Annotated in this window: 102 protein-coding genes (2 of these 102 only partly in view); 61 read left to right on the top strand and 41 right to left on the bottom strand. The window is 71.5% G+C overall.

The genetic code is table 11. The features are described from left to right. Positions 1–104, top strand: partial view of a cellulase family glycosylhydrolase gene (locus ACZ69M_RS31805; RefSeq protein WP_470055233.1) — the 3' portion only. It extends 1408 nt beyond the left edge of the window; the window shows 104 of its 1512 coding nt (coding positions 1409–1512); the start codon falls outside the window, past its left edge; the stop codon is at positions 102–104. Positions 105–159: 55 nt separating this feature from the next. Here ACZ69M_RS31805 and serC read toward each other — a convergent pair whose 3' ends face one another. The 7 genes from serC to ACZ69M_RS31770 all read right to left on the bottom strand — a co-directional run bounded on the left by serC (position 160) and on the right by ACZ69M_RS31770 (position 7262). Next, positions 160–1278 (bottom strand): phosphoserine transaminase, encoded by a 1119-nt coding sequence (gene serC / locus ACZ69M_RS31800; protein WP_470055231.1) that lies wholly within the window; start codon positions 1276–1278, stop codon positions 160–162. A 368-nt stretch (positions 1279–1646) separates the two neighbouring features. Then, positions 1647–2867 (bottom strand): cytochrome P450 family protein, encoded by a 1221-nt coding sequence (locus ACZ69M_RS31795; RefSeq protein WP_470055229.1) that lies wholly within the window; start codon positions 2865–2867, stop codon positions 1647–1649. Beyond that, positions 2864–4087: a cytochrome P450 gene (locus tag ACZ69M_RS31790; protein ID WP_470055227.1), complete on the bottom strand. Its 1224-nt coding sequence runs from the start codon at positions 4085–4087 to the stop codon at positions 2864–2866. Before ACZ69M_RS31790 ends, ACZ69M_RS31795 begins: the two co-directional genes overlap by 4 nt. Continuing rightward, positions 4084–4728, bottom strand: a complete 645-nt coding sequence (locus tag ACZ69M_RS31785) for a GTP-binding protein (protein WP_470055226.1) — start codon at positions 4726–4728, stop codon at positions 4084–4086. Before ACZ69M_RS31785 ends, ACZ69M_RS31790 begins: the two co-directional genes overlap by 4 nt. Continuing rightward, positions 4709–5056 carry a DUF742 domain-containing protein gene (locus ACZ69M_RS31780; protein ID WP_067371922.1) on the bottom strand — a complete coding sequence of 116 codons (348 nt, stop codon included), beginning with the start codon at positions 5054–5056 and terminating at the stop codon, positions 4709–4711. Before ACZ69M_RS31780 ends, ACZ69M_RS31785 begins: the two co-directional genes overlap by 20 nt. After that, positions 5053–5460, bottom strand: coding sequence for a roadblock/LC7 domain-containing protein (locus tag ACZ69M_RS31775; protein WP_054235659.1), 408 nt, complete (start codon positions 5458–5460; stop codon positions 5053–5055). The genes ACZ69M_RS31780 and ACZ69M_RS31775 overlap by 4 nt, the downstream gene beginning before the upstream one ends. Continuing rightward, a complete protein-coding gene (locus ACZ69M_RS31770; protein WP_470055223.1) occupies positions 5457–7262 on the bottom strand; it encodes an ATP-binding protein in 1806 nt (601 codons plus the stop codon). Before ACZ69M_RS31770 ends, ACZ69M_RS31775 begins: the two co-directional genes overlap by 4 nt. A gap of 341 nt (positions 7263–7603) precedes the next feature. Here ACZ69M_RS31770 and ACZ69M_RS31765 point away from each other — a divergent pair, with 341 nt between their 5' ends. The 13 genes from ACZ69M_RS31765 (at position 7604) to ACZ69M_RS31705 (ending at position 25424) form a co-directional block, all read left to right on the top strand. Then, entirely contained in the window at positions 7604–10630 is a 3027-nt protein-coding gene (locus ACZ69M_RS31765) for an FAD-binding and (Fe-S)-binding domain-containing protein (RefSeq protein WP_470055221.1), read from the top strand. A gap of 242 nt (positions 10631–10872) precedes the next feature. Next, entirely contained in the window at positions 10873–11004 is a 132-nt protein-coding gene (locus ACZ69M_RS31760) for a hypothetical protein (RefSeq protein ID WP_256258009.1), read from the top strand. Between the two features lie 89 nt (positions 11005–11093). Then, a complete protein-coding gene (locus ACZ69M_RS31755) occupies positions 11094–13310 on the top strand; it encodes an ABC transporter ATP-binding protein (protein ID WP_470055219.1) in 2217 nt (738 codons plus the stop codon). A gap of 89 nt (positions 13311–13399) precedes the next feature. After that, positions 13400–14359 carry an EamA family transporter gene (locus ACZ69M_RS31750; protein WP_470055217.1) on the top strand — a complete coding sequence of 320 codons (960 nt, stop codon included), beginning with the start codon at positions 13400–13402 and terminating at the stop codon, positions 14357–14359. Positions 14360–14495: 136 nt separating this feature from the next. Continuing rightward, positions 14496–14969 carry a DUF6924 domain-containing protein gene (locus ACZ69M_RS31745; protein ID WP_470055215.1) on the top strand — a complete coding sequence of 158 codons (474 nt, stop codon included), beginning with the start codon at positions 14496–14498 and terminating at the stop codon, positions 14967–14969. Between the two features lie 192 nt (positions 14970–15161). Then, a complete protein-coding gene (locus tag ACZ69M_RS31740; protein ID WP_470055213.1) occupies positions 15162–15956 on the top strand; it encodes a TIGR03084 family metal-binding protein in 795 nt (264 codons plus the stop codon). Then, the gene (locus tag ACZ69M_RS31735) at positions 15953–17650 is read left to right on the top strand and encodes an acyclic terpene utilization AtuA family protein (RefSeq protein WP_470055211.1); all 1698 of its coding nucleotides are present in this window, start codon (positions 15953–15955) and stop codon (positions 17648–17650) included. Before ACZ69M_RS31740 ends, ACZ69M_RS31735 begins: the two co-directional genes overlap by 4 nt. Continuing rightward, complete coding sequence (locus tag ACZ69M_RS31730) at positions 17647–19245, top strand: acyl-CoA carboxylase subunit beta (RefSeq protein WP_470055210.1); 1599 nt, start codon at positions 17647–17649, stop codon at positions 19243–19245. The genes ACZ69M_RS31735 and ACZ69M_RS31730 overlap by 4 nt, the downstream gene beginning before the upstream one ends. A 7-nt stretch (positions 19246–19252) precedes the next feature. Further along, on the top strand, positions 19253–21118 hold the full coding sequence (locus ACZ69M_RS31725) for an acetyl/propionyl/methylcrotonyl-CoA carboxylase subunit alpha (protein WP_470055208.1): 1866 nt from the start codon (positions 19253–19255) through the stop codon (positions 21116–21118). 90 nt (positions 21119–21208) lie between these two features. Further along, positions 21209–22342: an acyl-CoA dehydrogenase family protein gene (locus tag ACZ69M_RS31720; RefSeq protein WP_470055206.1), complete on the top strand. Its 1134-nt coding sequence runs from the start codon at positions 21209–21211 to the stop codon at positions 22340–22342. Positions 22343–22375: 33 nt separating this feature from the next. Continuing rightward, positions 22376–23974 (top strand): 4-coumarate--CoA ligase family protein, encoded by a 1599-nt coding sequence (locus ACZ69M_RS31715; protein ID WP_470055204.1) that lies wholly within the window; start codon positions 22376–22378, stop codon positions 23972–23974. Then, complete coding sequence (locus ACZ69M_RS31710) at positions 23971–24723, top strand: enoyl-CoA hydratase family protein (RefSeq protein ID WP_470055202.1); 753 nt, start codon at positions 23971–23973, stop codon at positions 24721–24723. The genes ACZ69M_RS31715 and ACZ69M_RS31710 overlap by 4 nt, the downstream gene beginning before the upstream one ends. 98 nt (positions 24724–24821) lie before the next feature. After that, a complete protein-coding gene (locus ACZ69M_RS31705; RefSeq protein ID WP_054235666.1) occupies positions 24822–25424 on the top strand; it encodes a TetR/AcrR family transcriptional regulator in 603 nt (200 codons plus the stop codon). Positions 25425–25458: 34 nt separating this feature from the next. Here the strand turns inward: ACZ69M_RS31705 and pdxH are convergent, their stop codons facing one another. Then, positions 25459–26097 carry a pyridoxamine 5'-phosphate oxidase gene (gene pdxH / locus ACZ69M_RS31700; RefSeq protein WP_470055560.1) on the bottom strand — a complete coding sequence of 213 codons (639 nt, stop codon included), beginning with the start codon at positions 26095–26097 and terminating at the stop codon, positions 25459–25461. A 435-nt stretch (positions 26098–26532) separates the two neighbouring features. Between pdxH and ACZ69M_RS31695 the strand changes: the two genes are divergently transcribed. Then, positions 26533–27633, top strand: coding sequence for a citrate synthase 2 (locus ACZ69M_RS31695; protein WP_067371957.1), 1101 nt, complete (start codon positions 26533–26535; stop codon positions 27631–27633). Positions 27634–27684: 51 nt separating this feature from the next. On the opposite strand, the gene ACZ69M_RS31690 is transcribed toward ACZ69M_RS31695, so the two are convergent. Continuing rightward, positions 27685–28749 carry an isopenicillin N synthase family dioxygenase gene (locus ACZ69M_RS31690; protein WP_470055200.1) on the bottom strand — a complete coding sequence of 355 codons (1065 nt, stop codon included), beginning with the start codon at positions 28747–28749 and terminating at the stop codon, positions 27685–27687. A gap of 752 nt (positions 28750–29501) precedes the next feature. Between ACZ69M_RS31690 and ACZ69M_RS31685 the strand changes: the two genes are divergently transcribed. Continuing rightward, positions 29502–30887 (top strand): PAS domain-containing protein, encoded by a 1386-nt coding sequence (locus tag ACZ69M_RS31685; RefSeq protein ID WP_470055198.1) that lies wholly within the window; start codon positions 29502–29504, stop codon positions 30885–30887. A 581-nt stretch (positions 30888–31468) separates the two neighbouring features. On the opposite strand, the gene ACZ69M_RS31680 is transcribed toward ACZ69M_RS31685, so the two are convergent. After that, entirely contained in the window at positions 31469–32224 is a 756-nt protein-coding gene (locus ACZ69M_RS31680; RefSeq protein ID WP_470055196.1) for an SIS domain-containing protein, read from the bottom strand. A gap of 288 nt (positions 32225–32512) precedes the next feature. On the opposite strand from ACZ69M_RS31680, the gene ACZ69M_RS31675 reads away from it, so the two are divergent. Both ACZ69M_RS31675 and ACZ69M_RS31670 read left to right on the top strand, forming a co-directional pair. Beyond that, a complete protein-coding gene (locus ACZ69M_RS31675; RefSeq protein WP_054235646.1) occupies positions 32513–33205 on the top strand; it encodes a metal-dependent transcriptional regulator in 693 nt (230 codons plus the stop codon). A 972-nt stretch (positions 33206–34177) separates the two neighbouring features. Further along, complete coding sequence (locus tag ACZ69M_RS31670) at positions 34178–35053, top strand: alpha/beta fold hydrolase (RefSeq protein WP_470055194.1); 876 nt, start codon at positions 34178–34180, stop codon at positions 35051–35053. Positions 35054–35086: 33 nt separating this feature from the next. Here ACZ69M_RS31670 and ACZ69M_RS31665 read toward each other — a convergent pair whose 3' ends face one another. The 3 genes from ACZ69M_RS31665 to ACZ69M_RS31655 form a co-directional block, all read right to left on the bottom strand. Further along, positions 35087–36709 carry a transporter gene (locus ACZ69M_RS31665; protein WP_470055192.1) on the bottom strand — a complete coding sequence of 541 codons (1623 nt, stop codon included), beginning with the start codon at positions 36707–36709 and terminating at the stop codon, positions 35087–35089. Then, entirely contained in the window at positions 36706–37485 is a 780-nt protein-coding gene (locus tag ACZ69M_RS31660; RefSeq protein ID WP_470055190.1) for an ABC transporter ATP-binding protein, read from the bottom strand. Before ACZ69M_RS31660 ends, ACZ69M_RS31665 begins: the two co-directional genes overlap by 4 nt. Before the next feature lie 100 nt (positions 37486–37585). Further along, a complete protein-coding gene (locus ACZ69M_RS31655; RefSeq protein WP_388119003.1) occupies positions 37586–38248 on the bottom strand; it encodes a bifunctional DNA primase/polymerase in 663 nt (220 codons plus the stop codon). Between the two features lie 296 nt (positions 38249–38544). On the opposite strand from ACZ69M_RS31655, the gene ACZ69M_RS31650 reads away from it, so the two are divergent. Together ACZ69M_RS31650 and ACZ69M_RS31645 are read left to right on the top strand one after the other, a co-directional pair. Next, a complete protein-coding gene (locus ACZ69M_RS31650; RefSeq protein ID WP_470055188.1) occupies positions 38545–39930 on the top strand; it encodes a transcriptional regulator in 1386 nt (461 codons plus the stop codon). 225 nt (positions 39931–40155) lie between these two features. Next, positions 40156–41925, top strand: coding sequence for a hypothetical protein (locus tag ACZ69M_RS31645; RefSeq protein ID WP_470055187.1), 1770 nt, complete (start codon positions 40156–40158; stop codon positions 41923–41925). Between the two features lie 45 nt (positions 41926–41970). Here ACZ69M_RS31645 and ACZ69M_RS31640 read toward each other — a convergent pair whose 3' ends face one another. Then, complete coding sequence (locus ACZ69M_RS31640) at positions 41971–43299, bottom strand: ABC transporter substrate-binding protein (RefSeq protein ID WP_470055186.1); 1329 nt, start codon at positions 43297–43299, stop codon at positions 41971–41973. Positions 43300–43470: 171 nt separating this feature from the next. Here ACZ69M_RS31640 and ACZ69M_RS31635 point away from each other — a divergent pair, with 171 nt between their 5' ends. Together ACZ69M_RS31635 and purU are read left to right on the top strand one after the other, a co-directional pair. Beyond that, entirely contained in the window at positions 43471–43917 is a 447-nt protein-coding gene (locus ACZ69M_RS31635; RefSeq protein WP_054235639.1) for an SCO4402 family protein, read from the top strand. A gap of 86 nt (positions 43918–44003) precedes the next feature. After that, positions 44004–44885 (top strand): formyltetrahydrofolate deformylase, encoded by an 882-nt coding sequence (gene purU, locus ACZ69M_RS31630; protein ID WP_095857981.1) that lies wholly within the window; start codon positions 44004–44006, stop codon positions 44883–44885. A 72-nt stretch (positions 44886–44957) separates the two neighbouring features. Here the strand turns inward: purU and ACZ69M_RS31625 are convergent, their stop codons facing one another. Then, positions 44958–46364 (bottom strand): maleylpyruvate isomerase N-terminal domain-containing protein, encoded by a 1407-nt coding sequence (locus ACZ69M_RS31625; RefSeq protein ID WP_470055185.1) that lies wholly within the window; start codon positions 46362–46364, stop codon positions 44958–44960. Next, positions 46361–46942: a sigma-70 family RNA polymerase sigma factor gene (locus tag ACZ69M_RS31620; RefSeq protein ID WP_470055183.1), complete on the bottom strand. Its 582-nt coding sequence runs from the start codon at positions 46940–46942 to the stop codon at positions 46361–46363. Before ACZ69M_RS31620 ends, ACZ69M_RS31625 begins: the two co-directional genes overlap by 4 nt. A gap of 395 nt (positions 46943–47337) precedes the next feature. Between ACZ69M_RS31620 and ACZ69M_RS31615 the strand changes: the two genes are divergently transcribed. After that, on the top strand, positions 47338–47721 hold the full coding sequence (locus ACZ69M_RS31615) for an STAS domain-containing protein (protein ID WP_180292960.1): 384 nt from the start codon (positions 47338–47340) through the stop codon (positions 47719–47721). A 155-nt stretch (positions 47722–47876) separates the two neighbouring features. Next, entirely contained in the window at positions 47877–48389 is a 513-nt protein-coding gene (locus tag ACZ69M_RS31610; protein WP_470055181.1) for an EF-hand domain-containing protein, read from the top strand. 75 nt (positions 48390–48464) lie between these two features. Here ACZ69M_RS31610 and ACZ69M_RS31605 read toward each other — a convergent pair whose 3' ends face one another. Beyond that, positions 48465–49970 carry a class I adenylate-forming enzyme family protein gene (locus tag ACZ69M_RS31605; protein WP_470055179.1) on the bottom strand — a complete coding sequence of 502 codons (1506 nt, stop codon included), beginning with the start codon at positions 49968–49970 and terminating at the stop codon, positions 48465–48467. Positions 49971–50130: 160 nt separating this feature from the next. Between ACZ69M_RS31605 and ACZ69M_RS31600 the strand changes: the two genes are divergently transcribed. From ACZ69M_RS31600 to ACZ69M_RS31585, 4 genes are all read left to right on the top strand, one after another. Further along, the gene (locus ACZ69M_RS31600; RefSeq protein ID WP_067372012.1) at positions 50131–51324 is read left to right on the top strand and encodes an amidohydrolase family protein; all 1194 of its coding nucleotides are present in this window, start codon (positions 50131–50133) and stop codon (positions 51322–51324) included. Between the two features lie 7 nt (positions 51325–51331). Then, positions 51332–52486, top strand: coding sequence for an acyl-CoA dehydrogenase (locus tag ACZ69M_RS31595; protein WP_470055177.1), 1155 nt, complete (start codon positions 51332–51334; stop codon positions 52484–52486). Between the two features lie 10 nt (positions 52487–52496). Beyond that, on the top strand, positions 52497–53426 hold the full coding sequence (locus tag ACZ69M_RS31590) for an acyl-CoA dehydrogenase family protein (protein WP_470055175.1): 930 nt from the start codon (positions 52497–52499) through the stop codon (positions 53424–53426). Between the two features lie 476 nt (positions 53427–53902). Next, a complete protein-coding gene (locus ACZ69M_RS31585) occupies positions 53903–54385 on the top strand; it encodes an ATP-binding protein (RefSeq protein WP_470055173.1) in 483 nt (160 codons plus the stop codon). Between the two features lie 423 nt (positions 54386–54808). On the opposite strand, the gene ACZ69M_RS31580 is transcribed toward ACZ69M_RS31585, so the two are convergent. Then, entirely contained in the window at positions 54809–55735 is a 927-nt protein-coding gene (locus ACZ69M_RS31580) for a cyclase family protein (protein WP_470055171.1), read from the bottom strand. Positions 55736–55834: 99 nt separating this feature from the next. On the opposite strand from ACZ69M_RS31580, the gene ACZ69M_RS31575 reads away from it, so the two are divergent. From ACZ69M_RS31575 to ACZ69M_RS31565, 3 genes are read left to right on the top strand one after another with little or no spacing between them, the layout of a single operon-like run. After that, a complete protein-coding gene (locus ACZ69M_RS31575) occupies positions 55835–56749 on the top strand; it encodes an SDR family oxidoreductase (protein WP_470055169.1) in 915 nt (304 codons plus the stop codon). Positions 56750–56789: 40 nt separating this feature from the next. Beyond that, on the top strand, positions 56790–57935 hold the full coding sequence (locus ACZ69M_RS31570; RefSeq protein WP_470055167.1) for an acyl-CoA dehydrogenase family protein: 1146 nt from the start codon (positions 56790–56792) through the stop codon (positions 57933–57935). Between the two features lie 10 nt (positions 57936–57945). Then, on the top strand, positions 57946–58995 hold the full coding sequence (locus tag ACZ69M_RS31565; protein ID WP_470055165.1) for a Zn-dependent alcohol dehydrogenase: 1050 nt from the start codon (positions 57946–57948) through the stop codon (positions 58993–58995). A gap of 60 nt (positions 58996–59055) precedes the next feature. Here ACZ69M_RS31565 and ACZ69M_RS31560 read toward each other — a convergent pair whose 3' ends face one another. Then, entirely contained in the window at positions 59056–60156 is a 1101-nt protein-coding gene (locus ACZ69M_RS31560) for a GlxA family transcriptional regulator (protein WP_470055163.1), read from the bottom strand. A gap of 71 nt (positions 60157–60227) precedes the next feature. Here ACZ69M_RS31560 and ACZ69M_RS31555 point away from each other — a divergent pair, with 71 nt between their 5' ends. Further along, positions 60228–61643: an MFS transporter gene (locus ACZ69M_RS31555; protein WP_470055161.1), complete on the top strand. Its 1416-nt coding sequence runs from the start codon at positions 60228–60230 to the stop codon at positions 61641–61643. A gap of 39 nt (positions 61644–61682) precedes the next feature. On the opposite strand, the gene ACZ69M_RS31550 is transcribed toward ACZ69M_RS31555, so the two are convergent. The 4 genes from ACZ69M_RS31550 to tnpA form a co-directional block, all read right to left on the bottom strand. Next, positions 61683–62300, bottom strand: coding sequence for a flavin reductase family protein (locus tag ACZ69M_RS31550; RefSeq protein WP_470055159.1), 618 nt, complete (start codon positions 62298–62300; stop codon positions 61683–61685). Positions 62301–62373: 73 nt separating this feature from the next. Further along, positions 62374–63252, bottom strand: coding sequence for an enoyl-CoA hydratase/isomerase family protein (locus tag ACZ69M_RS31545; RefSeq protein WP_470055157.1), 879 nt, complete (start codon positions 63250–63252; stop codon positions 62374–62376). Positions 63253–63325: 73 nt separating this feature from the next. Next, positions 63326–65551, bottom strand: coding sequence for an acetate--CoA ligase family protein (locus ACZ69M_RS31540; RefSeq protein WP_470055155.1), 2226 nt, complete (start codon positions 65549–65551; stop codon positions 63326–63328). A 201-nt stretch (positions 65552–65752) separates the two neighbouring features. Then, entirely contained in the window at positions 65753–66049 is a 297-nt protein-coding gene (gene tnpA / locus ACZ69M_RS31535) for an IS200/IS605 family transposase (protein ID WP_470055559.1), read from the bottom strand. 34 nt (positions 66050–66083) lie between these two features. On the opposite strand from tnpA, the gene ACZ69M_RS31530 reads away from it, so the two are divergent. Both ACZ69M_RS31530 and ACZ69M_RS31525 read left to right on the top strand, forming a co-directional pair. After that, complete coding sequence (locus ACZ69M_RS31530) at positions 66084–67307, top strand: RNA-guided endonuclease InsQ/TnpB family protein (protein ID WP_470055153.1); 1224 nt, start codon at positions 66084–66086, stop codon at positions 67305–67307. An 81-nt stretch (positions 67308–67388) separates the two neighbouring features. After that, positions 67389–67544, top strand: coding sequence for a hypothetical protein (locus tag ACZ69M_RS31525; protein ID WP_470055151.1), 156 nt, complete (start codon positions 67389–67391; stop codon positions 67542–67544). 7 nt (positions 67545–67551) lie between these two features. On the opposite strand, the gene ACZ69M_RS31520 is transcribed toward ACZ69M_RS31525, so the two are convergent. Next, on the bottom strand, positions 67552–68856 hold the full coding sequence (locus ACZ69M_RS31520) for a flavin-containing monooxygenase (protein WP_470055149.1): 1305 nt from the start codon (positions 68854–68856) through the stop codon (positions 67552–67554). Positions 68857–69086: 230 nt separating this feature from the next. On the opposite strand from ACZ69M_RS31520, the gene ACZ69M_RS31515 reads away from it, so the two are divergent. From ACZ69M_RS31515 to ACZ69M_RS31505, 3 genes are read left to right on the top strand one after another with little or no spacing between them, the layout of a single operon-like run. After that, entirely contained in the window at positions 69087–69539 is a 453-nt protein-coding gene (locus tag ACZ69M_RS31515; protein WP_060898543.1) for a hypothetical protein, read from the top strand. A 58-nt stretch (positions 69540–69597) separates the two neighbouring features. After that, positions 69598–70059, top strand: a complete 462-nt coding sequence (locus ACZ69M_RS31510) for a Zn-ribbon domain-containing OB-fold protein (protein WP_470055557.1) — start codon at positions 69598–69600, stop codon at positions 70057–70059. A gap of 54 nt (positions 70060–70113) precedes the next feature. Continuing rightward, positions 70114–70758, top strand: a complete 645-nt coding sequence (locus ACZ69M_RS31505; protein ID WP_470055147.1) for a GNAT family N-acetyltransferase — start codon at positions 70114–70116, stop codon at positions 70756–70758. Between the two features lie 26 nt (positions 70759–70784). Here ACZ69M_RS31505 and ACZ69M_RS31500 read toward each other — a convergent pair whose 3' ends face one another. Then, positions 70785–72308 (bottom strand): metallophosphoesterase family protein, encoded by a 1524-nt coding sequence (locus ACZ69M_RS31500; protein ID WP_470055145.1) that lies wholly within the window; start codon positions 72306–72308, stop codon positions 70785–70787. Positions 72309–72490: 182 nt separating this feature from the next. Between ACZ69M_RS31500 and ACZ69M_RS31495 the strand changes: the two genes are divergently transcribed. Continuing rightward, positions 72491–73414, top strand: a complete 924-nt coding sequence (locus ACZ69M_RS31495; protein WP_470055143.1) for a GNAT family N-acetyltransferase — start codon at positions 72491–72493, stop codon at positions 73412–73414. 182 nt (positions 73415–73596) lie between these two features. Here ACZ69M_RS31495 and ACZ69M_RS31490 read toward each other — a convergent pair whose 3' ends face one another. Beyond that, a complete protein-coding gene (locus tag ACZ69M_RS31490; RefSeq protein WP_470055141.1) occupies positions 73597–74268 on the bottom strand; it encodes a pyridoxine/pyridoxamine 5'-phosphate oxidase in 672 nt (223 codons plus the stop codon). A 49-nt stretch (positions 74269–74317) separates the two neighbouring features. Between ACZ69M_RS31490 and ACZ69M_RS31485 the strand changes: the two genes are divergently transcribed. Then, complete coding sequence (locus tag ACZ69M_RS31485) at positions 74318–74527, top strand: hypothetical protein (protein WP_470055574.1); 210 nt, start codon at positions 74318–74320, stop codon at positions 74525–74527. Continuing rightward, the gene (locus ACZ69M_RS31480) at positions 74484–74672 is read left to right on the top strand and encodes a DUF397 domain-containing protein (protein ID WP_470055139.1); all 189 of its coding nucleotides are present in this window, start codon (positions 74484–74486) and stop codon (positions 74670–74672) included. The genes ACZ69M_RS31485 and ACZ69M_RS31480 overlap by 44 nt, the downstream gene beginning before the upstream one ends. Positions 74673–74682: 10 nt before the next feature. Here the strand turns inward: ACZ69M_RS31480 and ACZ69M_RS31475 are convergent, their stop codons facing one another. Beyond that, on the bottom strand, positions 74683–75852 hold the full coding sequence (locus ACZ69M_RS31475) for an acetyl-CoA acetyltransferase (protein ID WP_470055137.1): 1170 nt from the start codon (positions 75850–75852) through the stop codon (positions 74683–74685). A gap of 114 nt (positions 75853–75966) precedes the next feature. On the opposite strand from ACZ69M_RS31475, the gene ACZ69M_RS31470 reads away from it, so the two are divergent. After that, positions 75967–77157 (top strand): acyl-CoA dehydrogenase family protein, encoded by a 1191-nt coding sequence (locus ACZ69M_RS31470; RefSeq protein WP_470055135.1) that lies wholly within the window; start codon positions 75967–75969, stop codon positions 77155–77157. Further along, a complete protein-coding gene (locus ACZ69M_RS31465; protein WP_470055133.1) occupies positions 77157–77651 on the top strand; it encodes a nitroreductase family deazaflavin-dependent oxidoreductase in 495 nt (164 codons plus the stop codon). Before ACZ69M_RS31470 ends, ACZ69M_RS31465 begins: the two co-directional genes overlap by 1 nt. A gap of 85 nt (positions 77652–77736) precedes the next feature. On the opposite strand, the gene ACZ69M_RS31460 is transcribed toward ACZ69M_RS31465, so the two are convergent. Further along, the gene (locus ACZ69M_RS31460) at positions 77737–78384 is read right to left on the bottom strand and encodes a TetR family transcriptional regulator (RefSeq protein ID WP_470055131.1); all 648 of its coding nucleotides are present in this window, start codon (positions 78382–78384) and stop codon (positions 77737–77739) included. Positions 78385–78538: 154 nt separating this feature from the next. Between ACZ69M_RS31460 and kbpA the strand changes: the two genes are divergently transcribed. Both kbpA and ACZ69M_RS31450 read left to right on the top strand, forming a co-directional pair. Then, a complete protein-coding gene (gene kbpA / locus ACZ69M_RS31455; protein ID WP_470055129.1) occupies positions 78539–79291 on the top strand; it encodes an AfsK-binding protein KbpA in 753 nt (250 codons plus the stop codon). A gap of 160 nt (positions 79292–79451) precedes the next feature. Then, positions 79452–81776 carry an outer membrane protein assembly factor BamB family protein gene (locus ACZ69M_RS31450; protein WP_470055127.1) on the top strand — a complete coding sequence of 775 codons (2325 nt, stop codon included), beginning with the start codon at positions 79452–79454 and terminating at the stop codon, positions 81774–81776. 84 nt (positions 81777–81860) lie between these two features. On the opposite strand, the gene ACZ69M_RS31445 is transcribed toward ACZ69M_RS31450, so the two are convergent. From ACZ69M_RS31445 to ACZ69M_RS31435, 3 genes are read right to left on the bottom strand one after another with little or no spacing between them, the layout of a single operon-like run. Continuing rightward, positions 81861–82664, bottom strand: a complete 804-nt coding sequence (locus ACZ69M_RS31445; protein WP_470055125.1) for an enoyl-CoA hydratase/isomerase family protein — start codon at positions 82662–82664, stop codon at positions 81861–81863. Beyond that, positions 82640–83071 carry a Zn-ribbon domain-containing OB-fold protein gene (locus tag ACZ69M_RS31440; RefSeq protein WP_470055123.1) on the bottom strand — a complete coding sequence of 144 codons (432 nt, stop codon included), beginning with the start codon at positions 83069–83071 and terminating at the stop codon, positions 82640–82642. The genes ACZ69M_RS31445 and ACZ69M_RS31440 overlap by 25 nt, the downstream gene beginning before the upstream one ends. A gap of 9 nt (positions 83072–83080) precedes the next feature. Next, the gene (locus ACZ69M_RS31435; protein ID WP_470055121.1) at positions 83081–84229 is read right to left on the bottom strand and encodes a lipid-transfer protein; all 1149 of its coding nucleotides are present in this window, start codon (positions 84227–84229) and stop codon (positions 83081–83083) included. 102 nt (positions 84230–84331) lie between these two features. On the opposite strand from ACZ69M_RS31435, the gene ACZ69M_RS31430 reads away from it, so the two are divergent. Then, complete coding sequence (locus ACZ69M_RS31430) at positions 84332–85936, top strand: FadD3 family acyl-CoA ligase (protein WP_470055119.1); 1605 nt, start codon at positions 84332–84334, stop codon at positions 85934–85936. A 2-nt stretch (positions 85937–85938) separates the two neighbouring features. Here ACZ69M_RS31430 and ACZ69M_RS31425 read toward each other — a convergent pair whose 3' ends face one another. From ACZ69M_RS31425 to afsR, 3 genes are all read right to left on the bottom strand, one after another. Beyond that, positions 85939–86985 carry a hypothetical protein gene (locus ACZ69M_RS31425; RefSeq protein WP_470055117.1) on the bottom strand — a complete coding sequence of 349 codons (1047 nt, stop codon included), beginning with the start codon at positions 86983–86985 and terminating at the stop codon, positions 85939–85941. Positions 86986–87071: 86 nt separating this feature from the next. Continuing rightward, on the bottom strand, positions 87072–87242 hold the full coding sequence (locus ACZ69M_RS31420) for a hypothetical protein (RefSeq protein ID WP_351420578.1): 171 nt from the start codon (positions 87240–87242) through the stop codon (positions 87072–87074). A 216-nt stretch (positions 87243–87458) separates the two neighbouring features. Further along, positions 87459–90419: an SARP-family global regulator AfsR gene (gene afsR, locus ACZ69M_RS31415; RefSeq protein ID WP_470055115.1), complete on the bottom strand. Its 2961-nt coding sequence runs from the start codon at positions 90417–90419 to the stop codon at positions 87459–87461. 275 nt (positions 90420–90694) lie between these two features. Here afsR and ACZ69M_RS31410 point away from each other — a divergent pair, with 275 nt between their 5' ends. The 7 genes from ACZ69M_RS31410 to ACZ69M_RS31380 all read left to right on the top strand — a co-directional run bounded on the left by ACZ69M_RS31410 (position 90695) and on the right by ACZ69M_RS31380 (position 99156). Further along, the gene (locus tag ACZ69M_RS31410; RefSeq protein ID WP_470055113.1) at positions 90695–91966 is read left to right on the top strand and encodes an amidohydrolase family protein; all 1272 of its coding nucleotides are present in this window, start codon (positions 90695–90697) and stop codon (positions 91964–91966) included. Between the two features lie 83 nt (positions 91967–92049). Further along, entirely contained in the window at positions 92050–92955 is a 906-nt protein-coding gene (locus tag ACZ69M_RS31405) for a TIGR03619 family F420-dependent LLM class oxidoreductase (protein WP_470055555.1), read from the top strand. Positions 92956–93029: 74 nt separating this feature from the next. After that, entirely contained in the window at positions 93030–93806 is a 777-nt protein-coding gene (locus ACZ69M_RS31400; RefSeq protein WP_403404580.1) for an SDR family NAD(P)-dependent oxidoreductase, read from the top strand. Between the two features lie 99 nt (positions 93807–93905). Then, complete coding sequence (locus ACZ69M_RS31395) at positions 93906–95024, top strand: LLM class flavin-dependent oxidoreductase (protein ID WP_079089897.1); 1119 nt, start codon at positions 93906–93908, stop codon at positions 95022–95024. Positions 95025–95037: 13 nt separating this feature from the next. Beyond that, positions 95038–96768, top strand: coding sequence for an N-acyl-D-amino-acid deacylase family protein (locus ACZ69M_RS31390; protein ID WP_470055110.1), 1731 nt, complete (start codon positions 95038–95040; stop codon positions 96766–96768). Beyond that, complete coding sequence (locus ACZ69M_RS31385) at positions 96765–98240, top strand: aldehyde dehydrogenase family protein (protein ID WP_470055108.1); 1476 nt, start codon at positions 96765–96767, stop codon at positions 98238–98240. The genes ACZ69M_RS31390 and ACZ69M_RS31385 overlap by 4 nt, the downstream gene beginning before the upstream one ends. Positions 98241–98574: 334 nt before the next feature. After that, the gene (locus ACZ69M_RS31380) at positions 98575–99156 is read left to right on the top strand and encodes a hypothetical protein (RefSeq protein WP_470055106.1); all 582 of its coding nucleotides are present in this window, start codon (positions 98575–98577) and stop codon (positions 99154–99156) included. 114 nt (positions 99157–99270) lie between these two features. On the opposite strand, the gene ACZ69M_RS31375 is transcribed toward ACZ69M_RS31380, so the two are convergent. From ACZ69M_RS31375 to ACZ69M_RS31365, 3 genes are all read right to left on the bottom strand, one after another. Then, positions 99271–99570 carry a type II toxin-antitoxin system PemK/MazF family toxin gene (locus ACZ69M_RS31375; protein ID WP_388144839.1) on the bottom strand — a complete coding sequence of 100 codons (300 nt, stop codon included), beginning with the start codon at positions 99568–99570 and terminating at the stop codon, positions 99271–99273. Further along, positions 99567–99797 (bottom strand): hypothetical protein, encoded by a 231-nt coding sequence (locus ACZ69M_RS31370; RefSeq protein ID WP_099922080.1) that lies wholly within the window; start codon positions 99795–99797, stop codon positions 99567–99569. Before ACZ69M_RS31370 ends, ACZ69M_RS31375 begins: the two co-directional genes overlap by 4 nt. A gap of 68 nt (positions 99798–99865) precedes the next feature. After that, the gene (locus ACZ69M_RS31365) at positions 99866–100486 is read right to left on the bottom strand and encodes a helix-turn-helix domain-containing protein (RefSeq protein ID WP_470055104.1); all 621 of its coding nucleotides are present in this window, start codon (positions 100484–100486) and stop codon (positions 99866–99868) included. An 85-nt stretch (positions 100487–100571) separates the two neighbouring features. On the opposite strand from ACZ69M_RS31365, the gene ACZ69M_RS31360 reads away from it, so the two are divergent. From ACZ69M_RS31360 to ACZ69M_RS31340, 5 genes are all read left to right on the top strand, one after another. After that, positions 100572–101417 (top strand): alpha/beta fold hydrolase, encoded by an 846-nt coding sequence (locus ACZ69M_RS31360; protein WP_470055102.1) that lies wholly within the window; start codon positions 100572–100574, stop codon positions 101415–101417. Positions 101418–101512: 95 nt separating this feature from the next. Beyond that, a complete protein-coding gene (locus ACZ69M_RS31355) occupies positions 101513–102271 on the top strand; it encodes an SDR family oxidoreductase (protein ID WP_470055100.1) in 759 nt (252 codons plus the stop codon). Between the two features lie 64 nt (positions 102272–102335). Next, positions 102336–103277 carry an SDR family NAD(P)-dependent oxidoreductase gene (locus ACZ69M_RS31350; RefSeq protein WP_470055098.1) on the top strand — a complete coding sequence of 314 codons (942 nt, stop codon included), beginning with the start codon at positions 102336–102338 and terminating at the stop codon, positions 103275–103277. A 29-nt stretch (positions 103278–103306) separates the two neighbouring features. Then, positions 103307–104077, top strand: a complete 771-nt coding sequence (locus ACZ69M_RS31345; RefSeq protein WP_470055096.1) for a TetR/AcrR family transcriptional regulator — start codon at positions 103307–103309, stop codon at positions 104075–104077. Positions 104078–104159: 82 nt separating this feature from the next. Further along, on the top strand, positions 104160–104486 hold the full coding sequence (locus tag ACZ69M_RS31340; RefSeq protein WP_470055095.1) for a hypothetical protein: 327 nt from the start codon (positions 104160–104162) through the stop codon (positions 104484–104486). On the opposite strand, the gene ACZ69M_RS31335 is transcribed toward ACZ69M_RS31340, so the two are convergent. Together ACZ69M_RS31335 and ACZ69M_RS31330 are read right to left on the bottom strand one after the other, a co-directional pair. Continuing rightward, positions 104466–104849 carry a winged helix-turn-helix transcriptional regulator gene (locus ACZ69M_RS31335; protein WP_470055093.1) on the bottom strand — a complete coding sequence of 128 codons (384 nt, stop codon included), beginning with the start codon at positions 104847–104849 and terminating at the stop codon, positions 104466–104468. The two genes, ACZ69M_RS31340 and ACZ69M_RS31335, sit on opposite strands and share 21 nt — an antisense overlap. A gap of 199 nt (positions 104850–105048) precedes the next feature. Next, positions 105049–106350 (bottom strand): ABC transporter permease, encoded by a 1302-nt coding sequence (locus ACZ69M_RS31330; protein ID WP_470055091.1) that lies wholly within the window; start codon positions 106348–106350, stop codon positions 105049–105051. Positions 106351–106460: 110 nt separating this feature from the next. On the opposite strand from ACZ69M_RS31330, the gene ACZ69M_RS31325 reads away from it, so the two are divergent. Next, positions 106461–107066 carry a TetR/AcrR family transcriptional regulator gene (locus tag ACZ69M_RS31325; RefSeq protein WP_352044194.1) on the top strand — a complete coding sequence of 202 codons (606 nt, stop codon included), beginning with the start codon at positions 106461–106463 and terminating at the stop codon, positions 107064–107066. A gap of 163 nt (positions 107067–107229) precedes the next feature. Here ACZ69M_RS31325 and ACZ69M_RS31320 read toward each other — a convergent pair whose 3' ends face one another. Beyond that, a complete protein-coding gene (locus tag ACZ69M_RS31320) occupies positions 107230–108765 on the bottom strand; it encodes a CehA/McbA family metallohydrolase (protein ID WP_470055089.1) in 1536 nt (511 codons plus the stop codon). A 240-nt stretch (positions 108766–109005) separates the two neighbouring features. Here ACZ69M_RS31320 and ACZ69M_RS31315 point away from each other — a divergent pair, with 240 nt between their 5' ends. Then, positions 109006–111591 carry a bifunctional FO biosynthesis protein CofGH gene (locus tag ACZ69M_RS31315; protein ID WP_470055087.1) on the top strand — a complete coding sequence of 862 codons (2586 nt, stop codon included), beginning with the start codon at positions 109006–109008 and terminating at the stop codon, positions 111589–111591. A gap of 34 nt (positions 111592–111625) precedes the next feature. Here the strand turns inward: ACZ69M_RS31315 and ACZ69M_RS31310 are convergent, their stop codons facing one another. Next, positions 111626–112828: an RNA-guided endonuclease InsQ/TnpB family protein gene (locus tag ACZ69M_RS31310; protein ID WP_470055085.1), complete on the bottom strand. Its 1203-nt coding sequence runs from the start codon at positions 112826–112828 to the stop codon at positions 111626–111628. A gap of 284 nt (positions 112829–113112) precedes the next feature. On the opposite strand from ACZ69M_RS31310, the gene ACZ69M_RS31305 reads away from it, so the two are divergent. Together ACZ69M_RS31305 and ACZ69M_RS31300 are read left to right on the top strand one after the other, a co-directional pair. Beyond that, a complete protein-coding gene (locus ACZ69M_RS31305) occupies positions 113113–113682 on the top strand; it encodes a hypothetical protein (protein ID WP_470055083.1) in 570 nt (189 codons plus the stop codon). 91 nt (positions 113683–113773) lie between these two features. Further along, on the top strand, positions 113774–114471 hold the 5' portion of the coding sequence (locus ACZ69M_RS31300; RefSeq protein ID WP_470055081.1) for a LamG domain-containing protein. The gene runs 1423 nt beyond the window's last position; 698 of the gene's 2121 nt are visible here — the first part of the coding sequence; the start codon lies at positions 113774–113776; the stop codon falls past the right edge of the window.

The following is a 114471-nucleotide window of genomic DNA, read 5'->3' as shown; positions in this document are numbered from 1 at the left end:
CCGATCACAACGGGGCCGTCCCGGTGGGCGGTTCGGTGAGCTTCGGGTTCGGGGGAGCGCCTGGCGGTGGGGGTGTGCCGGCGGTCACGTGCGTGGCCGCATGAGAAAAGGGCGCCCGGTGCTCGTCCGTGCACCGGGCGCCCTTCCTCGCCGTAGCTGTTACAGCTTTTCGATCACGTAGTCGACGCACTTCGTCAGCGCCTCGACGTCCGCCGGGGCGATCGCCGGGAACATCGCGATACGGAGCTGGTTGCGGCCGAGCTTGCGGTAGGGCTCGGTGTCGACGATGCCGTTGGCACGCAGGACCTTGGCGACGGCGGCGGCATCGATCTCGTCGGCGAAGTCGATCGTGCCGATGACCTGCGAGCGCTTGGCGGGGTCGGCGACGAACGGGGTCGCGTACTTGCTCTCCTCGGCCCAGGTGTAGAGGCGGGTCGAGGAGTCCTTCGTACGGCCCGTGGACCATTCAAGACCGCCCTGGCCGTTGATCCACTCCAGCTGCTCGTTGAGCAGGAACAGGGTGACGAGGGCCGGGGTGTTGTACGTCTGGTTCTTGCGGGAGTTGTCGATCGCCGTGGGGAGCGAGAAGAACTCCGGCACGTGACGCCCGCTCGCGTGGATGCGTTCGGCGCGCTCGATGGCGGCGGGGGAGAAGACGCCGATCCACAGGCCGCCGTCGGAGGCGAAGGACTTCTGCGGGGCGAAGTAGTAGACGTCCGTCTCGGTGATGTCGACCGGGAGGCCGCCGGCGCCGGAGGTGGCGTCCACCAGAACGAGCGAACCCTCGTCGGCGCCGTTGACGCGCTTGAGGGGGGCGGCGACGCCGGTGGAGGTCTCGTTGTGGGTGTAGGCGTAGACGTCCACGCCCGCCTCGGCCGCCGGCTCGGGGTGCGTGCCCGGGTCGGAGGAGATGACGGTGGGCTCGGCGAGCCACGGGGCGAGCTTGGCGGCCTTCGCGAACTTGGAGCTGAACTCACCGAAGGTGAGGTGCTGGGACTTGTTGTCGATCAGGCCGTGGGTCGCGACGTCCCAGAAGGCGGTGGAGCCGCCGTTGCCGAGGACGACCTCGTAGCCGTCGGGGAGCGAGAACAGGTCACGCACACCCTCGCGGACCTTGCCGACCAGGTTCTTCACCGGGGCCTGGCGGTGGGAGGTGCCGAGCAGGGAGGTACCGGTCGCGGCCAGCGCGTCCAGCGCCTCCGTCCGCACCTTGGAGGGGCCCGCGCCGAAACGTCCGTCGGCGGGCTTGATGTCAGCGGGGATCTGGATATCAGCCACGGTGGGAGCGTATCCGTTATGCGAAACGCGGTGGAAACGTCGTCCGGCCGGTGAGACGGGCCGACGGCCGTGTTTCCTCGCCCCGCCGCCCCTGCCCGACCCATCCCCGGGTGGGTTCTTCGGCTGCGGGCCAGTGGGGGCTGGTCGCGCAGTTCCCCGCGCCCCTAGAGCGGGGCTTCGCCCCACTGGCCCCCACTCGAACCGTTTGGCTGCGGGCCGATGGGGCACCGGGGCGCAGCCGCGTGCCCCAGGGGCGCGGGGAACTGCGCGACCAGCCCCCATCCACCCGCGGTCGAAGGACGGCTCACGGGGTCCGGGGCTGAGCCCCGGGGACGGGACGGGCAGGGGCGGCAGGGCGCTGGAGTGGGTCAGGGGGTCGGGGCCAGGCGTACGGGGAGTTCGTGCAGGTCGTTCTGGGTTACCACCGGCTTGTTGCGGAGTTCTGAGGAGGGGATCGCGAGGTCCAGGGACGGGAAGCGGGCGTACAGGGCCGGGAGGGCGACGCCCGCCTCCAGGCGGGAGAGGGCGGCGCCGGGGCAGACGTGGGGGCCGTGGCCGAAGGAGATGTGACGGTTCTGGGTGGTGCGGGTGATGTCGAAGTCGCCCGCGCTCGGACCGTGGGCGTTCTCGTCGCGGCCGATCGCACCGTAGGAGACGATCAGGGCGTCGCCCGCGGGGATCACCTTGTCCCCGACGGGTACGTCCTCCGTCGCGAAGCGGATCAGGACGTGCGAGGTCGGAGTCGAGTAGCGGAGGGTCTCCTCGACGACCGCCGACCAGTCCGCCTCGCCGGAGAGGACGAGGGCGCGCTGCTCGGGGTGGGCGGAGAGGTTGACCACCGCGTTGACGATCAGGGAGATCGTCGTCTCGTGGCCCGCCGCGACCATCAGCTGGAGGGTGGAGACGATCTCCTCGTCGGTGAGGTGGTCGCCGTCCTCGGAGGCCAGGATCAGAGCGGAGGTCAGGTCGTCGCCGGGCTCGGCGCGTTTCGCGGCGACCGTCGCCGCCATGATCCCGGCCAGCTCCGTCAGCGTGGCGATGACCTCCGCGGGCGGTGTCTGCGTCGAGAAGAACTTCTCGAAGAGCTCCTTGAGGCGGGGGAGCCGGGACTCCTCGATGCCCATGAGGTCGGCGACGACGTACATGGGGAGGGGGTAGGCGAAGTCGGCCTTCAGGTCGACGATCCCGCCCGGGCCCGGCACGAGGGCGTCCAGCAGACCCTCCGTCATTTTGGTGATGCGCTCCCGCATCTGCTCCACCCGGCGCGGGGTGAGCGCCTGCGCGACCAGCGTGCGCATCCGGCGGTGGTCCGCGCCGTCCACCGTGAGCATGGAGCGGCCGGGGTTGGCGAGCCCGATCAGCGGCCAGTCGGGGGCTATCTCGCCGCGCTGCCAGGCACCCCAGACGTTGATGTCCTTGACCAGCCGGGGGTCGGTGAGCAGGGCGCGTGCCTCGGCGTGGCGGGTGACGGCCCAGACCGGGACGCCGCCGGGCAGTTCGACGGCGGCGAGCGGGCCCGCCTCCCTGAGCCGGGCGCTCTCGCCGTCCAGGTCGGACACGAACGGGTCCAGGACGATACGACTGGTCATGCGGGGGTGCCTCCCAGGGCCGGGGTCGGGGTGAAGCGCACAGGCAGTTCGGTCAGGCCCCGCAGCCACGGTGAGGGGCGCCGGGCCAGGGAGTCGGCCGGGACCGCCAGGTCGATGTCCGGCAGACGGTCCAGTACGACCTCGATCCCCGTCCGCGCGATGACCTCCGCGACCTCCTGCGCCGGGAACGGGCAGCGGTGCTCCCCGTGGCCGAAGGAGAAGTGGGCGTTGTTGCCGCCGGTGAGGGCGGAGCCGTCGGTGCGGACCTGGGGGTCGGAGTTGGCGCCCTGGAGGCCGAGGAGGAGGAGATCGCCCGCGCGGACGCGGTGACCGCCGAGCTGGGCGTCGCGGGAGGCCCAGCGGCCGGCCACGTTCTGGGTGGGGGTGTCCTCCCAGAGGACCTCGTTCATGGCCTCGGCGACGCTGTTGCGGCCGCCGAAGAGCGAGGCGGCGAAGCGTTCGTCGGTCAGCATCAGGCGCAGCGAGTTGCCGATCCAGTCCGCGGTCGGCTGGTGGCCGGCGGCCATCATGACCATCAGGTCCTGGATGATCTCCTCGTCCGTGAAGCCGGCCGTGTTCGCGAGCATGCGGGACACGACGTCGTTCGCGGGCGCGACCTTCCGGTCGGCGATCAGCCGGGCCATGGAGCCGGCCAGGTGCTGCTGTCCGGCCAGCGCGTTCTCACGGCCGTTGACCATGTCGTTGAGGGCGGTGACGAGGCCGGGGCCCTGTTCCTCGGCGAAGCCGTAGAGCATGGCGAGGACACGGACGGGCAGCAGGGCGGCATAGTCCCCGATGAGGTCCGTCTCGCCCTTGGCGCACGCCGCGTCGATGAGTTCGTCGGCGAACCTCTCGGCCTGGGCGCGCAGTTCGAAGGGGTCGACGGCTTCGAGGGCGTCGCTGATCATCGCGGCGCGCTCGCGGTGGCGTTCGCCGACGGTGTAGAGGATCGAGGGCTGTCTGCGGCCGATCATCGGCAGCAGTGGCCAGTCGTCCGGGACGCGGTCCCACTGGTTCCACAGCTCGGAGTCGCGGCTGAACAGCACGGGGTCGCCGGTGACCTGGTGCAGTTCGCGGTAGCCGAGCACCAGCCACGCCGGGATGTCGCCGTCCAGGACGACGGGCGTCACGGCACCGTGGTCGCGCCGCATCTCCCGGTACAGCTCGGCGGGTTCGGTCTGGAACCGGGGCCCGCTGAGGGGCACGGGGGCGGGGGTCACAGGGCCAACTCCGGTGATGTGAGGGCGCTTTCGGCGGCGTAAAAGGTCTTGAGGTGCTCCACCAGCGTGATCAGCACCCGTTTGCTGGACTCCCGCGAACGCGCGTCGCAGTCGAGCAGCGGGACCCGCGGATCGAGGTCGAGGGCCTCGCGGATCTGGGCGGGGGTGTGCGCGGAGCCGCCGAAGTCGTTGCAGGCCACGATGAACGGCGTCCCGTGGTGCTCCAGCCGGTCGATCGCGTACCAGGAGTCGTCGATACGGCGGGTGTCGACGAGGACGACGGCCCCGAGCGTCCCGGAGAACAGCCGGTCCCACAGGAACCAGAAACGCTCCTGGCCGGGCGCGCCGAACAGGTACAGCACATTGCGGGCGTCCAGCGTGATGCGCCCGAAGTCGAAGGCGACCGTGGTCGCGGACTTGCCGCGCACCTCGCTGATGTCGTCGACCGCCGCGCCGGCCTGCGTCATCGTCTCCTCGGTGTTGAGGGGACGTATCTCGCTCACGGAGCGGACCAGGGTGGTCTTGCCGACGCCGAAGCCGCCCACGACGACGATCTTCAGACCGTTGTCGGCCTGTGCCCCCAGAGGCGTACGGGTGTCGGCCCCCTGGGACGTTCGGGCATCAGAGGTTACGGAGTCCAACGAGCACCTGCTCCAGGATGTCGGGATCGGGAAGAGCGGCCTTCTGGGGGTGGCGGGCGCTGACGCGGCCCGCGGCGAGCAGGTCGGAGAGCAGGATGCGGGTGATGGACACCGGCAGCTTCAGCACGGCGGCGATCTCCACGACCGCCGTCGGCCGCTCGCACAACCGCAGGATCGCCGCGTGCTCCGACTGCATGCCCACCGCCGGATCGCACTCGGCGACCACGAGTGTCACCAGGTCGAACGGGGTGTCGGGCGCGGACCGGCTGCGCCCTCCGGTGAGGGTGTAGAGCCGGTCGGGCGCGTCGTCCCTGCCCGGACGGCTCATGACGTCCGGGGCTGCGCGCTCAGGTGTTCGCCGAGTTGTTCCACGAGCTCGCTCATGTTGTGCCCGACCAGACCGGCGTCCGCGTCCTCGGCGGTGACCACGGCGAGGTGGGCGCCGTCGCCCGCCTCCACGATGAACAGGACCCCGCCGTAGAACTCGGTCATCGCCGAGCGCACGCCCCCGGTACCGTCGCCGAACTCCACGGACGCCCCGTGGGACAGCGACTGGATGCCGGCGGCGATCGCGGCGAGCTGGTCGGCGCGGTCGACGGTGAGCTCCGGCGTGCGGCACAGCTTCAGGCCGTCCCGGGAGAGCACGAGCGCGTGCCGGGCGCCCGGGGTGCGCTCGAGGAGGCCCTCGATGAGCCAGGAGAGCTTCTCGTCGGCGGTGGTGGTGCCGGTCATGAAGTGGTGTCGCCTTCCGGATGCGAGGAGGTGTGCGAGGGGGCGTGCGAGGGATGCGCGGGGGCGGGCTCCCGTACGGCTTCTTCGTCGCGTACGGCGTTCCCGGATTCGTCCTGTGCGGATTCGACCCGTACGGGTTCCTCCGGCGTGAATTCGTCCCGTACGGCGTCTTCGGTGGTGTACGCGGTGGCGCGTACGGCGTCGTCCTCGGGCACCGTTCCCTGGACCGCCGCCTGGTCCGGCGCGGTGCCCCGGACGGCCTGGCGGAAGCTGCTGAAGCGGGCGGCGGTGGCCTTGGAGTCGGTCGTACGGGGCTCGGGGCCGGCCTGGTTCGTGAGGTGGGCGCGGCTGCGCTCGGCGTGTGCGAGGGTCCGGCCGCGGCGGCGCTTGGGGAGGCCGCCGGTCGTGGGCGTGCCGTTCGGCGGGGTGTCGGTGGCGTGCCGGGGCGACTCGTGGGTGGGGACCGGGTCCGGGTCGAGGTCCTCGGGGGCGCGGGCGGCGGCGTACGACGCCTGGGGACGCGGCTCGGCGAGCGGGCGGTCCTCGGCGGGCGGGGTCGCCGCGGCGGGCTTGACCTGGGGTTGCGTCGCCGCCGGGGTGGCCGGGGCCGCCGCGGAGGGCAGGCTCAGGATGTCCTGGGGGATGAGCACCAGGACGCCCGTGCCACCGCGCGCTGAGGGCCGGAAGGACACCTTCAGGCCGTGCTTGCGCGCGAGCCGGCCGACCACCGCGAGGCCGAGCCGGGTGCCGGTGAGGCCACCGAGGCCGGCGGCGTTCTCGGCGTCCGCGGAGACGGCGCGTTCGGCGCGGCGCAGCTGGACGTCGCCCATGACGAGGCCGCTGTCCTCGACGGAGACGATGACACCGGCCGGGACCTCCTCGACGTAGACGTGGACCTCGGCGGTCGGCGGGGAGAAGTTCGCGGCGTTGTCGAGGAGTTCGGCGAGCGCGTGCATCACGCCCTCGGCGGCGTGCCCGGCGACGGCGGCGTCGCTCGCGGAGTGGACACGCACCCGCTGGTAGCCGCCGATGCGGCCCATGGCGCCGCGCAGGATCGACTCCATGACGATGGGGCGCGCCCAGCGGCGGCCTGAGCGGGCGCCCGCGAGGACGGCGACGGAGTCGGCGAGGCGGCCCGCCTGCGCGGTGCGGTGGTCGAGGTGGAGGAGGTCGGCGAGGACCTCCTCGTCGGAGTGCTTCTCCTCCATGGCGCGCAGGTCGGCGAGCATGCCGGTGGACAGTGCCTGCATCCGCCCGGCCGCGTTGGCGGTGGCCGAGATCGCGGCGGCCCGGTCACTGCCGGCCCGCCGCGTGCGCTCGGTCAGCCGAGAGTTCTCCTCGGCGATCTCGGCGAACCGCCGCCGCTCCTCGGCGATCTCGGCGGTGAGGCGCTGCCGCTCCTCCTCGAACCCCTGCGTGAGCAGGGCGCGTTCGCGGGCGTCGGCGTCGGCCAGGCGCGCGCGGTCGCGGGCGGACTCCTCCGCGAGCCGGGACCGTTCCTGGTTGAACTCCTCCGCCATGCGGGCCCGTTCCTGAAGGAGCCGTCCGGTGTCCTGGGCCACGGCGTCGAGGCGGCGGCGCGCGAGCTTCGCGGTCTGCAGGGCGCGCGCGGCGACCGCGACGGCGACGCACAGCAGCACGGCGGCGGCGCCCGTGCCCCAGGCGAGCGGGACGCGTGCCGAGTCGGGCGCCAGGGAGAGGGCGACGACGATCGCGACCGCCGCCGCGACGGCGGTGAGCAGGGGCGCGGGGGCGCTCGCGCGGAGGGTGGGTCGTTCGCCGGAGGGGATGGGCGCGGTCATGAATCGTGTCCTCGGTCGTGTCCTGGGCGAGGTTCCTGGGGGCGAGGTTCCTGGGGGGAGGTTCCTGGGCGAGAGCCGACACCGATTGCTCAATTTGCCGTCACTATATGAGAGTTCGTGATCGTATTGGGAAGGTTCCGGATCCGAGCTCCTAATCCGCTGGTGATCGGTCCGGGATCGGTCCGGGATCGGTCCGAGGGCGCTCTGTGGTCGCGACGGCGATCGGTCCGTGATTGACCAGGGATCGGTCAGGGGTCGGCCGGCGATCAGTCAGTGATCGGTCGGTGATCGATGCGTCACGGTTACGGACCGTTGTCGGTGCGCGGGGTCATCCTGGAGACATGACGGATCTTGGCGCCAAGGACGGCACGAGCGGCGCGGCGGACCCGCCCGACGTGGACGGGCTGCGGGCCGCCCTCGCGGCGGAGATGCGCGGCGAGGTCGCCTTCGACGTGACCGCGCGGGCGCTGACCACCATGGACGCGTCCAACTACCGCCGGGTCCCGCTCGGCGTGGTCCGCCCGCGCGACGCCGACGACGTGGCGGCCGCCCTGTCCGTGTGCCGGGCCCACGGGGTCCCCGTCGTGCCGCGCGGCGGCGGCACGTCGATCGCGGGACAGGCGACCGGCACCGGTGTCGTCCTCGACCTCACCCGCCACATGAACCGGATCACCGCGCTCGACCCCGAGGCGCGCACGGCCGTCGTGCAGCCCGGTGTCGTCCTCGACCGCCTCCAGGAGGCCGCGGCCCCGCACGGCCTGCGCTTCGGACCCGACCCCTCCACGCACAGCCGCTGCACCCTCGGCGGCATGATCGGGAACAACTCGTGCGGCTCCCACTCCGTGGCCTGGGGCACGACGGCGGACAGCGTGCGCGAACTGTCGGTGCTCAAGGGGAACGGCTCCGTCGTCCGGCTGGGACAGAACTGGCAGGGCGCCCCGGACGGCCTCCGGGCGCTGGTCGAGGGCGAGCTGGCCCGCCTGCGCACAGGCTTCCCGGAGCTGCCCCGCCGCATCTCCGGCTACGCGCTCGACGCGCTGCTCCCGGAGAAGGGCGCCGACGTCGCCCGCTCCTTCTGCGGCTCCGAGGGCACGCTCGGGGTGCTCACGGAGGCGGTCGTACGCCTGGTCGAGGCACCGCGCGCGCGGGCGCTGGCCGTGCTGGCGTACGCGGACGAGAGCGCGGCGGCCGAGGCGGCGGCCGGGCTGCTGCCGTTCGCGCCGCTCACCGTGGAGGGGATGGCCGCGGACCTCGTACCGCCGGACGCGGGGCTGCCGCGCGGCGGCGCATGGCTGTTCGTGGAGACGGGCGGCGCGGACCCGGCGGAGGCACGCGCGCGGGCGGACGCGATCGTCCGGGCCGCCGACGTCCTCGACGCCCTCGTGATCACCGACCCGGCCGGACAGCGTGCCCTGTGGCGGCTGCGCGAGGACGCGAGCGGCACGGCGACCCGGATGCCGGACGGGAGCGAGGCATGGCCGGGCTGGGAGGACTGCGCGGTGCCGCCGGCCCGGCTCGGCGCGTATCTGCGCGACTTCCGGCACCTGCTGAGCGCCCACGACCTGCGCGGCACCCCGTACGGGCACTTCGGTGACGGCTGCATCCACGTCCGCATCGACTTCGACCTGCTGACCGGTGCGGGCATCGGCCGCTTCCGCCGCTTCTCCGAGGAACTGGCCGAACTGGTGGTCTCCCACGGAGGCTCCCTCTCGGGCGAGCACGGGGACGGGCAGGCACGGGCCGAACTGCTGCCCAGGATGTACGGCACGGAGCTGGTCGGCCTCTTCGAGCGTGCCAAGGACCTCTGGGACCCCGACGATCTGCTCAACCCCGGGATGCTGGTGCGCCCGCACCGGCTGGACGAGAACCTGCGGTTCGCGGTGCTGCCGCGCGAGCCGGTGGACGTGGCGTTCGGATATCCGGCGGACGGCGGGGACTTCTCGGCGGCGGTGCGCAGATGCGTGGGGGTCGCCAAGTGCCGTACGACGGCCGCCGACGCGGGCGTCATGTGCCCGTCGTTCCGGGCGACGGGCGAGGAGGAGCACTCCACGCGGGGGCGGGCCCGGCTGCTGCACGAGATGCTCGCGGGCGAGGTGGTCACCGACGGCTGGCGCTCGACCGAGGTCCGGGACGCGCTCGACCTGTGCCTGTCCTGCAAGGGCTGCCGGTCCGACTGCCCGGTGGGCGTCGACATGGCCACGTACAAGGCGGAGTTCCTGCACCACCACTACGAAGGCAGGAGGCGCCCCGCCGCGCACTACACGATGGGCCGGCTGCCGGTATGGCTGCGCCTGGCCGACCGCACGGGAACGGCGCCGCTGCTCAACTCCCTCGCCTCCGTACGCCCCTTCGCGGCGCTCGCCAAACGGCTCGGCGGGATCGCGCCCGAGCGGGAGATCCCGCGCCTGGCACCGGAGACGTTCAGCCGGTGGTGGGAGCGGCGGTTCAAGGAGCGGGTGCGGCGGATGATGCGGGAGGGGGCGTACGGCCCCGAGGCGGACCTCGACGGACCCCCGAGGGAGGTGGCGATCCTCTGGCCGGACACCTTCACCGAGCACCTGTCGCCCTCCGTGGGGCAGGCGGCCGTACGGGTGTTGGAGGCGGCTGGGGTGGACGTGATGCTCCCGCCGACGGTGGTGATGCGCAAGCGGACGCCGCGGGCCGGGGAGGGCGTGTCCCTCTCGCACCACCCCTGGTCGGTGGGCGCGCGGGGTCATGTCTGCTGTGGGCTGACCTACGTCTCCACGGGCCAACTCGACCGCGCCCGCGCGGTGATGCGCCGCACGCTCGACCTGATGGGCGTGTTCCTGGACCCGGACGTCCACCCGCGGCCACCCGCCGTCGTCGTCCTCGAACCGAGCTGCGCCGCCGCCCTGCGCACGGACCTCCCCGAGCTCCTGCACGACGACCCGCGCGCGGCGCGCCTCGCCTCGGCGGTGCTGACGTTCGCCGAGGCCCTGGAGCGCCTCGCCCCGGGCTGGGCACCCCCGCTCCTCGACCGTCCGGTGACCGGCCAGACCCACTGCCACCAGCACGCCGTCCTCGGCGACGGCGCCGACCGCCGGCTGCGCGAGGCGGCGGGCCTCACCGGCTCCCTCGCGGGCGGCTGCTGTGGACTCGCGGGCAACTTCGGCTTCGAGAAGGGCCATTACGAGGTGTCGAAGAGCTGCGCGGAGGAACAGCTGCTCCCGGCCGTGCGGGCCGCCACGCCCGACACCCTGCTTCTCGCGGACGGTTTCTCCTGCCGCACCCAGCTGGAACAGCTCGCGGGGCGCAAGGGGCGGCATCTGGCGGAGGCGCTGGCCGAGGCCCTGGACCAAGGGCTGGATCAAGGAGCGGACCCGGAGGCCGACCAGGGGTCGGACTGACGGCGTGGATATCCAATACCCAGGGTTTTTAGGGAACTCTCAGGTTTCATAAGGGGATTCACAGTCGTCATGTGCTGCATTTTGCTGTGCCTTGGGACGCGGGGCGTGTAGGTTCCTTCATGTCGGGCGGCAGGGAAAACCGAGGTGACGACCAGGAATTCCCGCCCGTATCCATAGAGAATTCTCGCACCATCGCACTATTGCGCTCGCTATTGCGTAGCCAGAAACCTCAAGGAGTTGGCATGAGCTTCAAGAAGCTTGCCCCCCTGCCCCCCAAGCCCAAGTCGAAGCAGCTCCCGCCCCCGCCGGCGCCGAAGCCGCGCAAGAAGGCGCACAAGCCGCTCCCCAAGCCGTTCCCCAACGACGAACGCTGATCGAGCGGTAGCAGAGAGGCCGACGGTGCGCCGTCGGCCTCTCTCTTTTGAATTCCACGGCGCGGCCTGCAATTCACATGAGGAGGGCCATGACCCGGCAAAGGCAGAATCAGGGGTACGAGAAACACGAGGAATACGCGGAAACCGGCGTCGGCGCGGTCGCGGACGATCGGTACGAGGATCACGAGTACGAGGACGACGATGAACTCGACCACGACACTCCGACCATCCCCGCCCGTACCGCCTTCCGGCGCTTCTGGCCGCTGACCAAGGGACTGCGGAGCTGGCTGCTGGCCATCTGGCTGTGCACGGTTCTGGCTGCCCTCGCCGAGACCGCCGCCATCCTCCTCTTCAGCGATCTGACTGACCACGCCCTGCAACAGGGCTCCCTGGCCGCGTTCTGGGCCCCGGCCGCCGAATGGCTGGCCGTCGCCGTGCTCGGCGCCGCCGTCGCCTACGCGGGCAACTCCCTCGCCACCTGGGTCACCGAGCGCTTCGTGATGCGGCTGCGCGAGCATGTCTTCGACCACGTACAGCAGTTGCCGCCGCACTTCTTCCAACGCCACCGCCAGGGCGACCTGTTGTCCCGGCTGACCAGCGACGTCGAGTCGATCGAGACGATGGTCGTGTCCGGGCTCGTGGGCGCGGCGTCGGCGGCGTTCAGCGCGCTGTTCTACGCGGCCGCCGCCTTCTGGCTGCGCTGGGACCTGGCCGCGGCGACCTTCGTGCTCGCACCCCTGTTCTGGCTGGCCGCCCGCCGCTTCTCCGGTTCCATCAAGTCCGTCTCGCGCGACGGCCGGGTCGCCGACGGCGCGATCACCTCCGTCGTCGAGGAGTCCCTCGGCAACATCGTCCTCACCCAGGCGTACGACCGCCGCGACGCCGAGCGGCGGCGGCTGAACCAGGAGGCGAACGCCTGGTTCAGGGCCTCCGTGCGCTCCGGGCGCCTCAACGAGCTGTACGAGCAGCTCGTCCAGGTCATCGAGACGATCTGCGTGCTCGCGGTCATCGGCCTCGGCGTGTGGGAGATCTCCGGCGGCCGGATGACCCTCGGCCAGCTGCTCGCCTTCGCCGCGTTCCTCGGCTACCTCTACCCGCCCGTGCGCGGCCTGGCCCAGCTCGGTCTGACCGTCGCCGCCGCCACCGCCGGCGCCGAACGGCTGATCGAGATTCTCGATGTGCGGCCCGCGGTCGCCGATCCGACGCGCTCGGCGGAGAGCCGGCTCGGCCGCCCCGACGGCGCCGTGGAGGTCCGCGACGCCACCTTCCGCTACCCCGGTGCGGAGACCGACGCCCTGCGCGGCCTGTCCTTCACGGTCAGCCCCGGCGAGCTCGTGATCGTCACCGGCCCGAGCGGCGCGGGCAAGTCCACCGTGTCCAAGCTCCTCCTGCGCTTCTACGACCCGGACGCCGGCTCCGTGCTCCTCGACGGCGTCCCGGTGGGCGACTTCCCACTGGCCCGGCTGCGCGAGTACGTCACGCTGCTGCCGCAGGAGACCCTCGTCCTGCACGACACCGTCCGCGCCAACATCGGCTGCGGGCGCCCCGGCGCGAGCGACGAGGCGCTGGTGGAGGCCGCGCGCGCCGCCGACGCGCACGACTTCATCATGAAGCTGCCGGACGGATACGACACCAAGATCGACCCCAACTCGGCCCGACTCTCCGGCGGCCAGCTCCAGCGGCTCGCCATCGCCCGCGCCATCCTGCGCGACGCCCCCGTTCTCGTCCTCGACGAGCCGACCACCGGCCTGGACGCGATGGCCGCGCGCCGCGTGATCAAGCCGCTGCGGCGTCTGATGCAGGGCCGTACGACGATCATGATCACCCACGACCTCAACCTCGCGCCCGACGCCGACCGCATCCTTGTCGTCGACCGCGGCCGTGTGGTCGAAACCGGCCGCCACGACGAACTCCTGGCCCGCGGCGGCGCGTACGCCCGTCTGCACGGATCGCAGAACAACGCGCTGATGGACACCGGAGAGCTGCGGCTGCCGCTGTTCACGGAGGCGGAGGTTCCGGTGGGCGGCGCGGTGCCGGTGGGGATGCCGACGGGGACGCCGACGGGGGTGTCTGTGGGGGTGCCGGTGGGGGTGCCGGTGGATTACGCGGGGGGCTTCGCGGCGGAAGCGTCTCCGCAGTACGCGTACTACGGGACCGCCGGGCAGTACGGGGCCGAGGGAGCCTGGTACCCCGGCGCGTTTCCCGACCCCCTCCCCGATCCCGATCCACTGCGGGACCCCCTTGACGGCTATCTGCCGGACGGTCGGCCCCTCTTCCGCGACGAGACACCCTGGACAGGCGCATAAGGGGTTCACGTTCCTGACTTAGTCCACTACTGTGGACTGAGAAGTGCACCTTGATGCACGACTCCTGAGTCGAGCCCCTGGAAGGCCCCGTGAACAGCCCCAGCGCCGCCCCGTCCTCCCCGGCCTCGGTCGCCCCGGCGATGGCGCCCTCGCCCGGCCCGGGCGAGGGCGTCCCGAGCCGCTGGGGTGCCCTCGGCCCCGTGGGACTGGTCCTGGCCGGAGGCATCTCGGTGCAGTTCGGCGGCGCGCTGGCGGTCACCCTCATGCCGCGCACCGGCGCGCTCGGGGTCGTCACCCTGCGCCTGCTGGTGGCCGCGATCGTGCTGATGGCCGTCTGCCGGCCCAAGGTGCGCGGGCACTCGCGGGCGGACTGGGGCACGGTCGTGATCTTCGGTCTCACCATGGCCGCGATGAACGGCCTCTTCTACCAGTCGGTCGCCCGTATCCCGCTGGGGCCCGCCGTCACCCTCGAGGTCCTCGGCCCGCTCGTCCTCTCGGTCCTCACCTCCCGCCGCGCCCTGAACCTCCTCTGGGCGGGCCTGGCCCTCGGCGGCGTCTTCCTGCTCGGCGGCGGAGGCTTCAGCTCCCTCGACCCGGCCGGCGTCGCCTTCGCCGTGTCCGCGGGCGCGATGTGGGCGGCGTACATCGTCTTCAGCGCACGTACGGGCCGACGCTTCCCGCAGGCCGACGGGCTCGCGCTCGCCATGGTGGTCGCGGCGGTGGCGTTCCTGCCGCTGGGGATCGCCGAGGCCGGGACCCGGCTGGTCAACCCGACGACCGTGGCCCTGGGCGGTGCGGTCGCCATCATGTCCTCCGTGCTGCCGTACACCCTCGAACTGCTCGCGCTGCGCCGCCTGCCCGCCGCCACCTTCGCCATCCTGATGAGCCTGGAGCCGGCCGTCGCCGCGACCGCCGGCTTCCTCGTCCTGGACCAGGCCCTCTCCGCCACCGAGGCCCTCGCGATCGCCCTGGTCATCGCCGCGAGCATGGGGGCGGTACGGACACAGGTGGGGCGAGGCAGGGCGAAGAACGTCGGTGACTCGCGCTGAGCCGGGCCGCGGCCACGCACAGCGGCGACGCCTGTCCCCCTCCGCCGACTCGTACGCGCGGGGTTGTCGGTGCCCTCGTCCACTGTGCGTGCCGCGTGTGCAGGCGGTGATCCGAGCGGGGGAGCAGGGCTGCGTCATGAGTGAGCGCACCGGGCGATGGGCGGCAGGCCGCGACGAGTTCGCGGCGCTGCTCATCAGGACGGACTTCAGCGACGACGGGGCATGGGCGGCGCTGAAGCTCGCGCTGTCCCTGCCCTGGGGACCCGGGGACTTCGAGCCGTACGTCCATGTCGTGGACGACCCCTCCTGGGCGGGGCTCACGACGGCCGACGTACTCGCGGCGGTCTCCGCCGACGAAGAACTGGCCGTCGTCTTCCTTGCCGACGGCGCCGCCCTGCGCGCCGGTCATGGAGCCCTGCCGGCGGTGTCCACCCTGACCAGGGAAGAGTGCGAGAGCGACGAGGAGTTCGAGGCCGAAGGCGGCGAGTTCCGCACCGCCCCGGCCGGGATCCACGAGATTCACGCCAACCTGATGATCGCCAATCTCGACCTCTCCGATTTCGCCGAGGCGGCCGAGGCGGCACCGGACGGCGTCTTCCGCTCCCTGTAGTCCGCGCGGAACATCTCCCCGTGGCCCGCGCGGCACATCAATTAATGCAAGCATGCTTGCTTGTTTCTGTGCCCGCTGCCATGCTCCAGAGCGCACCGCGAAAGACTCCGCACGCCCGCCGCGCATCGCCGCACATCGCGGCGCGTCGCCGCGCGCCGCCGCACACCGTCGTGCCCCGAGGGGAGCTCCATCGTGTCCGACCCGTCGTCAGTGATCGACGATCTGTATCGGGAGAGCGAAGAACTCGACATGTTGGTAGGGGACTTGGCGGAGAGCCGCTGGGCACTCGCCACCCCTGCCGCCGGCTGGACCGTCGCTCACCAGATCGCCCACCTGGCCTGGACGGACCGTTCCGCCCTGCTCGCCGTGACGGACGCCGAGGCCTTCGCCAAGGAGGTCGAGAAGGCGATGGCCTCGCCCGGCGGATTCGTGGACGAGGGCGCGGAGGAGGGGGCCGGGCTGCCGCCCGCCACGTTGCTCGGCGACTGGCGGGCGGGGCGAAGGGCGCTGGAAGAGGCCCTCCGCGCGGCCCCCACAGGCACCCGCTTCCCCTGGTACGGCCCGCCCATGTCGGTCGCCTCCATGGCCACCGGCCGCCTGATGGAGACCTGGGCCCACGGCCAGGACGTGGCGGACGCGCTGGGCGTGGCGCGCACTCCCACCGACCGCCTCCGCCACGTCGCCCGCATCGGCGTACGGGCCCGGGACTTCGCCTTCCACGTACGGGGGCTCACTCCGCCCGCCACCGAGTTCCGCGTCGAACTGGTCGGCCCCGAGGGCGAGTTGTGGACGTACGGGCCTGAAGACGCACCCCAGCGCGTCACCGGCCCCGCCCTCGACTTCTGTCTCCTGGTCACCCAACGGGCCCACCGCGGCGACCTCGCCGTACGGGCGGACGGCCCCGACGCCGACCGCTGGCTGGACATCGCACAGGCCTTCGCGGGTCCACCCGGACAGGGCCGCGCGTCCAAGGGAGACGCCAGGTGACCGTCGCGCCCCTGCGGATAGGCAACGCCTCCGGCTTCTACGGCGACCGCTTCGACGCGATGCGCGAGATGCTCACCGGCGGCCCCCTGGACGTCCTCACCGGCGACTACCTCGCCGAACTCACCATGCTCATCCTCGGCCGCGACCGCCTCAAGAACCCCTCCGGCGGCTACGCCCGCACCTTCCTCGGCCAGCTGGAGGAGTGCCTCGGCCTCGCGCACGAGCGGGGCGTGCGGATCGTGGCGAACGCGGGCGGCCTGAACCCCGCCGGACTCGCCGTCGCCGTACGGCAGTTGGCCGACCGCCTCGGCATACCGGTGCGCGTCGCCCACGTCGAGGGCGACGACCTGACCGCCGGCCACCCCAGGAGCCTCGCCGCGCACGCCTACCTCGGCGGTGCCGGGATCGCCGCCTGTCTGCGCGAGGGCGCGGACATCGTGGTGACCGGGCGGGTCACGGACGCGGCGCTGGTCACCGGGCCCGCCGTCGCCCACTTCGGCTGGTCGCCGGACGCGTACGACCGTCTCGCCGGCGCCGTCGTCGCCGGTCACGTCCTGGAATGCGGCACCCAGGCCACCGGCGGCAACTACGCCTTCTTCACCGACCACGATCCGGCGCGCCTGCGCCACCCGGGATTCCCGCTCGCGGAACTCCATGAGGACGGCACCAGCGTCATCACCAAGCACGACGGCACCGGCGGCCTCGTGGACATCGGCACCGTCACCGCGCAACTCCTCTACGAGACCTCCGGCGCCCGGTACGCGGGCCCCGACGTCACCGCCCGCCTCGACTCGGTCCGCCTCACCCAGGAGGCCCCCGACCGCGTCCGCATCTCCGGTGTACGAGGCGAGGCCCCGCCCCCCACCCTCAAGGTCGGCCTCAACCGCCTCGGCGGCTACCGCAACGAAGTCGTCTTCGTCCTCACCGGCCTCGACATCGAGGCGAAGGCCGCCCTCGTCCGGGACCAGATGGAGACGGCCCTCGACGCGGCCAAGTCGCGCCCCACGGAGGTCCGCTGGGACCTCGCCCGCACCGACCACCCCGACGCCCCCATGCAGGAGACCGCGAGCGCCCTCCTGCGCCTCGTCGTTCGCGACCCCGGCCAGGACGCGGTCGGCCGCACCCTCAGCGGCGCCGCCATCGAACTGGCCCTGGCCAGCTACCCCGGCTTCCACGTGATCGCGCCCCCCGGAAAGGGCTCCCCGTACGGGGTCTTCGAGGACGTTTACGTCCCCCAGGACGCCGTGGAGCACGTGGCGGTCCTGCCTGACGGGCGACGGGTGCCGGTCGCCCCGGCCACCGACACCCTCGTACTCGAACCGGCGCCCGAGCCCGCTCTGCCCGAACCGCTCCCTCCGGGGCCGACGCGACGCGCTCCTCTGGGCGTGGTCGCGGGGGCGCGCAGTGGGGACAAGGGGGGGAACGCGAATGTCGGGGTGTGGGTGCGGTCGGATGACGCGTGGCGCTGGTTGGTTCATCAGCTGACAGCTGACAGATTTCAGAATCTGATAACTGAAAGCTGTCATCTGAAAGTTGTCCGTCACACTCTGCCGAACCTCCGCGCCCTCAACTTCGTCGTCGAAGGAATCCTCGGCGAAGGCGTCGCCTCCCAGCACCGCTTCGACCCCCAGGCCAAGGCCCTGGGCGAATGGCTCCGCTCCCGCCACCTCGACATCCCGGAGGCCCTCCTGTGACGGTTCTGGCGTCCGCCCTGGACACCGCCGCCCCCGACTACACCGCCCACCGCGAGACCATGCTCGCCAAGCTCGCCGAACTGGACGCCGAGCACGCCAAGGCGCTCGCGGGCGGCGGCGAGAAGTACGTGGCCCGGCACCAAAAGCGCGGCAAGCTGCTCGCCCGTGAACGCATCGAGCTGCTGCTCGACCCCGACACACCGTTCCTGGAGCTGTCGCCGCTCGCGGCCTGGGGGAGCGAGTACGCGGTCGGCGCGTCGCTGGTGACCGGGATCGGGGTCGTCGAGGGCGTGGAGTGCCTGATCACCGCGAACGACCCGACCGTGCGGGGCGGCGCCAGTAATCCCTGGAGCCTGAAGAAGGCCCTGCGGGCCAACGACATCGCCCTCGCCAACCGGCTGCCCTGCATCAGCCTGGTGGAGTCGGGCGGCGCCGATCTGCCGTCGCAGAAGGAGATCTTCATCCCCGGGGGAGCGATTTTCCGCGACCTCACCAGGTTGTCGGCGGCGGGGATCCCGACCGTCGCCGTAGTCTTCGGGAACTCCACCGCCGGAGGCGCGTACATCCCTGGCATGTCCGACCACGTGATCATGGTCAAGGAGCGGGCGAAGGTCTTCCTGGGCGGGCCGCCGCTGGTGAAGATGGCGACCGGCGAGGAGAGCGACGACGAGTCCCTGGGCGGCGCCGAGATGCACGCGCGTGTGTCGGGTCTCGCGGACTACTTCGCCGTCGACGAACAGGACGCCCTCCGCCAGGCCAGGCGCGTCGTCGCCCGGCTCAACCACCGCAAGGCGTTCGGCGATCCCGGTCCGGCCGAGCCCCCCAAGTACGACGAGGACGAGCTCCTGGGGATCGTCCCCGGCGACCTGCGACACCCCTTCGACCCGCGCGAGGTCATCGCCCGCGTGGTCGACGGCTCCGACTTCGACGAGTTCAAGCCCCTCTACGGGACGAGCCTCACGACCGGCTGGGCAACCCTCCACGGCTATCCCGTCGGCATCCTGGCCAACGCCCAGGGAGTGCTGTTCAGCGCCGAGTCCCAGAAGGCCGCCCAGTTCATCCAGCTCGCCAACCAGCGCGACATCCCCCTCCTCTTCCTGCACAACACCACCGGCTACATGGTCGGCAAGGAGTACGAGCAGGGCGGGATCATCAAGCACGGCGCGATGATGATCAACGCCGTCTCCAATTCGAAGGTCCCCCACCTGTCCGTCCTCATGGGGGCCTCCTACGGAGCCGGTCACTACGGCATGTGCGGGCGCGCCTACGACCCGCGCTTCCTGTTCGCCTGGCCCAGCGCCAAGTCCGCCGTCATGGGCCCCCAGCAGCTCGCGGGCGTCCTCTCGATCGTCGCCCGGCAGTCGGCCGCGGCCAAGGGCCAGCCCTACGACGACGACGCCGACGCGGCCCTGCGCGCCATGGTGGAGCAGCAGATCGAGTCGGAGTCGCTGCCGATGTTCCTGTCCGGGCGGCTGTACGACGACGGGGTCATCGACCCCCGCGACACCCGCACCGTCCTCGGCCTGTGCCTGTCCGCGATCCACACGGCCCCCTACGAGGGTGCGCGCGGTGGCTTCGGCGTCTTCCGGATGTGAGGTCCCAGTGATTACTTCTGTCCTCGTGGCCAATCGGGGCGAGATCGCCTGCCGGGTCTTCCGCACCTGCGGTGAGTTGGGGATCCGGACCGTCGCCGTGTACTCGGACGCCGACGAGAACGCCCTCCACACGCGTGTGGCCGACGAGGCGGTACGGCTGCCGGGGGCGGCGCCCTCGGACACGTATCTGCGCGGCGACCTGATCGTGAAAGCCGCCCTGAGCGCCGGCGCGGACGCCGTGCACCCCGGGTACGGCTTCCTCTCCGAGAACGCCGGCTTCGCGCGGGCCGTCCTCGACGCGGGCCTCGTCTGGATCGGGCCGCCGCCCGAGGCCATCGAGGCGATGGCCTCCAAGACGCGCGCCAAGAAACTGATGGGGCTCGAACCGCTGGAGACGGTCACCGCCGCCGATCTCCCGGTGCTGGTCAAGGCGGCCGCGGGCGGCGGCGGACGCGGTATGCGCGTCGTACGCGAACTCGACGCCCTCGACGCCGAGCTGACCGCCGCCCGCGCCGAGGCCCTCAGCGCCTTCGGCGACGGCGAGGTCTTCGTCGAGCCCTACGTAGAGGGCGGTCGGCATGTGGAAGTGCAGATCCTCGCCGACGCGCACGGCACGGTCTGGGCGCTCGGCACCCGCGACTGCTCCCTCCAGCGCCGCCATCAGAAGGTCGTCGAGGAGGCCCCGGCCCCCGGTCTCGGAGACCTGACGGAAACCCTCTACGACCTGTCCGTGCGGGCCGCCCGTGCCGTCGACTACGTGGGCGCGGGAACGGTCGAGTTCCTGGTCGCCGACGGCAAGCCCCACTTCCTGGAGATGAACACCCGCCTCCAGGTCGAACACCCGGTGACGGAGGCGGTCTTCGACGTCGATCTCGTCGCGCTCCAGATCCAGGTGGCGGAGGGCGGGGCGCTCGCGAACGACCCGCCACGCGCGCGTGGGCACGCGATCGAGGCCCGTCTGTACGCCGAGGACCCGGCGCGGTCCTGGGCCCCGCAGACCGGTACCCTGCACCGCCTCGCCGCCCCGGAGAGCGTCCGCCTGGACACCGGATACACCGACGGCGACCCGATCGGCGTCCACTACGACCCGATGCTGGCGAAGGTGATCGCGTACGCGCCCACACGCGTGGAGGCCCTGCGCAAGCTGTCGGGGGCCCTGGAACGTGCCGACATCCACGGCCCGGCGACCAACAGGGATCTACTCGTGCGCTCCTTGCGGCACCCGGAGTTCGCCGGGGCCCGCATGGACACCGGGTTCTACGAGCGCCACCTCGCCGCCCTCACGCCGCCGTCCCCGGACCCGTACGCGCCCCTGGCGGCGGCCCTGGCGGACGCGCGGGGCCACTCCCGCTCCCGGTTCGGCGGCTGGCGCAACCTCCCCTCGCAGCCCCAGACCAAGCGTTACGACCTGGCCGGCACCGAGCACGAGGTGCGCTACCAGCACACCCGCGCGGGCCTCACGGCCGACGGGGTGCGCGTGGTGCACGCCGACGCCCGCCTCGTCGTACTCGAAGTGGACGGCGTACGCAGGAAGTTCGAGGTGACGCGGTACGGCGACCAGGTGTTCGTGAACGCCACCGCCCTCACCGCCCTGCCCCGCTTCCCCGACCCCACCGCCCAGCAGGCCCCCGGCTCCCTCCTGGCCCCCATGCCCGGAACCGTCGTCCGCGTCGCCGAGGGACTGGCCGCGGGAGCCGCCGTACGGGCCGGAGAGCCCCTCCTGTGGCTGGAGGCGATGAAGATGGAACACAAGATCTCCGCGCCGACAGCAGGCACGCTCACGGCCCTCCACGCCACCCCCGGCCAACAGGTGGAGGTCGGGACCTTGTTGGCAGTAGTGGAGACAACACCGGTGAGTACAGCGCCCCATTAGGGGCGCGGGACCGTCACATCATGCGGCTCCGCCGCGTGGGCGCGACCAGCCACATACGACCCGCAGTGTTGAGAGGACCTCAGGAGCCCCATGAGCCCCGTCATCGAATCCCAAGAGCACAAAGCCCTGCGTTCCGCCGTGGCCGCCCTCGGCAAACGCCACGGCCGCGACTACGACATCAACACCCTCTGGTCCGAGGCCGCCAAGCTCGGCTACCTCGGCGTCAACCTGCCGGAGGCATACGGTGGCGGGGGCGGCGGCATAGCCGAACTCTCCATCGTCCTGGAGGAACTCGGCGCCGCGGGCTGCCCCCTCCTGATGATGGTCGTGTCGCCGGCGATCTGCGGCACGGTGATCGCCCGCTTCGGCACCGAGGCCCAGAAACAGGAGTGGCTCCCGGGCCTGGCCGACGGCACCCGCACCATGGCCTTCGGCATCACCGAACCCGACGCGGGTTCCAACTCGCACCGCATCACCACCACCGCGCGCCGGGACGGCGCCGACTGGCTCCTGAGCGGCCGCAAGGTGTTCATCTCCGGCGTCGACATCGCGGACGCCACCCTCATCGTGGGGCGCACGGAGGACGCGCGGACGGGTCGCCTCAAGCCCTGCCTGTTCATCGTCCCGCGCGACGCCGACGGCTTCGGGCGGCGGCGGATCGACATGGAACTCCACAGCGCGGAGAAGCAGTTCGAGCTGACCCTCGACGACGTGCGGCTGCCCGCCGACGCGCTCGTCGGCGACGAGGACGCGGGCCTGCTCCAGCTCTTCGCCGGGCTCAACCCCGAGCGGGTGATGACGGCCGCGTTCGCGATCGGCATGGGCCGATACGCGCTCTCCAGGGCCGTCGAGTACGCCCGCGAGCGCACCGTCTGGAAGCAGCCCATCGGCGCCCACCAGGCCGTCGCCCACCCCCTCGCGCAGGCTCACATCGACCTCGAACTCGCCCGCCTGATGATGCAGAAGGCGGCGTACCTGTACGACTCCGGGGACGACGTCGCCGCAGGTGAGGCCGCCAACATGGCCAAGTACGCGGCGGGCGAGGCCTGTGTGAGGGCCGTCGACCAGTCCGTGCACACCCTCGGCGGCAACGGCCTCACCCGCGAATTCGGCCTCGCCTCGTTGATAACGGCCTCGCGCGTGGCTCGTATTGCTCCGGTGAGCCGGGAGATGATTCTCAACTACGTCTCCCACCAGACCCTGGGCCTGCCCAAGTCGTACTAGCCCGCCGCTCCACGAGCCGCTCCAGGAGGAACCGTGTTCCGCAGCGAGTACGCCGAAGTCCCGGCCGTAGAGGAACCCATTCACGAGGCGGTCCTCGGCCGCGCCGCCGAGCGCGGCGACACGCCCGCGCTGATCGACGGAGTCGACGGCACCACGCTCACCTACGGGCAACTGGACCGGTTCCACCGGCGGCTGGCCGCCGCGTTCGCCGACGCGGGCGTCCGCAAGGGCGACGTCCTCGCCCTGCACAGCCCGAACACCATCGCCTTCCCGACGGCGTTCTACGCCGCCACGCGCGCGGGGGCGTCGGTCACGACCGTGCACCCGCTCGCCACGCCCGAGGAGTTCGCCAAGCAGCTGCGGGACAGCGCCGCGAACTGGATCGTGACCGTGTCCCCCATCCTGGAGGCGGCGCGGCAGGCCGCCGAACTCGCCGGCGGGGTGCGGGAGATCTTCGTCTGCGACAGCGCGCCGGGGCATCGCTCACTGATCGACCTGCTCGGTTCGACCGCGCCCGAACCGGAGATCGACATCGACCCGGTGACGGACGTCGCCGCTCTGCCGTACTCCTCCGGGACGACCGGCATACCCAAGGGGGTGATGCTCACCCACCGGTCCATCGCCACCAACCTGGCGCAGCTGGTGCCCTTCTTGCCGATGGGCGAGGGCGAGCGCATCCTCGCGGTGCTGCCCTTCTTCCACATCTACGGGCTGACGGCCCTCATGAACGCACCCCTCAGGCAGGGCGCCACCGTCGTCGTACTGCCCCGCTTCGACCTCGACACCTTCCTCGCGGCCATCGAGGAGCACCGCATCCGCGGCCTCTTCGTGGCGCCGCCGATCGTGCTGGCCCTGGCCAAGCACCCGGCCGTGGCGCGGTACGACCTGTCGTCCCTGAAGTACATCGTCTCCTCCGCAGCGCCCCTGGACGCCAAGCTCGCGCTGGCCTGCGCCGAGCGGCTGGGGCTGCCGCCCATCGGCCAGGGCTACGGGATGACGGAACTGTCTCCCTGCACGCACCTGGTCCCCGTGGACGCCGCCCAGGAGGCGCCCCCGGGAACGGTCGGCAGGCTCGTCCCGGGCACCGAGATGCGCATCGTCTCCCTCGACGACCCCGGCAAGGACCTCGGCGTCGGGGAGGCGGGCGAGATCGTCATCCGCGGTCCCCAGGTCATGAAGGGCTATCTGGGGCAGCCGGACGCCACCGCCGCGATGATCGACCCGGACGGCTGGCTGCACACCGGAGACGTCGGCCATGTGGACACCGGGGGCTGGCTGTTCGTCGTCGACCGCGTCAAGGAGCTCATCAAGTACAAGGGCTTCCAGGTCGCGCCCGCCGAACTGGAGGCACTGCTCCTCACCCACCCCGGTATCGCGGACGCCGCGGTCGTCGGGGTCTACAACGAGGACAACAACGAAGTCCCGCACGCCTTCGTGGTGCGCCAGCCCTCCGCGGCCGGTCCGGCGGCAGACCTCTCCGACGTCCCCACCCTCTCCGAAGGAGAGGTGATGATGTACGTCGCCGAGCGCGTCGCCCCGTACAAGAGGGTCCGCGGCGTCACCTTCATCGACGCCGTCCCACGGGCGGCCTCCGGAAAGATCCTGCGCCGTGAACTGCGGGGCCTGTCATGACCGTTGAACCGGTTGAATCGCTGGTCCGAGTGACGCACGACCGTGCCGTCACCACGCTCACCCTCGACGCGCCCGCCAACCGCAACGCCCTCTCCGCCGCCCTCGTGGGCGAGCTCGCGGACGGGCTCACCCGGTGCGGCAAGGACCGGGACGTCCGCGCGGTCGTCCTCGCCCACACGGGGAACACGTTCTGCGCGGGCGCCGACCTGCGCGACCCCCCGCACCCGGAGGCGCTCGTCGCCCTGCTGCGGCAGATCGTCGAGCTGCACAAGCCCGTGGTGGCCCGGGTGACGGGCCATGTGCGGGCGGGCGGACTGGGGCTCCTCGGAGCCTGCGATCTGGCGATCGCCTCCAAGGAGGCCACGTTCGCCTTCACGGAGGTACGCATCGGCGTCGCGCCCGCCGTGATCTCCCTTCCCCTGCTGCCCCGTACGGACCCCCGCGCCCTGGCCCGCTACTACCTCACGGGCGAACGTTTCGACGCGGCGGAGGCAGTGCGGACGGGACTCCTGACGGCGACCGGCGACGACGTCGACGTCACCCTGGACCCCGTCCTGGACGGCCTGCGCCGCGCCTCCCCCCAAGGCCTGGCCGCGACGAAACGGCTGCTCACGGCTAGGGTGCTGGAGGCCTTCGACCGGGACGCGGACGCCCTGACCGCGCTCTCGGCCGAACTGTTCTCCTCCGCGCAGGCCCGCGAGGGGATGACGGCCTTCCTCGAACGACGGGATCCCGCATGGGTGGTGTGAGCACGACGGAAGCCGCGGAGCGCGCGGAGCCCACGGACGCCACGGATGTGACTACGAATGCCACGGACGTGACCACGGACGCGACACAGTCGGCCGAAATCGCCCCCCGCAGTCCCCGGCTTCCGCACGTTCCCAAGCAGGACCGCAGCCGCGCCACCCGGCAGCGGCTGCTCGCGGCCGCCGTGGCCTGTCTCGCCGAGCACGGCTGGGCGGGCTCCACGGTCTCCGTCGTCGCCGAGCGCGCGGGAGTGTCCCGGGGGGCCGCCCAGCACCACTTCCGCACCCGCGAGGACCTGTTCACCGCCGCGGTGGAGTACGTCGCCGAGGAGCGCTCCACCGCACTGCGCGCCCTGTTCCCGGAGGGTGCCGCCGACCGCCGCGAGGTGGTCGTGGCCCTGGTCGACCTCTACACCGGCCCCCTCTTCCGCGCCGCCCTCCACCTCTGGGTCGCCGCTTCCAACGAGGAGCAGCTCCGCCCCAGGGTCACCGAGCTGGAGGCCCGTGTGGGCCGCGAGACCCACCGGATCGCCGTGGAACTCCTCGCCGCCGACGAATCCCGCCCGGGCGTTCGCGAAACGGTCCAGGGCCTGCTGGACATGTCCCGCGGCCTCGGCCTCGCCAACCTCCTCACGAACGACGGGGGGCGACGGGAACGGGTGGTGGCGCAGTGGGGCGTACTGCTGGACGAGGCGCTGGGCTGAGCCTCGCCGACGTCACGGGCTGAGCCCCGCGGCATCACGGACTGAGGCGCTCCGCCCGCCAGCCGCCGTCCGGCTCCACCACGTACCGCAGCCGGTCGTGGAGGCGGTTCTCGCGGCCCTGCCAGAACTCGACCGTCCGGGGGGCGATGCGGAAGCCGCCCCAGTGCGGGGGCACGGGCACCTGCTCACCCTCCGGGTAGCGGGCGCTCAACTCCTCGTAGGCGGCGTCGAGCTCGTCCCGGGAGGGGATGACCGAGGACTGGGCGCTTGCCCAGGCGCCGAGCTGGGAGCCGTGCGGGCGGGTACGGAAGTACGCGGCGGTCTCGTCGCGTCCGGTGCGTCGCGCCGTTCCGGTGACGATGACCTGGCGGGCCATCGGGTGCCAGGGGAAGAGCAGCGAGACGTACGGGTTCTCGGACAGCTCGCGGGCCTTGCGGGAGTCGTAGTTGGTGTAGAAGACGAAGCCCTGCTCGTCGTACTGCTTGAGCAGCACCGTGCGTGAGCTGGGCCGGCCCTCCGCGTCCGCAGTGGAGACGATCATCGCGTTCGGCTCGTACACCATGCCCTGCACGGAGGCCTGCGCGGCCTGCTTGAACCAGCGGCCGAACTGGTCCATGGGATGCGCGGCGAGATCGGCCTCGACGAGCCCCTCGGCGCGGTAGTGGGCGCGCATCGCGGCGGGGTCGGCGGCGAGTTCTTCGGCGTCGCCCGTGGCTTCTGCGGCGGCGGCTTCCGCAGCGCGCAGGACGAGGGGCTCGGCGGCGGATTCATCCGGGAAGCGGTCGCGGTCGGTCACGCGGTCATCTTGCCGTATCCCGGTACGGCATTGAGTGTCAGTGGGTGGCACTGAGTGCCGCAGGGCCTCCCCAAAGGTGGCACTCGGAGATATGGTGCTGGCACCGTTCCGGTGGGATGACCGCCGGTCGCACGGGGCATCACCGGGATGACGTACCGGACCGCGAGTCCACGAGCCGACCGTGGAGCCGGACGTCGACCACCCATCACCGACGCACGGTCTTCCCCTTCCAACCGCAAGACGCGCCCCCACCATCACGCCCCACCAGCCCCCCATAAACCCCCCGTCGTACACATCACGAGGAGCCGCCTGATGTCCGACTTCGTACCCGGACTCGAAGGAGTCGTCGCGTTCGAGACGGAGATCGCCGAACCGGACAAGGAGGGCGGCGCACTCCGGTACCGGGGCGTCGACATCGAGGATCTGGTCGGCCACGTGTCCTTCGGGAACGTGTGGGGCCTCCTCGTGGACGGCGCCTTCAACCCCGGTCTGCCGCCCGCCGAGCCGTTCCCGATCCCCGTCCACTCCGGCGACATCCGCGTCGACGTCCAGTCCGCGCTCGCGATGCTCGCCCCCGTCTGGGGCCTCAAGCCCCTCCTCGACATCGACGAGGCCCAGGCCCGCGAGGACCTCGCCCGCGCCGCCGTCATGGCCCTGTCGTACGTCGCCCAGTCCGCCCGCGGCCAGGGCCGGCCCATGGTTCCGCAGAGCGAGATCGACAAGGCGCACTCCGTCGTCGAACGCTTCATGATCCGCTGGCGCGGCGAGCCCGACCCCAAGCACGTCGCGGCCGTGGACGCCTACTGGACGTCCGCAGCCGAGCACGGCATGAACGCCTCCACCTTCACCGCCCGCGTCATCGCGTCGACGGGCGCGGATGTCGCCGCCGCCCTCTCCGGCGCCGTCGGGGCCATGTCCGGGCCGCTGCACGGCGGCGCGCCCTCCCGCGTCCTCGGCATGATCGAGGAGATCGAGCGCACGGGCGACGCGGAGGCCTACGTCAAGAAGGCCCTCGACAAGGGCGAACGCCTGATGGGCTTCGGCCACCGGGTCTATCGCGCCGAGGACCCGCGCGCCCGTGTCCTGCGCCGCACCGCCCGCGAGCTCGGCGCCCCCCGCTTCGAGATCGCCGAGGCGCTGGAGAAAGCGGCCCTCGAGGAGCTCCACGCCCGCCGTCCGGACCGCGTCCTGGCGACGAACGTCGAGTTCTGGGCCGCGATCATGCTCGACTTCGCCGAGGTCCCGGCGCACATGTTCACGTCGATGTTCACCTGCGCCCGTACGGCGGGGTGGTCGGCGCACATCCTGGAGCAGAAGCGCACGGGACGGCTCGTACGGCCGTCCGCGCACTACGTGGGCCCCGGTCCGCGCGGCCCCCAGGAGATCAAGGGCTACGAGGACATCGCGCACTGAGGGAGCAGCGGGCACTGAGCCTCTGAGCCCGCTCGCCGGGTCCGCCGGTCATCACGCGGGGGTGAGCAGCTCCGCGTGATGACGGGTGGCGACCAGCGGGTGGGCCCGCAGCTTGCCCTTCAGCTCGTTGAAGCCGTACTCCGCGAACAGCGGGTTCGCCGGGTCGTCGGTGACGCCGGGCGCGGCGGAGGCGTGCGGGAAGGGCAGCGGCTCCACGCGCGCGTCCAGGCGCGGGTTGTAGAAGAAGGGCACGGAGAACCGCTCGGTGGCCCCGGGCGGACTGACGACCCGGTGGTTGGTGGCGACGAGGTACCCGTTGGTGGCCACTTCCAGCAGCTCGCCCAGGTTGACCACGAACGCTCCCGGCAGCGGCGGCACCTCGTGGAAGAGGCCGTCCTCGCGCTGCACCTGAAGGCCGCCGACCTGGTCCTGGAGCAGCAGCGTCAGGAATCCGTAGTCCTTGTGCGCGCCCACGCCCTGGTCGGCGCCGTCGCCCGCGCTGCCCGGGTAGCGCACGAGCTTCAGATGCGGATGGGCCCGCTCGCCGAAGATCGGCTCGTAGAAGTCGGCGGGCGCCCCGATCGCGGTGAGCAGCTCGCGCAGCAGGCGGGCCGCGACCGAGCTGAGCCGGTCGATCCATGCCAGCGCGGCGGTCTGCAGCTCCGGCAGCGCGGCCGGCCACTGGTTGGGCCCTTCCAGCCACCAGTAGGCGGGCTCGCCGGGACCGGGCCTGCGCGCGGGGCGTTCGGCCCCTATGTCGAGCTGGTCCCGCCAGTCCCGGCTGCCGCCCGTGCGCTCGTCGCCGGTGCGCGTGTACCCGCGGAAGTGCGGCGAGTTGACGTTGTCGAGGGCGAGCCGTTCGGCCGCGGGCAGCGCGAAGAACCGGTGCATGGCGTCGAGCAGGGCGGCGGTCTCGCCCTCGGTCACCCCGTGCCCGACGAGCTGGAAGAAGCCGACGTCGTGGGCGGCGCTGTGCAACTGCGCGTGCAGCAGGGCGCGGGCCTGGGGGCCGCGGTCGGCCGCGGAGAGATCGATGATCGGAAGCTGCTGGGATGGCAGGTGCTGCAGGTTCTGCAGGCTCTGCAGGTACTGAGCAGAAGACGTGTTCGTCGTCATGAGGTGCGTCCGCAGGGTGTACGGGTGCCCAGGCGGCCGCCGGGGGTGGGGCGGGGGCCACGGGTGCCAAGGGGGAAGAAAGGGGGCCGAGGTCAGGAAGAAGCCCGACAGCCCATGCTCGTGACGCGCACGAAGTCCACGTGTCGGCGTCGAACGAGCATCGGAAGCATGGCCCAAGAGTACTGCGGACCCCGCGAAACGCATGTGCCTCACGTCACATGCCCTGCGAAACGCAGACGACCCGTGAGCTCGGGTCCCCCCGCCTCACGGCGGAGGAGCCGGCCGGACGTACCGGCGAGCTCGCGGGTCGGGTGACTGCTTGGGATTGGGGCCGGCTGCACGCTCATCTCACGTGCTGGTCCGGCACCGCACTCATGTGGTGACGGGCCGCTAGCCCGCAGCCACCTCGCTAGTCCGGGTTTCATACATGTACCCGATCACCTCCCTTCGGCGTGCGGCCCACCTTAGGAACCGATCGAACGCGGCTCAACCGGTTTTTTCGAACCTGGTGCCGTACGCGTATCCGTCAGCCCGCTGGAGCAGGCGCCACGGTGACGACTGGGGCTGGTCAACCATGGATGGGAGCGGCTGAAGGTGCGATTCCTGGGGCTGGCGGGGCGGAATCCCTGCGTACAACGATTTCGTCCAATCTTTGGGGAACACGATGTGGGCTGGGTCACGTTCGAGTTGAATGAAGGCGAGTGAGCGAACTGTCTCGCCGTACGTGCGGACGCAGCCTGCAGGGGGTCCAGGTGAGTGCTTCCCGGCGTAGTGGGACCACCGACGAGCTGGGGCCGGACGAGCCCGAGCCGGCCGGTTCCGATCTGCTTGCCGCGCTGCTGGACGGGATGGACGCGGCGCTGTGCGCGTTCGACGCCGACGGGGTCGTCACCCATTGGAACCGCGAGGCCGAGCGGATTCTCGGCTGGACCGCGGCCGAGGCCGTGGGGCGGCGCGGGTTCGCCGGGTGGGCCGTGCGGACCGCGGACGCCGAGGAGGTCGAGGCGCGGCTGCTGTCCGCCATGGAGGCCCCCGGGCGTCAGGTGCACGAGTTCGCGCTGCTGACCAAGGACGGCGGGCGCGTGCTGGTGCGGACCCAGTCCGCCGCCGTGCGCGGAGCCGACGGGAAGCCCGCCGGGGTGTACTGCGCCTTCAGCGAGGTGCACGCGCAGATCGATCTCGAGCGGTCCATCGCTCTGAGCGAGGCGTTGTTCGAGGACGCCAGCTGGGGTGTGGTCCTGGTCGACGCGGACCTGCGGCCCGCCGTCGTCAACGCGCATGCGGCCCGGGCCCTGGGGACCGGGCGTACGGCGGTGCTCGGACGGCCGCTGGGGGAGCTGCTCTCGCAAGGGGTCGAGGAGCTGGAGGGCGCGCTCACGCACGTGCTCGCCGAGGGCGCGCCGCCCGCGCCCGCCGAGATGTGGGTGAGCGTGCGGTCGGCCGAGGGCGAGAAGAGGCGGTGCTGGCGCAGCGGGTTCCTGCGGCTTGCCTCGCCGCTCGCGGAAGAACCGGTTCCGCTCGGGGTCGGGTGGCTCTTCCAGGACGTGACCGAGTCCAAGCACACCGAGCAGGAGGCGGCCCTGCTGCGGTTCAGGGCCAACCAGCTGCACCGGGCGGCACGGGCTGCGGCCGAGTGCGAGGACCCCGGGGAGGCCGCCACCGTCCACCTCGACTTCGCGCTCGCCGGGTTCGCCGACCACGCCCTGATCGACCGGGTCGCGACCGGGTGGTCGGCGGGGGACGACGAGGGGCCCGTACGGCTGGTACGCGCCGTCACCACGCCCGCCGGGGCGCCCGGACCGAGCCTGCTCACCGGGAAGGCCGGGCTGCCCGTGCGGTACGCCGAGGGGCATCCCGCGCTCCAGTGCGTGGAGCGGGCCGGGTCCGTGCGGGCCAGCTCCGGCGAGACCACCCCCGAGCGGAAGCGGGAGTGGGCCACGGCCCGCCAGTGGCCACCGGACGCGGTGCACGCCCTGTGCGCGGTCCTGCGCAGCCGGGGGCGCACGCTGGGCGTAGTGACGTTTCTACGGGGGGCGCAGCGCAGCCAGTTCGACCGCATGGACGCGACATACGCGGAGGACGTGGCGGTACGGATCGCCGCGGCGCTGGACCTGGACGCCCTGACGGCCCGCACGTAGCGCTGCCGCGCACACCCGCCACCCGATCGGCCCAACGCGGGTAAAGGATTCCGGGTCGGCTCAGCGGGGTGGAGGATCCCGGTCGGCTCATCGGCGTGGGGGATCCCGGTGGGCCAAGCCGCGGTGAAAGACCCCGGTCGGCCCAGTCACGGTGGAGGCCCTGGTCGGCTCGGCCGGGTTGAAAGATCCCGTTCGGCTCAGCCGGGCTGAAAGAACCTGGTCGGCCCAGTCATGGTGAAGGATCCCGGTCGGCCGAGCCGCGGTGAAGGATCCTGGCCGGCCCAGTCACGTGAAAGACCCCGGTCGACTTGGCCGGGCTGATTGATCCCAGTCGGTCCAGTCACGGCGAAGGATCCCGGTCGGCCAAGCCTGGCTTAATGACCCCGTCGGCCCAGCCGTGGTGAATGGCCCCGGTCGGCCCAGCCGTGGTGAATGGCCCCGTCGGCCCAACCGCGGTGAAAGATCCGCGTCGGCTCAGCCGTGGTGAATGACCCCGGTCGGCCTGGCTGAATGACCCCGGTCGGCCCAACCGCGGTGAATGACCCCGGTCGGCCCAGCCGCAGTGAAAGATCCGCGTCGGCTCAGCGGCGGTAGAAGATTCGGTCGGCGTACTCCGTCATCACTCGGCCGTTCCACTCGTGGCCGCCGTCGACGTTGCCCGAGCGGAGCAGGGGCGGCTCGATGCCGCGGTCGGCCAGCGCGCCCGCGGCCGTGGCCATGACGGCCTGGAGGAGGGCCGTCGTGACCACCGTGGAGGCGGGAGCGAAGGGCGCCTCGATCGTCTCCAGGGTCAGTTCCGCGTCGCCGACCGCGATCCTCGAGTCGAGGACGATGTCGCAGTGGTCCTTCAGATACGTCCCCGAGACGTGCCGGGACTTCGTCTCCGAGGCGTAGGCGACCGAGGTGACGCCGATGACCCTCACGCCCAGGGCCCGCGCGTTCATGGCCATCTCGACCGGGAGCGCGTTGCGGCCGGACAGGGAGATGATCACGAGTACGTCGCCGGCGCGCAGCGGGCTGGAGTCCAGGACCGCGCTCGCAAGGCCGTCGACCCGCTCCAGGGCCGAGCCCAGCGTCGCCGGCATGACGTCGACGCCGACCACGCCCGGCACGGCGAGCAAATTCATCAGGGCGAGGCCACCCGCGCGGTAGACGACGTCCTGCGCGGCGAGCGAGGAGTGCCCGGCGCCGAAGGCGAAGAGCCGGCCTCCGTCCGCGACGGTGTCGGCGATCAGGGCGCCGGCCGCCTCGATGGCGTCCTCGTCCTCGTCCCGCACCCGCTGGAGCAGGCCGATCGCCGCGTCGAAGAACTGCCCGGCCAGCTTGCGGTCGCTCATCGGCGAAGCCCCTTAGAAGTCTCGTCGGCGTCGGGTGGGCGCTGGGTCACGCCGCTGGGTCACGCTTTGTGCCGCGGATCACGTTGCGGTCTGGACCAGTGCGCTGTCAATACGGCCTGCGGAGGTGGCCGCGGAGGCACCCGGTGGGGCGTCCGCAGGGGCACTCGTAACCCTGCGGTTCCAACGGCGAGGCACGCTTGTCAGTGGTATGCGTCAGAATTGGGTTCAGGGCCAGCGCACACGCCGGTGAGCCACCGAGCCTTCGGCAGAGCTAATCAAGGGGCACGTATGTCCGGACTGATCGACACCACGGAGATGTATCTCCGCACCATCCTCGAGCTGGAGGAGGAAGGCGTGGTCCCCATGCGCGCCCGGATCGCGGAGCGGCTCGACCAGAGCGGGCCGACGGTCAGCCAGACGGTGGCGCGCATGGAGCGCGACGGCCTGGTGGCGGTCGCCACCGACCGGCACCTGGAGCTGACCGAGGAGGGCCGTCGTCTCGCCACCCGGGTGATGCGCAAGCACCGCCTCGCGGAGTGCCTGCTCGTCGACGTGATCGGTCTGGAGTGGGAGCAGGTGCACGCCGAGGCGTGTCGCTGGGAGCACGTGATGAGCGAGGCGGTGGAGCGGCGCGTGCTGGAGCTGCTGCGCCACCCGACCGAGTCGCCGTACGGCAACCCGATCCCCGGCCTGGAGGAGCTCGGCGAGAAGGACGGCGCCGACCCCTTCCTGGACGAGAGCATGGTGTCGCTGGCCGAGCTCGACCCCGGTCTGGACGGCAAGACCGTCGTCGTACGCCGGATCGGCGAGCCCATCCAGACGGACGCGCAGCTGATGTACACGCTGCGGCGCGCGGGTGTGCAGCCCGGCTCCGTGGTGAGCGTGACGGAGTCGGCGGGCGGCGTGCTCGTCGGCAGCGGTGGTGAGGCGGCGGAGCTGGAGTCGGACGTCGCGTCCCACGTGTTCGTCGCCAAGCGCTGACATCCGGTGATCCTGGGAGGCCGCACCCCGGTGCGGGCTTCCCGGCCCTGAGCCCGCGAGGGGCAGCTCCCGGGGGTGGGCCACGGGGTCCGGCAGCCGCCGAACCCCGGGTCGGCCTCCGGGCGCCCGCCGGCCGTCGTGGGCAGGCGTCGACCCGGCCCGCCCCCTGCGCGTCGGCGGCGATCGAGCCCGCGTACAGCGACACCGCTCGTCGGGGACGACCCGGCGCTCCGTTCAACGCGCCGGGCGCGGGCGTGGGCGCCATGGCGCAGGTCGCTCGCCGTGGAGCGTGTCGTCCGCCCGCGGTGACCCAACGCTCCACCCCCTTCCGGCACCTCCGCCGACTCACCTCGGTCATGTCAACTCCCGCGACCACAGGGGCAGTTGTGATGCTTTCGCTCCATGGCCGAAACCAAGATTCAGTGTGCGGAATCGCAGCGCCGCGACCATTTGCGTGCAAGGCTGGCCCGAGAGGCATATGACCTGAGGGCTCTTGACCGTGTCCAAGAGGGGTGTCGCACGGTTGGGGAGGGGGCGGGGAGGATGTGCCGTAGGTGTGGAGAGGGCCCCGGCGCCTTACGGCGCCGGGGCCTGTCCTCCCCTGTGCTGACCCGGAGCCCCGAGCTCCCAGGGTCATCCCCTTCGGACCGATTTCCCCGAGTGGTTCCGCCTCCCGCTGAAGATCTCCCCTCGGCGGCGGCGGTCAATCCCCGAGCGGGGTCACTCGAACGAGGGGTGTTGCCACCGAGAGGAGTATTTTCGAATGTTCATTCGATAGCCTGGCGGCGTATCACCGGCAAATCGGGTACACGTAGAGCAGCACATCAGCAGACTCACGGCACGAAAGCGGCACGAAAGCGGCACGACAGCAGCGGGAAGCGCGGCAGTAAGCGCGGTAGGAAGCGGTACGAGTGGACCGACCGACTCGAGCGGGAGCGAGCGGTCCGAGCGAGCTAGGGGGGTGCCAGACCTATGGTGCGGCGCATCGACGTGACGGGCGCGGGCGGCCTACGCCTCGCTGCCTGGGAGTTCGCCGATCCTCCCAAGAGCGACCCGCCCAGGACCCCGCCCGCCCCCGGCGTGCTGCTTCTGCACGGCCTCATGGGCCGCGCCTCCCACTGGGCGTCCACCGCCCGCTGGCTCTCCGAGCGGCACCGCGCGGTCGCCCTCGACCAGCGCGGCCACGGCCAGAGCGACAAGGCGCCCGAGGGGCAGTACACGCGGGAGGCGTACGTCGAGGACGTCGAGGCCGCTCTCGAGCAGCTGGGTCTCGCCCCGACCGTCCTCATCGGCCACGCGATGGGCGCGCTGACCGGCTGGCAGCTCGCCGCCAAGCGCCCCGACCTCGTCCGCGGGCTGATCATCTGCGACATGCGGGCCTCGGCGTTAGGGGCCGCGTCGCAGCGTGAGTGGGAGGACTGGTTCAAGGCCTGGCCCGTGCCCTTCGCCACGCTCGCCGACGTACGGAAGTGGTTCGGCGAGGACGACCCCTGGGTTGAGCGCCCGAACCCGTTCCGCGGCGAGTTCTACGCCGAGGTGATGCACGAGTCCGCCGACGGCTGGCGCCCGGTCTTCGAACCCGAGCAGATGCTCAAGTCCCGCCAGACCTGGGTGTACGACGCTCATTGGGAGGAGCTCGCCCAGGTCCAGTGCCCCGCACTGGTCGTACGGGGCCTGGACGGCGAGCTCGGCCGGGCCGAGGCCCAGGAGATGGTCCGCGTCCTGCCGCACGGCCAGTACGCGGAGGTGGCCGACGCCGGTCACCTCGTGCACTACGACCAGCCGGAGGCGTGGCGCGCCGCGATCGAGCCCTTCCTGGACGGCGTACTCACCGGCCAGGACCGGTAGCCGGCCTTCAAAGGCCCGGCCTTCCTCCCCAGCTCAGCCCTTGCTGACCGCCGCCAGGATCTCCGGCAGCCGCCGGGCCGTCCGCGGCGCTGCCATCCGCAGCCCGAACGCCGTGATCAGCGCCCCGTATCCGGCCCCCAGCGGCAACAGCAGCCAGCTCCACCGGTCCCCGTCCGCCGTCACGTTCAGCCAGATCGTGAGGGCGATGACGGGAGCGGTCAGCAGCGCCGCCGAGACCATCCCGCCGAAGATGGCGATCCAGGCGAGGCCCGCCTGCCCGGGGGCCACGTTCTTGTAGCCCTCCTGCGGGATCGAGTACGGGAAGCGGGCCGAGGACCAGGCGCCGGTCGCCAGCATCGCGCCGAGCAGCGCGAAGGACAGGCCGAGCACCTCGGGCAGCTTGGACCAGTCGTCGAGAATCGCCGTCGTCAGCACGGTCACGAGGGTCGCGTACGGCAGGGTGATCACCAGCAGCGCCAGCGCACGCCCGCGCAGTTCGACGTACGCGTCGTGCGGGGAGGCGATGGTCATCGCGACCATCCAGAACGCGGAGGTGTCCTGGCCGAACTGGTTGTACATCTGGATGCCGAGCATCCCGGCCGCGAAGCACGCGAAGTAGATCGAGCCGGTGCCCTGCAAGGCGTTGAACACGGGCACGATCAGCCCGATCGCCAGCGAGGTCACCCACGCGGCCTTCGTCTTCGGGTCGCGCCACACGTACCGCAGGCTGCGCTCCATCACGGTCCCGGTGCGCCCCGAGGGCAGCAGCCGGCGCAGCCCGCCCGTCGGAACCCGCTCCCGCGCCGCACTTTCGCCCGCCTGCAACGTCGACCCGTCCGGGGAGGTCATCAGCCGGGTCAGGTGCCTCGACCAGAGCACGAGCAGCCCCACCAGCGCCGCCCCGCTCAGGACGAGTTGGGCGACCCCCACTCCGTACGAGCCCCTGCTCATCGAGTCCACCGCGCCGATCGCCGACCCGGGCGGCACCCAGCGCAGCACGTCCGCCGCCGGGTCGAGCCGGGACAGTCCGCCCGCCGAACCGAGCCGCTGCGCGCCGAAGTTGACGAGCTGCGCGCCGATCGCGATGACGAGGCCGCTCAGTACGGCCAGGTCGCGGCCCTTGCGGCTGGACAGCAGCCGGATGTTGGCGGCGGCGACGGCCCGCGCGAGGGCCACACAGACGAGCAGCCCCAACGGCACGGCCACGACACCGGTGACGTACGCCGCCGTGCCGTGCGCCACGGAGATCACGGAACCGACCAGCAGGCACAGGGTGAACAGCGGTCCGATGCCGACCAGTGAGGCCACGAGCAGCGCCCGGACCAGCGGGTCCGGTCGCAACGGCAGCATGACGAGCCGGGTCGGGTCGAGGGTCTCGTCGCCGCTGGGGAAGAACAGCGGCATCACGGCCCAGCCGAGCGCCATGACCGCGATCAGCAGGACGGTGACGGACGCGGCGTGCGCGTTGCCGCGCAGGGCGATGAGGCCGAGCAGTTGGAGGGCGGCGAAGAGCAGGACGACGACGACCGAGGTGATGTACGCGGCCCGCCGCCCGGCCGACTGCCGCAGCCCGTTACGCAGCAGCGACAGCTTCAGCCGTACGACGACGGGGGTGATCGAGGCCTCGGAGGGGACTCCGGAGGTGCTCGTGCTCATCGCGTCGCCCCGCCGCCCAGCCAGTCCAGGTCGGCCCCGTGGTCGCGGCCCTGTGCGCCGACGAGTTCCAGGAACGCCTGCTGGAGGGAGGGCGCGTCGCCGCGGACCTCCGCGAGCGGGCCGTGCGCGCGGATGCGCCCCGCGACCATGACGGCCACCCAGTCGCACAGCGATTCGACGAGTTCCATGACGTGGGAGGAGAAGACGACCGTGGCGCCCGAAGCGGTGTAGCGCTCCAGGACGCCGCGGATGGTCTGCGCGGAGACGGGGTCGACGCCCTCGAACGGCTCGTCGAGGAAGAGGACCTCGGGGTTGTGGAGGAGAGCGGCGGCGAGACCGATCTTCTTGCGCATGCCCGTCGAGTAGTCGACGACGAGTTTGTGCTGGGCGCCCGCGAGGTCGAGGACGTCGAGGAGCTGGGTGGTGCGCTTGTCGACCTCGGCGCCGGGCAGGCCGCGCAGCCGACCCGTGTAGGCGAGGAGCTCACGCCCGGAGAGCCGTTCGAAGAGCCGCAGGCCCTCGGGGAGTATGCCGATCCGGGCCTTCACCGCCGCCGGGTCGCGCCAGACGTCATGGCCGACGACCTCGACGCCGCCCTGGTCGGGCCTGAGCAGCCCGGTCACCATCGACAGGGTGGTGGTCTTGCCCGCGCCGTTGGGCCCTACGAGCCCGATGAACCGCCCCGCGGGCAACTCCAGATCGATCCCGGCGACGGCGACCTGCTCCCCGAACCGCTTCCAGAGCCCCTGCACGCGTACGGCTACTCCCTGGGTCATGTAAGCACCCTAAGGGGGAGCGCCCTGGTTTTTGGGGGCGCGGGGAACTGCGCGACCTGCCACGACGAACCCACGGCTCAGGAACGGCGCCGCACCACGGTCATCGGTCCCTGCCGCACGCATAGGCAAGCGGCGAGATCAGTTCCTCCGCGTCCGGCAGCCACCGATTCGCCGGCGTCGGCCGGCAGGCCCACTGCACCGCACCCCGCGAACCGAACCGGGTGGGCGGAGCCGCCACGTAAGAGCCTTCGCCCAGCGTGATCAGGTCGAGGGAGGCGGGCGGCCAGCCCAGTCGGCGTACCAGGTCGGGGACCTTCACCGCGGCGCCGGGAAGGACGAAGAAGTGCATGCGCCGGTCCGGGGTGCACGTCACCGGTCCCAGCGTCAGCTCCATCCGCTCCATCCGGGCGAGCGCGAGGAACCCGGCCGTCTCCGGCACATCGATCGCGTCGAACGTACGCCCGGTGGGCAGCAGGATCGACGCGTTCGGCTGCTTCGACCACATCCGGCGTGCGACGGTCGCACTCCCCGTCGCCTGTGTCGCCCAGTCCTCGCGCGCCGCGTGTGCGCCCGGCGTGGGGCAGGTGGCCTCGCCACAGGAGCAGCGTTGCATCCCGTCGACGGCCTCGAGCCACGTGCCCGGGAACACGTCCCAATGGCGTTCTTCGGCATATCGCACGGCGGTGTCAAGTAGTGATTCGCCACGCTGCTTCGGGATTTGGACGGCCTCGGGCCCCGCGATGGTCTCTTCCACGATGAACACAACTCTAGCTGCCACAGGGGGTTACGGGGGTCCTGTGCGCGGGGGAGGGGCATCGTTCCCGCGTGCGGGGCGCATGGATGCACAGGTGGGGGCGCGCAGGGGGAACGACAGCGGGTCGTGGGTAACCAGGGGTGGGGTCGGGCAACCGCCTGTACCCCGGCAATCCTCACATGTCTCGCATCTTCGGTATGTCGGCGGGGCATTGATCTTCATGGCCGACTTCCTTCGCTGGGTTGGCCGATGAGGACACGTCAACTCGGTGCGTGGGCAGGCACCGCAGCCACAGGGGGTACGCCATGGCCGCAAGGCCTCTCGTCGCCAGGCAGCCGAACGAACGGCTGCAGGCGCTCATCCAGGAAGCGGGCTGTTCCAACGCCGGCCTGGCCCGCCGGGTCAACATGTGCGGCGCCGAGCACGGCCTCGATCTGCGCTACGACAAGACCTCGGTGGCGCGCTGGCTGCGCGGTCAGCAGCCGAGGGGGCGCGCTCCCGCGATCATCGCCGAGGCGCTCGGCCGCAAGCTGGGCCGTACGGTCACGATCGACGAGATCGGCATGGCCAACGGCAAGAACCTCGCGTCGGGCGTCGGGTTGCAGTTCTCGCCGACCGTCCTCGGCGCCATCGAGCAGGTGTGTGAGCTGTGGCGCAGTGACGTCGGGCGCAGGGACTTCCTGTCCGGCTCGTCCGTCGCCGCCTCCGCGCTCGTCGAGCCGAGCCGCGACTGGCTGATCTCCGCGCCGGACTCGCAGGTGGCGCGTGCGGCGGGTCCACGGGTCGGGCTCTCGGACGTGGCGGCGGTCCGCGCGATGACCCAGGCGCTCACCGATCTGGACCACCAGTACGGCAGCGGGCATGTGCGCCCGGTCGTCGTGCACTACCTCAACAGCGTGGTCTCCGGGCTGCTCGCGGGTTCGTACCGGGAGGGCGTCGGACGTGAACTCTTCTCGGCGGTCTCGCGGTTGACGGAACTCGCGGGCTATATGGCCATCGACACCGGTCAACCGGGCCTCGCCCAGCGCTACTACATCCAGGCGCTGCGGCTCGCCCAGGCGGCCGGGGACCGGGGATACGGCGGGTACGTGCTGGCCGCGTCCATGAGCCACCTCGCGGCGCAGCTCGGCAACCCGCGCGAGATCGCGCAGTTGGCGCGCGCGGCGCAGGAGGGGGCGCGGGGGCGGGTGACACCGCGCGCGGAGTCGATGTTCCACGCCGCGGAGGCGCGCGGGCACGCCCTGATGGGCGACGCGCGCGCCGCGCAGGTGGCGTCCGGGCGTGCGATCACCGCGCTCGAGGGCGCCGACGCGGCCTCGGGGGACGACCCGACGTGGATCGCGCACTTCGACGAGGCCTATCTTGCCGACGAGTTGGCGCACTGCCACCGTGACCTGGGTCAGGCGGAGGCCGCCGCGCGCTGCGCCGAGGAGTCCCTCGCCGGGCATCCGGAGTCGCGGGCCCGCCGCCGGGCCATCGGTTACGTCCTGCTGGCCACCGCGCAGGTCCAGCAGCGCGAGGTGGAACAGGCGTGCCACACAGGTCTGCGCGCGGTCGAACTCCTCGGCACGCTCCGCTCCAACCGCGGCGCCGAGTACCTGGAGGACTTCCAGCAGCGCTTGGAGCCGTACCGGGACGAGGCGGTGGTGCGGGAGTTCGGGGCGCGGATGGAGTTGCAGGCGGCGGCGTGAGTGGATCGTGTGTGCGCCGGTGAACACGCGGTGTGCACGGGCGTGAACGCCGGGCTAACGAAGGCGCTTGGAGTGGGAGGTGTCAGAAACAGCGCACGATGGGGCGTATTCGTTACCCCGGTCACAGGAGACGGGGGTAACGCCCTGTGCTGCGTGGCACGGGCGCGTGGGGACCCGGTAGCGTGAGCCGACGATTCCGAAGGTCCCCCATTAGTAGGAGTCCCGGTGACGCAGAGTGGACAGGGCGAGCAGCCCTCGGCGCGCGCGGCGCGCGAAGGCATCGTGCTGCCCTCCGACGGCGGCGAACCGCTGTTGCCGGGCATGACGGGCGACCGGGCCGTTCCGGCGGCCCCGGCGATCCCGGCGAGCGGCCAGACCTGGGACCAGCCGTGGGGACCGGACCCGTCGGCGGCACCGGCCCCGCAGCCGGCCGAGGGCTGGGGGGCGCCCGTGAACGGCACCCAGACGTGGAGTGGCTCCGAGCCGTCCCCGTCCAGCGCCCCCACCCCGGACTGGGGCGGTCACGACCCGTCCACCCAGACCTGGGCCGCGCCCGAGCAGCCGGCGCAGGGCTGGGGCGCCGCCCCGGCCCAGCAGCAGGGCTTCCCGGCCCAGCAGGCCCCCGGCGGCCCGCTGCCGGCCGAGGGCGCCCAGCCGCCGTCGTACGGGGAGCAGCAGCCGTACGGGGAGCAGCAGCCGCCGTCGTACGGCGGTCAGGAGACTTCCTCCTACGGCGGCCGACAGGATTCGTCGTACGGCGGCCACCAGGGCGGTGCCGTACCCCAGCAGCAGGGCGGGCATGCGCACGCCGCCGCGCTGCCGCCCGCGGTACCCGGGGCGCTGCCGACTGCCGTCGACGAGGGCGCCACGCAGTACATTCCGCCGGTTCCGGCCGCGGCCGAGGGCGCGACCCAGTTCCTGCCGCCCGTCCCCGCCACGCCCGCCGAGGGGGCCACGCAGTACATCCCGCCGGTGGGACCGGGTGCGCTGCCGCCCGAGGTGTCCTCGGGGCCGCTGCCCCCGGCCGCGCACCCCGACGCCGAGGCCACGCAGTACATCGCCCCCGTGCCCGCCGAGCCTGGCGCGGCGCCGTACGGCATACGTCCGGGCGGGCCGGAGGACCGGCAGCCGCCCGCGGAGTTCGACAACCTGTTCCGCAGTGCGCCCGGCGCGCCGAGCGCGTCGGAGGGGCCCGCGTCCACGCAGCAGCTGCCGCGGTTCGAGGCCCCTGCCCCGCACGCCCCCCACACTCCGCACGCCCCGTATGCCGCGCAGGCCCCGGGGATGCCCGGAGCGCCGGGCGGGCGGGCCGCCACCCGGCGCGGCGCGGCCGACGACGGCAGCGGCGGTGGCCGTGGTGGACGGAGCCGCTCGCGCGTCCCGCTGATCGCGGGCGTCGGTATCGGCATCATCGTGCTCGGTATCGGGGCCGGCGCCATGCTCAGCGGCGGCGGAGGCGGCGACAGCGGCAAGAACGACAGCAGCAAGAACGTGTCGGCGACGGCCGCGCCCACGGACGGCTCGTCGTCGGGGGCCGACCCGGCCAAGGCGCAGGCCGTCGCGCTGGACAAGCTCCTCGCGGACAGCAACAGCAGCCGCGACTCGGTGATCAACGCCGTGGAGAACGTGAAGGCGTGCAACAACCTGGACCAGGCGGCCAGTGACCTGCGCGACGCGGCCAAGCAGCGGTCCGGACTGGTGACCAGGCTCGGCGCTCTCTCGGTCGACAAGCTTCCGGACAACGCCCAGCTGACCGCCGCGCTGAACAGTGCCTGGCAGGCCTCCGCGTCGGCCGACAACCACTACGCGGCGTGGGCCGACCAGGTCAAGGGCAAGAAGGGCTGCAAGAAGGGCCACGCCCGCACCACCGGTCAGACCGCGGCGGCCAACCAGGCCAGCGGCACCGCGAGCGCGCAGAAGGCGAAGGCCGCCAGGCTGTGGAACTCGATCGCCTCGACCTACGGACTGACGCGGCGCACGACGACCCAGCTGTGACCGCCCGGTCCGAGACCGGGTGTCAGCCCGGTCCGAGACCGGGTGTCAGTTCGAGTCCGCGTTCTCCAGCGTCTTCGACACGTCGATGAACCCGTTGCGCTCCGACGCCAGCTGACCCTTGCGTACGACCTGGAAGGTGACGTGGGCGTTGACCAGGCGCGGGAAGTCGACGGCCGCGATCAGGTCCTCGTAGCGCCAGCTGAGGGTCGGGGTGAGCCGGCCGGTGGTCACCTTGAGGCCGTTGTCGAGGGCGTGCCGGATCGCGAGCGAGGTGATCTGGTTGTCGCCCAGTGACTCGATGACCGACTTGAGCACGTTGTACGCGATCCAGGTGGTCTGCACACCGGCGTCGGCGGGGTCGATCCGGTTGTCGCCGAAGGCCTGCTCCTTGATCACCTCGCGCATCGGGTCCCAGCGCTTGTCGCTCGCCACCGGGTACCAGCCGGTGACGTGCGCGCCCTCGTACGGGCTGGACTGGCCGCCGGTGGAGTCGATCAGGGACTGGTTGAGGCTGCCCAGCACCGTGCCCGTGCCGACCTTCGGATAGTCCTGGCGGTCGCGCCGGAAGGAGTCCATGAAAGTCTGCGTGCGGTCCCCGAGCGCGGACACCACACAGCCCCGCTTGAGCGGGTCCGAGCTCGCGCGGCTGAGCGCGAGCTGGGTCTGCTGCGAGTACTCGGTCGCGTCCTCGGCGGCCCGCTGGTCGGTGCCGGCCGCGTGGCCCTCCGCCTTCAGGCCGGCGTTGAGCAGCACCGGGAGCTGGTCGCCGGCGACGGTGTCGGGGCGGACGAGCGCCACCGGGCCGCATGTCTTGCCGAGCTGCTCCCCGAGACCGGCCAGCAGGGCCGGCTCGCCGCCGTTGATCGGGTAGGAGAGCGGGCTCGAGAACTCGTCGTCGGTGACGCCGTAGCCGCCGATGTACGGGATGCCGGCGGCCTCCAGCGGGGCCAGGAAGGAACGGCCGTGCTGGCTGTAGGAGCCGACGACCGCGACCACGTTCTCGTCGGCCGCGCGCCGGGCGCACTTCGCCGCGTACACGGTGTCGTTGTGGTCGTTGCAGGTCAGGACCTTGAGCTTGTGGCCGTTGATGCCACCGTTCGCGTTGACCCAGCGTGCGTAGGCCTCGGCCATGGCGGGCATGCCGGGCTTGTTGGTCGCGGGGGTGTCCTGCGGCGCCCAGGTCATGACGGTGATGGGGTCGTCCCCGGAGCCCCCCGTGATACCGGGGACGACCCCGCACCCGACAGCGATCGACGCGCACGCCACCACCGCGCCCGCGAAAAGGGCTCTGGCCTTGACCTTCGTCGAGACTTTGGCCCCGGTCCGCTGGGGGCGGTCGGGTGGTGTGGTGCTGGTGCGTCGCCTACCGGTCATGGACACGCACGATTCCGCCACATCACTAACCTGCGTGTGACCCGTGGTCAACGTGAGGTGACGTAGAGGTGAATTACGGGGGGCGATGATCGCATTTTCGCGGAGAACGTACGATCGTCGACTGTGCAAGGTTCGGAGAACTCTTCCCGTCGCGGCCGTCGCTCCTCCACCATGGGCGGCATGCCACTGAACGACATGCCCTGGTGGCGCTGGCGCAGCAATGTGCGTTCCGCGCTGCACATGCTCTCCGACCCCACCTTCCAACGTGACGTCTGGCTCGCCGGGATCGACGGGTACGGGGACGTCACCGACGCCGTGTACCGCCTGGTCGAGGACACCTGGCTGGACAACTGGTCCGCCGAGAAGTACGTCGGCACGATCTTCCGGGACTCCCAGGAGGCGGCCCTCGTCGACACCGCCGTGCTCCGCGTACTGCGGATCATGCACCAGGTCGGGCCCGACGCCCCCGTCTCCGCCTACCTCGACCACCAGGCGTGGCCGGAGGCACTGCGGGCGGCGCGCGACGCGCACGTACGTCTCGCGGTGAGCGACGGCGAGGATCCGGACACTCCGCCGCGGACGCTGGAGGTCCTGCGGATCCTGACGCGCTCGGCGTAGGGTCCGCCCGGCGGGACGCTCGGCGCGGCGTCCGCGTGGCGGGACGGTCCGTCCGGCGCGGTGCCTCGTATGGGACCCTGTCCTGCATGAACGATCAGTCCACCGGCGCCGCCGCGCCCGCCGAACAGTACGTCCTGACCCTCTCCTGCCCGGACAAGCAGGGAATCGTGCACGCCGTGTCGAGCTACCTCTTCATGACCGGCTGCAACATCGAGGACAGCCAGCAGTTCGGCGACCACGACACGGGACTGTTCTTCATGCGCGTCCACTTCTCGGCGGAGGCGCCGGTGACCGTGGACAAGCTGCGCGCGAGCTTCGCGGCGATCGGTGACTCCTTCCACATGGACTGGCAGCTCAACCGGGCCGAGGACAAGATGCGGGTCGTGCTGATGGTCAGCAAGTTCGGCCACTGTCTGAACGACCTGCTCTTCCGCGCGCGGACCGGCGCGCTGCGCGTCGACATCGCGGCCGTGGTCTCCAACCACACGGACTTCGCCGAGCTCGTGGCCTCGTACGACGTCCCCTTCCACCACATTCCGGTGACGAGGGACACGAAGGCGCAGGCCGAGGCGCAGCTGCTCGAACTGGTCCGCTCCGAAGGGGTCGAGCTGGTCGTGCTGGCCCGCTACATGCAGGTGCTCTCGGACGACCTGTGCAAGCAGCTCAGCGGCCGGATCATCAACATCCACCACTCCTTCCTGCCGAGCTTCAAGGGCGCGAAGCCCTACCACCAGGCGCATGCGCGCGGTGTGAAGCTGATCGGCGCGACGGCGCACTACGTCACCGCCGACCTCGACGAGGGGCCGATCATCGAGCAGGAGGTCGAGCGCGTCGGCCACGACGTGACGCCCGACGGGCTGGTCGCCATCGGACGGGACGTGGAATGCCAGGCGCTGGCGCGCGCGGTGAAGTGGCACGCCGAGCGCCGGATCCTCCTGAACGGCCGCCGCACGGTGGTGTTCGCGTAGGACACGCGGAGGCTCGCCCCCGGCCCCGGGGATCGTTTCGGCCGCGGGTGGACGAGGGCGGACGGGGGCGGCCTACATCCGGCTCAGGGACGCGGCGGCGAAGAGTACGTCTCTGATGGCCTCGCGGTCGCCCACCTGACCCGCCGCCGCTTCCTCCGGCGACACATGCCCCGCCGCCAGCCGGCAGAACTCCACCCCGTCCAGGGCGACATGCGCGACCTCGTGCTCGGCGGAGGCGACGCTCGCCGGGGAGTCGAGCGGGATCAGCCACTCGCCCCCGCCGGAGCCCTCGATCTCCAGACGCAGACTGCGCCCGGGCGCCCCGGCGGCGACGAGCCGGCGGGGCGCCGGAGCCGACAGCCCCGCCCGCCGCCGCTCGGCGAGCGACACGGGCAGCATCCGCGCCGCCAGGTCGATCATCCTGTGCAGATGACGGGGCGCGGGCGGCTCGTACGGATAGTCCACGGCGTCCGCGATGTCCCCCGCGTGCACCCAGCACTCGAAGGCGCGATCCAGCATCGAGTCGCTGAGCGGCAGCGCGAAACCGCCGTACGACACGGCGAGTCGCCCGGAGCCTCCGCCCGCGAACGACACCGTGCGCACGATGTGGTGGCTCTGCTCCCGCCAGGGCGCGCGCACGGCCCGGGTGGGCGGGAAGTGCGAGGCGCGCCAGTACGCCTCGGTGCGCTGCGAAGGGGTCGGGGCGCCCGCGGCCGCCCCCTCCGCCTCGGTCTTCTCGGCCGTCGCGCCGCCGAGTGGGTCCTCCAGACCCAGCGCGATCCCCACCAGCCCGTCCACGGAGAGCAGATGCGCGATGACCCCGGCCACCGTCGTACGCCGGCTCACGGGCCCGTCGCCCTCGAACCAGCGCAATCGCACCGGCGCGTGCCACTCCGCGTCTCCTATGTCCTGCAACAGCGCGTCGAGCCGCGCGGCCTCCGCATCGTAGGGCGCCGCCCACTCGGGCACCGGGATACGTGCCGGACGCCGGTCCAGGCAGCCCTCCAGGACCCGGGTGCGCAGCGTCGGGTCGAGATCGAGGCTCTCCGGCCGGTGCAGCAGCCCGACCGCCCCGCGCAGCCGCAGCGCCTCGTCCGCGCACGAACCGCACTCCCCGAGGTGCTCCTCGACCGCCGCCGTCTCCTGCGCCGAGCAGGCGGCCAGCGCCCACGCGCCGAGCAGCGACTTCAGCACCCGGTGTTCCAGGACGAGCGGCGCGGGTTCCGGCAGCGGCAGTCCGGTGTCCTCGACGGAGGAACGCGGCGTGGGGATGCGCGCCGGCTGCCCCGGCCCTGCGGGCCCGGCGGGACCGGTGGACCCGCCGCCGTCCCCGTCACCCCCGCCGCCGTCCTCGCCGTCCCCCTCACCGTGCTGCTCGTTCGCCCCGTGCTGCTCGTGCTCCTCGTGTTTTTCGTGTTTGTCGAGAGGCCTGTCGAAAGGCTCGTCGACGGGCCCGAACCGGTCCGCTCCTCCGCTCACCGCGCACCTCCGAATTCGGGCGGCGTGCCGGAGAGCCCGGCGTCGTGGGCGGTGGACAGCAGTTGCAGGCCGAGGCGGAGCCGGCGGCGGGCCTCGTCCTCGGTGACGCCGAGGTCGGCGGCGGCCTGGCGGTAGTCGCGACGCTGGAAGTACGCCAGCTCCAGGGCGGCCCGCAGTGGGGTCGGCATGGACGTGACGATGTAGTCCGCGCGGGCTGCGACGGAGGCGCTGCGCACCTTGCGTTCCAACTCCTCGGTGGTGCCGCCGCCGTCCAGGGCGAGCGCGGCGGTCTCGGTGGCGCGCAGCCGCTGCACGGCGAGCCGGTGGGTCAGCGTGGCGATCCAGGAACGCAGGGGCCCCTGCTTGGGGTCGTACGACTCGGGACTCTGCCAGACGTGGGCGAAGACCTCGCGGGTGATGTTGTCCGCGGCCCGTTCGTCGCCGAGTACGCGGTGCGCGAGGCCGTGCACCAGCGAGGCGAACCGGTCGTAGAGCTCACCGAGCGCGGCCGCCTCCCCGCGTGCGAGCCGCTGCTGCATCTTGCGGTCCCAGCGGGGCGGTGCGTCCTTCGTCGCCATGCGGCCCCCTCACTCTGCTCCTGCCCGGCGCCTGTCCCTGCCGTCCCTGTCCGTACCTGTCGGCGGCCGGCGTCCCCGTCCAGCCTGTGTGCATCGCTGTCTCGAATGTAGTCGGCACGTCCGACAGCGCACGCCCCTTTACGTCAATGTGCGCCCCTGGACGGGGTCCGGATGGTAGAAGCCCATCGCTTCCCCCCTTGGATCCGATCGAGTTAGACCGTACGTGACCACTGGACGACCGAAACAGCTCGGTCGTCCAGCATTTTCGACCGTAGACCGACGTTTCATCGATCGCGTCCCGGTGTTTCATGGAACGACGGTGGGGCAGCCGCGCTGACAGGAAGCGTAAGAAGTGCTTCCGTTTTCGGCGGGCGAGGCGAGCGGGAGGCGTTGTGGTGACGCTCAAGGTGACCGACGACGAGTGGGGCGAGTGGGGTGAGTGGGCCGTGCTCCGGGTGTCGGGCGAGATGGATCTCGTCACGTCTCCGGTGCTGCGCCGACGGGTGCACGAGGCGGTCGCGGAGGGCCGCCACAGTCTGGTCCTCGACCTCTCCGAGGTCCTCTTCTGCGACTCCAGCGGCGTCGGCGTCCTCATCGCGACCCGCCGCCTGGTCCGCTCCTGCCAGGGGCGCCTGCGGCTGATCCTGCCGGCCCAGGGCGCGTCCGACGTGTCGCACGTCAACCGCGTTCTCGGGGCCCTCGGCGTGCGCCGCCTCTTCGACGTCTATCCGGACGTCGTCTCGGCCGTCGACGAGGAGTCGAGCCCGCTGTCGGCGTGAACCCGCGCCACACAGTTGTCCGGGAATTCCCTCGGTCTTGGCACAACCGTCGTTTTCCCGCACCCCCGGTTGCCCGGGCGTCGTACGCTCCGTGCCAGATGAAACCGCAGTCCGGCTGAGAGTCCGGCTGAGTTGTAAGGCGGTCCGAGAAGACCATGGTCAGTACCGAGTACGAGCGCAGGATTGCCGCCCGCTTCGCCGGCTTCGACCAGGACGGCAACGGCTACATCGACCGGGAGGACTTCAACGCCGCGACGAAGGCGGTTCTCACCGAGTTCGATACGGCGGCACGGTCGGACAAGGGCCAGGCCCTGTACGTCGGCGCGGAGGCGTTCTGGCAGGGCATGGCGGGGATAGCGGATCGGGACGGCGATCAGCGCATCACCCGGGAAGAGTTCGTGAACGGCGCCGTGAAGCGGCTGCGCGACAATCCCGACCGCTTCGGGGAGATCGCCCGTCCCTTCCTGCACGCGGCCCTCGCCGTCGCGGACACGGACGGGGACGGCGCGGCCACGGTCGAGGAGGCCGTCCGCGTACTCAGGGCCCTGGGTGTGCCCGACGGCGTCGCAGCCTTGGCCGCCGCCGCGCTCGACACGGACGCCGACGGCCGGATCGGCGAAACGGAGGTCGTCACCTCGTTCGCCCGCTACTTCACCGTGCCGGAGTAGCCCCCTACGGGACCCACGACTTCCCGAACCGCCCGGGCCCCGTGGACCCGGGCGGCTCCTGAAGTCCGTGCCCCCTCATCCCACCCCCGAAAACCGCTCCCGGAGCTTGTACTTGAGTACTTTCCGGAGCGTTTCGTTGCGGGGGAGGGCGTCCACCACCTCCAGCTGCTCGGGGAGTTTGTGGACGGAGAGTCCTTCCTCGCGCAGGTACGAGACCACGACGGCGAGCGTCAGTTCGTCGGCGCCCGGGGGCTGTTCGACCACGGCGCAGACCCGCTCGCCGCGGTCGGCGTCCGGGAGGCCGATCACCGCGACGTCGCCGACCGCCGGGTGCCGGTGCAGCAGGTCCTCGATCTCCTTCGCCGAGATGTTCTCGCCCTTGCGGATGATGACGTCCTTCAGGCGCCCGGTGAGGACGAGGTGCCCGCTCTCCGTCAGATGACCGACGTCGCCGGTGATCAGGAACCCGTCCTCGTCGAAGGCCTCGGCGGTCTGCGCCGGGTCCAGATACCCCTGGCAGACCGCCTCCCCGCGCAGCCGTACCTCGCCGTCCACGATCCGTATCTCCATGCCCGCCGGCGGCCTGCCCTCCGTCGTCGCGAGGTTCTCGGCCGTGTCGTCCGGAGCCCCCATCGTGATCATCGGGACCTCGGTCATCCCGTACCCGTGGGTGAGCTGCACGCCCATCTCCCGGACGACGGAGTGGTACACCTCGGGCGGCTTCGGCGCGCCCCCGCCCGCCAGCAGCCGCAGCGTGGGGACGACCGGCTCGGACGGCCGCTTGCGCTGCTCGGCGAGGAACATCGAGTAGAACGCCGTCGAACCGCCCGCCACCGTCACCCCGTGCCGCCGGTACTCCGCCAGTGCCTCCGGCAGCGCGAAGTGCTCGAACATCACCGCGGGGAAGCCGTACAGCAGCAGCATCACCGTGTAGTCGGGCCCGGCGATGTGCGCGTACGGGAAGGCCATCGAGCCCACGTCGTCGGCCGACAGGTGCAGCGCATGGGCGAGACACGACCCGCCCGCGATCAGTGAACGGTCCGTGTGGAGGACGCCCTTGGGGTCGGACGTCGTCCCCGAGGTCCAGTAGATCCAGCGGACCGAGGTGCCCTCGGCGGGCGGAGCGGGCAGCACGGCGGGATCGCCGTCCGGCAGCACGTCGTACGCCTCGAAGACACCCTTCGCACCGAGCCGCCGAGCCATCGCCGTGTGGTCGAACCCGCGCCACTCGCCCGGCACGGCGAAGTACTCGGCCTTGGACTCCCTGAGCGCGAAGCCGACCTCGCGGTCGCGGTAGAAGGGGATCACCGGGGACTGCACGGCGCCGAGGCGGGCCAGGGCGAAGGACAGCAGGGCGGTCTCGATACGGGTGGGCAGTTGCCAGGCGACCACCGTGCCGGGGCGTACGCCCATGTCGTACAGGCCCGCCGCCACCCGCTCGGCGCCCTCGCGCAACGCGCCGAAGCTCAGGGTGCGCTCGCCCTGGAGGAGGACCGGGCGGTCGGGGGTGAGGTCGGCCCGGCGGGCGACCAGTTCCCAGAGGGTGCGGGATGCGCTCAGTGCGTGGGCGGTGTCGTTCACGGCGGCGGCCCCCTGTGACCGTGATGAAACTGACGGACAGTCAGATCGTGCGCAGAGCGTAGGGCTCGGCGCCTTGTCGGTCCAGGGGTGCGGGACTAGCCTGCTGAGGAAGTGAGAATCTGACGACCCATCAGATATGTACGCCAGGCGGAGGGGAACCATGACCGAACTGCCCCGCATCATCAGCGTCGACGACCATGTGATCGAGCCCGCGCACCTCTTCGAGACCTGGCTGCCGAAGAAGTACCAGGACCGGGGACCCAAGCCCCTCACGGCCGGCATCGGTGAACTCGCCTACGTCGGCGGCAAGTACCAGATCACCATGGACCCGGACGGCCCGCCCACCGACTGGTGGATCTACGAGGACCTCAAGTTCCCGTACAAGCGCAACATCGCCGCCGTCGGCTTCGACCGCGACGAGATGACCCTGGAGGGCATCACGCGCGCGGAGATGCGGCGCGGCTGCTGGGATCCCGTCGAGCGGCTCAAGGACATGGACCTCAACCACGTCGAGGGAAGCCTCTGCTTCCCGACCTTCCCCCGCTTCTGCGGGCAGACGTTCGCCGAGGCGCACGACAAGGAAGTGGCCCTGGCCTGCGTGCGCGCGTACAACGACTGGATGGTCGAGGAGTGGTGCGGTGACAGCGGCGGCCGGCTGATCCCGCTGTGCCTCATCCCGCTGTGGGACATCGAACTGGCGGTCGCGGAGATCCGGCGCAACGCCGCGCGCGGAGTGAAGGCGGTGACCTTCTCCGAGATCCCCACCCACCTCGGCCTGCCCTCCATCCACTCCGGCTACTGGGACCCGTTCTTCGCGGTCTGCCAGGAGACGGGGACGGTCGTGAACATGCACATCGGTTCCTCGTCGCAGATGCCTGCCGCGTCCCCGGACGCGCCGCCCGCCGTACAGGCCTCGCTGTCCTTCAACAACGCGATGGCCTCGATGATGGACTTCCTCTTCAGCGGGGTGCTGGTGAAGTTCCCACGCCTCAAACTCGCCTATTCCGAAGGGCAGATGGGCTGGATCCCGTACGCCCTGGAGCGCGCCGACGACGTCTGGCAGGAGCACCGCGCCTGGGGCGGCGTCCGGGACCTCATCCCGGAGCCGCCCTCGACGTACTACTACCGGCAGATCTTCTGCTGCTTCTTCCGCGACAAGCACGGCGTCGCCTCGCTGGACGTCGTGGGACGGGACAACGCGACCTTCGAGACGGACTACCCGCACGTCGACTCGACCTTCCCGCACACCAAGGAGGTCGCGCTCGACCATGTGAAGGGCCTCGACGACGAGACCGTCCACAAGCTGATGCGCGGCAACGCCATCCGCATGCTCGACCTGGACCTCGACAAGTAGCGGCCCCATGGACCTCACGTACACCCCCGAGGAGGAGGAGTTCCGCGCCCGGCTGCGGGAGTGGCTCGCCGAGGTGCTCCCGTCACTGCCCCCGAAACCGTCCCCGGGCGACTGGCCCGGCCGGCGGGCGTACGACCTCGGGTGGCAGCGGATGCTGTACGACGCCGGGTACGCGGGGCTGCACTGGCCGGTCGACGCCGGGGGCCGGGGCGCCACGCCGACCCAGCACCTGATCTACCTGGAGGAGACGGAAAAGGCGGGCGCCCCCTACGTAGGGGCCAATTTCGTCGGACTGCTGCACGCCGGGCCGACCATCGCCTCCGAAGGGACCCCCGCACAGCGGGCGCGCTGGCTGCCGCCGGTGCTGCGCGGCGAGGAGGTCTGGTGCCAGGGGTTCAGCGAACCGGACGCCGGCTCGGACCTCGCGGCGCTGCGCACCCGCGCGTGGCGGGACGGCGACGACTACGTAGTGAGCGGGTCCAAGATCTGGACCTCCCACGCCGAGGTCGCCGACTGGTGCGAGCTGCTGGTCAGGACCGACCCGGCGGCCCCGAAGCACCGCGGCATCTCGTGGCTCGCGATGCCGATGGACGCGCCCGGGATCACCGTCCGGCCACTGCGCACCCTCGCGGGCTCGACCGAGTTCGCGGAGGTCTTCCTCGACGAGGTGCGGGTGCCCGTGACGCACCGGGTCGGCGCCGAGAACGACGGCTGGCGCGTGACCATGGTGACCCTGTCGTACGAGCGCGGTACCGCCTTCGTGGGGGAGGTCGTGGCCTGCCGACGGGTGCTCGGGGAGGTCGCGCGCGAGGCCCGGAAGAGCGGCCGCTGGGACGATCCGGCACTCCGGCGGCGGCTGGGCGGGCTCAACGCCGAGTTCCGCGCGCTGTGGCGGCTCACCCAGTGGAACGTGAGCGAGGCACAGCGCAACGGGGGAGTGCCGGGGGTCGGCGGTTCGGTTTTCAAACTGAGGTACTCACACGCGCGGCAGGAGCTGTACGACGCCGCCGCCGAGGTTCTCGGGCCCGAGGCGCTGGACCTGGGCAGGGAGTGGACCCTCGACCGGCTCAGCTCCCTGTCGTACACCATCGCGGCCGGCACCTCGCAGATCCAGCACAACATCGTGGCCGAGCGGATCCTGGGCCTGCCGAAGGGACGGTGAGCACTTCCCCGTGGACTTCCAACTCACGGACGACCAGCGAGCCTTGAAGGCGGGAGTGCGCGAGCTGCTCGCGGCGCGGTTCGGCAGGGAGCGGCTGCGTGCCGCCGTGGACGAGGGGCCGAGGCTCGACCGGGCCCTGTGGCGCGAGCTCGGCGAGGCCGGGTTCTTCGCACTGCGCCTGCCCGAGGCGGACGGCGGCGTCGGACTCGGCCTCCCGGAGACGGTGCTCGCCTTCGAGGAGGCCGGGCGGGTCCTGCTGCCCGGCCCGCTGATCGCCACGCACCTCGCGGCGGGCGTGGTGGACGGGGCCGCCACCGGAGAGACCGTGGTGACGGCCGTCGACGGCGGCGGCCTGGTGGAGTGGCTGGCCGAGGCGGACGTCGTACGCGGGGACGCGACCGGCGCCGAGCCGCTGCGGCCGGTGGACCCGCTGACACCGCTGCACCGGGTACCCGTATCCGGTGGGACCGGTCTCACCGGCGTACGCCCCGTGGGTTCCACCGGCGCACTCCCCACGACTGCCCTCATTTCGCTCCTCACGGCGGCCGAACAGCTCGGCACCGCCGCCCGCGCCTGCGAGACGGCCGTGCAACACGCCCGGACCCGCGAGCAGTTCGGGCAGCCGATCGGGGCCTTCCAGGCGGTCAAGCACCTGTGCGCGCAGATGCTGGTGCGGATGGAACTGGCGCGCGCCGCGGTCTACGCCGCCGCCGTCACGGCCGACCCCGTGGACATCGCGGCGGCCCGGCTGCTCGCCGACGAGGCCGCCGTGCGTGGCGCCCGCGACTGCCTCCAGGTGCACGGCGGCATGGGCTTCACCTGGGAGTCCGACGTCCACCTGTATCTGAAGCGGGCTTGGACGCGGACTCAACGCACGGGAATGGCTACGGAGAGTGAGGAGTTGTTGGCGGCCGACCTGGTGTCCGGAGTGGGCCGATAGGGCTCTGTGCAGGCACGGTCCGGAAAGGGGCGCAATGAATGTCGCGGATCGTGGCATACCGGAATTACAGAGCGTTGATATCGGGTTGTGTCCTATGCGTGACTTGTCACGGCCTGGAGTCGGCGGCGGGCTCGGGTACCTTGTGTGGGATGCGAGTGGTTCCGAGATCGAGTGATCCCGGTGTTGCCTCTGAGGCCGCGCCGGATGCGGCGATGCTCGCCGCTCGCAAGGCAGTGCGGACCCCCGTGACTGCCTGTTCGACTCCCCGTGGCGAGCGTCGCACAGTATGCCGCACGCGTACTCCTTCGCGCTGGAATATGCCCGAAGCGCTTGTTGGGGTGACTGTACGTCAACCATGCTGTCTCTCAAGGGAATCACGTTCCGTGATCCTGGTTCTGGTCATGCAGGTCATGGCCACGATCGTGGCCCTCGTGAGGCGCGAGGCGATGTGTCCGCCGGTTCGGATGGTGTGAGCGGTGCAGGTGCTTCAAGTGCAGCTGGAGATCCGGCCCGACCCCGCGGAGGTGGGGCGAGCTCGGAGGTGGGCCCGTTCGCGGCTCGCCGGGTCCGGGATAGGGGTCGATGAACCGCTCGCCGAGACGCTGATCCTGCTCGTCTCCGAACTCGTCACCAACGCCGTGGTGCACACCGGCTGTCCGGCCGTGCTGCGGCTGTCCCTGCCGGGCGTCCTCGGTGAGTCCATCGGCACCGTCCGCCTGGAGGTGGCCGACTCCAGTGCCCGCCCCCCGGTACCCCGGCATGCCGAGGGCGACGAGACCAACGGCCGCGGCCTGGAGTTGGTCGACGGCCTGGCGGACCGCTGGGGCTGGAACCCCGAGGGTGCGGGCAAGAGCATCTGGTGCGAGGTCGACCGCTGTACGCAGGGAACCCGGGCGGGGGTCGCGTACGCGGCCTCCTCCTATGAGGACTTCGCGTACGAGGCGTACGAGGCGGTCTAGCCCGCGGCCGTACCCGCACCCGTACCTCTGGTGGCTCCGGTGCGGGAGCACGGTTCGTGCATCTGTGCACGCGTTCCGTTTCCGCGGCCCGGGTGGGGGCCGAGTGCGCCGGGATGTGCTTCCGTGCGCGCCTTCGCAAAGGGCGCGTAAGTGATAATTCCCCGAACGGGTGTTGACGTGACGTGTCCGTTTGATCACGCTTGTGTTCAGCGATTCGCCGCGAGGGGACGACGAGGGCTTCGGTGACGGGAGCCCTCGGCGAGTGCGAGTCGTGATTCGGCGTCGGCTCCTACAGGGCCACAGGGAGCAGGGCGGGTACGCCGGAACCGGATGGCGGCGCGCGATGCCGTGCTCGGGGCGCGCAGTGGCGCGCCGCCAGCCGACCCTTTTCCCCGGGAGTCCCAGGGGATCCAGGCGCTCACCTCAGAGGATGGCGACCGGTGCCACCGGGGTCCCCGTGCCGCCCACGAAGGGTTCCGGCATCGCGGACAGCAGGAAGGTGTAGCGATTCTCTTGTCCACAGGCTGTGGACAACTCTTCGAGATTCCAGTTCTGGCCCTGCAGCATCCCCATCTCGACCAGGTCGAGCGCGTGCACGGGCAGCCACAGGTCCTCGATCTCGGGAGGGAAGATCTCAAAAGTGAGAGTGTCGTTCGCGACGGCCGCGACATCGCGCGCGTGGAACCACTCGGGCGTACGGATCGACAGCCCGGGTGACGGATACCCGTACGCGTGCTTGTCGCCGGCCAGACAGACCTGGATCTGCCCGGTCCGTACGAGCACGATGTCCCCGGACCGCACCCGGGTGCCCGCCAACTCCTCCGCCGAGTCGAGGTCTTCGGGGGTCACGGGGTGCCCGCCGTCGAGGCGGTCGACGCCCCGCGCGCGCGGGATGTCGAGCAGGACGCCCCGCGAGACGATGTGCCGGGGCTTGTCGATGCCGCTGAACTCGGCGCCGCCGTGCGGGGTGATCGTGCCGGCCGGGCGGCCGTTGTAGAGCTTTCCGGAGTGCGAGACATGGGTGAGCGCGTCCCAGTGGGTCGCTGCCTGGAGTCCCAGGGTCACGGCGTCGTCGCTGCACGCGACCGTTCCCGGACCGAAGATCTCCTGGTTGATCTGCACCATGACGTGCAGCGGATTGATCCGCCCGGGGATCATCCCGGTCTGCACCCCGTCCTGCTGGAGCGGGAGCGCGAGCGGAACGCGCCGCCCCGTGCGGACGCAGGCGACGGCCTCTCGTACCACCTCGTCGGTGATGAGGTTCAGGGTCCCGATCTCGTCGTCGGCGCCCCAACGCCCCCAGTTGTTCACGCGCTTGGCGATGTCGTGGAACTCGACCGGAAGTGACATGAGTCCTCCGCGGGGCTTGTCTCCGGGTATCTGACGGGTCGTAGAATCCGAGGAGACCGAATCTAACGGACCGTCAGAAACTGCGGGAAGGGGCCGGACGTGGGGAACTTCTTGGCAGGAAAGGTCGTCGCCGTGACGGGGGCGGGCCGCGGGATCGGCCGCGCCGTCGCGCTCGCCGCGGCGGCGGAGGGCGCACGGGTCGTCGTCAACGACTACGGGGTGTCCATCGAAGGCGCCGAGCCGACGAGTTCGATCGCCGACACCGTGGTCAAGGAGATCGAGGCGGCGGGCGGGGAAGCGGTCGCGGTGGCCGACGACATCTCCACGATGGCCGGCGGCCAACGGGTCGTCGACGCGGCACTGACCTCGTACGGACGTATCGACGGAGTGGTGTGCGTGGCCGGCATCCTGCGTGAACGGATGCTCTTCAACATGTCCGAGGAGGAGTGGGACCCCGTCGTCGCCACCCATCTGAAGGGCACGTTCACGGTCTTCCGGGCGGCTTCGGCGGTCATGCGCAAACAGGGCGCGGGCACCCTGGTCGGCTTCACCAGCGGCAACCACCAGGGTTCGGTCGCGCAGGCCAACTACAGCGCGGCGAAGGGCGGGATCATCTCGCTGGTCCGCAGCGCCGCACTGGGCCTGCACAAGTACGGGGTGACGGCGAACGCGGTGGCACCGGTCGCCCGTACCCGCATGTCGGCCAATGTCCCCATGGAGCTGAAGGAGATCGGCGAACCGGAGGACGTGGCCGCGCTGGTGGTCTACCTCCTCTCCGACCGTGCCCGCGAGGAACGCATCACCGGGCAGGTCTACACGATCGCCGGCCCGAAGATCGCGGTGTGGGCACAGCCGCGGGAGCTGCGCGCCGGGTACGCGGAGGGCGGCCCCTGGACTCCCGAGCGGATCGCGGACTTCCTGCCGGGGACCGTGGGCGTGGACCCCATGCCCCTGCTGGAACAGGTGGAGGCGATGGCGCGGGCGGCGGCGCGCAAGGCGCGGCCGAACGCGTGAAGTGCCGTTGTTCTGTTGGGCCCGTGGGCGAGGGGGACACATGGAGTTCGGATTCGACGCCGAGGACGAGGCCTTCCGGCGCACGGCACGGGACTGGCTGAGCGCTCACCCGGTCGGTGAGCCGGTCGTCCGCCAGGACTGGGAGCGGGAACTGGGCCGGGGCGGCTGGATCGGCCTCGGCTGGGCGGAGGACGGCTACGGCAACCGGCGGGCGAGCCTGACCCAACAAGTCGTCTGGGCCGAGGAGTACGCCCGCTCCAAGGCCCCGGCCCGCTCGGGCCACATCGGCGAGAAGCTCCTCGCCCCCACCCTCATCGCCCACGGGACCCCCGAACAGAAGGCCCGCTTCCTGCCGCCGGTCGCCCGCGGCGAGGAACTCTGGTGTCAGGGATACAGCGAACCCGGCGCGGGCTCGGACCTGGCGGGGATCCGTACGGCCGCGGTACGGGACGGCGACACGTACCGCGTCAGCGGCCAGAAGATCTGGACCTCGCTCGCCCACGAGGCGCACTGGTGCTTCGTCCTCGCCCGTACGGAACCGGGGTCGGCCCGCCACCACGGCCTGTCCTTCCTTCTCGTCCCGATGGACCAGCCCGGCCGCGTCGAGGTCCGCCCGATCCGCCAGCTCACCGGCACGAGCGAGTTCAACGAGGTCTTCTTCGACGGGGCGGTGGCGCGTGCCGAGCACGTGGTCGGCGGTGCGGGCAACGGCTGGCAGGTCGCCATGAGCCTCCTCGGTTTCGAACGAGGGGTCTCGACCCTGGCCCAGCAGATCGGTTTCGCGCAGGAGCTGGGCCGGGTGATCGAGACGGCCGTCGCCACGGGCGCCGCGGCCGACCCGGTCGTCCGCGACCACCTCGTACGCCAGTGGGCGGAGCTGCGCACGATGCGCTGGAACGCCCTTCGGACGCTGGGCGGTTCGGGCGACGCGGGCGCGCCCAGCGTCGCCAAGCTGCTGTGGGGCCGCTGGCACCAGCGGCTCGGTGAACTGGCGGTACGGGTGCGGGGCGCGGAGGCCGCGACCGGCCCCGGGGACTGGTCGGCCGCGGCACCGTACGAACTCGACTCCTCCCAGCACCTGTTCCTGTTCAGCCGGGCCGACACCATCTACGGCGGCTCGGACGAGATCCAGCGCACGATCATCGCCGAGCGCGTGCTCGGCCTGCCGAGGGAACCCAAGGGCTGAGGGAGTCGCGATGCGAGGCGTGGTCTTCGACGGTAAATGGACCGAGGTCGTGGACGACCTGGAGATACGGGATCCGGGGCCCGGCGAGGTGCAGGTCGCGATCTCCGCGGCCGGACTCTGTCACAGCGACCTGTCGGTCGTGGACGGGACGATCCCCTTTCCCGTCCCCGTGGTCCTGGGGCACGAGGGCGCGGGGGTCGTCGAGGCGGTGGGCGCGGGCGTCGGCCATGTCCGCCCCGGCGACCATGTCGCGCTCTCCACCCTCGCCAACTGCGGGGCGTGCGCGGAGTGCGACCGGGGGCGGCCGACGATGTGCCGCAAGGCGATCGGGATGCCGCGGCAGCCGTTCGCGCGGGGCGGGCGGCCGCTGTACCAGTTCGCGTCCAACTCCGCGTTCGCGGAACGGACGGTGGTGAAGGCCGTCCAGGTCGTCCGTATCCCCAAGGACATCCCCCTCCCGTCCGCCGCGCTGATCGGATGCGGCGTCCTGACGGGGGTGGGCGCGGTCCTGAACCGTGCGAGGGTGGACCGGGGGGACACCGTCCTCGTCATCGGCACCGGGGGGATCGGGCTCAACGTTCTTCAGGGCGCGCGGATCGCGGGCGCCCTGAAGATCGTCGCGGTCGACGCCAACCCGGCGAAGGAGGCCGTGGCGCGGCGCTTCGGCGCGACGCACTTCCTGACGTCGACGGAGGCCGTGAAGGACATCCTTCCCACGGGGGCGGATCACGCCTTCGAGTGCGTCGGCCGCGTCGAACTCATCCGCCAGGCGATCGACCTGCTGGACCGCCACGGTCAGGCGGTCCTCCTGGGCGTACCCCCGGCCACGGCCGAGGCGTCCTTCCTCGTCTCCTCCATGTACCTCGACAAGTCCATCCTGGGCTGCCGCTACGGCTCCTCCCGCCCCCAGCGGGACATCGCCCTGTACGCCGACCTCTACCGGGAAGGCCGCCTCCTCCTGGACGAACTGGTCACCCGGACCTATCCGGTGGAGGACTTCGACAAGGCGGCGCAGGATGCGGAGGGGGGGAGGGTGGCGCGGGCGGTGCTGACGTTCTAGGGGGGCGGTTCGATTGGCTGCGGGCCCGGTGGGGGCTGGTCGCGCAGTTCCCCGCGCCCCTCAGGCGGGGGCTTCGCCCCGCATTCCCCGTCCGAGACGGGCGACGTCACCCTCAACCGATCTCCCGGCCAATCCCTCACCCGGGCCCCCGCCGGGGCCCTCGACCGTGGAGGCCCCGGAGGTCCGGAAGGTGCGCCGATACGCGGTGGGGGTGACCCCGAGCACCGCCTGTAGGTGCTGCCGCATCGACTGGGCCGTGCCGAAGCCGGCGTCCCGCGCGACCTGGTCGATGGACAGGTCGCTGGTCTCCAGCAGGTGCCGGGCCCGTTCGATGCGCTGCTGGGTCAGCCAATGCCCGGGGCTGACCCCGACCTCCTCGCGGAAGCGGCGCGTGAAGGTGCGTACGGACATGGCTTCCTGTTCGGCCATGTCGCGCAGCTGGATCGGCTCATGGAGTCGGGCCAGCGCCCAGGCGCGGGCGGCGGTCGTGGTGGCCGCCTGCGGCTCCGGCACCGGCCGCTGGATGTACTGCGCCTGCCCGCCGTCGCGGTGCGGGGGTACGACGGTACGGCGGGCCACGTCGTTGGCGACGGCGGTGCCGTGGTCACGGCGTACGAGATGGAGGCACAGGTCGATTCCCGCGGCGACACCGGCGGAGGTGAGGACGTCGCCGTCGTCGACGAAGAGCACTTCGGCGTCGACCTTGATCTTCGGGAAGAGCAGCTGGAAGTGCTCGGCGTGCATCCAGTGGGTGGTGGCCGGGCGGCCGTCGAGGTAGCCCGCGGCGGCGAGGACGTAGCCGCCGGTGCAGATGGAGACGAGGCGGGTGCCGGGGCGGATGTGGGCGAGGGCGGCGGCCAGTTCGGGGGTGAGGACGCCTTCCTCGTGGACGGGGCCGAGTTCGTAGGAGGCGGGGACGACGACGGTGTCGGCGGTGGCGAGGGCCTCGGGGCCGTTCGCGACGAGGACGGCGAAGTCGGCGTCCGTCTCGACGGGGCCGGGCGGCCGGACCGAGCAGGTGACGATCTCGTACAGCGGCCGCCCGTCGGCGTCGCGTGCCTTGCCGAAGATGCGCTGCGGGATGCCGAGTTCGAAGGGCAGCAGCCCGTCGAGGGCGAGGACGACGACGCGGTGGCGAGGATGCGTACCGTGAGAGTCCATGGCCCGATCCTAGCGAATGCTGTCCTTCGGGCCACTCGTTCGCGGGAACGGCAGGCCCGAAGCTCTATGTCGTGACCCAGACAACCGATGCCGCCTCCCCGGGGGGCGCCGCAGCAGCGGAGGACCCCCGCCCCACCGAGTCGACCGACTCCACCGACGCGATCGAGCCGACCGACTCCACCGAGCCGACCGACTCCATCGAGCCGGCCCGCGCCTCCGCTCCCCGCGTCCGCATCCACCGTGCCTGGTTCGTCGCCGCCGTCACCTTCGTGACGATCATCGGCGCGGCGGCCTTCCGTTCGCTGCCGGGTCTGCTGATCGACCCGCTGCACCAGGAATTCCACTGGTCGCGCGGCACGATCGGCGCGGCGGTGTCCATCAACCTCGCGCTGTACGGGCTGACGGCGCCGTTCGCGGCGGCACTGATGGACCGCTTCGGCATCCGGCGGGTGGTGGCGGTCGCCCTGATGGTGATCGCGCTCGGTTCCGGTCTGACCGTGTGGATGACGGCGGCCTGGCAGCTGCTGCTCTGCTGGGGCCTGTTGGTCGGCCTGGGATCCGGCTCCATGGCGCTGGCCTTCGCGGCGACGGTCACCAACCGCTGGTTCACGGCGCGCAAGGGCCTGGTCACGGGCATCCTGACGGCTGCCTCGGCGTCCGGCCAGCTGATCTTCCTGCCGCTCCTCTCCTGGATCGTCACCCGGCACGACTGGCGCCCGGCCGCGGTGACGGTGGCCCTCGCGGCGCTCGCGGTCGTCCCCTTCGTATGGCTGCTGCTGCGGGACCACCCGGCGGACGTGGGCGTGAAGCCGTACGGGTCGGCGGAGTTCGTACCGAAGCCCGCGCCCGTGCAGGGCGCCGCCCGGCGCGCGGTGACGGTCCTGCTCTCCGCCGTCCGCACCGGCCCGTTCTGGCTGCTGGCCGGCACCTTCGCGATCTGCGGCGCCTCGACGAACGGCCTGGTCCAGACGCACTTCGTGCCCGCGGCCCACGACCACGGGATGCCCATCACGGCGGCGGCCTCGCTGCTCGCGGTCATCGGGGTCTTCGACGTGGTCGGAACGGTCGCCTCCGGCTGGTTCACCGACCGCTTCGAACCGCGCCGGCTGCTCGCCGTCTACTACGCGCTGCGCGGCCTCTCCCTTCTCTTCCTCCCCATGCTCCTCGCCCCCACCGTCCATCCCCCGATGATCTTCTTCATCGTCTTCTACGGCCTCGACTGGGTCGCCACCGTCCCGCCCACCCTGGCCCTGTGCCGCGAGCAGTACGGCGAGGACAGCGCCATCGTCTTCGGCTGGGTCCTCGCCTCCCACCAGGTCGGCGCCGCCCTCGTCGCCTTCCTCGGCGGTGTGGCGCGGGACGCGTTCGGCTCGTACGACGTGGTCTGGTACGCCTCGGGCGCGCTGTGCGCGGCGGCGGCCCTGATGGCACTGGTGATCCGACGACGCCCCGCGACGGGCGCACCCGCGATACCGGCGGTCGCCTGACGATTCCGGCCCCCCCCGACCGGGCGGCCTGCCGACGAGCTAGAGGAACCGCCCCTTGTGGAACAGCAGCGGCGCGACGTCGTCACCGTCGCTCGCGCCGAGCGCGTCCACCCGTCCCACCACGATCAGATGGTCCCCACCGGTGTGCACCGCGTGGATCGTGCAGTCGACCCAGGCCGCGGCGCCCGCGAGACGCGGCGAACCGGAAACGGGCGCCGCGTCGTACACGACCCCGGCGAACTTGTCCGCCCCGCTCACCGCGAACCCGCGGCACAACTCGCCCTGGTGTGCCTCCAGCACGTTCACACAGAACACGCCCGCGCGGGCGATCCGCGGCCAGGTCGTGGACGTACGCCCCACCATGAAGCAGACCAGGGGCGGGTCGAGCGAGAGCGACGCGAACGACTGACAGGCGAACCCGGCCGGCCCCCCGCCGCCGGTCTCGCCCTGGACGCCCGGCGCGGTGATGACGGTGACGCCCGTCGCGAAGTTCCCCAACACCCGCCGGAACGCCGCCTGATCGACCGGCGCCCGCTCATCGTCCCCCACCGCGCGCAACTCCGGCCGCGGCAGTGCCTCCACACGTCCCGCGACGGTGGAAGCCCCGGCCGACCTGAGATAACGGACGGCGGCGGCCGCCATCCCTGCGTGTCCCATCACACCACCCATTGAAGCTGACGGAGTGTCAGATAGGAAGGGGTGGGAAGGAGTGGGAAGGGTTGGGACTGGCTCAGCGGCCCTGGTAGCGGGGGGTTCGGCGTTCCACGAAGGCGGCCACGCCCTCGGTCGCGTCCGCCGTGGTCATGTTGATCTCCTGGGCGGCGGCTTCGGCGGCGAAGGCGGTGGTGCGGTCGGTGTCGAGGGAGGCGTTGACCAGCTGTTTGGTGAGGGCGAGAGCACGGGTCGGGCCGGTGGCCAGGCGCTCGGCCCAGTCGCGGGCGGTCTTCTCCAGATCGTCCGGTGGGACGACCCTGTTGACGAGCCCGAGCCGTGCCGCGTCCGCCGCCGTCAGCGCGTCGCCGAAGAACATCAGTTCCTTGGCGCGCTGGGGGCCGATGAGCCGGGGCAGCAGATACGCGCCGCCGCCGTCGGGGACCAGGCCGCGGCGTACGAACACCTCGATGAACTTGGCGGAATCGGCGGCGAGTACGAGGTCGCAGGCGAGGGCGAGGTGGGCGCCGAGGCCGGCCGCGGTGCCGTTGACCGCCGCGATCACGGGCTTCTCGCAGTCGAGGACCGCGCCGATCAGGCGCTGGGCGCCGAGCCGGATCATGCGGGCCACGTCCCCGGCCACCCGCTCCCCGGCCACAGGTCCCCCGGCCACAGGTTCCCCGGCCCCCGGCCCCCCGGCCGACGGTCCTCCGCGCAGGTCCGCGCCCGCGCAGAAGCCACGTCCGGTCGCCGTGATCACGACGGCGCGTACGTCCGGGTCACAGGAGGCGTGGGAGAGGTGCTGGATGAGGCGTTCGCGCTGGTCAGGAGTGATGGCGTTGAGGGCTTCGGGGCGGTTGAGGGTGATCCACGAGACGTGATTGTCAGTGGCGTGCAGTACCAATGAGTCGAGGGGATCCGCAGATTTCTCGGCAGAATTCTCGGGGGAGGACGTCATGGGGATGCTCCGGTTTTTACGGGGGGCGATGCGGCGGGTGCTGCCGCTGGGGCCGGGGCTGGGGCGTGGGCGCTCAGCGGCAGACGACCAGCGCGTCCAGCGCCACCGCTCCCTGGCCCCTGGGCAGCACCATCAGCGGGTTGATGTCGAGCTCGGCGATGTCGTCCCCGAGTTCCAGCGCCATCCGCTGTACGCGCATGACGACCTCGATCAGCGCGTCCACATCCACCGGCGGCCCCCCGCGCACGCCCTCCAGAAGGGCCCGCCCGCGCAGTTCGCCGAGCATGCCCCGAGCCTGGTCCTCGCCGAACGGCGGCACGCGGACGGCCGCGTCCCGCAGCACCTCGACGAGCACGCCGCCAAGACCGACGGTCACGGTCGGCCCGAAGAGCTGGTCGTGCGTGACGCCCACGACCATTTCCACCCCCCGCTCGACCATCTGGCACACCAGCACCCCGTCGAGCGAGATCCCCTCGTAGCGCGCGATGTCGGTGAGCTCGCGGTAGGCATCCCTGACCTGGCTGGCGGAGGTCAGTCCGATCTTCACCAGACCCAGTTCGGTCTTGTGGGCGATCTGGGCGCCGGACGCCTTCATGACCACGGGGTAGCCGACGAGACTCGCCGCGCGCACGGCCGCCGCCGCGCTGGTCACCAACTGCTCGCGCGGCACCCGGATCCCATAGGCGCGCAGCAGCTGCTTCGCCGCGTGCTCGCTCAGCTGCTGCCCCGGCCGTATCAGCGCCTGCGTCTTGCGGAAGGACGGCGAGGGCGTGCGGGGAGCCTCGTCGAAGGGGGAGCGGTAGGCGGCGACGAACCTATGGTGGTCCAGGTAGGCGCGCACGGCCGTGATGCAGTTGGCGAAGGTCCGGAAGGTGGCGACCTTCGACGAGCCGAGCAGCGTCTCGCGGTAGGCGGCCTCGGTGCCGACCGGCGAGCCCCACACCACGCACACCAGCTTGTCCGTCTGTTCCGCCGCGTCCACCAGGTCCTGCGCGAGCTTGTCGCTCATGGGAGGGAAGGGCCCGGTGATGGGACAGATCAGTACGCCGACCTCCGGGTCGGCGAGGATCGCGTCGATGATCTTCCGCCCGCGCCAGTCGCCGACCGGGTGCCCGCCGTTGTCGACGGGATTGGTCACGCTCAGGTACTCGGGTATCCACTGGTGCAGTTCGGCCTGCTTGGGGGCGGAAAGACTGGGCAGCGGAAGCCCCGCCGCCGTCGCCAGGTCGGCGAAGTGCGCCCCCGTGCCGCCCGAGATCGAATAGACGACGACACCCTCGGCCCGCGGGGCGCGGGCACGGGCCAACAGGGCGGCGGTGTCCTGGAGTTCGTCGAGCCCGTCGACGCGGATCACGCCGTACTGCCGCATCGCCGCGTCCACCACCGTGTCGGCGCCGGTCAGCTTGCCGGTGTGTGAGGCGGCGGTGCGGGCGCCGGTCTCGGTGCGGCCGACCTTGACGGCGACGACGGGCACTTTGCGGCGGGCGGCGCGGTCGGCGGCGAGCAGAAAGGAGCGGCCGTCCTTCAGCCCCTCGACATAGCAGGCGATCGCGCCGATCTCCGGCTGCTCGGAGAAGTAGGAGATGAAGTCGGCGGTCTCGAGGTCGGCCTCGTTGCCGGTGGGCGCCCAGTGGGAGAGCCGTACGCCCAGCTCCTGCATCGCGAACACCGGACGGCCCTGGTGTCCGGACTGGGTGATGAGGGCGATCGCGGGACCGTCGAGATCGTCGCGGAACTTCTCGAAGGCGTTGAGGTTGGTGTTGGGCCCGAGGAGCCGCAGGCCGGCGCGGCGGACGGCGGCGGCGAGGTGGGCCTGCGCGGTGGCGCCATCGGCCCCGGTCTCGGCGAACCCGGAGGCGAAGGCGACGGCGAACTTCACCTTGGCCTCGGCCAGTTCCCCGATCACGGGGAGCGGGTCGCCGACGAGGAGCACGGCCAGATCGATCTGCTCGGGCAGGTCGGCGAGGGAAGGGGAGCAGGGGATGCCGAAGACGGACTGACGGGTGGGGTGCACCGGGTGCAGCCGGGCGCCGACCCGCTCGGCCCAGGCGATCAGCTGCCGGGTGATGCCGGTGTTGGGCCGGCCCTCGGCGTCCGAGGCGCCGACGACGGCCACGGACTCGGGACGGAAGAAGCGGTCCAGATCGGGTACGTCGGCGTACAGCGGACGGCCGCTGACGTCCAGGTCGTCGACGTCGGCCGGGCGGCCGTGCACGACGGGTGAGGGCTGCTCGCCGCAGGCGATGACGCGGGCCCGGCGGGAGTCGGTGGTGAGGGTGCCGTGGGTTGATCCAAGCATCGGTCCGCCCGCTCCTGTGTGACAGCCAATTAACTGACGCTCTGTCAGATTACTTAACTGACGCCGCGTCAGGAACCGTTGTGCAAGCAAAAGGCTGGGCGGCGGGGATCTGGTTCGTACCCGTCGCGCGAAGAACTGGAACCCGTCGGAGTGCGAGTGCCTGCGTGTTTCTCCCGGCCCGTGTGCAACCTTCAAGTGGCCTTAATCATCTATGACCTGTCCTGTCCTGTCCTGGCGGCGGGAGGGGGTGCCCTTGTGGGAGTTGACGAGCTTGGTGACGGCGATCTTGGGCGGATAGTTCATCAGGAGGTGGACGTGGTTGTCCTTGCCGCCCAACTCCACCGGCTCGCACTCGAAGTCCGCGCACACCGACCGCATGATCTCTTCCATCCGCGTCGGGTGACCATCTGTGAGCACCTTGTGCCAGAACTTGGTCACGAAGACCAAGTGGACATACACCACGAAAGCGCAGTGCCGGCCAGTTCTGATCTTCTGCATCTCGCCGATAACCCGGGTATCTATCGTGGCCGCCATGCAGCTTCGGTACAGCTTCCGCCTGTACCCGGACACGGCCCAGTGCACCGCCCTGGCCCAGGCGTTCGGGTGCGCCCGCGTCGTGTTCAACGACACGGTGCGCGCCCGTGAGGATGCCCGGAAGGCGGGCGCAGCCTTCCCGACGGCCGGTGAGCTGTCCAAGAAGCTGATCACCGAGGCGAAGCAGACCGTGGAGCGGCGCTGGCTGGGAGAAGTCTCCGTCGTGGTGCTCCAGCAGGCTCTGCGCGACGCCGAGGCTGCCTACAGGAACTTCTTCGCCTCCCTCAAGGGGGCCCGTAAGGGCACGCGGGTGGGTGCGCCCCGGTTCAAGTCCCGCAAGGACAACCGTCAGTCGATCCGCTTCACGACCAATGCCCGCTGGTCGATCACCGGTAGCGGGCGGCTGAACCTGCCGAAGATCGGTGCGGTGAAGGTGAAGTGGTCGCGGAACCTGCCCACTGCCCCCTCCTCCGTCACCGTGATCAAGGATGCGGCCGGACGGTACTTCGCGTCCTTCGTCATCGACACCGACCCGGCCGCCGACGCTGCCCGGATGCCCGACAGTGGCCAGAGCGTCGGCATCGACCTGGGCCTGACCCACTTCGCCGTTCTCTCCGACGGCACGAAGATCGGCTCCCCACGGTTCCTGCGCCGCGCGGAGAAGAAGCTGAAGAAGACCCAGCGGGACGTGTCCCGCAAACAGAAAGACAGCAAGAACCAGGGGAAGGCCCGCCTGAAGGTTGCCCGCGCCCACGCAAAGGTGACCGACGCGCGCCGCGAGTTCCATCACCAGCTCTCCACGCAGCTGATCCGCGAGAACCAAGCGATCGGTGTGGAGGACCTGGCGGTCAAGGGGCTGGCGCGCACCAGGCTGGCCAAGAGCGTGCATGACGCGGGCTGGGCACAGTTCGTGGCCATGCTGGAGTACAAGGCGGTCAGGTACGGGCGCACCCTGGTGAAGATCGGCAGATTCGAGCCGACCTCCCAGACCTGCTCGGCCTGCGGCATCAAGGACGGTCCCAAACCCCTGAGCATCAGGGAGTGGACCTGCCCCGCATGCGGCACGGTCCATGACCGGGACCACAATGCGGCGAAGAACGTGAAAACGGCCGCCGGACTGGCGGTGACAGCCTGTGGAGCGCAGGTAAGACCAGGACTCGTCCCGGCACAGCGCGACGAAGCAGGAAGCCACGGATTCCCGCCCGAACCCCGTGCCGCGTAATGGCACAGCAACGGACGAGAAGGCCGGAATCCTCGGGCCAGCCCGAGGAGCAAGTCAAGACTGTGCTCTCCCGTACTGGGGGTGTCCGGGAGCACCGAGCGCACCTACGCCTTCCAGCTGCGGATCGACACGGTGGTGCCCGGCACGACCGGTGAGGTCAGCATCCATCCCGAGTTCGGAGACTTCGCCTTCGACCCGGACACCACGAACAACACGGCGGTGCTCGCCGTCAACTGACGGTGATTCAGTGCGCGGCGCGGGTGTCCCCCGTGTCGCGCGCCTCCGTCTTCGCCTCTGTCTTCGCCCCTGCCGTCGCCCGCGTCTTCGCCGCCGCCTTCGACGTTGCCTTCTGCGCCGCCCTCTCCGCCTTCTCCGCGGTCCTCGCGACCGCCTTCGCGATCTTCTCCGCGTCGAGGGCGAGTTCGCGGATCATGCCGCTGATGGGGTTGGTGAAGCCGGTGAAGTAGAGGCCGGGTGCCTTCTTCGGGGTGCGGGCGCCGTGCACGACCGGGTGGCCACGCCCGTCGAGGACGTCGAGGTGGCCGACGATGCCCTCCAGTGCGCGTACGTAGCCCGTCGCGGCGATCACGGCGTCCGGGCCGATGCGCTTCCCGTCGGCGAGGACGACCTTGTCCTCCTCGAAGCCCTCCACCGCGGCCACGACCTCGACCCGTCCCTTGCGGACGGCGTTGATGAGGCCGACGTCCTGGACGGGGATGGAGCCTTCGTTGACGCGGGAGTAGAGGCCGGTGTCGGGGCGGGGCAGCCCCTGTGCCGCCAGGTCCGGCACGCTGACCTTGGCCATCGGCCCGGCGAGTGCGTCGACAAGGCGCACCGGCAGCCGTCGTACGAGGATCCCGGTGAACTGGGCGGCCCAGCCGGCCGTGGAGCGGCGCACGATGTGCGGCGCGGTGCGCACGGCGAGCCGTACCCGGGAGGCGCCGCCCTCGACCAGGTCCACGGCGATCTCGGCGCCGGTGTTGCCGACGCCGACGACGAGGACGTCACGGCCGGCGTAGGGAGCGGGGTTGCGGTAGTCGCCTGCGTGCAGGAGTTCGCCGGTGTACGTGTCGCGGCCGGGCCAGTCGGGCAGGCGCGGGGTGTGGTTGTGGCCGGTGGCGACGACCACGGCGCTGCCGGTCAGCTCGCGGCCGCCGGTGGCGTGCAGCAGCCAGCCGTCGCCACCCGGGGCGGGCTCGACGCGCGAGACCTCGACGCCCGTGACGATCTCCAGCTGGTGGTGCTCGACGTACTTCTCCAGGTAGCGCACCACGTTGTCGCGCGAGACCCACCGCCCGAAGGAGCGCGGCATCGCGAGGCCGGGCAGGCCGGACAGGCGTCGGGTCGTGTGCAGGTGCAGCCGGTCGTAGTGGCGCCGCCAGGACGCTCCGACCTGGTCGGACTTCTCCAGTACGACGGCCCGTACGCCCTGGGCGCGCAGCGCGTACGCCGTCGCGAGCCCCCCGGGGCCGCCGCCGATGACGTACACGGGGCGGTCTTCGTGGGACGGCACCGGGCGGGGTGTGGAGGAAGTAGTCGAGTCGGCCATGTGCGCGAGCGTAATCACGTCGTCACTTGATAGGTCTCGGTCAAGCCCGGAATCGGTTGCGAACTGATCACGGCTGTAGGAGGAGTGGGTGGGGCTGGTGGCGTAGGTCACTCGGTTGTGTTCGAAGCGGGGGGATGAGTGAAGGGGAGGGTGGCGTACGCCTCTTGCGCGGGCGTCCTCCGTGCGCTGAACTGACGTACCGTCAGAAACCGAAGGGGGCGTGGACTGCCATGGACACGATCTGGCTCGGCGGAGCGGAGTGGCTGGCCGTGCTGCGGATCGGGCTCGGGCTGTGGTGGCTGGAGAGCTGGCGGCACAAGGACAAGAAGGGCTGGTTCGAGCGGGGGACCGGGATCGCGTGGGCGGCGGACGTCGCGGGCAAGCACCGGTGGAACGCGGTGCGCTCCGGCTTCGACGTCGTGGTCGCGCCCCGGCCGCGGACGATGGCGTACGTCGTCGTGTACGCGGAGTTGGCCCTCGGGCTGGGACTGGTGGCCGGGTTCCTGACGCCGATCGCGCTGGTCGGCGGACTGCTCCTCAACGTCCTGTACTTCACGCTCATGATCCACGACTGGGCCGAGCAGGGGCAGAACGCGATGATGGCGCTGATCTCGGTCGTCGCCTTCTTCGGGATGGGATGGCAGACGTGGTCGCTGGACAGTGCGATCGGCCTGTTCTCGTGAGGCGCGGGTCGATCGGGGTCGGGGTGCGCTCGTGAGCGGGGAGCGCGCGTCGGGCGAAGTGAGTGCCGCGGACAGGTCGCGGGCGCCAGGTGGGGCGCGATTCGATCTGCCCGAAGTCGATGCCTTCACCCGGCCGTACTGGGACGCGGCGGCGGAGGGCCGGCTGCTGATCCGCCACTGCGCGGGCTGCGACCGGGCCCACCACTACCCCCGGGAGTTCTGCCCGCACTGCTGGAGCGAAGACGTGCGCTGGCGGCCCGCGAGCGGGCACGCCACGCTCTACACCTGGTCCGTCGTGCACCGCAACGACCTCCCGCCGTTCGGCGAGCGAGTGCCGTACGTCGCCGCGGTCGTCGACCTCGCGGAGGGGCCGCGCATGATGACCGAGGTGGTGGAGTGCGAGAACGAGGCGCTGCGGATCGGGATGGGGCTGGAGGTCACGTTCAGGGCGGGGGTGCCCGTGTTCCGGCCACGGTCCGACGCCGTCCCGCCTCCTTCTTCCGCCGCCCCCTCTCCTTGAGCCGTGTCGAAAACCACTTCCTGAACCCCTGTGGGCCCCGTGAATAATGGCCGGATGCCCGACGTTCACGAGAAGCCCCTCGCCCAGCCCTTCCCCGTGCTCGACGGCCATGGTCTGCGGCTGCGCCCCTGGGACCCGGAATCCGAGGCCGATGTCGCGACCTGGCTGCGCGGGCTGTCCGACCCGGAGTTCCAGCGCTGGAACACCCCGGTCAAGATCGTCCGGGACCTGGACAGCGCCCGTGACTCGCTCCGCTCGCGCGCCGAGAGCGTCGCCGAGGGCACCGCCGTCTCCTTCTGCATCACCGACGCGGCCACCGGCACGATCCTGGGTCACATAGGCGTCAACGACATCAACCACGTCATACGCGTCGGCATCGTCGGCTACTGGGTCCTTCCGGAGGCCCGCGGCCACCAGGTCGCCACCCGTGCCCTCGCCCTGGCCGCCCGCTACGTCTTCGGCGCCGTCCGTCTGCACCGCATCGAACTGGGTCACGCCCTCGGCCACGACGCGTCCTGCCGGATCGCCGAGCGGTGCGGGTTCCCCTACGAGGGGACCCTGCGGGAGGCGATGTTCGAGTCGGGGCGGCACGACGCGTTCCGGGACGTCCACCTGCACGCACGGATCGCGACGGACCCGGAGCCGACGCTGCCGCCGACGGGCTCCGGGCCCCGGTGGGACCCGGTCCCGACTCCTTGACCTGCCGGTTCGACCTGCCGGTCCGCCTAATGGCAGGCGAACGACTTGTTGGTCTTGCTCGCGCTCAGCGCACAGGTCTTGCCCCGTACGGCACCGGACGGGTCATGGAAGGTGAGGTTCCAGGCCCCGCCGTTGTCGTTGAGGAGCGCGTAGCCGAAGACCCCCACGCCTCCCGGAGGGTTCTGTTCCTGGGTGATCGACTGTGTGACGGCCTGCAAGGGCGTGCCGATCTTCTGGCCGACGACCTTGGCGTCGTCCGGGCCGTTGTCCAGTGGTCCGCCCGAGGAGCCCACGGTCAGCTGGGGCGGGCGGGAGGTGTTGAAATCGAGCATCTGGTAGAGATGGACGTGCCCCGACAGCACCAGTCGCACGTTGTTTGCCAGCCGGTGCAGTGAGGTGCCGGAGACGGCCGCGTCGAGGACATGAGTCAGCCATTCCGCCGAGTTGGGCGGGGTGCCGGCCGCCTTCACCATCCACAGCGGCTTGTGCGTGACCACGAAGTAGTCGTTGTTGGGGTTCTGGACCGCGGCCTGGTTCACGGTTTGGAACTGCCTGGCGTAGATGTTTTTCTGCGCTGTGCTTCCGGTGTCGTCGGCGAACGAGGAGTCCACGGACGCCAGGGTCAGGGTGCCGGCGCCGATCAGCGAGGGCGCCGGGTAGATGCTGCACGTTCCGTTGGAGCGGAGATTGTCGGCGAGGTAGCGGAACCACGCGCCGCCCGCGCCGCCCTGCTGTGCCGCGTTGCAGTCTTCGTGGTTGCCCCGGGTCAGCGCGATCGGCGCCGCGGCCAGCAGTTTTTCGGCGGGCCTGAAGAAGTCGGCGACGACACAGTCCCAGCTGGCTCTGTCGGCGAGCGTCGTACAGCCCGGATTCGCCGTCTTGTCGTTCGCCCTGGAGGGGTCGTCCCGATAGAGGTAGTCACCGGTGTGGATCACGAGATCCGGCTTCGTCACGGTGGCTGCGCCGTCCGCGATCCGCTGGAAGGGCCAGCCGGTTTGATGGTCCGCGCAGTTCTGCACGGGACCGGTCGCCGGGACCTCGCAGCCCGCGTCGCCGATGACGGCGATCTTGCTGGGACGTGTTGTCGAGGTCCATTTCGGCAAGGGGAGCTGACGGTTCGCGGGATGCACCGTGGCTGCCTGGATCGACGTCTGCTCGAGCACCGCGTTGAAGGCCGTGAGGGGCACCCCCAGCTCACAGACGGTGGTCGGGAACTGTGAGGTCGGCCCGGGAAAGCTCACAGGGTGCAGGGAGTGCGGACTCCGGATACCTCCCAGGGTGTAGCGCACGACGGGACACTTCTGGCTGGTGTCCGTGGACACGTACCGGATCTGGGTGCCGCGGCTGGTCAGTTGGGTCCATGCCCAGGCCTCGCCGTTCGGCGCCCCGGGCGGAGGTGTCGTTCCAGGTGGTGGCGTCGGCTTAGGGGGTTTCGGCCCCGCGCTGTCGGGCGCGACCCGTGGGGGAGTCGCGCCTGCCGGGACCGCCATGGCCGGGACCGCCGTGGCCAGTGCGCTCGCCATGACGAGGGCGGCGATTCGATACCGCATGTCCAGTTTCTCCGTTCGAGTGCCCCGGACATACCGATGTATTTCACCGCCTGGGGGCACACCTGGATGGTCACCGACGGTGCCCCTTCGTGCACCGTCACGGGGGCGAACGGCCTACACGGTCACGTCGGGCCCGGAAAACCGGAGGCGTCGGGCGCGCCGTGAGCGGGATCATGCCTGGCATGACTCGTGACGCGCGCGGCTGGGTGTTCACCCACGATCTGGACGAATTCCTCACGAGCGCGGGGGACTTCCTGCGCTCGCGGCCCGCGGCGCACACCGTGGCGCTGTCCGTGACCGATGCGCTGCGCAGACGAGGGCCGGACGTGTACGGGGAGGAGGCACCGTTCTTCGGCCGGTTCGCCGACGCCGACGCCGACGGGGAGGCTGAAGGGACGGGCGACGGGGTCGGTGGGGTGTCGGCGGTGCTGTTCCACACCCCGCCGTACCAGCTCAATCTCACCGGCCTCCCGGCGGAAGGCGTCGACGCGCTGGCCGCGCGGCTCGCGGACGAGGGGTACTCGTTCCCGGGCGTCGGCGGTCCGGTCGACACGGCCGCGGAGTTCGCCGCCGCCTGGGAGCGCCACGCGGGTGCGCGGGCCCGGCTCAGGAGAAGCGAACGGCTGTACCGGCTCGGTACGCTCATGCCGCCGACGCCCGTTCCACCGGGCCGCGCCCGGGTGGCCGACGAGAGCGACCACGCGCTCGTCGCGCGCTGGTACGCCGAGTTCGCCGGGATCTTCGAGCGCAACGAGAGGCAGGACCCGGACCGCTGGGCCGAGAGCCGACTCGCCTACGGCGGTGTCACGCTCTGGGAGACGCCGGACGGTACGCCGGTGGCCATGGCCGGAGCGACCCCCCTGATCGCCGGGCAGATCCGGGTCGCCCCCGTCTACACCCCGGCGTCCCTGCGCGGACGCGGCTACGCGGGGGCCGCCACCGCCGAGGTCAGCAGGGCCGCGCTGGCCGCCGGGGCGGACGAGGTGCTCCTCTTCACCGACCTCGCCAACCCGACCAGTAACGGCCTCTACCAGCGCATCGGCTACCGCCCCGTCGCCGATTTCGCCGTCTACGACTTCGTCACCTTCTCGGCCGTGAACGGCTGAGCGTGTACGGCTCAGCGTTGTTCGCGCCTTGTCGCGCTCCCGACTGTCCCCCACGGCAGGACGGTCACGGGTCGCATCTCCCGCCTTCCGGCTACCCGGTGGCGGGACGGGCTTGGTGACGAACACCCACGCCGAGCGTGCGCGGTCGCGCACGTTCAGGCCCACCTGACCGGTCCCGCGTCTCAGGGCCAGAGCAGCTCCTTGCGCCAGCCACCGCCCTCCGGGGAAGGTTCCGTACGGCGGTAGACGAGTCGTACGTGCCGACGCCTCGCGTCTCCCTGGAAGAACTCCACCTCTTGGGGCCGGAGGCGGTAGAGGGTCCACGTCGGGGCCGCGGCGTCGGGCTGGCGCTGAGCGCGGTCCCAGGCCTCGTCCGAGGCCCGCCCCAACTCCGCCACCGAACCGAGCACTTCGCTCTGCCTGCCCACGAGCGCGGCGGCCAGCGCCCCCGTCGAGCGGGCGTGCAGATCCGCCTGCCCCTCCTCGGCCGGCGCGACCTCGACCGGCCCCCGCAGCCGGATCTGACGGCCCTGAGCGGGCCAGTAGAACCCGAGGGCCGCGTACGGGCGCGCGGCCAGCTGACGGCCCTTGCGGCTGGTGACATGGCTCGCGAAGGCCCAGCCGTCCGCGTCCGCGCCGTGCAGCATCACGGTCCGGACGTCGGGCAGCCCGTCCTCGTCGGTCGTCGCCAGCGACATCGTGTGCGGTTCGCTCTGCCCCGCCGCGACCGCCTCCGCGAACCACTCCGTGAACAGGGGGAGTGGTTCGGCGGGTGCGGATGCCAGGTCGAAGGAGGGCAGCTCTACGTCCCACACCCGCAGTGACCTGAGCAGCTCGTGAAGATCCGTTCCCATCCTCCGAGTATCACTCGGGGGACCGGCAGAGCTGCGCCATGAGCACTCCGTGCAGCAGCTCCGCGTCCACGAACGCACCCAGCTTCGGTGCGCCGTGTCCCCAGCTCAGGGGTACGTGTTCCCCTCCGGCGCGGGTACGCCCACGTACTCGTCGTGCGTCGAGCGGGTGAACCGGCGGGCGCCGGACGGCCAGTCGCGCTCCGCGCCCTCGCCGGGTGCCAGCAGGAAGTACGTCCAGCGGCAGCCGTGGACCCCCTGACTACAGCAACAACGAAGGCGAGGCCTGCCTCGAAATGGCAACCCGCCCCGAATCGGTCCACATCCGCGACTCAAAGAACCTCACCGCCGACGCCCCCACCCTCACCCCCACCACCTGGACGGCCTTCCTCCGTACCGTCCGTTGAAGCGGTCGGCTCACCCGCGTCCCAGCACCACCGTCCCCGACGAGCAGAACCACCCGCCCGTCCCGGAGGCCACCGCCAGTTCGGGAAGGCGTCCGCCCGTCTTCCTGACCTGGCGTTCCCCGGCCTCCCCGCGCAGTTGCCGTACGGCCTCCACCAGGAGGAACAGGCCCCGCATCCCCGGATGCTGGGCCGAGAGCCCGCCGCCGTCCGTGTTCACCGGCAGCTCCCCGCCCACCGTCAGGCGCCCCTTCTCCACGAACCGACCGCCCTCGCCCTTCGCACAGAAGCCCAGGTCCTCCAGGGTCACGAGGGTCATGTACGTGAAGGCGTCGTAGAGCTCGGCCACGTCGATCTCGTCGGGCCGCACCCCCGCCCGCTCGAAGGCGAGGCGTCCGCTCACCGCCGCGGGGGAGACGGTGAAGTCCGGCCACTCGGACATCGTCGTGTGCGAGACGTGCTCGCCGGTGCCGAGGACCCACACCGGGGCCGTACGGCAGTCCCGTACGTACTCCTCGGCCGCCAGCAGCACCGCCGCGCCGCCGTCGGAGCGCAGACAGCAGTGCAGCTTGGTGAAGGGGTCGGCGATCATCGGGCCGGACAGGACGTCGTCGGTGGTGATCGGGGTGCGGAACATCGCCTCCGGGTTCAGCGCCGCGTTCGCCCGCGCCTGGACGGCCACCGAGGCGAGCTGTTCGAGTGTCGTGCCGTACGCGTGCATGTGGCGGCGCGCGGCCATCGCGTACTTGGCGATGAGCGTGTGGCCGTAGGGGACCTCGAACTGGAGAGGACCCCGGGCGCCGAAGGAGAGGTTGCCGGTGCGGCGGCCCGCCTTGATGTCGGCGCGGGCGGTCGAGCCGTAGACGAGGAGGACGGCCTCGGCGTGGCCCGCCGCGATCGCGTCCGCCGCGTGCGCCGCCATGACCTCCCAGGTGGAGCCGCCGACGGCGGTGGAGTCGACCCAGGTGGGGCGCAGGCCCAGGTACTCGGCCACCTCGACCGGCGGCAGGGTGCCGAGGCCGGCCGACGCGAAGCCGTCGACCAGCGAGCGGTCCATCCCCGCGTCCGCCAGCGCGCGCCTGGCGGCCTGGGCGTGCAGGGCGTAGGGCGTCGCGTCGTCCACGCGACCGCAGTCCGAGAGGGAGACACCCACCACGGCGACCTTGCGCTTCCCCGGAGTCATGAATCTGACGGTACATCAGATGCGGCGGCGCGCGGGAGGTCGTCGTGGCTCTGGGCATCCGTACCGCACGGCGCTAATGTGACGGACCGTCAGATCGGGAGAAAGGGCCTGGCCATGGACGCCCGTTTCACCGCCGAACAGGACGAGATCCGCCGCACCCTGCGGGAACTCCTGCTCAAGCGCTGCGGTCCGGAGGAGGTGCGGTCGGCCGTGCGCACCGGGGCCGGATACGACGCCGGGCTCTGGGAGACCCTCGCGCAGCAGCTCGGGCTGCCGGGGCTCGCCCTGCCCACGGCGTACGGCGGGGTCGGCTGCTCGTTCGCCGATCTCGCCCTCGCCTGCGAGGAGTCGGGGCGGGTCCTCGCGCCCTCGCCGCTGCTCGCCACGGCCGCCCTCGCGGCACCGCTGATCCTCGCCCTCGGCACCGACGCCCAGCGCGCCGGGCTGCTGCCCAGGATCGCGGCCGGCGAGCTGACCGCCGCCCTCGCGGTACCGGGCGCCGGGCTGCCCACCGCGCTCGGCCTGGTCGGCGACAACGGCGGGGACTGGGCGGGCGGCGGCCGGGCCGGGGGTGTACAGGCCCGGCCGGACGAGGAGGGCGGCTGGCGCCTCTACGGGGAGGTGGAACGCGTCCTCGACGGGCACAGCGCCGGGCTCCTGCTGGTCGCCGCGCACACCGGGGGGTTCGCCCGGGCCCGGACGCGGATCTTCCTGGTGACGGAGGGCGCCCAGGGGCTCGTACGGATGCGGCAGACGTCGATGGACGAGACGCGGGCGCAGGGGCGGGTGCAACTGCGCCAGGTGCGGGCCGAGTTGCTCGGTGAGGAGGACGCCGACGTGCTCGGCGCGCTCGCCTCCGTCGGGGACGGCGCCGCCGCCGTGCTCGCCGTCGAAGCCGTCGGCGGCGCCGACCGGGCGCTGGAGCGGACCGTCGCCCATGTGCGGCAGCGGGAGCAGTTCGGGCGGGCGATCGGGTCCTTCCAGGCGGTGAAGCACCGGCTCGCGGACGTGTACGTGCGGGTGCAGGCGGCGAGGTCCGCCGCGTACTACGCCGCCTGGGCCGCGGGGGCCGGGGGCGAGCGGGTCGGCGGCCTCGCGCTCGCCCAGGGCCTGGAGGCGCTGCGCACGGCCGCCGCCGAGGCGATCCAGCTGCACGGCGGCATCGGCTTCACCTGGGAGCACGAGGCCCAGCTGTACTTCAAGCGCGCGGCCGGCGACGAACTGCTCTTCGGGCCCGTGCACCGGCTGCGGGCGTACGCCGCCGACGCGGCGCGGCTCTTCGACGGGGCGGAGGTGGCGGTCTGATGGCGCCGGGAATCCGGTCGCGAGCCGTCGTGCGGAGTGTGCAGAAGGTGTCCTCGACGCGGGCCTTCGCCCGGGTCGCCCCGCACCTCGTCCCTGCCATGGACCGCGTGGTGCACCGGCTGACGCGCGGCAAGGTGCTGCTCAGCGCGCAGCTTCTGCCGGGGGTCGTGCTGACCGTGCGGGGCGCCCGCAGCGGGCTGGAGCGGCGTACGCCGCTGGCCTGTATGCCGGAGGGGGAGGGCAGCTGGATTCTCGTCGGGTCCAACTTCGGGCGCACCGATCATCCGGCCTGGACCGCCAACCTTCTCGCCCATCCGGACGCCGTCATCAGCTGGCAGGGCGACGACGTCCCCGTGCGGGCCCGTCTGCTGGCGGGGGAGGAGCGGGACGCGGCCTGGAAGGCGGTGCTGGCCTTCTGGCCCCCGTACGCCACGTACCAGGCGCGGATCGATCGGGAGATCCGGCTGTTTCGCATCGTGCGCCGCCGCGCATAGCGCAGCAGGCGGCAGTCCACGAAGTGAACTGCCGCCTGCATGACAGGATGTGGGCCGAACAGGAGCCCCAGAAGATACGGTCGCGCTACTTGGTCGGCTTCTTCCCGGTCACCCCGAGGTGCACCAACAGCGCCAGGTTCGGCTTGAGTTCGGCCTGTTTGACGCCCCAGGTCTGGAAGCCCTTCTGGTGCGAGGCCACCGCGGCGAGCATCGCGACGAGGGAACCGGCGATCGCCGCGGGGTTCACGTCCTTGTCGACCTTGCCCTTGGACTGGAGCTCGGAGACGGAGTCCGCGAGGGAGTTGTTCACCGAGTTCAGGATCTTCATGCGGATCTTGTAGAAGCGTTTGTCGCCCTCGGCGGCGCCCAGGTCGACCACGCGCAGGATCGCCTCGTTCTTCCGCCAGAACTCCAGGAAACCGTCCACGAGTTCCTGCGCGCTCGCCCAGCCGGCCTTGCCGACCCAGGATCGCCCTTCGAGGAGCTGGGTCAACCCGGCGCCCTCCGTGGCCATTTGCTCGGCGATCTCCAGGACGGCGCCTTCGACGTCCGGAAAGTACTGGTAGAAAGTCGCCGGCGACGTGCCCGCCTTCCGGGCGACATCGATGACTTTGACGTCCCGATACGGCGACGAGCTGAGCATTTCACTGAGGCAGTCGAGCAGTTTCTGCCTGGTCGCCTGCCCTCGCCGTCCGGCCACGCGGCCGTCGACGGTACGCACTTGTCCTGTCATGCCGTCAGCTTACCGAGGGGTGATCGGAGCGCGATTCGGCCGACTGCAAATGGGGTGCGTGGGGCAGTGAGGGCGGCGAGTGGGGGCCCCGGGAGATGTCCGAGGGTGTCCGGGCCGTCGCGCGGAGTGGATGAAAGGCCGTTAACTTGACCGCATGGCCGTATCCCGGGCGTCCGACGCAACGCACGCCTACCCGGAGGGCGTCCCCTGTTGGGTCGACGCACAGCTTCCCGATGTGGAGGCGGGCAGGCGTTTCTACGGTGAACTGTTCGGCTGGACCTTCGGAGAGGGGTTCGAGCCGCACATGGGGGGCGTGTGGGCACGCCATCACGGGGAGCCCGTCGCCGCCCTCACGCCCAAGCGGGACGGGCGGATGCCCACCGTGTGGACGGTGTCCTTCGCGACCCCGGACGCCGCCGCGCTCGCGGCCCGGATCCAGGCGGCGGGCGGGCAGGTGATCGTCGCGCCCACTCGGCTGGGCCCCTACGGTACGACCGCCCTCGCGACCGATCCCGAGGGCGGGGTCTTCGGCCTGTGGCAGGCGGGCACCCACGCCGGTTTCGGCAAGCGGCACGAGCCGGGCTCCTTCTGCTGGGCCGAGCTGTACGCGCGGGACCCGAACACCGTCGACCGTTTCTACGGCACCCTGTTCCACGACGCCCTGTTCGGCCCCGACGCCACGCCCGACTTCGGCCGCGCCCCGGTCTCCGGAGTCTTCTCGGCCGAGATGCCGCCGCACTTCCTCGTCCACTTCGGAGTGGAGGACGTCGAGGCGGCTCTCGGTACGGTGAACCGGCTCGGCGGACGTGTCCAGGCGCCCCCTTTCGACACCTCGTACGGAAGAGCGGCCGTCGTCACGGACAATCAAGGGGCGTCGTTCGCCGTACTCCAGGTACGGGGCCGGTGATTTTGTCCCGAGACACCCCGTTCCGCCCCCGGGTTCGCAACCTGTGGCCCGGACAGGAAGAATCGGGGTGCGTGCCGCCATGGCGGTGCGGTGGTGAGACGCTGCACGGGGCTGCGTTCATACGTGGATGACGTGGCTCGTACGGGGAGGTGGCAGGCAAGTGGTGGATCAGCTGACACAGCACGATCCGCGGCGGATCGGGCCGTTCGAGGTGCTGGGACGGCTGGGTGCCGGCGGCATGGGGCTGGTCTATCTCGCGCGCTCGGCTTCGGGCCGGCGCGTGGCGATCAAGACGGTCAGGACCGAGCTCGCCGAGGACCAGCTGTTCCGGGTCCGCTTCACTCGTGAGGTGGAGGCCGCGCGAGCGGTCTCCGGCTTCTACACGGCGGCCGTGGTCGACGCCGACCCGCGCGCGGCCGTGCCGTGGCTGGCCACCGCGTACGTTCCGGCGCCCTCCCTCGAGGAAATAGTGAACGAGTGCGGGCCGATGCCGGCCCAGGCGGTGCGCTGGCTGGCGGCGGGCGTCGCGGAGGCGCTCCAGTCGATCCACGGCGCCGGGCTCGTCCACCGTGACCTGAAGCCCTCGAACGTGCTGGTGGTGGAGGACGGGCCGCGGGTCATCGACTTCGGTATCGCCTCCGGTGTCTCGAACACCCGTTTGACGATGACGAACGTCGCCGTCGGCACCCCGGCCTACATGTCCCCCGAACAGGCGAAGGACTCGCGCAGTGTCACGGGCGCGAGCGATGTCTTCTCGCTCGGCTCGATGCTGGTGTTCGCCGCCACCGGGCACGCGCCCTTCCACGGCGCCAACCCCGTCGAGACGGTCTTCATGCTGCTGCGGGAGGGCCCCGACCTGGAGGGTCTCCCGGACGAGCTGCGCCCCCTCATCGAGTCCTGCATGCAGATGGAGGCGACCGGCCGCCCCAACCCCGCCGACCTCCAGGCCCAGTTGGCACCCCACCTCTTCGGCTCCGGCTCCGACGACAGCGGTACGGCGTCGGCGTGGCTGCCCGAGCGGGCGGTGGGCCTGATCGAGGCGCGCCGCGGGGGCCGTCCGGCGCTGAAGCCGCAGTCCTCCGGCGGTCGCAGCGGTGGCGGACGCCCCGCCCTGCCCCCTCCGCCCTCGCACGCTCCCGTGCCCGTCGGGGCGCCCGACACCGGTCCCGTGCGGCTCGCGGGCGGCCAGGTGCCCATCGGCCCCGGGCCGCGTGTCGCCGACGCCCGTGCCGCCGCTGTGAAGGCACCTCCTCCGGAGGCGGGACTCGCCGCCTCCTGGTCCCGCCCGCGCGTCGGCGTCAACGGCGCCGACCCCGTGCCGACGGTCGCTCCGCCGCCCGCCCCGGACTCCCCGTCCGGCTGGCGGCCCTGGCGCTTCCGTATGTCGAACGACGTATGGGGTACGCCCTCCGTCGCGGGTGACCTCGTCTACGTCACCTCCTTCGAAGTCCACGCCCTGGACGTCGCGACCGGCCGCCGCCGCTTCAAGACGCGGGACGTGGCCTGGTCCATGGCGGTCGCGGACGGTCGCATCCACGCCTCCGACGGCCCCACCCTCTTCGCACTGAACGCGCGGGAGGGCGCGGACCTGTGGCGTCTGTCCACGGACGCCTGGGTGTACTCCCTGAAGGCCGACCGCGGAACCGTCATCACCGGTACGCGCGGGGGCGGCGTCCAGGCCTGGGAGGCCTCCAACGGCCAGAAACTCTGGGAGATCACCGGCGCCCAGACCGACTTCGAGTCCCCGGAGGCCGGGCCCGCCGTCCACGACGGCACGGTGTACGTCTGGAAGGACGCCCGGCTGCGTGCCCTGGAGGCCCGTACGGGTGAGGAGCGGTGGTCGTACCCGATCGGCGACGCGGCGTCCTGCGGGGGCGTACCCGTACGGATCACCTCCGCCCCCGACGGCTACGTCTACATCTCCGCGGGCACCCGCGTCCTCGCCGTCGACGTCGCCGGCGGGCACGTGCGCTGGCACTTCGAGGCCCCCGCGGTCTTCCTCTCCGCGCCGACCTTCGTACCGGGCCCCGCGGTCACGGGAGGCGGCGTGTACCTCGCCGACTACCTCGGCACGGTGTACGCCCTCGACGCGACGGACGGGCGCGACCGCTGGCGCATCGCGACCGAGGCCCGCTCCTCGATCGATCCCGTCCTGGTCGCGGCCGGCCACGTCCACGTCGGCAGCGGCAAGGGGCTGTACACCCTCGACGCGGTCACCGGCACCCCGAAGTGGCGCTTCCAGGCCGGGGGCGACCTCGTGGGCGCGCCCGCGGTCGCCGAGGGCCGCATCCACTTCGGCTCCACGGACCATCTCCTCTACACCCTGAAGGCGGACGACGGACGGCTTCGCTGGAAGCTGGCGACGGGTGGGGAGATCACCGGTGCGCCGGTGGTCAAGGACGGGGTGGTGTACGCGTGCAGCAAGGACCGGTGCGTGTACGCGCTGGACGCGGAAAAGGGCACGGGCACGGCCCGCACGACGTAGGGGTGACCGGGCCCCCCGGGCGCGGTGATTCGGCTGCGGGACGGTGGGAACTGCGCGACCAGCCCCCACTCGGCCGCGGACGCGTCACCGCACCCGGAACCCGTTCGGTCGGCGTGCGGAGAACAACTCCTCCTGCCGGGTCGGGGGCAGGTTGCCCAGGGAGATGAGGTGGGGGGCCTGGGCGAAGGCGTGGGTGCGGGCCGCCTCGTGGGCCGTCCACAGGGCGCGAACGGTGCCCTGGACTCCTTCGGAGGGGTAGGAGGCGATCACCGTGGCGCAGCGGACGGCGGCCTCCAACGCGCCTCCGGGCGCGGTGAGTTCGGACACCCATCCGATGTCGTACGCCCGCCGCGCGGACATCCGTTCGGCGTTCCCCATGAGTGCCATCCGCGCCGCCTCCCCGTACGGCATCCGGTGTGCCGCGTACACGGACTCGTACGCGCTGACCATGCCGTACGTCGTGTGCGGGTCGAAGAAGGTGGCGGTCTCGTCGGCGACGACGAACTCCGCCTCCCCGAGGAGGTAGAAGGCCCCTCCGCAGGCCATCCCCCGCACGGCCGCGACGACCGGTTTCCACAGGTCGTTGGCCTTCGGGCCGATACGCAGGAGCGGGTCGTCGACCATGAAGGGCGAGGCGGGCTGGGGGGTCCGGGTCGCGCGGTCGAGGCCGGTGGAGAAGGCCCGTTCGCCCGCGCCCGTGAGGACGACGGCCCGTACCGAGTCGTCGAAGCGGAACGCCCGCCAGGCGGCGGCGAGTTCGGACGCCAGGGCCTCGTCGATGGCGTTCAGTTTCTCCGGGCGGTCCAGGGTCAGGACCGCGACGCCCGTGTCCTTGTCGGTCGCGATCCGCAGCGCGCCGCCGTTCACGACCGGCCGTCCAGAACCCACTGCGGCAGCCCCTCCCCGCCGAACACCACCCGTACCCGCGCTCCGATCCGGATCCGGTCCGGGGGGAAGGAGCCGAGCGGGGCGCCCGGCGCCGTGACCAGGTTGCCGACCAGGCGGATGTGCGGGGCCTCGGCGAGTTCGACGACGATCGCGTTGTACGGGACCAGGGCCGCGTACGCCGGGAGCAGCGGCGGGTGCGGGACGACGTACGACCAGACGCGGCCCAGTCCGCTCATCCGCCGCCACTCGCTGCCGAAGGACCGGCAGTGGGGACAGCAGGGGCGGGGCGGGAAGCGCAGCTCGCCGCAGTCGGCGCACGCCTGGATCCGTAGCTCGCCCTGGGCGGCGTACCCCCAGAAGGGCGCGCCGTCGTCGTCGAGGACGGGGGTGAGAAGGGGCTCGGTCATCTCGGCTCCTCAGTTCCTCAGCAGGATCGCGGAGGTGGGGACGCCCTCCCCCGCCGTGACCAGGCAGGTGGCGGCGCCGGGGACCTGGGCGGTGCTCGTGCCCCGCAACTGCTTCACGCCCTCGTTGATGAGGTTGAAGCCGTGGACGTACGCCTCGCTGAGTCCGCCCCCGCCGGTGTTGAGGGGCAGCCGGCCCCCGATCTCCAGGGCGCCGCCCTCCGTGTAGGCCGCGCCCTCGCCGCGTCCGCAGAAGCCGTAGCCCTCCAGGGAGAGCGGGATCAGGGGGGTGAAGGCGTCGTAGATCTGGGCCACGTCGACATCGTCCGGGGTGAAGTCGGCGTGTTTCCACAGGTGCCGGGCGGCGGTCCAGGCGGGGCCTGTGAGCGGGTCGTCGTTCCAGTAGTTGACCATGCCGTGGTGCTGAGCGGGCAGCCCCTGGGCGGCGGAGTGGACGTACACGGGCCGCTGCCGGCAGTCCCGCGCGCGCTCGGCGGACACGATCACGCAGGCCAGCGCGCCGTCCGTCTCCAGGCAGTTGTCGAAGAGGCAGAGGGGTTCGCTGATCCAGCGGGAGGTCATGTACATCTCGCGGGTCAGCGGGCGCTCGTACATCATCGCGGCGGGGTTCTGGTTGGCGCGGTTGCGGCAGGCGAGGGCGACGTTGAACAGGTGGTCGCGGGTGGCGCCGTACTCGTGCATGTAGCGACGGGCCAGCATGGCTATCTCGTCGGCCGGTCTGAGCAGCCCGAAGGGGCGGGTCCACTGGGCGGGCGTGGGGAGTTGGACGGCGGTGTTCTTCCACGGCCTGGGCCCGCTGCCCCGCTTCCGCGACCGCCAGGCCACGCCCACCGTCGCCTGGCCGGTGGCGACGGCGGCGGCGAGGTGCGCGACGGTGGCGCAGGAGCCGCCGCCGCCGTAGCCCACCTTGCTGAAGAAGGTGAGATCGCCGAGGCCGACCGCCTTCGCGACCTCCACCTCGTCGGTCTCCTCCATGGTGTAGGAGGCGAGCCCGTCGACCTCGGAGGGCGCGATTCCGGCGTCGTCGAGGGCGGCGAGGATCGCGCGGCAGGCCAAGGTCTTCTCGGGCTCGGGGAGTTGCTTGGCGAAGGGGGTCTGACCGATGCCGACGACGGCGGTGGCGTCCTTGATCCCCGGCATGGGTGCACCTCCACGGAAGGGCCCGACTGCTGACAGGCCGTCAGGCTACAGCTAATCTGACGGGTAGTCAGCTAGTGGGTTCGCGGCTACGGGAGGCGTGAGATGCGCGGAGACCTGGAATGGGGCAGCATCCCGGGGCTGATGCGGTCGGCGACGACACGCTTCGCGGACCGCGAGGCCGTCGTCGAGGGCCGTACGCGGATCTCCTACGCCGAGCTGGGCGCCCGCGTCGAACGTGCGGCGGCCGCCTGCCTCGCGAACGGCGTACGGCTCGGCGACCGGGTCGCCATCTGGGCGCCGAACACCCTGGACTGGATCGTCTCCGCCCTCGGCGCGGTGTCGGCGGGCGCGGTGCTCGTCCCGCTCAACACCCGCTTCAAGGGCACCGAGGCGGCGTACGTGCTCTCCCGGAGCCGCGCCCGGCTGCTGTTCGTGACGGGGACGTTCCTGGGGACGTCGTACGTGGCGTCGCTGCGGCGGGCGGCGGGGGAGAGGGCGGAGGCGGGGGAAGGCGCCGGGGACGGCCCCCTCCCCGGACTCCCGCACCTGGAGCAGGTCGTGGTGCTCGCCGACGACGCCCCCGCCGACTTCCGCACCTGGAAGGACTTCCTCGCGGACGGGGAGGGTGTCGGGGCGGCGGAGGTGCGGGAACGGGCGGCGGCCGTGCCGGGATCGGCGCCGTCGGACATCGTCTTCACCTCGGGCACGACGGGCCGGCCCAAGGGCGCCGTGATCACACACGAGCAGAGCCTGCGGGCGTACGAGGTGTGGTGCGAGCTGGCCGGTCTGCGCCGGGAGGACCGCTATCTGATCGTGAACCCCTTCTTCCACACCTTCGGCTACAAGGCCGGGGTGCTCGCCTGTCTGATGCGGGGCGCGACGATGATCCCGCAGCCGGTGTTCGACGTGGACACGGTGCTGGCGAACATCGCCTCCGAGCGCGTCACGGTCCTGCCGGGCCCGCCGACCCTCCACCAGTCCCTCCTCGACCACCCGGCACGGACGTCGTACGACCTGTCGACGCTGCGTCTGGTGGTCACGGGAGCGGCCGTGGTCCCCCTCCGCCTGGTGGAACGCCTGCGCACCGAACTGGGTGTGGAGACGGTCCTGACCGCGTACGGCCTCTCGGAGGCCAGCGGATTCGTGACGATGTGCCGCCGGGGCGACCCGTCGTCGGTGATCGCGTCGACCTCGGGCCGGGCCATCCCGGGCGTGGAGGTACGCGTGGAAGCGCCCACGGGTTCCCCGGGTGAGGTGCTGGTCCGCGGCTTCAACGTGATGCGGGGCTACTTCGAGGACGCCGAGGAGACCGCCCGCGTCCTGACCCCCGACGGCTGGCTGCGCACCGGCGACGTGGGCCTCCTGGACCCGGCGGGCAACCTCCGCATCACCGACCGCATCAAGGACATGTTCATCGTCGGCGGCTTCAACGCCTACCCCGCCGAGATAGAGCAACTCCTCGGCCTCCACCCGGAGGTGGCGGACGTCGCGGTGATCGGCGTCCCGGACGGCCGCCTGGGCGAGGTCGGCAAGGCGTACGTCGTCCGACGCCCGGACTCCGTCCTCACCTCCGACGACCTGATCGCCTGGTCCCGCCGCGAGATGGCGAACTACAAGGTCCCGCGAGCGGTGGAATTCGTACGGGAACTCCCGCGGAACGCGAGCGGGAAGGTGGTGAAGGGGGAGCTGCGGTCCGGGACCTTCTGAAGTTACGGGGCGGGGGTTCCTGAGTCGCGCTCGCGGTCACGGTTACGCTCGCGCTCGCGGAGCCGGGTGAGGGCGGCGTGAATCTCCTCGATCATCGTCGCGGGACGGTGGAAGACGTCCACGGCGGTGTAGCGGAGGAGAAGAAGCACCTCCGGGCACTGGAGTACCTGGTTGAAGCGGGCGACATCCCGGCGGTGCGACTCGCGTGTGCCGTGGTAGGCGTACCCCTCGATCTCGACGGCCAGCCCCTCGGCTCGGAACAGGAAGTCCAGGTAGCGGCGGCGGCCGTCGGGCGTACGGAGTTCGACCTGGCTCTCGGGGTGAAGGCCGCCGTCGTGCATGCGCAGCCGCGCGACGGTCTCGGCGGGGGAACCGGAGTTCGGATCGGCGAGCTTCAGCCGACGGCGGCCGGCTTCCGCTCCGCATATGGGCGCTTCGAGCGCGAGGGAGACCAGGGCGGCGGTCGTGACGGGCGCGCGGCGGACGCCTCCGGCCCGCCGCCAGGTCAGAGCCGATTCGACGGCGACGAGAGCCTCGTCGCGGGGGCCGGCCCGGAGGAGGTCGGCGAGCGTACGGTCGGCGCTCGTGACACGCAGGTCCTCACGCAGGACCACGTCTCCCTCGTCGAGAGGCATGCGGTGTACGAGCACGCCCTTCCCGCCGCTGCGGAGAGTGAGGCCGGGATCGATGAACTCCAGGGCCCCTTCGCCCCTCGGGGTGAGGGTCTCGATCCGCCAGAGAGCGGCCGCCGAACGGTGACTCACGACGAGCCGCGGCTTGAGGAGCTGCACGGCCCGCAACCGAGTGGCGAAGTCCGCGTCCCGGCCCGGCTCGATCCAGGCCCCGGCCTGAACCCGGGTCCACCCCTCTCTCCCGAGCACCCGAAGAAGCGACCTCCGCGCCCACCCGGCCTCCCGGGCACGCGAGGTGAGCAACACGCCCCCTGCGACCAGCTCCCTCTTGAAGCGCAGCTCGGCGCCGTAGAAGGAGGGGACGTTCGCCGACGCGTGAGGTTCGAACGGTTCCCGCCACGGAATGACCTGAACCACGCACCGGACACACGTCGGCCGCGGCGGCTCCCCCTCCGCGCCGCCGCGGCCGATCCCCGTGTGGTGTAAGTCCCCCCCGGTGGGTCTTAGACCGGCTCGCCCGTGGCGTGGACGTTGTCCGTGGTGGCGTCGCCGGTCTCGGCCGGGGCGATCGGGTTCTTGCCGGTGAGAGGCTCGGTGGTCGCGTGGACGTTGTCCGGGCTGACCGTGGGCTCGTCGGTGGCGTGGACGTTGTCGGTGCTGTTGGTGTCGGTCATGACTGGCTCCCCTGCAGTTCTTCGATGCGGTAGGGCGGTAAGGCGGAGAGCGCCCGCCCGGCAACTCCCCCGAGGACCGCCGGGCGGGCACTTCTGGGCCGGTTCACCTTAAAGGTGTGGCCGACTGTCATCCCGTCTGCCCCCCGACGCGACGGATCGACTCGTTGAGAGTGCCGGGCGGCGATAAACGAATGATGAACGCGCAGGCGCACGCTCTCAGGCCACGGCGAGGGGGTTCAGGAGAAGGCGTACGGCATCGGCTTCCGGGGAGCCCAGTGCCTCGAAGATGTCCAGGGATTCACGCCAGCAGACCTGGGCGCGGCCGCTCTGGCCGATGCCGTTCAAGGCGCGCCCCAGCACGGTGAGGACGTTTCCGCGACGCCAGTCGCCGCCGATACCGCGCAGCACGGTCAGCGCCATCTCGGCGTTCGAGGCCGCCTGCGCCGGCCGTCGGGCGGCGAGGTCGACCTCGGCGAGACGGAAGAGCGTCATGCCTTCCCACAGGCGCTGGCGGCTGTCTCTGAACACCTCCAAGGCTTCCTGGAGGCGCTCGGTGGCCTGGAGGTGCTGCCCGCTCTGGGTGAGCGCGAGCCCGAGGGCGTAGCGGCCGTTGGCGCCCTTCAGGGCGTGCCCCATGTCGTCGTACATGTCCGTGCCCTGCTGGGCCAGGGCGACCGCGCTCGCGGTGCGCTCGGTGGCCAGGTGGATGCGCGAGAGGTTGCACAGGGCGCTCGCCTCGCCGGGGCGGTCCTCGCAGGTGCGGAAGTTCTCGATGGCGCGCGTCAGGTGCGCCTCTCCGTCCTCGTGCCGGTTCTGGTAGAGCGCGATCACGCCGAGGATGTTGGACGACCAGCAGCTCGTCAGCGGGTCGGCGGAGGCCAGGGCCAGCTCCAGGGCGCGGGTCGCGGCCTGGTCGGCCGGATCGAAGCGGCCGGTGATGTGGTGAACGAAGGCGAGGGTCGTCAGCGCTCGTGCCTCCGCCCGGGTGGCGCCGATCTGCCGCGCGGCGGCGCCCGCGGCTTGGGCGATGTCCTCGTACTCCTTGGAGTTCGCGCCCGATTCGGCCAGGTCGCAGGCGGCCCACAGCAGGTCGACGGCCCGTGCCAGCGTCTCTGCGCCGAACGACTGCCGTACGCAGGCCAGCGTGCAGACCGCTTCCGCGTACAGCCAGTCTTGGGCCTGGTGGCGGTCTTCGAACACCAGGCCCGGGTACGCCGTGGCCTCAAGGTGTTCCACCAACCGGTCGCCGGGCCGGTCGAGCGCGTACACCCCCGCCGCCGTGGCCAAGTAGAAGTCCAGCAACCGCGACATCGCCGCGTCCCGCTCGCTCGGAGGCTGTTCGTCGCGTTCTGCGCAGGCTCGGGCGTAGAGGCGTACGAGGTCGTGGTAGCGGTAGCGGCCGGGGGCGGCGGATTCCAGGAGGGAGGTGTCGACGAGGGATTCGAGGAGGTCCTCGGTGTCGTCGATCGGGAGGTCGAGGACGGCGGCCGCGGCGGCCAGGGAGATGTCGGGGCCGTCGGCCAGGCCCAGCAGGCGGAAGGCGCGGGCCTGGGCCGGCTCCAGCTGGCCGTAGCCGAGTTCGAAGGTGGCCTTGACCGCGAGGTCGCCGGCCTGGAGCTCGTCGAGGCGGCGGCGCTCGTCGCCGAGCTTCGCCGCCAGGACCGAGACGGTCCAGGTGCGGCGGGCGGCCAGCCGGGAGGCCGCGATGCGGATGGCGAGCGGGAGGAAGCCGCAGGCCGCGACGACATCGAGGGCCGCCTCGCGCTCCGACGCCACCCGCTCCTCGCCCACGATCTTCGTGAAGAGCTGGAGGGCCTCCTCCGGGGACATCACGTCGAGGTCGACCAGGTGGGCGCCCGCCAGGTCCACCATCCGTACCCGGGACGTGACCAGGGCCGCGCAGCCCTCCGTGCCGGGCAGGAGCGGGCGGACCTGGGCCGCGTCGCGGGCGTTGTCCAGGAGGACCAGGACCCGGCGGCCGTCCAGGACCGAGCGGTAGAGCGCCGAGCGTTCCTCCAGGGAGTCCGGGATGGAGGAGTCCGCCGTGCCCAGGGCACGCAGGAACGCGCCGAGGACCGTCTCCGGCTCCGCCGCCCGCTGGCCCGCACCTTGCAGGTCGACGTACAGCTGCCCGTCGGGGAACGACGCGCGCGCCTGGTGGGCCACGTGCACGGCGAGGGTCGTCTTGCCGACGCCGCCGATGCCCGCGAGCGCCGAGACGGCCATGACCTGGCCCTCGCCCTCGGCGGAGGAGGCGGAGGCCAGGACGTCGCTCAGTTCCTGGACGAAGGAGGCACGTCCGGTGAAGTCCGTGACCGTGGCGGGGAGTTGGGCCGGGCGGACCGGTGTCGCGGTGGGCTCGGCCGCCGGGGCCGAGGGTTCCGCGAGGCCCGGGTCGGCCTGGAGGATGCGCTGCTGGAGCTCTTTGAGGCCCGGGCGCGGGTCCACGCCGAGCTCGTCGGCGAGGAGGCGGCGCGTGTCGGCGTACACGGCGAGCGCCTCGGCCTGCCGCCCGCTGCGGTACAGGGCGAGCATCAGCAGTTCACGCAGCCGCTCGCGCAGGGGGTGCGCCGCGGTCAGGGCGGTGAGTTCGGAGACGGCCTCCGCATGGCAGCCCTGTTCCAGGTCCATGTCGAGGCGGGATTCGAGGAGTTGGAGACGCCACTCCTCCAGACGGGCCCGCTGGTTCTCCGCGTACGGCCCGGGCACGCTCGCCAGCGGCTCCCCGTCCCACAGGCCCAGCGCCCGGTTCAGCAGGTCGCGGGCGGAGCACAGGTCGCCGGCGTGCTTGGCCTTCTCGGCGTCGGCGGCGAGTTCCTGGGCCTCGGCGAGGTCGAGGGAGCTGTCGCTCGCCGCCAGCCGGATCGCGTAGCCGCCGGACTCGCTGATCAGGACGCCGGGGTCCAGGGCCTTGCGGAGCCGGGAGGCGTACGTCCGCACCGCGGCCAGCGCCTGGGGCGGGGACTCCTCGCCCCACAGGGCGTCGATCAGCTCGCCGGACGTGGCCGTCCGGCCCTCCCGCAGCAGCAGCGCGGCCAGCAGGGCGCGTTGCTGCGGGGACCCCGTCGGCAAGGAATCCTCGCCGCGCCAGGCGCGCACCGGTCCGAGCACGCTGAAGCGCAACGCCGCCGATTCCCCGGCACGTCGCTGCTCCGGCACCCGCGGTACACCGTCCATCGCCGTCCCCCTGCCGAACCGTCAGTTCTACGAGGCCAGTTTGCCTTGTTCATGGCGGATGCGTCAGCCGTGCGAGACAGCGATCACAGGCCCGCACACCGTACAGGCACGGGGAATCACAGGGCTCTCACAACCTCTGCGCACATCTCCGCACAGAGTCGCCCATTCCAGAGGCGTATGGGGGTGTATGGCGGCGGAGCGGACGGCCGGGGGGCTGTCGACGGGTGGCCCACAGGTAGCTGACGGGTCGTCAGATCGGCGCTACCGTGAGCCGTATGGAGACCACGAGGACCACTGAGGCCGCCCAGGCGTCCACGACCCCGTTCCCGAAGATCATCTCCGTGGACGACCACACCGTGGAGCCCCCCGGCGTCTGGCGCGACCGCCTCCCCGCGAAGTACCAGGACACCGGACCCCGCATCGTCCGCGCGCCGCTGAAGGAGATGACCTTCCTCGGCGGCAGGTTCGCCCCGGTGATGGGCGGGCCCGGCGACGACGGCCCCATCGGCGACTGGTGGGTCTACGAGGACCTGCACCGGCCCCTGACCCGCCTCGACACCGCCGTCGGCTACGACAGGGACGAGATACGGCTGGAGATCATCACGTACGAGCAGATGCGGCCCGGCTCGTACGACGTTCCCCAGCGTCTCGCCGACATGGACGTCAACCACGTCCAGTCCGCGCTCTGCTTCCCCACCTTCCCGCGCTTCTGCGGCCAGACCTTCACCGAGGCCAAGGACCGTGAGCTGGGCCTGCTCGGAGTGCAGGCCTACAACGACTGGATGGTGGAGGAGTGGTGCGGCCCGGCGGCCCACGGCCGGCTCGTCCCGCTCACCCTCGTACCCCTCTGGGACCCGGAACTCGCCGCCGCGGAAGTGCGCCGCAACGCCGCCCGTGGCGTCCGCGCGGTCGCCTTCTCCGAGATCCCGCCCCACCTCGGACTCCCCTCGGTCCACACCGACGACTGGGACCCCCTCCTCGCCGCCTGCGACGAGACCGGCACGGTCATCGCCATGCACATCGGCTCCAGCAGCAGGATGCCGTCGACCTCGGCCGACGCGCCGCCCGCCGTCGGCTCCACCATCACCTTCGCCAACTGCTGCTTCTCGATGGTCGACTGGCTGATGAGCGGCAAGTTCGAACGCTTCCCGAACCTCAGGGTCATGTACGCGGAGGGCCAGATCGGCTGGATCCCCTACATCCTGGAGCGCGCCGACGTGGTCTGGGAGGAGAACCGCGGCTGGGGCGGCGTCGCCGACAAGGTCCACCGCCCGCCGTCCGAACTCTTCGCCGACCACGTCTACGGCTGCTTCTTCGACGACGCGTTCGGACTGAGGAACCTCGACGCCATCGGGGTCCCGAACGTCCTCTACGAGACCGACTACCCCCACTCCGACTCCACCTGGCCCAAGTCCCGCGAGGTCGGCGAGGCCCAGATGGGGCACCTGGACCCGGACGTGGTGGAACGGATCGTCCGGGGCAACGCCATCGAGCTGCTGGGGCTGACGGAGGACGGGCTGTGGCCCGGACCGGGAGGTCCCCGTTGAACCAGTCCCCGCCCAACCAGGCGGCGTCGAACCAGTTCCCGTCGAATCCGGCGCCGACGGATCCCGGACCCCTGCTCTACGGGATGCAGCTCCCCATCCAGTCCCAGAGCACCCTCTACGCCGAGCCCTGGGAGGCGGACGCCGGTCCCGGCGAGCTCGTCGCGGTCGCCCGTGCCGCCGACCGTGCCGGCTTCGCCTACGTGGCGAGCTGCGACCACGTGGCCGTCCCGCGCCGTCTCGCGGACGCGATGAGCACGATCTGGTACGACCCCGTCGCCACCCTCGCCCATCTCGCGGGCGTGACCGAGCGCGTACGGCTGCTCAGTCATGTCGCGGTCGTCGGGCTGCGGCATCCGCTGGTCACGGCCAAGCAGTACGCGACCCTCGACCACCTCTCCGGCGGGCGGCTGATCCTCGGGGTCGGCGCCGGGCATGTGGAGGAGGAGTTCGCGGCGGTGGGCGCCGACTTCGCGCGGCGGGGGGCGGTGCTCGACGAGTCCATCGACGCGCTGCGCGCCGCTCTGGGGGCGGACGAGTTCCCCGTGCACCACGGGAAGCTGTACGACTTCGAGGGGCTCGGGCAGCGGCCCCGGCCCGCGCAGGAGCGCGTACCCGTGTGGGTGGGCGGTTCCTCGCCCGCCGCCGTGCGCCGGGCCGCGCTGCGGGGTGACGGCTGGCTGCCGCAGGGCGATCCGCGCGAGCGGCTGCCGGAGCAGATCGCCCGCCTGTACCGGATCAGGGAGGAGGCGGGGATCTCCGCGCCGCTCGTCGTCGGGGCCATTACCGAGCCCCTGTACGTCGGCACGCCGGACTGGCATGTCGGGCGGCGCACGGTGACCGGGGCCCCGGAGGCGGTCGCCGAGTCGTTGCGGGCGTACCGGGCGATGGGGGTGCACCAGATCCAGGTGCGGTTCCGGGCGCGAGGGCTGAGCGAGCTCGTCGACCAGATCACGGCGTTCGGCGCCGACGTCGCGCCTCACCTCGGCTAGACGGGGCCCCATCTCAACCCGATCGTGCCTCACCTCGAGCAGATCGCGTCTCACCTCAATCAGGGAGTCAGGGCATGGGCAAGCTGGACGGACGCGTCGTCATCGTCACCGGGGCGGCGCGCGGGCAGGGCGAGCAGGAGGCGCGGCTGTTCGCCGCGGAGGGTGCCAGGGTCGTCGTCGCGGACGTGCTCGACGACCGGGGCGAGGACGTGGCCAAGGAGCTGGACGCGCTCTACGTCCACCTCGACGTGGGCCGGGAGGACGACTGGGCGGCCGCCGTCGCCGCCGTGAAGGGCGCGTACGGGCGGATCGACGGGCTGGTCAACAACGCGGGCATCCTGCGCTTCAACGCCCTCGTCGACACCCCGTTGGACGAGTTCCTCCAGGTCGTGCAGGTCAACCAGGTCGGCTGCTTCCTCGGGATCAAGACGGTGGCGGGGGAGATCGCCGCGGCCGGCGGGGGCACGATCGTCAACACCGCCTCGTACACCGCGATGACCGGGATGGCGGCCGTGGGCACGTACACGGCGACCAAGCACGCCATCCTCGGTCTCACCCGGGTCGCCGCGCTGGAGCTGGCGCACCAGCGGATACGGGTCAACGCCATCTGTCCGGGCGCCGTCGACACCCCCATGTCGAACCCGGCCCAGCTCGACCCGACGGCCGACCCCGAGGAGATGACCAGGGCCCTGGACGAGCTGTACAGCAAGCTCGTGCCGCTCGGGCGGGTGGGCAGGCCCGAGGAGGTCGCCCGGCTCGCCCTGTTCCTGACCTCCGAGGACTCCTCGTACATCACCGGGCAGCCGTTCGTGATCGACGGGGGGTGGCTGGCGGGGGTCAGCGTGATCTGACGGCCAGTCAGCTATTGACGGTGCAGGCCCGTGGTGCAACAGTCGGCGGCAAGCCAATCTGACGGATAGTCAGAAACTTACTGGGGACGGTGAACCTCCTTGGAATTCGGGCTCTTTGTACAGGGATACGTGGGCAAGCGCGCCGAGACCGACCCGCTCGCGGAGCACAAGGCGCTGATGGAGGAGACCGAGTACGTCATCCAGGCGGACAAGTCCGGCTTCAAGTACGCCTGGGCGTCCGAGCACCACTTCCTGGAGGAGTACTCGCACCTCTCGGCGAACGACGTCTACCTCGGCTACCTCGCCCACGCCACGGACCGCATCCACCTCGGCTCGGGCATCTTCAACCCGCTCGCCCAGGTCAACCACCCGGTGAAGGTCGCCGAGAAGGTCGCCATGCTCGACCACCTCAGCGAGAACCGCTTCGAGTTCGGCAGCGGTCGCGGCGCGGGCAGCCACGAGATCCTCGGCTTCCTCCCCGGCATCACCGACATGAACTACACCAAGGAGATCTGGGAAGAGACCATCGCCGAGTTCCCGAAGATGTGGCTCCAGGACGAGTACGTCGGGTTCCAGGGCAAGCACTGGCAGCTCCCGCCCCGCAAGGTGCTCCCCAAGCCGTACGGGAAGGCGCACCCCGCGATGTGGTACGCCGCCGGGTCGCCGCCCTCGTACGCCATGGCCGCCCGCAAGGGCCTGGGCGTGCTCGGCTTCAGCGTGCAGAAGGTCTCCGACATGGAGTGGGTCCTCCAGCAGTACAAGACCGCCATCGTCGACGCCGAGCCCGTCGGCGCCTTCGTCAACGACAACGTGATGGTGACGACCACCGCCATCTGCGCGCCGACGCACGAGGAGGCGATACGGATCGCGGTCGGCGGCGGACTGCACTACCTCCCCTCCCTCGTCTTCCGCTACCACGACACCTTCCCGCGCCCCGAGGGCTTCCCCGTCTGGCCGGAGACGCTCCCCGAGTACAACGCCGAGTTCGTCGAACTCCTCATCGAGGAGGAGCTGTTGATCTGCGGCGACCCGGACGAGGTGCTCACCCAGTGCAAGCGCTGGGAGCAGGCGGGCGCCGACCAGCTCTCCTTCGGGCTGCCGGTCGGGGTCCCGAAGGAGGAGACCCTGCAGACGATCCGGCTGATCGGGGAGCACGTGATCCCGAAGATCGACACGGATCCGGTGCACCGGACGACCCGTTTCCGCCAAGCGGTCTGAGGAGGGTGCGGCCATGCTCGACCACGTCATCAAGGGCGCGACCGTCGTGGACGGCACGGGCGCGCCCGGCTACACCGCGGACGTCGGCATCCGCGACGGCCGTATCGCCGCGATCGGCACGGTCACGGAGGCGTCCCGCACCAGCGAGGACGCCTCCGGTCTCGTCCTCGCGCCCGGGTTCGTCGACCCGCACACGCACTACGACGCCCAGCTCTTCTGGGACCCGTACGCCACCCCGTCCCTGAACCACGGGGTGACGACGGTCGCGGGCGGCAACTGCGGCTTCACCCTCGCCCCGCTGAACCCGGCACGGCCCGAGGACGCCGACTACACCCGCCGCATGATGTCCAAGGTCGAGGGGATGTCGCTGGTCGCCCTGGAGGAAGGGGCGCCCTGGAGCTGGCACGGCTTCGGCGACTACCTCGACGCCCTGGAGGGGCGGATCGCCGTCAACGCGGGCTTCATGGTGGGGCACTGCGCGCTGCGGCGGTACGTGATGGGCGCGGACGCGGTGGGCGGCCAGCCGACCGGGGAGCAGCTGGAGCAGATGCTCGCCCTCTTCCACGAGGCGATGGACGCTGGCGCCTGGGGCCTGTCCACCACCCAGTCCTCCACCCACTCCGACGGCGACGGGAAACCGGTCGCCTCCCGGCACGCGAAGCCCGCGGAGCTGCTGGCTCTGAGCAGGGCCGTCGGCGAGCACGAGGGCACCCAGATCGAGGCGATCGTCGCCGGCTGCCTCGACCAGTTCAGCGACGACGAGATCGACCTGTTCGTCGAGATGAGCGCGGCGGCGGGCCGCCCGCTCAACTGGAACGTGCTGACCATCGACGCCGCCGTCCCCGAGCGCGTACCGAGGCAACTGGTGGCGAGCGAACGGGCGCGGAAGGCGGGCGGCCGGGTGGTGGCCCTCACCATGCCGATCCTCACCCCCATGAACATGTCCCTGGGCACGTTCTGCGCGCTGAACCTGATTCCCGGGTGGGGCCCGATCCTCGCCCTGCCCGTCCCGGAGCGCATCGCACGGCTCAGGGACTCCTCCGTACGCGCCGAGATGCTGGCCCGCGCGAACAGCAAGGAGGCGGGCGTCTTCCGCCGTCTCGCCGACTTCGGCCGGTACGTCATCGGGGACACCTACAGCCCGGCGAACGACGGCCTCACCGGGCAGGTCGTGAAGGACATCGCGGCCCGGCGCCACCAGGAGCCCTTCGAGTGCCTGGTCGAGATCTGCGCGCACGACGACCTGCGGACGGTGCTGTGGCCCATGCCCACCGACAACGACACCGACTCCTGGACGCTGCGCGCCGAGACCTGGCAGCACCCGGACGTCATGCTCGGCGGCTCGGACGCGGGCGCGCATCTCGACCGCATGTGCGGGGCCCCGTACACGACCCGCTTCCTCGGGGACTGTCTGCGCGGGCGGAAGCTGACCACGCTGGAGGCGGCCGTGAAGATGCTCACGGACGACCCGGCGCGCCTCTTCGGACTGAGGGAACGCGGGCGGATCGCGGAGGGCTTCCATGCGGACCTCGTGCTGTTCGACCCGGAGCGCGTCGACGCCGGCAAGGCCACCCTGGTGCACGACCTGCCGGGAGAAAGCCCCCGGCTCGACTCCAAGGCGATCGGCATCACGGCGGTCTGGGTCAACGGGGTCGAGTCGATCAGGGAGGACGTGGTGACGGGCGCCGTACCGGGGAAGGTGCTGCGCTCCGGCCGGGACACGGAGACGGTGAGTACGAGGTGACCGGCGTGCGGGGGGCGGGCGACGAGCAGCGGCTGTTCATCGGCGGCTCGTGGGTGGAGCCCGACGACGGGCACTACGAGGTGATCGACCCGGCGACGGAGGGTGTCGTCGGGAGGGCGCCGGAGGCCTCGCGGAAGCAGGCGCACGCGGCCGCCGCCGCGGCCCGGGAGGCCTTCGGACCGTGGTCGCGGACGCCTCCCGAGGAACGCGCGGCGCTCCTCGGCCGGGCGGCGGACATCATCCGGCGCAACTTCCTCTCCTACGCCGACCTCGCCCAGGCCGAGAGCGGTGCCACGACCGGGACCGCGCGCGGGATGCAGGTGGGGGTGGGCGCGGCCCGCTTCCGGCGCTACGCGCGCGTGGAGCCCGTCGAGCAGCCGCTGCCGCCGCAGATCAACGAGGCCGGGCCGTTCGGGAAGGCGGCGGTCATGGGCGCCCTCGCCGTCCGTCAGCCGGTCGGCGTCGTCACCTGCGTCACGTCCTACAACAACCCCTGGGCCAATCCGGCAGGCAAGATCGCCCCCGCCCTGGCCATGGGCAACACGGTGGTCGTGAAGCCCGCCCCGCAGGACCCGCTGTCCGTGTACCGGATGGCGGAGGCCCTGGAAGCGGCGGGCGTACCGCCGGGTGTCGTGAACGTGGTGAGCGGTTCGCGTCCTGAGGTCGGCGAGGCGGCCGTGGACTGCGAGGACGTGGACATGGTCAGCTTCACCGGCTCGACGGCGGTGGGGCAGCGGATCGCCGAGGTGTGCGGGCGCGGGATGAAACGCCAGCTGATGGAGCTGGGCGGGAAGGGCGCGGCGGTCGTCTTCGACGACGCGGACGTCGAGTCGGCGGTGCTCGGCATCGGCACGACGTTCTCCTTCTACAGCGGCCAGATCTGCACGGCGCCGACGCGGGTGATCGCGCAGAGGGGGATCCACGACCGCCTGGTCGAGCAACTGGCCGCGTATGCGGGACGGTTGACGGTCGGGGACCCGCGGGAGCCCGGTACGGTCGTCGGGCCGGTCATCTCGGCGGCCCACCGGGACCGGGTCGAGGCCTACGTCGAACTCGGCCGCAAGGAGGGCGCGCGGATCGTCACGGGCGGCACGCGCCCTCCGTACGACCGCGGCTTCTACGTCGCCCCGACCCTCCTCGCGGACTGCACCCCCGACATGCGGGTGGTCCGCGAGGAGATCTTCGGGCCCGTCGTCGTGGTCGTCCCCTTCGACGACGAGGAGGAGGGCGTCGCCCTCGCCAACGACAGCGACTACGGGTTGATCGACTACGTCTGGTCCGGCGACGTCGCACGCGCCTTCCGCGTCGCCCGCGCGCTGCGTGCGGGCGGGGTGGGCGTCAACACCGTCGGCCGCAACATGGAGGCACCGTTCGGCGGCTTCAAGAAGAGCGGGGTGGGGCGGGACGTGGGGTCGTACGCACTGCACGCGTACAGCGAGGTGCAGGCGATCGTGTGGCCGTCGGGTGGCTAGGGCCTGTCCGGCGGATCATGCCGCAGACGCGGGGCTTGGCACGCCCATCTGCGGCGTTGTCGTCGGTTGCCGACGCTCCGCGTCGTCGCCCTCCTCCGCCTTGCAGCTGGACGCACCAAGCCCCGCTCACCAGCGTCGATGAAGCACCGCCGGTTTCCTGCGACTTGATCCGCCGGACAGGCCCTAGGGCCTGATTCGGCCGGGCGGGCCCTGGGCCCGCCCGGAGCGGCAGGGTGTGTCATCCGGGCGGGGGTGTCGAGAGCGTCCGGCATGGCGCCGGGGACCGCGGCGCCACACGGCGGATGCTGATGGCTCCCGCCCGCAGGAGAGGCCCGTGAACGACCTCAGCCCTCAAGCAACCCGAAGGCCCGCATCCACCGGAGCCGGATCCGACTCCGCCGGCCAGGCCGGGGTCATCGGTATCGGACTCGCCGCCGTGCTGACGTTCGCACTCGCGCAGGGTTCCTGGCAGTGGTTCTCCACGTACATCGGGGTGACGCTTCTTGCCGTGATCTTCGCCTTCCAGCGACGGCCGCCATGGACGCCCGGCGTCCGATCGGCGTACATGCGCGGCCTGGTGGCGTATTCGCTGGTCGTCGGCCTGTGCGTGGCGATCGCACTGGCCCCCATGATGCAGCGCTGGGCCTGGCTGTTTCCGATGCCGGGCACGCGGAGCGGGTGCGAGGGGACGGGCAGGTACGAGGCCATCCGGTCGAGGGCCGCGCTGGCGAACCTGGCCGACAGCGACGTCGCCGCCCTGGCGTACGCACAAGTGACCCAGAGCGGCAAGGCCGTTGCCGACTGCCTGGCAGCCACGACGACCCTGTGGCTGCCCGTGTACGGAGCCGGGGCCGCCGTGCTCGTAGGCGCGTGCGCGTGGACCCGCGACCGGGCTCGGGCGACGAAGGGGACCTAGGGACTGTCCGGCCTCGGCCCGGTCACCCCGAGGCCGGCTTCCAAGCTCTTCCTCGGCTACGACCGGCCGTGGTGGGCCGTAGACCGCCGGGGGGACCTGTCGGCCGGCCGGGGTCTACAGGTCGAACACGGCCCGGAGGCCGATCTCGACGGCCTCCATGACCCGTTCGTCGACAGGGCCCAGCTCTTTGGTGAAGCGTGGGGCCGACAGGGTCCGGAACTCGCCGAGCACGACGGTGCCCGAGGAGGGGGCGTCGACCGGGATGTCGACGAGGGTCGCTTCGCGCACCTGCTGCGGGTAGACGAGTACGCAAGTGGCCGTCTTGTTTTGCGTGTTGAGGGCGTCGGAGGAGATCACCAGGGCGTGCGCGGGGCCTCCGGCGAACGACAGCTCGTAGACGTGGCCGCGCTTCACCTGCCCGCCACCCGCGCCCAGCGCTCCAGGGTGGCGTCCTCGCTTTCGGCGGGCTCCGCAGCGGTGATCACTATGCCTGCCTCGGCCCGCATCCGCGCGGACTTCTCCAACTCTTCGGCGAGCATTTGTCGGCGCAGTATCCGCGCGGTGTACGCAGAGGCATTCCCCTTGGCCTTCACGAAGGCAGCCACTTCGTCGGGGAGGCTCATCGTCATGTTGACCGTCATGTGGACATCGTACGGTGAATGTGATGGCGGGTATGGCGAATGTGGAAACACCGGCCCCGATGGGGCGCTCAGGCCTCGTCCCTGAGGCCGGTGCGCTGGATCTGGCGGGCCAGGGTGCGGCGTGCGGAGGGGGATCCGGTGGGGGTGGCCGTCGAGGAGGCGGGGGTGTCGAGGGCGCGGCTGATCTCGTCGTAGGCGTGCCGGTGGCCGTCGGGCAGCGCGGTCCGGTGCAGCCGCAGGTCCGCCTCGACCAGGCGCCGGAGCTCGTCGACGTTCTGGGGCGTGAAGTGTTTCCGGCCCCGGGCGACGGCGTTGACGTGGCGCGTGCAGTGGGCGGTGTCCTGGAGGGTCTCGGAGATCTCCTCGGCGAGGCCCCAGAGGCGCCCCTCCAGCCAGGGGGTGTCGTGCTGGTCGAGGGAGAGGCGCGGCGTGGGCGACGGGTCGTCCCCCTTGTGCTTGGCGACCTGCTTGGACACGGCGGGCTGACTCATGCCGGTGAGGCGGGCGATCCTGTCCTGGGTCCAGCCGAGCTCGGCGAGGAGCCTGATCATCTCGGCGCGCAGCCGGCGCATCTCCTCGCCCGCGCGGATGACGTCGTTCATGTCGGCGAACATCCGCTCGGCCTGCGCCTCGGTCAGGGGCTCGGCCGGGGGCTCGGGAGTGCGACGCGTGTCCTCTTCCACTGCCATAGCTCGGTTATATACCCAGGTCGAGTGTTTCCAGGCAGCCATAACCCGGTTGTATAACCCGGTTATGGCTGTCAGGATCCGCGTCATGCCCACCTTCACCGCACCTGACGGAACCCGCCTCGCCTACCGCCTGACGGGAGGCGGGAGCGGAGACGGCGGCGGCGATCCGGTCCTCTGTGTCCCCGGCGGCCCCACGGACTCCCGCTACCTCGGCGACCTCGGCGGCCTCTCCCTGCACCGCCGGCTGGCCGTCCTGGATCTGCGCGGTACCGGCCGGTCCGCGCTCCCGCGCGACACCGCCGGCTACCGCTGCGACCGCCTGGTCGACGACGTCGAGGCGCTGCGCGCGCACCTCGGCCTGGCCCGGCTCGACCTGCTCGGCCACTCCGCCGGAGCGAACGTCGCGACGCAGTACGCGGCCCGGTATCCGGAGCGCGTCGGCAGGCTCGCCCTGATCGGCCCCGGCACCCGAGCCGTCGGCATCGAGGTCACGGGGGAGGCGCGGCGCGCACTCGCGCGGCTCAGGGAGGGTGAGCCGTGGTTCCCGGCGGCGTTCGCCGCGCTGGAGGCGATCGGTGCCGGGGCGGGCGGCGACTGGGAGGCCGTCGCCCCCTTCTTCTGGGGCCGTTGGGACGCCGAGGCGCGCCGGCATCATGAGGCCGCCCGGCCGGGCAACGAGGAGGCCGTGGCCTTCTTCGGGGCCGAGGGCGCCTTCGACCCGCCCGCCACCCGCGCGGCGCTCGCCGCCTGCCGAACCCCCGTCCTGCTGCTCACCGGGGAGTTCGACCTGAACAGTCCGCCCGGGGCGACGGCCGAGTTCGCGGGCCTGTTCCCCGACGCGCGGCTCGTGGTGCAGCCGGGCGCCGGCCATTACCCGTGGCTCGATGACGCCGGGCGGTTCGTGGCGACCGTAGCGGCGTTTCTGGGCTGAGCGCGGTTGCCGGTAGCGCTGCTACCGCAATGGTGTTAGCGTTGCTCTCATCGGGTGGTGAACGCCGCTACCGCGCCCTATCGAGGAGCATCGTCATGACCGAGCACTCCAGCACGTCGGAAACGTCCCGCCGGGCGGCCGTCGTCACCGGCGGATCCCGCGGAATCGGCCGGGAGACCGCCGAGCGCCTCGCGGCCGACGGTTACGCCGTCGTCGTGAACTACGCGGGCAACGAGGCCGAGGCCGACAAGACCGTCGCCGCGATCACCGAGGCGGGCGGCGAGGCGATCGCCGTCCGCGCCGACGTGGCCGACGAGACCGAGGTGGCCGCCCTCTTCGACGCCACCGAATCCACCTACGGCGGGGTGGACGTCGTCGTCCACGCGGCCGGTGTCATGACACTCGCGCCCCTGGTCGACCTCGACCTCGACGCGCTGGACCGCATGCACCGCACCAATATCCGCGGCACGTTCGTCGTCGACCAGCAGGCGGCACGACGGCTGCGCGCGGGCGGCGCGCTCATCAACTTCTCCAGCTCCGTGCTCGCGCTCGCGATCCCCGGGTACAGCGCGTACGCCGCCACCAAGGGCGCCGTCGAGGCCATGACCCTGATCGTGGCGCGCGAGCTGCGCGGCCGGGACGTCACCGTCAACGCCGTGGCCCCCGGCCCGACCGCCACCGCCCTCTTCCTGGACGGCAAGGACGAGGAGACCATCGCGCGGATGGCGGCCCAGCCGCCGCTGGAGCGCCTCGGCACCCCCCGGGACATCGCCGAGGTGGTGTCCTTCCTCGCCGGCCCCGCAGGCCGCTGGGTCAACGGCCAGGTGCTGCGGGCCAACGGCGGCATCGCGTAACTCGTCACGGCTCAAGAGGAGTTCAGCCATGGACGCAGCCACGAATTCGGTTTCGGAGTCAGTCATGGAATCAGCCGCGGATTCGGCCAGGGACGCCGCCGCGCGCAAGACGATCGTCATCACGGGGGCCGGATCCGGCTTCGGCGCGCTGTCCGCCCGTGCCCTCGCCCGCGCCGGGCACACGGTGTACGCCGCGATGCGGGACACCGGCGGGCGCAACGCGGCCCGGGTCGCGGAGGTCGAGGCCTACTCCGCCGAGCACGCGGTGGACCTCCGCACGGTCGAACTCGACGTCCTGTCCCAGGAGTCGGCGGACGCGGCGATCACCACGGTGCTGGCGGAGGCCGGCAGGTTGGACGTGCTCGTCCACAACGCCGGGCACATGGTGACCGGCCCGACGGAGGCCTTCACGCCCGCCGAACTGGCCGCGGTGTACGACACGAACGTGCTGGGCACCCAGCGGGTCAACCGGGCCGCGCTGCCGCACCTGCGGGCCCAGGGACACGGTCTGCTGCTGTGGGTCGGCTCCACCTCCACGCGCGGCGGCACCCCGCCGTACCTGGCGCCGTACTTCGCCGCCAAGGCCGCGATGGACGCGCTCGCCGTGTCGTACGCCGCCGAACTCGCCCGCTTCGGCATCGAGACGACGATCGTGGTGCCCGGCGCGTTCACCTCGGGCACCAACCACTTCGCGAGCGGCGGCCACCCCTTCGAACAGGCCGTGCTCCCCGCCTACGAGGAGCACTACGCGGGCCTGATGGACCAGGTCGCGGGACGCCTGGCGGCCCTCACCCCGCCCGACGCGGACGTGTCGCTCGTCGCCGACGCGATCGTCGACGTGGTGGGCACCCCGTACGGGAAGCGCCCCTTCCGGGTGCACATCGACCCGGCGGACGACGGATCGCAGGAGGTCAGCCTGGTCGCGGACCGTGTCCGCGCCGAGTTCCTGACCCGGATCGGCCTGGCGGACCTGTTGTCCCCCGTGGCGCGGAAGGGGACGGCGTGACCTCGGGCGACTCGGATAACGTCGCTGCCGTGAGCACGTCCGTGAGCAGTACGAAAGCGCGCATCCTCGAAGTGGCGGCCGAGCTGGTGGCGAACTCCCCCGACGGGGACGTCTCCACCCGGGCGGTCTGCGAGGCGGCGGGGGTCGGCGCCCCGGCCCTCTACCGCCACTTCGGGGACAAGGAGGGCCTGCTGTCGGCGGTGGTCGACCACGGATACGAGAAGTACCTCACGACCAAGCGCAGCCGCAGGCCCGGCACGGACCCCATCCAGGACCTGCGCGACGGCTGGGACACCCACACCGACTTCGCCCTGCGCAACCCCAACCTCTACCGCCTCATGAACTCCCCGGCGATGCGTACGCCACCGGCCGCCGCCCTGGAGTCCCACCGCATCCTCACCGCGGACCTGCGGCGCGCGGCCGAACAGGGCAAGCTGCGCCTGGCCCCCGAACTCGCCGCCCAGATGATCATGTCCGCCAACGTCGGCGTGTCCCTGATGCTGGTCTCCCGCCCGACGACCTTCACGGACGAGACCCTGTCGCGCCGCATCCGGGACGCGGTGCACGCGGTGGTCTTCACCCCGGAGGCGACGGGGCCGCAGACCACGTCCGCCGGCGACGAGGAAGCGCGAGCGGAAGCGGAAGAGGCCGAAGAGGCGGCAGCGGAAGAAGTACTTCCCGCCACCGCCACCCACCTCGCCGCCCTCCTCCGCCGGACCCCGAGGCCGGACTTCACCCCGGGCGAGTCCGCCCTCCTGGGCGAGTGGCTGGACCGCCTCTCCCACACGACACCGGAGTAGCCGTACTCAGGCCACGGCCTCACGGTGACCTGAGTACGACATCGGATGCCGACCGGTCGGCACTCTTCGTACCGTCGGCCGCATGGCGAACACCCACACCACCCAGTCCCGGCGCACTCCCCTCCACTGGGCCGGCCTGACCGCCCTCGCGATGCTGGTGCTCGTCACCGGAGGCCTGATCGCCACCTTCGGCCCGCTCCTCGCCATCGCCTGCGACACCTGCCAGGACGGCGTCCGCACACCCGAGTTCGCGAACGCGCTCGTCCTGGTCGCCCGGCTCGGCGTACCGCTCACCACGCTGCTGACGGTCGCCGGGATCTTCCTCCCCCGGGGTGGCGCGAAGGCGGGCGGAATCGGCCTGGGCGCACTGACGGTCCTCATGGTGACGCTACTGGTGCTCGGCCAGTGAGCCGCTCGCCGGAAGGTGGTCCTCCGCCCACACGAGCAAGGCGGCCAGTGGGATGAGGAAGGCGTTGCCGTGCGGGGAGAGTACGTAATGGGTCCGCGAGGACGGGCCGGGCCGGCCGTTTCGGGCGACGAGGCCGACCGCGGTCAGTTCCTGGAGGCGCTGGGCGAGCATGCGGTCGCTGATGCCGGGGACGCGCTCGCGAACCTGCGTGAAGTGGGCCGGGCCTTTGGCCAGGGCCACGAGGATCAGGCCGTTCCAGCGTCTGCCCAGCAGGGCGAAGGCCCGAGTGGCCGCCGGAGGGGGTCCGGCCGGCTGCGGGGGGTCGCACTGGAGTGCCGACTGAGCGTGGCGTGGGGTGGTCATCGTGTGTCCGCTCCGGTCTGGCGCGAGGCGTCACGGTGCCATGCCGCGCGCCGTACGTCGTAGTCGTGGCTGCTTCGGGAGTCGGCCTGTGGGGCGCGCGGGCCGCACCCCCCAGGTGAGGGTGCGGCCCGCGTGGAAGGGGCCGCACCCTTCGTGAGGCCGGCTCATGTGGACGGCCGCGGCCTCGGTGTGCTGCTGCTCAGCCGGCACCGTCGTTGCGGCGTGCGTGCGCGTGTGCGTGCGCGGGACGCCGGTCCAGCGAAGTGATGCCGGACCCCGGCAGGGCCGGGAGCAACTCTCCGGAAGCCGTCGCACCGGTCTTCGCGTTGCGGGCCCCCCGGGATTCCCGCATGACCCAGTGGCCGAACATGACTGCGGTGATCCCGATGACGCTCCACAGAACGAGGACGGCAAGGTGGCCGCCTCCGCTGTTGCCGTCGAAGTACGCGGTGTCGCGAAGCAGGCTGGCTCCGGCGCCGGGCGGCAGCCACTGGCCGATGTCGTTCACTCCCTTGGGGAGCATGTCCGGAGCGGAGGTGGCGCCGGAGAAGGCGTTCCCGACGAAGACCATGAGCGCGGCGCTGAGTCCGAGGCCCGCCGGCCCGAAGAGCCGGATCACCCCGGCAGCGGTGGCGCTGATGGAGAGCAGGTCGAGCGACAGGATCGCCCACGTGGCCACGTGATTGTGGGGCAGCGCCCCGAGGAAACCCTGGGCCACGACGTAGATACCGAGGGCCGCGACGGCGCACGCCACGAGAAGTGTCAGCACCCGGTGCCGCGGGCGTGCCAGGCCGCGAGCCATCGTGACAAACGCTCCGATCATGATGCCGCAGATCGTGAGCGGGAAGACCGATGAGCTGAACACCACGCCCCGGGGGTCGTCCGTGGCGACGGGCACCACGTCGACCGCCTTCACAAGGATCTTCACCGGGGAATCGGCACCGACGACTCCCTGCGGGGCGGCTGCCTGCGGCGCTGCTCCCTGCGGGGCGGCGGCTGCCTTCTTGTGGGCCTTCGCCGAGGAATGAGTACCGGCGGCCTTCTGCTGGTCGGCCTTCTGGATGGCCTTCTGCTCGATGGCCTTCTGTTGGACGGCCTTCTGCTGGGCGATCTGCTGGGTGGCCTTGTCGGCAAGCTGCTGCCCGACCTGAGTCAGAAGCTGGGCCACGGAGGGGCTGGCGGCGGAGGCGCTCAGCACGGTGATGCTGTCGCCGGAGATGGCGAAGGCGCCGTAGACATCCCGGTTCTTGATCGCCGCACGTGCGGCCTGCTGGTCGGGATAGAGGTGGAAGTCGAACGCGCCGGGCCTGGCATGCGCCAGTCCCTCCACCGCGTTCTGGCTGGCGGGCCCGGTGCCCACGATCCCGACCGGGACGTCGCGTGGCGCGATCCGCCCCGCCGGCCAGGCGAACGCCATCACCGCCAGGGTGATCACTATGGGCAGCGCCACGGCGGCAATGGCCACTTCCCGCCATGCCGAGCGTCCTGACAACGGGCTCACGGTCAGCCCTCCCTAAAAAAAGAAATGATCGTTCTATTAGTTCCCCAGTCTGGCCCCCTGCGCGAGCAAACGTCAACACGAATGTTCGTTTTTCTTGATAGAGTGAGGTCATGCCCAAGGTCACCCAGCAGTACATGGACGCCCGCCGCGAGCAGATCCTGGACGCGGCGCGCCGCTGTTTCCTCCGTGACGGTTTCCACTCCGCGTCCATGCAGGACCTGTTCACGGAGGCGGGGCTGTCTGCGGGAGCGGTGTACCGGCACTTCACCAGCAAGGACGAGATGATCCTCGCGATCGCCGAGGAGAACATGCGCGAGGTCCTCGGCGTCACGCTCACGGTCGCCACGAACCGGCAGGACCGATCCATGGGGGCGGTCATGGCGGAACTTCTCGACGTGATTCGGGTCAAGTCCGCTGACGGGAACCTGGCCGGGCTCGCTGTTCTGGTCTGGGGAGAGGCCATGCGCAACCGCTCGGTGGCGCAGAAGCTCGACCAGCTCATGGGCCGCATGCGCGCCGACCTGGTCATCATGGTCCGCGACCACCAGGATCACGGCGACTTGCCCACCAGTGTGACGGCGGAGGCGATCGCTTCGGCGATGCTCTCCGTCCTCCCGGGCTACATCCTCCAACTGGCCCTGCTCGACCCGGCTGTTGTTGCCGGGGTGCCGGAAGCGGTGCGGGCGTTGTGGCCGGAGCCGGCCGGCGAACGCTGAGCGCTCCCGCCCCTTCCCGGTCAGCAGCACCAGTCGGCCGACGGCCCCATCGGGACGTCATGGATCCCGCCCGAAACCCGTGCCGCGTGCGGGCACGGCAACGGACGGGAAGGCCACAAGCCCCGGGCTTCGGCAGCCCGACGAGCACGTCACACCAGCCGACTCACGTCCCGAGGAAAATCGGGTTGGTGAACGCCGCCAACGCCCCCGGTACCGGGCCCACCGCCGTCTCGTGGCGCAACTCCGCGCGCACGTAGGCCGCGTACTGCGCCGTCGTGTTCCACTCCACCGTGCCCGAGCCCGAGACCGGCAACGGGTCGCTCGTGAAGAGGACGCCCTGGTCGGTGACGAGGCGGGCCGTGCAGCGCGGGGCGCCGGTGACCTCCAGGCGGACGGTGACCGGGGTGCCGGGGGCGACCCGCAGGCGTTCGCCGATGCCCGCGTGCTCGCCCTTCGCACCGGCCGCCGAGAACGTCAGGGACACCAGCTTCGACTCCGCCACGTAGGAGCGGCCCGCGCGCAGGCCCTCCTGGATGGCCTCGCGGGTCAGGTCGTCGGCGAGGACGACCGTCTGCGGGGTGCCGACCGGGTCGGGGTCGCGGTGGGCGTCGCTGTTGCCCATCGCCGGGAGCCAGGAGCGGTCGGCGGTGCCCGAACGGACGGCCGCCACCAGCGTGTTGTCCCAGTCCGCGAGGGTCACCTCGTCGTCGGGGGTGTACGGGCCGTTCCACACCTCCACCGCGTCCGCCTCCCCGAAGCCGAACTTCCAGCCGCAGCCGACGCAGGTGGCGTGCGGGTGGGCGGGGACGACGAGGCCGCCCGCGCGGCGGATCTGGCGGGCGAAACGGCTGAAACGGTTGTCGCGGGCCCGGTAGCGCCAGTCGACGAACGTGCCGGGGTCCGCACCGAGGGCCAGCACGTGACCGTTGCGGGTCGTGACCTCCTCGCCCAGCATGATCAGCAGGTCGTCACCGGCCTGGTCCGCCCAGTGGGCGTGCGAGCTGTGCGTGTTGTGGTCCGAGGTGTTGATGAAGTCCAGGCCCGCGGCGCGCGCCAGCGCGGCGATCTCCGCGGGGGTGCGGCGGCCGTCCGAGTACCAGGAGTGCAGATGGCAGTCGCCGCGGTACCAGGCGCGGCCCCGGCCCTTCGCACGGGACGGCGGGTACGTCGGGGCCGGGGTGGCGGCCTGCTCCCCGTACGTCAGCGTGATCGTGACCTCGTACGGCAGGCCCTGCGGCGCCACCGTGTAGGGGCCGAGCGCGATGTGCCAGGTGCCGGCGTGGATCCGGCCGGGGATGTAGCCCGGTGTCGCGTCGTCCGCGCGGACGAAGAACTCGGTGCGCGCGCCGCCCGACCAGCCGCGGAAGCCCTCGCCGCCCAGTGCCGTGCCGCGCTCGTCGAAGAGGCCGATGTCGAGCGCGTTGCCCGCGGTGCCGGCCGGGACGGACGGCTTCTCGTAGGTGTACGCGACGTGGATCTCCCGCACCCCGCGCGGGACCTCCACCGGGAGGTACACGAAGTCCGGTGAACCGGTGGGCAGGGTGCCGGACACCGTACGGGTCTGGGTACGGTCGGCCGCGTCGGAGCCGCTCGCGAAGGTCACGCTTCCCAACGTAAGGGCGGCCGCCGCCCCCGTCACGAACAGCGCGCGTCTGCCGATGCCGTCGAAGCTTTCGATGCCGTGCTCGTCCTCGCACATGCTGCTGCTCCCAGGGTGTCGTGAGAGTGACATGGGTGGTGCACGTTGGCACGTACAACCCTGGTAGTCGGCTGTGAACTGCGGGGCAAGGGAAGGAAATCGACAGCTTTCGGGGAGGCGGCGCGCCTGCCGGGGCCCGACCCGCGCGGGGCGCCAGTGGCACCCTGTAACGATCTGTGGCCCCGGAGGAATACGGCCACGCCCTGTAGCGCCTGATCACCGCGATCGTATGCTCGAACGATGACGACCACCGCGACCTCCGGAACCGGCCCGACCGAGAACTCCATGCGTCGCGCCCTCAAACGCGCCCGTGACGGCGTCGCCCTCGACGTGACCGAGGCAGCGGTGCTGCTCCAGGCACGCGGCGAGGCCCTCGAGGACCTCGCCGCGTCCGCCGCCCGGGTGCGGGACACGGGCCTGGAAGCGGCCGGCCGGCCCGGCATCATCACGTACTCCAAGAGCGTCTTCATCCCGCTGACCCGGCTGTGCCGTGACAAGTGCCACTACTGCACCTTCGTCACCGTGCCGGGCAAGCTGCGCCGCGCCGGGCACGGGATGTTCATGTCGCCCGACGAGGTCCTCGACGTCGCCCGGCGCGGCGCGGAACTCGGCTGCAAGGAAGCCCTCATCACGCTCGGCGACAAGCCCGAGGACCGCTGGCCCGAGGCCCGGGAGTGGCTGGACGCGCACGGGTACGACGACACGATCGCGTACGTCCGGGCCATCTCCATCCGGATCCTGGAGGAGACGGGACTGCTGCCCCACCTCAACCCGGGGGTGATGTCCTGGACCGACTTCCAGCGGCTCAAGCCCGTCGCGCCGAGCATGGGCATGATGCTGGAGACGACGGCGACGCGGCTGTGGAGCGAGCCCGGCGGCCCGCACCACGGTTCTCCGGACAAGGAGCCCGCCGTACGGCTGCGGGTGCTGGAAGACGCGGGGCGGTCGTCCGTTCCCTTCACCAGCGGGCTGCTGATCGGGATCGGGGAGACGTACGAGGAGCGCGCCGAGTCGCTGTTCGCGCTGCGGCGCGTGTCCCGGTCGTACCACGGCATCCAGGAACTGATCATCCAGAACTTCCGCGCCAAGCCGGACACGGCGATGCGCGGGATGCCGGACGCCGAACTGGACGAACTGGTCGCCACGGTGGCCGTCGCCCGGCACATCATGGGACCGGCCGCCTGCCTCCAGGCCCCGCCGAACCTCGTCGACTCCGAGTACGGGCGGCTGATCGGCGCGGGGATCGACGACTGGGGCGGGGTCTCGCCGCTCACCATCGACCACGTCAACCCCGAGCGGCCCTGGCCGCAGATCGAGCAGCTGGCCGAGCAGTCGCGCGCCGTCGGCTTCGAACTGCGCGAGCGGCTGTGTGTGTACCCCGAGTTCGTGCAGCGCGGGGAGCCCTGGCTCGACCCGCGGCTGCTGCCGCACGTACGGGCGCTGGCCGACCCGGAGACGGGGCTCGCCCGCGAGGACGCCGTCGTCGAGGGACACCCCTGGCAGGAGCCGGAGGAGGCCTTCACCGCGTCGGGGCGCACCGATCTGCACCACACCATCGACACGCAGGGGCGCACCGGCGACCGCCGGGACGACTTCGACCTCGTGTACGGCGACTGGGAGGCGCTGCGGGAGGCGGCGGCGCCCGGGATGCTGCCCTCCCGCATCGACACCGACGTCAGGGCGGCCCTGGCGACCGCCGCCGACGACCCGACGAAGCTCACCGACGACGAGGCCCTCGCGCTGCTGCACGCGGACGGCCCGGCGCTCGACGCCCTCTGCCGGATCGCGGACGACGTGCGCAGGTCCGCGGTCGGCGACGACGTCACGTACATCGTCACCCGGAACATCAACTTCACCAACGTCTGCTACACCGGCTGCCGTTTCTGCGCCTTCGCCCAGCGCCGCACGGACGCCGACGCGTACACGCTGTCGCTGGACCAGGTGGCCGACCGCGCCCAGCAGGCCTGGGAGCTCGGGGCCGTCGAGGTCTGCATGCAGGGCGGCATCCACCCGGACCTCCCGGGTACCGCCTACTTCGACATCGCGAAGGCGGTGAAGGAGCGCGTCCCCGGCATGCACGTGCACGCCTTCTCCCCGATGGAGGTCGTCAACGGCGCGACGCGTACGGGGATGTCCATCCGTGAGTGGCTGACCGCCGCGAAGGAGGCGGGCCTCGACACGATCCCCGGCACGGCGGCGGAGATCCTCGACGACGAGGTCCGCTGGGTCCTGACGAAGGGCAAGCTGCCCACGGCGACCTGGATCGACGTCGTCACGACCGCGCACGAACTCGGCATCCGCTCCTCGTCCACGATGATGTACGGGCATGTGGACCAGCCCCGCCACTGGCTCGGCCACTTCCGCACGCTCTCCCGCATCCAGCAGCAGACCGGCGGCTTCACCGAGTTCGTGACGCTCCCGTTCATCCACACCAACGCGCCGGTGTACCTGGCGGGCATCTCCCGTCCGGGCCCGACCACCCGCGACAACCGCGCCGTGGTGGCCATGGCCCGCCTCCTGCTCCACCCGCACATCCCCAACATCCAGACCAGCTGGGTGAAGCTGGGCACCGAGGGCGCCGCGGAGATGCTCCGCTCCGGCGCCAACGACCTCGGCGGCACGCTGATGGAGGAGACGATCTCCCGGATGGCGGGCTCCTCGTACGGCTCGTACAAGTCGGTCAAGGACCTCATCGCCGTCGCGGAGGCGGCCGGGCGTCCGGCGAGGCCGCGGACGACCCTGTACGGGGAGGTCTCCGAGGAGCGGCAGCGGGCGGCGGAGGTGTCGGACGGGCACCTGCCGGAGCTGCTGCCGGTACTGGATTGACTGCCCCCCTCCCTGAAGGGAGGGGATTCCTGGCTCAGGCCGCCCCCTGGAGCAGCACTCCAGGAGGTCTTACGCCCTCGGCGCCAGCCGGGGCCAGACCAGCCCGGACGAGCATCACGCGGGCGGAGTTCTTGTCCCTGGCGGAGACGGCTCCGCACGCGGTGCAGGTGTAGGTACGTTCGGACAGCGGGAGTGCGTGCTTGGTTCTCGCTCCGCACGATGCGCAGTCCATGGTGGTGTGCGCGGGGTGCACGAGGCGGACGTCCCGCCCGTGCTTGCGGCCCATCTCAAGCAAGGCTGCCTTGGCGGCACCGATGGCGGCGTCGGCGGCCTTGCGGGCCATAGTGGTCCTGGCGAGGAACTTCGGCCGGAAGTCCTCCACGGCGAGGGAATCATGGTCGATCACGACCTTCTTTGCCCACTTGCGGCTGGTGTCCTGCCGCTGTCGGGCGATCTTCCGGTAGGTCTTCGCGCGCAGCTTCTGCGCCTCGCGGTAACCCTTCGACGCCGCTTGCCCCGCGTCGGGTTTGCGGCGGGCCATCATCCGGTCGTAGCGGGTCAGCTTCGCCTTGGCCTTCCTGCCGTGTTCGGCGTGGGGGAGGTCGTGGGCGTCCGATGTGGTGGTGGCGGTCTCCTTCACACCCCAGTCGATACTGATCACACGGCCGGTCTCAGGCAGCGGCCGGACTTCGGCGGGGACGACGAACGAGGCGTACCAGTGGCCGAGGCTGTCGCGGTACACGCGCACGCTGGACGGCTCGGCGGGCAGTTCCCGCGACCACACCACGGTCAGGACGATGTTCCCGGCCAGGTGCAGACGCCCGTCCTTGAGCCGGAAACCGCGCCGGGTGTAGTTCAGCGTGGGGCTGGCTACGCGCTTCTTCTTGTGCCTGGGCATCCGGGCCCGCTGCCTGACGGGCAGGCGGTCCCTGATGTCCTTCAGCACTTTCGCGCGGGACTTGCCGAAGTCCCGGATGAGCTGCTGTTGCGGCACCGACGAGCCCGCGGCAAGCCACGGTGTCATGGCACGGGCCCTGGTCAGCATCCTGTCCAACAAGGCAGGGCCACACTTCTCCCCCTCGCGGTGGGCCTTCGTGGAACGCGCAACGCACTCGTTCCAGATCCACCGGCACCGGTCCCACTCCGCCAGCAGCGCCGTACGGGCCGTCGACGACACGCGGAGCCGATACGTGTACCGGATATGCCCGCCTTCTTCAGCCTCCTTCACCCCCGCCACGACACCCCCCTCCCTCTCACCCCGGCTTCCACAATGAGACCGTATGAACGGCCTGCGTACACCCGTACCCTCATCACGTCACAGCCACCACAACCAGCGAACGTAGGCACGCATGTTCGCCTGTCGTTGCGGGATGCGTTCCCCTCCGGTGCGAACGCCGAGGCATCGTTGCAAGAGTCAGGTGACGGCCGAAGCGCGCGGTGCCCCACAGCGCGTCGGAGTACGATGATCCGACCCTCGGTGGAGGGCTCAGAAGCCCGGTGAATCCTAGGAGTTGCGTGTCCGTGCCTGCCCGACGGCTTCCCTCCTGGATCTGGGTCACCGGACTGACCACGGCGGCGATCGTGGGCGTCACCGCCCTCGCCGCGCGGGCCGACCAAGGGGCGCACCCGACCGCTGCCCACGCCACCGGGGCGAAGACGTCCGCGTCGGCGAGCCCGCACCCCTCCGCCTCGCCCAAGAAGTCCGAGCCGGTCGCCGTGCCCGACGGCTCGGGCACGGGACGGCGGATCGTCTACTCGCTCGCCCAGCGGCGCGTGTGGCTCGTCGACACCGGCGAGGCCGTCCGCCGCACCTTCGCGGTGTGGCCGGGCACGGTGAGCCCGGCGCCGGGCCGGTACGCGGTGTCGAACACCGTCCCCTCCACCACCGGAACGGACGGCACGAAGGTCGAGAACATCGTCTACTTCGCCGCCGCGTCCGGCGTGTACATCGCGTTCTCCAACGCCCAGGACGGCTCCTCGCCGCAGCCCGCGGCGGGCGTGAAGACCGGCGGGATCCGTATGCACAGCGCGGACGGGGACGCGGTCTGGGCGTTCGGCACCAAGGGTACGAAGGTCTCCGTGGTGAAGTAGATCAAAACTCGCTACGGCGTTGTCAGTTGCCCCTGTTAGCCTCCAGCGGCTCGTGTGATCCACGGGCTCGGGGACCACAGGGGAGGAACAAATGGCTTACGACAGATGGTTAGTTGGAGGAAGACGGCTGGCGGTGGGGTGTTGCGTCGCGGCCGTCGTGGCGGGTGCGTCCGGCACGGCGCACGCCGCGGGCAACCTGCCGCCGAGGCAGCCGCTCGTCCAGGATCTGCAGACCGGGACCAAGCCGTGTGCGACGGGTGACGACACGGCGTACGTCGCGCAGTCGCCGAAGCTGAGCGCGGTGCTGTCCGACCCTGACGGCACCCAGGTCAGCGGTGAGTTCGAGGCCGGATGGACGGACACCGCGGGCGCCGAGCAGCGCAGGACGTACACGACCACCGCGAAGGCGTCGGGCAGCCCATTCAGTGTGCAACTGCCCTCGGACATCCCGTCGGACACCGTCGTCTCGTGGCGGGTTCGTGCCAACGACGGCAAGGCCACCTCTCCTTGGAGCTCCGAGGGCGACAGCGGCTCGCTCTGCGCGTTCGTGTACGACGACGTGAACCCGGAGAAGGCGACGATCACCTCCCCCGAATACCCGCGGCCGGAGGACGTGTTCTGGGTGGACGGGGTGGGCTTGTACGGCCACTTCACCATGGACTCGCCCTCCGACGACGTCGTGGCCTACACCTACGGCTTCATCGGCGGCCCCTACGGAACTGTCCGGCCGGAACGGCCCGGCGGTGCCGTGACGATCCCCTACCTGCCGCTCGGCTCCGGACCCCAGGT

Source organism: Streptomyces sp. NPDC107454 (assembly GCF_055582885.1).
The sequence above is the reverse complement of the archived record's forward strand: the minus strand, read 5'-3'. Positions and strand labels throughout refer to the sequence as shown.

Coding starts and splice junctions, on each gene's coding strand:
- ACZ69M_RS31795 (WP_470055229.1), bottom strand. CDS start 2,867: ATGACCAGTCGTATCGTCCTGGACCCGTTCGTGTCCGACCTGGACGGC.
- ACZ69M_RS31780 (WP_067371922.1), bottom strand. CDS start 5,056: ATGAGCCGTCCGGGCAGGGACGACGCGCCCGACCGGCTCTACACCCTC.
- ACZ69M_RS31775 (WP_054235659.1), bottom strand. CDS start 5,460: ATGACCGGCACCACCACCGCCGACGAGAAGCTCTCCTGGCTCATCGAG.
- ACZ69M_RS31770 (WP_470055223.1), bottom strand. CDS start 7,262: ATGACCGCGCCCATCCCCTCCGGCGAACGACCCACCCTCCGCGCGAGC.
- ACZ69M_RS31765 (WP_470055221.1), top strand. CDS start 7,604: ATGACGGATCTTGGCGCCAAGGACGGCACGAGCGGCGCGGCGGACCCG.
- ACZ69M_RS31760 (WP_256258009.1), top strand. CDS start 10,873: ATGAGCTTCAAGAAGCTTGCCCCCCTGCCCCCCAAGCCCAAGTCGAAG.
- ACZ69M_RS31755 (WP_470055219.1), top strand. CDS start 11,094: ATGACCCGGCAAAGGCAGAATCAGGGGTACGAGAAACACGAGGAATAC.
- ACZ69M_RS31745 (WP_470055215.1), top strand. CDS start 14,496: ATGAGTGAGCGCACCGGGCGATGGGCGGCAGGCCGCGACGAGTTCGCG.
- ACZ69M_RS31720 (WP_470055206.1), top strand. CDS start 21,209: ATGAGCCCCGTCATCGAATCCCAAGAGCACAAAGCCCTGCGTTCCGCC.
- ACZ69M_RS31710 (WP_470055202.1), top strand. CDS start 23,971: ATGACCGTTGAACCGGTTGAATCGCTGGTCCGAGTGACGCACGACCGT.
- pdxH (WP_470055560.1), bottom strand. CDS start 26,097: ATGCGCGCCCACTACCGCGCCGAGGGGCTCGTCGAGGCCGATCTCGCC.
- ACZ69M_RS31695 (WP_067371957.1), top strand. CDS start 26,533: ATGTCCGACTTCGTACCCGGACTCGAAGGAGTCGTCGCGTTCGAGACG.
- ACZ69M_RS31690 (WP_470055200.1), bottom strand. CDS start 28,749: ATGACGACGAACACGTCTTCTGCTCAGTACCTGCAGAGCCTGCAGAAC.
- ACZ69M_RS31680 (WP_470055196.1), bottom strand. CDS start 32,224: ATGAGCGACCGCAAGCTGGCCGGGCAGTTCTTCGACGCGGCGATCGGC.
- ACZ69M_RS31675 (WP_054235646.1), top strand. CDS start 32,513: ATGTCCGGACTGATCGACACCACGGAGATGTATCTCCGCACCATCCTC.
- ACZ69M_RS31670 (WP_470055194.1), top strand. CDS start 34,178: ATGGTGCGGCGCATCGACGTGACGGGCGCGGGCGGCCTACGCCTCGCT.
- ACZ69M_RS31665 (WP_470055192.1), bottom strand. CDS start 36,709: ATGAGCACGAGCACCTCCGGAGTCCCCTCCGAGGCCTCGATCACCCCC.
- ACZ69M_RS31660 (WP_470055190.1), bottom strand. CDS start 37,485: ATGACCCAGGGAGTAGCCGTACGCGTGCAGGGGCTCTGGAAGCGGTTC.
- ACZ69M_RS31650 (WP_470055188.1), top strand. CDS start 38,545: ATGGCCGCAAGGCCTCTCGTCGCCAGGCAGCCGAACGAACGGCTGCAG.
- ACZ69M_RS31640 (WP_470055186.1), bottom strand. CDS start 43,299: ATGACCGGTAGGCGACGCACCAGCACCACACCACCCGACCGCCCCCAG.
- ACZ69M_RS31635 (WP_054235639.1), top strand. CDS start 43,471: ATGGGCGGCATGCCACTGAACGACATGCCCTGGTGGCGCTGGCGCAGC.
- purU (WP_095857981.1), top strand. CDS start 44,004: ATGAACGATCAGTCCACCGGCGCCGCCGCGCCCGCCGAACAGTACGTC.
- ACZ69M_RS31620 (WP_470055183.1), bottom strand. CDS start 46,942: ATGGCGACGAAGGACGCACCGCCCCGCTGGGACCGCAAGATGCAGCAG.
- ACZ69M_RS31610 (WP_470055181.1), top strand. CDS start 47,877: ATGGTCAGTACCGAGTACGAGCGCAGGATTGCCGCCCGCTTCGCCGGC.
- ACZ69M_RS31600 (WP_067372012.1), top strand. CDS start 50,131: ATGACCGAACTGCCCCGCATCATCAGCGTCGACGACCATGTGATCGAG.
- ACZ69M_RS31595 (WP_470055177.1), top strand. CDS start 51,332: ATGGACCTCACGTACACCCCCGAGGAGGAGGAGTTCCGCGCCCGGCTG.
- ACZ69M_RS31580 (WP_470055171.1), bottom strand. CDS start 55,735: ATGTCACTTCCGGTCGAGTTCCACGACATCGCCAAGCGCGTGAACAAC.
- ACZ69M_RS31570 (WP_470055167.1), top strand. CDS start 56,790: ATGGAGTTCGGATTCGACGCCGAGGACGAGGCCTTCCGGCGCACGGCA.
- ACZ69M_RS31565 (WP_470055165.1), top strand. CDS start 57,946: ATGCGAGGCGTGGTCTTCGACGGTAAATGGACCGAGGTCGTGGACGAC.
- ACZ69M_RS31560 (WP_470055163.1), bottom strand. CDS start 60,156: ATGGACTCTCACGGTACGCATCCTCGCCACCGCGTCGTCGTCCTCGCC.
- ACZ69M_RS31550 (WP_470055159.1), bottom strand. CDS start 62,300: ATGGGACACGCAGGGATGGCGGCCGCCGCCGTCCGTTATCTCAGGTCG.
- ACZ69M_RS31545 (WP_470055157.1), bottom strand. CDS start 63,252: ATGACGTCCTCCCCCGAGAATTCTGCCGAGAAATCTGCGGATCCCCTC.
- ACZ69M_RS31540 (WP_470055155.1), bottom strand. CDS start 65,551: ATGCTTGGATCAACCCACGGCACCCTCACCACCGACTCCCGCCGGGCC.
- tnpA (WP_470055559.1), bottom strand. CDS start 66,049: ATGCAGAAGATCAGAACTGGCCGGCACTGCGCTTTCGTGGTGTATGTC.
- ACZ69M_RS31530 (WP_470055153.1), top strand. CDS start 66,084: ATGCAGCTTCGGTACAGCTTCCGCCTGTACCCGGACACGGCCCAGTGC.
- ACZ69M_RS31520 (WP_470055149.1), bottom strand. CDS start 68,856: ATGGCCGACTCGACTACTTCCTCCACACCCCGCCCGGTGCCGTCCCAC.
- ACZ69M_RS31515 (WP_060898543.1), top strand. CDS start 69,087: ATGGACACGATCTGGCTCGGCGGAGCGGAGTGGCTGGCCGTGCTGCGG.
- ACZ69M_RS31505 (WP_470055147.1), top strand. CDS start 70,114: ATGCCCGACGTTCACGAGAAGCCCCTCGCCCAGCCCTTCCCCGTGCTC.
- ACZ69M_RS31500 (WP_470055145.1), bottom strand. CDS start 72,308: ATGCGGTATCGAATCGCCGCCCTCGTCATGGCGAGCGCACTGGCCACG.
- ACZ69M_RS31495 (WP_470055143.1), top strand. CDS start 72,491: ATGACTCGTGACGCGCGCGGCTGGGTGTTCACCCACGATCTGGACGAA.
- ACZ69M_RS31490 (WP_470055141.1), bottom strand. CDS start 74,268: ATGGGAACGGATCTTCACGAGCTGCTCAGGTCACTGCGGGTGTGGGAC.
- ACZ69M_RS31475 (WP_470055137.1), bottom strand. CDS start 75,852: ATGACTCCGGGGAAGCGCAAGGTCGCCGTGGTGGGTGTCTCCCTCTCG.
- ACZ69M_RS31470 (WP_470055135.1), top strand. CDS start 75,967: ATGGACGCCCGTTTCACCGCCGAACAGGACGAGATCCGCCGCACCCTG.
- ACZ69M_RS31465 (WP_470055133.1), top strand. CDS start 77,157: ATGGCGCCGGGAATCCGGTCGCGAGCCGTCGTGCGGAGTGTGCAGAAG.
- ACZ69M_RS31460 (WP_470055131.1), bottom strand. CDS start 78,384: ATGACAGGACAAGTGCGTACCGTCGACGGCCGCGTGGCCGGACGGCGA.
- kbpA (WP_470055129.1), top strand. CDS start 78,539: ATGGCCGTATCCCGGGCGTCCGACGCAACGCACGCCTACCCGGAGGGC.
- ACZ69M_RS31440 (WP_470055123.1), bottom strand. CDS start 83,071: ATGACCGAGCCCCTTCTCACCCCCGTCCTCGACGACGACGGCGCGCCC.
- ACZ69M_RS31435 (WP_470055121.1), bottom strand. CDS start 84,229: ATGCCGGGGATCAAGGACGCCACCGCCGTCGTCGGCATCGGTCAGACC.
- ACZ69M_RS31430 (WP_470055119.1), top strand. CDS start 84,332: ATGCGCGGAGACCTGGAATGGGGCAGCATCCCGGGGCTGATGCGGTCG.
- ACZ69M_RS31420 (WP_351420578.1), bottom strand. CDS start 87,242: ATGACCGACACCAACAGCACCGACAACGTCCACGCCACCGACGAGCCC.
- afsR (WP_470055115.1), bottom strand. CDS start 90,419: ATGGACGGTGTACCGCGGGTGCCGGAGCAGCGACGTGCCGGGGAATCG.
- ACZ69M_RS31410 (WP_470055113.1), top strand. CDS start 90,695: ATGGAGACCACGAGGACCACTGAGGCCGCCCAGGCGTCCACGACCCCG.
- ACZ69M_RS31405 (WP_470055555.1), top strand. CDS start 92,050: ATGCAGCTCCCCATCCAGTCCCAGAGCACCCTCTACGCCGAGCCCTGG.
- ACZ69M_RS31400 (WP_403404580.1), top strand. CDS start 93,030: ATGGGCAAGCTGGACGGACGCGTCGTCATCGTCACCGGGGCGGCGCGC.
- ACZ69M_RS31390 (WP_470055110.1), top strand. CDS start 95,038: ATGCTCGACCACGTCATCAAGGGCGCGACCGTCGTGGACGGCACGGGC.
- ACZ69M_RS31370 (WP_099922080.1), bottom strand. CDS start 99,797: ATGACGGTCAACATGACGATGAGCCTCCCCGACGAAGTGGCTGCCTTC.
- ACZ69M_RS31365 (WP_470055104.1), bottom strand. CDS start 100,486: ATGGCAGTGGAAGAGGACACGCGTCGCACTCCCGAGCCCCCGGCCGAG.
- ACZ69M_RS31360 (WP_470055102.1), top strand. CDS start 100,572: ATGCCCACCTTCACCGCACCTGACGGAACCCGCCTCGCCTACCGCCTG.
- ACZ69M_RS31355 (WP_470055100.1), top strand. CDS start 101,513: ATGACCGAGCACTCCAGCACGTCGGAAACGTCCCGCCGGGCGGCCGTC.
- ACZ69M_RS31350 (WP_470055098.1), top strand. CDS start 102,336: ATGGAATCAGCCGCGGATTCGGCCAGGGACGCCGCCGCGCGCAAGACG.
- ACZ69M_RS31340 (WP_470055095.1), top strand. CDS start 104,160: ATGGCGAACACCCACACCACCCAGTCCCGGCGCACTCCCCTCCACTGG.
- ACZ69M_RS31335 (WP_470055093.1), bottom strand. CDS start 104,849: ATGACCACCCCACGCCACGCTCAGTCGGCACTCCAGTGCGACCCCCCG.
- ACZ69M_RS31325 (WP_352044194.1), top strand. CDS start 106,461: ATGCCCAAGGTCACCCAGCAGTACATGGACGCCCGCCGCGAGCAGATC.
- ACZ69M_RS31320 (WP_470055089.1), bottom strand. CDS start 108,765: ATGTGCGAGGACGAGCACGGCATCGAAAGCTTCGACGGCATCGGCAGA.
- ACZ69M_RS31315 (WP_470055087.1), top strand. CDS start 109,006: ATGACGACCACCGCGACCTCCGGAACCGGCCCGACCGAGAACTCCATG.